73 protein-coding genes (2 of these 73 cut by a window edge) are annotated in these 115,343 nt (G+C 70.5%); 43 read left to right on the top strand and 30 right to left on the bottom strand.

What is annotated here, in order from left to right:
- The 14 genes from M4V62_RS11900 to M4V62_RS11835 form a co-directional block, all read left to right on the top strand.
- Window positions 1-18,408: the 3' portion of a non-ribosomal peptide synthase/polyketide synthase gene (locus M4V62_RS11900; protein WP_249587233.1), read on the top strand. It extends 5,049 nt beyond the left edge of the window; only the last 18,408 of its 23,457 coding nucleotides appear in the window; its start codon lies off the left edge, out of view; its stop codon occupies window positions 18,406-18,408.
- A 3-nt stretch (window positions 18,409-18,411) separates the two neighbouring features.
- Window positions 18,412-19,368, top strand: coding sequence for an ornithine carbamoyltransferase (locus M4V62_RS11895; RefSeq protein ID WP_249587232.1), 957 nt, complete (start codon window positions 18,412-18,414; stop codon window positions 19,366-19,368).
- The gene (locus M4V62_RS11890) at window positions 19,365-20,675 is read left to right on the top strand and encodes an MFS transporter (RefSeq protein WP_249587231.1); all 1,311 of its coding nucleotides are present in this window, start codon (window positions 19,365-19,367) and stop codon (window positions 20,673-20,675) included. The genes M4V62_RS11895 and M4V62_RS11890 overlap by 4 nt, the downstream gene beginning before the upstream one ends.
- 17 nt (window positions 20,676-20,692) lie before the next feature.
- A complete protein-coding gene (locus tag M4V62_RS11885; RefSeq protein ID WP_249587230.1) occupies window positions 20,693-31,507 on the top strand; it encodes a non-ribosomal peptide synthetase in 10,815 nt (3,604 codons plus the stop codon).
- On the top strand, window positions 31,497-32,531 hold the full coding sequence (locus M4V62_RS11880) for a serine hydrolase domain-containing protein (protein WP_249587229.1): 1,035 nt from the start codon (window positions 31,497-31,499) through the stop codon (window positions 32,529-32,531). Before M4V62_RS11885 ends, M4V62_RS11880 begins: the two co-directional genes overlap by 11 nt.
- Window positions 32,532-32,599: 68 nt before the next feature.
- Window positions 32,600-33,526 (top strand): TauD/TfdA family dioxygenase, encoded by a 927-nt coding sequence (locus tag M4V62_RS11875; RefSeq protein WP_425575044.1) that lies wholly within the window; start codon window positions 32,600-32,602, stop codon window positions 33,524-33,526.
- 90 nt (window positions 33,527-33,616) lie between these two features.
- The gene (locus M4V62_RS11870; RefSeq protein ID WP_249587227.1) at window positions 33,617-34,600 is read left to right on the top strand and encodes a TauD/TfdA family dioxygenase; all 984 of its coding nucleotides are present in this window, start codon (window positions 33,617-33,619) and stop codon (window positions 34,598-34,600) included.
- A 3-nt stretch (window positions 34,601-34,603) separates the two neighbouring features.
- Window positions 34,604-35,362 (top strand): thioesterase II family protein, encoded by a 759-nt coding sequence (locus tag M4V62_RS11865; RefSeq protein WP_249587226.1) that lies wholly within the window; start codon window positions 34,604-34,606, stop codon window positions 35,360-35,362.
- Window positions 35,355-39,902, top strand: coding sequence for a non-ribosomal peptide synthetase (locus tag M4V62_RS11860; protein ID WP_249587225.1), 4,548 nt, complete (start codon window positions 35,355-35,357; stop codon window positions 39,900-39,902). The genes M4V62_RS11865 and M4V62_RS11860 overlap by 8 nt, the downstream gene beginning before the upstream one ends.
- The gene (locus M4V62_RS11855; protein WP_249587224.1) at window positions 39,899-41,119 is read left to right on the top strand and encodes a cytochrome P450; all 1,221 of its coding nucleotides are present in this window, start codon (window positions 39,899-39,901) and stop codon (window positions 41,117-41,119) included. Before M4V62_RS11860 ends, M4V62_RS11855 begins: the two co-directional genes overlap by 4 nt.
- Window positions 41,120-41,130: 11 nt before the next feature.
- Window positions 41,131-42,855 (top strand): fatty acyl-AMP ligase, encoded by a 1,725-nt coding sequence (locus M4V62_RS11850; RefSeq protein WP_249587223.1) that lies wholly within the window; start codon window positions 41,131-41,133, stop codon window positions 42,853-42,855.
- Between the two features lie 55 nt (window positions 42,856-42,910).
- Entirely contained in the window at window positions 42,911-43,204 is a 294-nt protein-coding gene (locus M4V62_RS11845; protein ID WP_249587222.1) for an acyl carrier protein, read from the top strand.
- A gap of 1 nt (window position 43,205) precedes the next feature.
- Window positions 43,206-44,138: a class I SAM-dependent methyltransferase gene (locus tag M4V62_RS11840; protein ID WP_249587221.1), complete on the top strand. Its 933-nt coding sequence runs from the start codon at window positions 43,206-43,208 to the stop codon at window positions 44,136-44,138.
- A 346-nt stretch (window positions 44,139-44,484) separates the two neighbouring features.
- Entirely contained in the window at window positions 44,485-45,246 is a 762-nt protein-coding gene (locus tag M4V62_RS11835) for an AfsR/SARP family transcriptional regulator (protein ID WP_249587220.1), read from the top strand.
- Here M4V62_RS11835 and M4V62_RS11830 read toward each other — a convergent pair.
- From M4V62_RS11830 to M4V62_RS11810, 5 genes are all read right to left on the bottom strand, one after another.
- Complete coding sequence (locus M4V62_RS11830) at window positions 45,200-45,907, bottom strand: DedA family protein (RefSeq protein ID WP_249587219.1); 708 nt, start codon at window positions 45,905-45,907, stop codon at window positions 45,200-45,202. The genes M4V62_RS11835 and M4V62_RS11830 overlap by 47 nt on opposite strands.
- A 155-nt stretch (window positions 45,908-46,062) precedes the next feature.
- Window positions 46,063-48,348 carry an MMPL family transporter gene (locus M4V62_RS11825; protein ID WP_249587218.1) on the bottom strand — a complete coding sequence of 762 codons (2,286 nt, stop codon included), beginning with the start codon at window positions 48,346-48,348 and terminating at the stop codon, window positions 46,063-46,065.
- Between the two features lie 135 nt (window positions 48,349-48,483).
- Window positions 48,484-48,756, bottom strand: a complete 273-nt coding sequence (locus M4V62_RS11820) for a hypothetical protein (RefSeq protein WP_249587217.1) — start codon at window positions 48,754-48,756, stop codon at window positions 48,484-48,486.
- A complete protein-coding gene (locus tag M4V62_RS11815; RefSeq protein ID WP_249587216.1) occupies window positions 48,749-49,099 on the bottom strand; it encodes an ArsR/SmtB family transcription factor in 351 nt (116 codons plus the stop codon). Before M4V62_RS11815 ends, M4V62_RS11820 begins: the two co-directional genes overlap by 8 nt.
- Before the next feature lie 175 nt (window positions 49,100-49,274).
- Window positions 49,275-49,877: a TetR/AcrR family transcriptional regulator gene (locus M4V62_RS11810; RefSeq protein WP_249587215.1), complete on the bottom strand. Its 603-nt coding sequence runs from the start codon at window positions 49,875-49,877 to the stop codon at window positions 49,275-49,277.
- 71 nt (window positions 49,878-49,948) lie between these two features.
- Here M4V62_RS11810 and M4V62_RS11805 point away from each other — a divergent pair, with 71 nt between their 5' ends.
- Window positions 49,949-50,776 (top strand): class I SAM-dependent methyltransferase, encoded by an 828-nt coding sequence (locus M4V62_RS11805; protein ID WP_249587214.1) that lies wholly within the window; start codon window positions 49,949-49,951, stop codon window positions 50,774-50,776.
- Between the two features lie 10 nt (window positions 50,777-50,786).
- Here the strand turns inward: M4V62_RS11805 and M4V62_RS11800 are convergent, their stop codons facing one another.
- Complete coding sequence (locus tag M4V62_RS11800; RefSeq protein ID WP_249587213.1) at window positions 50,787-51,710, bottom strand: RNA polymerase sigma-70 factor; 924 nt, start codon at window positions 51,708-51,710, stop codon at window positions 50,787-50,789.
- 250 nt (window positions 51,711-51,960) lie between these two features.
- Between M4V62_RS11800 and M4V62_RS11795 the strand changes: the two genes are divergently transcribed.
- Entirely contained in the window at window positions 51,961-52,446 is a 486-nt protein-coding gene (locus M4V62_RS11795; RefSeq protein WP_249587212.1) for a carboxymuconolactone decarboxylase family protein, read from the top strand.
- 17 nt (window positions 52,447-52,463) lie between these two features.
- Here the strand turns inward: M4V62_RS11795 and M4V62_RS11790 are convergent, their stop codons facing one another.
- The 4 genes from M4V62_RS11790 to M4V62_RS11775 all read right to left on the bottom strand — a co-directional run bounded on the left by M4V62_RS11790 (window position 52,464) and on the right by M4V62_RS11775 (window position 59,539).
- Entirely contained in the window at window positions 52,464-53,750 is a 1,287-nt protein-coding gene (locus M4V62_RS11790) for an MFS transporter (RefSeq protein WP_249587211.1), read from the bottom strand.
- Between the two features lie 45 nt (window positions 53,751-53,795).
- Window positions 53,796-55,073 (bottom strand): threonine--tRNA ligase, encoded by a 1,278-nt coding sequence (gene thrS, locus M4V62_RS11785; protein ID WP_283779155.1) that lies wholly within the window; start codon window positions 55,071-55,073, stop codon window positions 53,796-53,798.
- Between the two features lie 682 nt (window positions 55,074-55,755).
- The gene (locus M4V62_RS11780; RefSeq protein ID WP_249587209.1) at window positions 55,756-57,675 is read right to left on the bottom strand and encodes a discoidin domain-containing protein; all 1,920 of its coding nucleotides are present in this window, start codon (window positions 57,673-57,675) and stop codon (window positions 55,756-55,758) included.
- Between the two features lie 49 nt (window positions 57,676-57,724).
- Window positions 57,725-59,539, bottom strand: a complete 1,815-nt coding sequence (locus tag M4V62_RS11775; RefSeq protein WP_249587208.1) for a coagulation factor 5/8 type domain-containing protein — start codon at window positions 59,537-59,539, stop codon at window positions 57,725-57,727.
- A 405-nt stretch (window positions 59,540-59,944) separates the two neighbouring features.
- On the opposite strand from M4V62_RS11775, the gene M4V62_RS11770 reads away from it, so the two are divergent.
- A complete protein-coding gene (locus M4V62_RS11770; protein ID WP_249587207.1) occupies window positions 59,945-60,997 on the top strand; it encodes a LacI family DNA-binding transcriptional regulator in 1,053 nt (350 codons plus the stop codon).
- A gap of 42 nt (window positions 60,998-61,039) precedes the next feature.
- Here the strand turns inward: M4V62_RS11770 and M4V62_RS11765 are convergent, their stop codons facing one another.
- Window positions 61,040-61,528 carry an ATP-binding protein gene (locus M4V62_RS11765; protein WP_249587206.1) on the bottom strand — a complete coding sequence of 163 codons (489 nt, stop codon included), beginning with the start codon at window positions 61,526-61,528 and terminating at the stop codon, window positions 61,040-61,042.
- An 8-nt stretch (window positions 61,529-61,536) separates the two neighbouring features.
- Window positions 61,537-62,400 carry an MEDS domain-containing protein gene (locus M4V62_RS11760; protein ID WP_249587205.1) on the bottom strand — a complete coding sequence of 288 codons (864 nt, stop codon included), beginning with the start codon at window positions 62,398-62,400 and terminating at the stop codon, window positions 61,537-61,539.
- Window positions 62,401-62,528: 128 nt separating this feature from the next.
- On the opposite strand from M4V62_RS11760, the gene M4V62_RS11755 reads away from it, so the two are divergent.
- Window positions 62,529-63,437, top strand: a complete 909-nt coding sequence (locus M4V62_RS11755; RefSeq protein WP_249587204.1) for an aminoglycoside phosphotransferase family protein — start codon at window positions 62,529-62,531, stop codon at window positions 63,435-63,437.
- Window positions 63,438-63,472: 35 nt separating this feature from the next.
- Here the strand turns inward: M4V62_RS11755 and M4V62_RS11750 are convergent, their stop codons facing one another.
- The 4 genes from M4V62_RS11750 to M4V62_RS11735 all read right to left on the bottom strand — a co-directional run bounded on the left by M4V62_RS11750 (window position 63,473) and on the right by M4V62_RS11735 (window position 67,768).
- Window positions 63,473-65,428, bottom strand: coding sequence for an ABC transporter permease (locus tag M4V62_RS11750; protein ID WP_249587203.1), 1,956 nt, complete (start codon window positions 65,426-65,428; stop codon window positions 63,473-63,475).
- A 153-nt stretch (window positions 65,429-65,581) separates the two neighbouring features.
- Entirely contained in the window at window positions 65,582-66,388 is an 807-nt protein-coding gene (modA, locus tag M4V62_RS11745; protein WP_249587202.1) for a molybdate ABC transporter substrate-binding protein, read from the bottom strand.
- 78 nt (window positions 66,389-66,466) lie between these two features.
- Window positions 66,467-66,874 carry a TOBE domain-containing protein gene (locus M4V62_RS11740; RefSeq protein WP_249587201.1) on the bottom strand — a complete coding sequence of 136 codons (408 nt, stop codon included), beginning with the start codon at window positions 66,872-66,874 and terminating at the stop codon, window positions 66,467-66,469.
- Between the two features lie 87 nt (window positions 66,875-66,961).
- The gene (locus tag M4V62_RS11735) at window positions 66,962-67,768 is read right to left on the bottom strand and encodes an arylamine N-acetyltransferase family protein (RefSeq protein ID WP_249587200.1); all 807 of its coding nucleotides are present in this window, start codon (window positions 67,766-67,768) and stop codon (window positions 66,962-66,964) included.
- An 89-nt stretch (window positions 67,769-67,857) separates the two neighbouring features.
- Here M4V62_RS11735 and M4V62_RS11730 point away from each other — a divergent pair, with 89 nt between their 5' ends.
- From M4V62_RS11730 to M4V62_RS11705, 6 genes are all read left to right on the top strand, one after another.
- Window positions 67,858-69,012, top strand: a complete 1,155-nt coding sequence (locus M4V62_RS11730; protein WP_249587199.1) for an epoxide hydrolase family protein — start codon at window positions 67,858-67,860, stop codon at window positions 69,010-69,012.
- A 127-nt stretch (window positions 69,013-69,139) separates the two neighbouring features.
- Window positions 69,140-70,372 (top strand): enterochelin esterase domain-containing protein, encoded by a 1,233-nt coding sequence (locus M4V62_RS11725; RefSeq protein ID WP_249587198.1) that lies wholly within the window; start codon window positions 69,140-69,142, stop codon window positions 70,370-70,372.
- A 118-nt stretch (window positions 70,373-70,490) separates the two neighbouring features.
- Window positions 70,491-70,871 carry a cell division protein SepF gene (locus M4V62_RS11720; protein ID WP_249587197.1) on the top strand — a complete coding sequence of 127 codons (381 nt, stop codon included), beginning with the start codon at window positions 70,491-70,493 and terminating at the stop codon, window positions 70,869-70,871.
- Window positions 70,872-70,958: 87 nt separating this feature from the next.
- Complete coding sequence (locus M4V62_RS11715) at window positions 70,959-72,125, top strand: AAA family ATPase (protein WP_249587196.1); 1,167 nt, start codon at window positions 70,959-70,961, stop codon at window positions 72,123-72,125.
- Window positions 72,122-72,445: a nucleotide pyrophosphohydrolase gene (locus M4V62_RS11710; RefSeq protein ID WP_249587195.1), complete on the top strand. Its 324-nt coding sequence runs from the start codon at window positions 72,122-72,124 to the stop codon at window positions 72,443-72,445. The genes M4V62_RS11715 and M4V62_RS11710 overlap by 4 nt, the downstream gene beginning before the upstream one ends.
- Window positions 72,446-72,665: 220 nt before the next feature.
- The gene (locus M4V62_RS11705) at window positions 72,666-73,151 is read left to right on the top strand and encodes a DUF6099 family protein (protein WP_249592793.1); all 486 of its coding nucleotides are present in this window, start codon (window positions 72,666-72,668) and stop codon (window positions 73,149-73,151) included.
- A 65-nt stretch (window positions 73,152-73,216) separates the two neighbouring features.
- On the opposite strand, the gene M4V62_RS11700 is transcribed toward M4V62_RS11705, so the two are convergent.
- Together M4V62_RS11700 and M4V62_RS11695 are read right to left on the bottom strand one after the other, a co-directional pair.
- A complete protein-coding gene (locus tag M4V62_RS11700; protein WP_249587194.1) occupies window positions 73,217-73,435 on the bottom strand; it encodes a hypothetical protein in 219 nt (72 codons plus the stop codon).
- A 267-nt stretch (window positions 73,436-73,702) separates the two neighbouring features.
- A complete protein-coding gene (locus M4V62_RS11695) occupies window positions 73,703-74,626 on the bottom strand; it encodes an LLM class F420-dependent oxidoreductase (RefSeq protein WP_249587193.1) in 924 nt (307 codons plus the stop codon).
- A gap of 178 nt (window positions 74,627-74,804) precedes the next feature.
- Between M4V62_RS11695 and M4V62_RS11690 the strand changes: the two genes are divergently transcribed.
- From M4V62_RS11690 to M4V62_RS11655, 8 genes are all read left to right on the top strand, one after another.
- Window positions 74,805-75,254 (top strand): cold-shock protein, encoded by a 450-nt coding sequence (locus tag M4V62_RS11690; protein ID WP_249587192.1) that lies wholly within the window; start codon window positions 74,805-74,807, stop codon window positions 75,252-75,254.
- 134 nt (window positions 75,255-75,388) lie between these two features.
- Entirely contained in the window at window positions 75,389-76,888 is a 1,500-nt protein-coding gene (locus M4V62_RS11685; RefSeq protein ID WP_249587191.1) for a 3' terminal RNA ribose 2'-O-methyltransferase Hen1, read from the top strand.
- The gene (locus M4V62_RS11680; RefSeq protein ID WP_249587190.1) at window positions 76,885-79,503 is read left to right on the top strand and encodes a polynucleotide kinase-phosphatase; all 2,619 of its coding nucleotides are present in this window, start codon (window positions 76,885-76,887) and stop codon (window positions 79,501-79,503) included. The genes M4V62_RS11685 and M4V62_RS11680 overlap by 4 nt, the downstream gene beginning before the upstream one ends.
- 63 nt (window positions 79,504-79,566) lie before the next feature.
- Window positions 79,567-80,793, top strand: a complete 1,227-nt coding sequence (locus tag M4V62_RS11675) for an arginine deiminase (RefSeq protein WP_249587189.1) — start codon at window positions 79,567-79,569, stop codon at window positions 80,791-80,793.
- 69 nt (window positions 80,794-80,862) lie between these two features.
- On the top strand, window positions 80,863-81,861 hold the full coding sequence (argF, locus tag M4V62_RS11670; RefSeq protein WP_249587188.1) for an ornithine carbamoyltransferase: 999 nt from the start codon (window positions 80,863-80,865) through the stop codon (window positions 81,859-81,861).
- Window positions 81,862-81,994: 133 nt separating this feature from the next.
- Window positions 81,995-83,410, top strand: a complete 1,416-nt coding sequence (locus M4V62_RS11665) for an amino acid permease (RefSeq protein ID WP_249587187.1) — start codon at window positions 81,995-81,997, stop codon at window positions 83,408-83,410.
- Between the two features lie 76 nt (window positions 83,411-83,486).
- A complete protein-coding gene (locus M4V62_RS11660) occupies window positions 83,487-83,786 on the top strand; it encodes a trypco2 family protein (RefSeq protein ID WP_249587186.1) in 300 nt (99 codons plus the stop codon).
- A gap of 16 nt (window positions 83,787-83,802) precedes the next feature.
- Window positions 83,803-87,873 carry a trypsin-like peptidase domain-containing protein gene (locus M4V62_RS11655; RefSeq protein ID WP_249587185.1) on the top strand — a complete coding sequence of 1,357 codons (4,071 nt, stop codon included), beginning with the start codon at window positions 83,803-83,805 and terminating at the stop codon, window positions 87,871-87,873.
- Here the strand turns inward: M4V62_RS11655 and M4V62_RS11650 are convergent.
- On the bottom strand, window positions 87,830-88,285 hold the full coding sequence (locus M4V62_RS11650) for an ATP-binding protein (RefSeq protein ID WP_249592792.1): 456 nt from the start codon (window positions 88,283-88,285) through the stop codon (window positions 87,830-87,832). The genes M4V62_RS11655 and M4V62_RS11650 overlap by 44 nt on opposite strands.
- Before the next feature lie 327 nt (window positions 88,286-88,612).
- Between M4V62_RS11650 and M4V62_RS11645 the strand changes: the two genes are divergently transcribed.
- Together M4V62_RS11645 and M4V62_RS11640 are read left to right on the top strand one after the other, a co-directional pair.
- Complete coding sequence (locus M4V62_RS11645) at window positions 88,613-89,440, top strand: enoyl-CoA hydratase family protein (RefSeq protein ID WP_249587184.1); 828 nt, start codon at window positions 88,613-88,615, stop codon at window positions 89,438-89,440.
- A gap of 170 nt (window positions 89,441-89,610) precedes the next feature.
- Window positions 89,611-91,935: a bifunctional salicylyl-CoA 5-hydroxylase/oxidoreductase gene (locus M4V62_RS11640; protein ID WP_249587183.1), complete on the top strand. Its 2,325-nt coding sequence runs from the start codon at window positions 89,611-89,613 to the stop codon at window positions 91,933-91,935.
- 4 nt (window positions 91,936-91,939) lie between these two features.
- Here M4V62_RS11640 and M4V62_RS11635 read toward each other — a convergent pair whose 3' ends face one another.
- Both M4V62_RS11635 and M4V62_RS11630 read right to left on the bottom strand, forming a co-directional pair.
- Window positions 91,940-92,758: a PaaX family transcriptional regulator gene (locus M4V62_RS11635; protein WP_249587182.1), complete on the bottom strand. Its 819-nt coding sequence runs from the start codon at window positions 92,756-92,758 to the stop codon at window positions 91,940-91,942.
- Window positions 92,759-92,762: 4 nt separating this feature from the next.
- Complete coding sequence (locus tag M4V62_RS11630; protein WP_283779079.1) at window positions 92,763-94,403, bottom strand: AMP-binding protein; 1,641 nt, start codon at window positions 94,401-94,403, stop codon at window positions 92,763-92,765.
- A 103-nt stretch (window positions 94,404-94,506) separates the two neighbouring features.
- On the opposite strand from M4V62_RS11630, the gene M4V62_RS11625 reads away from it, so the two are divergent.
- From M4V62_RS11625 to M4V62_RS11615, 3 genes are read left to right on the top strand one after another with little or no spacing between them, the layout of a single operon-like run.
- Complete coding sequence (locus M4V62_RS11625) at window positions 94,507-95,769, top strand: acyl-CoA dehydrogenase family protein (RefSeq protein WP_249587181.1); 1,263 nt, start codon at window positions 94,507-94,509, stop codon at window positions 95,767-95,769.
- The gene (locus M4V62_RS11620) at window positions 95,766-96,164 is read left to right on the top strand and encodes a RidA family protein (RefSeq protein WP_249587180.1); all 399 of its coding nucleotides are present in this window, start codon (window positions 95,766-95,768) and stop codon (window positions 96,162-96,164) included. Before M4V62_RS11625 ends, M4V62_RS11620 begins: the two co-directional genes overlap by 4 nt.
- Window positions 96,165-96,209: 45 nt before the next feature.
- Window positions 96,210-97,046, top strand: a complete 837-nt coding sequence (locus M4V62_RS11615; RefSeq protein ID WP_249587179.1) for an alpha/beta fold hydrolase — start codon at window positions 96,210-96,212, stop codon at window positions 97,044-97,046.
- A gap of 21 nt (window positions 97,047-97,067) precedes the next feature.
- Here M4V62_RS11615 and M4V62_RS11610 read toward each other — a convergent pair whose 3' ends face one another.
- The 3 genes from M4V62_RS11610 to M4V62_RS11600 form a co-directional block, all read right to left on the bottom strand.
- The gene (locus M4V62_RS11610) at window positions 97,068-98,411 is read right to left on the bottom strand and encodes an FG-GAP repeat domain-containing protein (protein WP_249587178.1); all 1,344 of its coding nucleotides are present in this window, start codon (window positions 98,409-98,411) and stop codon (window positions 97,068-97,070) included.
- Between the two features lie 94 nt (window positions 98,412-98,505).
- On the bottom strand, window positions 98,506-100,035 hold the full coding sequence (locus M4V62_RS11605; protein ID WP_249587177.1) for a helix-turn-helix domain-containing protein: 1,530 nt from the start codon (window positions 100,033-100,035) through the stop codon (window positions 98,506-98,508).
- Window positions 100,036-100,156: 121 nt separating this feature from the next.
- Window positions 100,157-102,049, bottom strand: a complete 1,893-nt coding sequence (locus tag M4V62_RS11600) for an amidohydrolase (protein ID WP_249587176.1) — start codon at window positions 102,047-102,049, stop codon at window positions 100,157-100,159.
- A 156-nt stretch (window positions 102,050-102,205) separates the two neighbouring features.
- On the opposite strand from M4V62_RS11600, the gene M4V62_RS11595 reads away from it, so the two are divergent.
- Together M4V62_RS11595 and acnA are read left to right on the top strand one after the other, a co-directional pair.
- Window positions 102,206-103,228: a LacI family DNA-binding transcriptional regulator gene (locus M4V62_RS11595; protein ID WP_249587175.1), complete on the top strand. Its 1,023-nt coding sequence runs from the start codon at window positions 102,206-102,208 to the stop codon at window positions 103,226-103,228.
- 149 nt (window positions 103,229-103,377) lie between these two features.
- Window positions 103,378-106,092 carry an aconitate hydratase AcnA gene (gene acnA, locus M4V62_RS11590; protein ID WP_283779078.1) on the top strand — a complete coding sequence of 905 codons (2,715 nt, stop codon included), beginning with the start codon at window positions 103,378-103,380 and terminating at the stop codon, window positions 106,090-106,092.
- Between the two features lie 121 nt (window positions 106,093-106,213).
- Here the strand turns inward: acnA and M4V62_RS11585 are convergent, their stop codons facing one another.
- On the bottom strand, window positions 106,214-106,594 hold the full coding sequence (locus M4V62_RS11585) for a VOC family protein (protein ID WP_249587173.1): 381 nt from the start codon (window positions 106,592-106,594) through the stop codon (window positions 106,214-106,216).
- A gap of 102 nt (window positions 106,595-106,696) precedes the next feature.
- A complete protein-coding gene (locus M4V62_RS11580) occupies window positions 106,697-107,050 on the bottom strand; it encodes a hypothetical protein (RefSeq protein ID WP_249587172.1) in 354 nt (117 codons plus the stop codon).
- A 155-nt stretch (window positions 107,051-107,205) separates the two neighbouring features.
- On the opposite strand from M4V62_RS11580, the gene M4V62_RS11575 reads away from it, so the two are divergent.
- On the top strand, window positions 107,206-110,067 hold the full coding sequence (locus tag M4V62_RS11575; protein ID WP_249587171.1) for an AfsR/SARP family transcriptional regulator: 2,862 nt from the start codon (window positions 107,206-107,208) through the stop codon (window positions 110,065-110,067).
- A gap of 4 nt (window positions 110,068-110,071) precedes the next feature.
- Here the strand turns inward: M4V62_RS11575 and M4V62_RS11570 are convergent, their stop codons facing one another.
- The 3 genes from M4V62_RS11570 to M4V62_RS11560 are packed head-to-tail and all read right to left on the bottom strand — an operon-like array spanning window position 110,072 to window position 111,316.
- Window positions 110,072-110,263 carry a hypothetical protein gene (locus tag M4V62_RS11570; RefSeq protein WP_249587170.1) on the bottom strand — a complete coding sequence of 64 codons (192 nt, stop codon included), beginning with the start codon at window positions 110,261-110,263 and terminating at the stop codon, window positions 110,072-110,074.
- A 28-nt stretch (window positions 110,264-110,291) separates the two neighbouring features.
- The gene (locus tag M4V62_RS11565) at window positions 110,292-110,534 is read right to left on the bottom strand and encodes a DUF397 domain-containing protein (protein WP_249587169.1); all 243 of its coding nucleotides are present in this window, start codon (window positions 110,532-110,534) and stop codon (window positions 110,292-110,294) included.
- Window positions 110,531-111,316: a helix-turn-helix domain-containing protein gene (locus M4V62_RS11560; RefSeq protein WP_249587168.1), complete on the bottom strand. Its 786-nt coding sequence runs from the start codon at window positions 111,314-111,316 to the stop codon at window positions 110,531-110,533. Before M4V62_RS11560 ends, M4V62_RS11565 begins: the two co-directional genes overlap by 4 nt.
- A gap of 153 nt (window positions 111,317-111,469) precedes the next feature.
- On the opposite strand from M4V62_RS11560, the gene M4V62_RS11555 reads away from it, so the two are divergent.
- On the top strand, window positions 111,470-111,901 hold the full coding sequence (locus M4V62_RS11555) for an ATP-binding protein (protein ID WP_249587167.1): 432 nt from the start codon (window positions 111,470-111,472) through the stop codon (window positions 111,899-111,901).
- On the opposite strand, the gene M4V62_RS11550 is transcribed toward M4V62_RS11555, so the two are convergent.
- Window positions 111,894-112,568, bottom strand: a complete 675-nt coding sequence (locus M4V62_RS11550; protein WP_249587166.1) for a hypothetical protein — start codon at window positions 112,566-112,568, stop codon at window positions 111,894-111,896. The two genes, M4V62_RS11555 and M4V62_RS11550, sit on opposite strands and share 8 nt — an antisense overlap.
- 239 nt (window positions 112,569-112,807) lie before the next feature.
- On the opposite strand from M4V62_RS11550, the gene M4V62_RS11545 reads away from it, so the two are divergent.
- Entirely contained in the window at window positions 112,808-114,790 is a 1,983-nt protein-coding gene (locus tag M4V62_RS11545; protein WP_249587165.1) for a trypsin-like serine peptidase, read from the top strand.
- A gap of 132 nt (window positions 114,791-114,922) precedes the next feature.
- Window positions 114,923-115,343: the start of a M1 family metallopeptidase gene (locus tag M4V62_RS11540; protein WP_249587164.1), read on the top strand. It continues 1,235 nt past the right edge of the window; 421 of the gene's 1,656 nt are visible here — the first part of the coding sequence; the start codon lies at window positions 114,923-114,925; its stop codon lies beyond the right edge, outside the window.

The raw sequence follows: 115,343 nt of genomic DNA, 5'->3' as shown, positions 1-115,343 counted from the left end.
CGGCCGACCGTGCTGGTGGACCGCGACCGGCACCTCGTCGACGCGTGCCCGGCGGAGCGGCCGGGGACACCGGCCGGTCCCGACATCCTGGACACCCTCGCCTACATGATCTACACGTCCGGTTCCACCGGTCTGTCCAAGGGCGTCCTGGTGACCCACGGCGGCCTGGCCAACCACGTCGAGTGGGCCGTGGGCGAACTCGCCGCCCGTGGCACCGGCGGCGCGCCGCTGTTCTCGTCGATCGCCTTCGACCTGGTCGTTCCCAACCTCTGGGTACCGCTCGTCGTCGGACAGACCGTGCACCTGCTCCCGCACGACCTGGACCTGGGCGAGCTCGGCCGGCACGTCGCCGCGGCCGGCCCCTACAGCTTCATCAAGCTCACCCCGGCCCACCTCGACATCCTGAACCAGCAGCTCACCGCCGAGCAGGCCGCCGGCCTCACGTCCGTCCTCGTCGTCGCCGGAGAGGCGCTCACCCGACGTGTGGTCCAGGGGTGGCGCGACCTGGCCCCCGACACCCCCCTGATCAACGAGTACGGCCCGACGGAAGCCTCCGTGGGCACCTGCGTCCACCCGGTCGAAGGCCCCCTGCACACCGACGTGGTGCCGATCGGCAGCCCGCTGCCGAACGTACGGATGCACGTGCTCGACCCGTACTGCGAGCCCGTCCCGGTCGGTGTCCCGGGCGAGCTGTACGTCGGAGGCACCGGCGTCGCCCGCGGCTACGCGGGCCGGCCCGAGCTGACCGCCGACAAGTTCGTGCCCGATCCCTTCGGGGAGCCCGGCGCCAGGCTCTACCGGACCGGCGACCTGGTACGGGTGCTGCCGGGCGGCGTCGTGGACTTCATCGGACGCACCGACGGCCAGGTGAAGATCCGCGGCTACCGAGTCGAACTCGGCGAGATCGAGGCCGCCCTCACCCAGCTCCCGGAGGTCGACGAGGCCCGCGTCCTGCTGCGCGAGGACACCCCCGGGGAGCGGCAGCTCGTCGCCTACCTCGTGCCCGCCGGCGACGGCACCCCCGAGCCCGGCACACTCCGTGCCGCCCTGTCCCGCACGCTTCCCGACTACATGGTGCCGTACGCCTTCGTGGACGTGGACACCATGCCGCTCAACGCCAACGGGAAGCTCGACGTCCCCGCCCTGCCCGCACCCGGCACGGACGCCTTCGCGCAGGTGCGCCACATCGCCCCGCGCACCCCCTTGGAGGAACGGGTGGCCGCGGTGTGGCGCGATGCCCTGCCGTCCGCCGCCGCCGGCGTCGAGGACGACTTCTTCGAGGTCGGCGGCGACTCGATCCGTGCCGTCGCCCTGGTCGGCAAGCTCCGTGCCGACGGCTTCGACATCGCCGTACGGGACGTCTTCGACCGGCGCACCATCGCAGGCGTCTGCGAACTCATCAGCGGACGCGGGGAGTTGGAAGCCGGCCGCACGGCCGGAGTGGCGCCCTTCGCGATGATCTCCGCCGAGGACAGGGCGCGCCTGCCGGAGAGCGTCGTCGACGCCTACCCGCTGTCCCAGAACCAGACCGGCATGCTCGTGGAGACCCTGGTCGACGGCGGCCAGAACAACTACCACAACGTCAACGTCTACCGGGTGCACGACGACCGGACCTTCGTCTTCTCCCTGTTCCGACAGGCGGTGCAGGCCGTCACCGCCCGCCACGACGTGCTGCGCACATCCGTCCACCTGAACGGCTTCTCCGAGCCGATGCAGCTCGTGCACGCCGACGCCGAAGTCAGCTGCGTCAGCAAGGACCTCAGGGACCTGGACGAGCAGGCGCGGGACGAGGCCCTGAAGGCGTACGTCACTGCGGAACGCATGGACCCCTTCGACCTCCGGGTCGCCTTCCCCCTGCTGCGGGTCGCCGCGCACGTCGTGGACGACGCCACCTGGTACTGCGCGTTCACCCAGAGCCACGCGATCCTGGACGGCTGGAGCAACCAGCTGCTCCTCAAGGACATCGTGCAGACCTATCGAGCCCTGCGGGACGGCACGGACCCCGTGCCGCAAGCTGCGCCGCTCGTCAGGCTCGCCGACTCCGTGGCCGCCGAGCGCGCGGCTCTCGCCTCCGACGAGGACCGCGCGTACTGGCGCGACGTCGTCGCGGACCACGCCAGGACTGCCGTACCGGCCACGTGGCACGGCGACCTGTCCGCGCCCGCCGAGGTCGTCCACGCGGTGGTCGACTACCGGGACCTGGACGGGGCGCTGCGCGAGGCCGCAGCCGCGGCGCGGGTCTCACTCAAGAGCGTGATCGTCGCCGCGCACGTGAAGGTGATGAGCCAGCTCACCGACGAACAGGCCTTCCACACCGGCCTGGTGACCCACAGCCGCCCCGAGGCCGCCGGAGCCGACCAGATCCTCGGCACGTTCCTCAACACACTGCCGTTCCCCGCCGAGCGGCCGACCGGAACCTGGCGCGAGCTGGTGCGCAAGGTCTCCGACCGGGAGATCGAGACCTGGTCCCACCGGCACTTTCCCATGCCTGCCATTCCCAGGGAGCTGGGCTCCGGGCGGCTGGTGGACATCTTCTTCAGCTACCTCGACTTCCACCGGCTCGACAGCGTCGACGCCGAGGAAGGCGCGGGCCTCAACGACAGCCCCACCGAGTTCGGCCTCAGCGTCAGCGCCCTGGGCGGACTGATCACCCTGCGCAGCAACACCCATGTCCTCAGTCGTGCCAATGGTGAGCGTCTGGTGGCGATGTACCGGGGTGTGCTCGCGGCGATGGCTGCTGACTTCGATGGGGATGCGGGGGCGGTGTTCCTGCCTGCGGGGGAGGGGGCGTGGCTGCTGGATGCGGGGCAGGGGGAATCGGCGCAGGTTCCGCTGCGTTCGGTTCTGGACCGTTTCGAGGAGCAGGTTGGTCGTACGCCTGATGCGGCGGCGGTTGTTCATGGTGGGGATGTCGTGTCGTATGCGGCTCTTGATGTCCGGGCGAACCGGATCGCGCATCGGCTGCGGGAGTTGGGGGTGGGTGCTGAGTCGGCTGTGGGTGTGCTGTTGGACCGTTGCACTGATTTGCCGGCCGTGTTGCTGGGTGTGTGGAAGGCGGGTGGCGCCTATGTGCCGGTGGATCCGAAGGCTCCCGATGAGCGGACCCGGTATGCGTTGAGTGATGCCGCGGTGAGTGTTCTGGTCACCGACAGTGCGCTCGTGGAGTCGGTTGCTGGTGCGGTTGCTGCGCCGTGTCTGCTGCTGGACCGTGAGTCGGAGGGGATCGACGCGTTGCCGGCCACGGCTCCGTCACGCGTCACCGACCTGGACCAGTTGGCGTATGTGATCTATACGTCCGGTTCCACAGGCCGCCCCAAGGGTGTGCAGACGACGCAGCGGGGTCTGGCCAACTATCTGGACTGGTCTGTGGCGGGTTATCTGTCGGAGGGGGGTGGTGGGGCGCCGCTGTTCTCGTCGGTTGCTTTTGATGTGGTGGTGACGACGCTGTATGCGCCGTTGATCACGGGGCGGCCGTTGCACATTCTGCCTGCGGATGCGGACCTCTCCGAGCTGGGTGAGCTCCTGAGGGCTCAGGGTCCGTATGACTTCATCAAGCTCACGCCGAGTCATCTGGACCTGCTGCTGCCCCAGTTGGCGGACGCGGGTGAGGGTGTTGTTCCGCTGGCCAGGACGTTGATTCCTGGTGGTGATGCGCTGTCGCGGGAGAGTGCGTCGCGGTGGAGTGGGTTGTTCGGTGGGGCACGGGTGATCAATGAGTACGGGCCGACGGAGATTACGGTCGGTAATAGTTTCTTCCCTGCGTCGGAGCCGTTCGAGGGGGAGATTTTGCCCATCGGTCGGCCGATTCCCGGGACGAGCATGTATGTGCTGGACGGGGAGATGCGGTTGGTGCCGGTGGGTGTCACCGGTGAGGTGTGTGTCGGTGGTGAGTGTCTGGCGCGGGGGTATGCGGGCCGGGCGGACCTGACAGCGGACAAGTTTGTGCCCGATCCCTTCGGGGAGCCCGGCGCCAGGCTGTACCGGACGGGGGATCTGGCGCGTGTGTTGCCGGATGGCAACCTTGAGTTCCGGGGCCGGGTCGACGATCAGGTGAAGATCCGCGGGTTCCGGGTCGAACTCGGCGACATCGAGGTCGCGCTGGCCGGACAGGACGGCGTACGCGAGGCAGTCATGGTCGCCCGCGAGAACCAGACCCTGGTGGGTTACGTCGTGCCGCAGGCCGGTGTCACGGTGGATGTGGCGGAAGTACGGGCCAGGCTGGGGCGGGTCCTGCCGGAGTACATGGTGCCGTCGGCCATCGTGGTCCTGGACGCGATGCCGCTGACCGTGAACGGGAAGCCGGACAAGCGGGCACTGCCCGCACCGGACGAAGACGCCTTCGCCCAAGCGGAGTTCGTGGCACCGCGTACATCCACGGAGGAGCGGATCGCGGAGGTCTGGCGTGACGTCCTGGGCGTGGAACGGGTCGGCGTGCAGGACTCCTTCTTCGACCTCGGCGGCGACTCCATCCGCGCGGTCTCCCTCGTCGGCGCCCTGCGCGCCCAAGGCATCGACGTCGCGGTGCGGGACGTATTCGCGCAGCGCACCGTGGAAGCGCTGGCAGAACTCGTGGCTCCACGCGGTGAGTTGAGCGAGGAAGCCCAGCGATCCGTCGCGCCGTTCGAGCTGATCGACGCCGAGACACGCGGTCAGTTGCCGGACGGCGTCGTCGACGCCTATCCGCTGTCCCAGATCCAGACCGGCATGGTCGTCGAGATGCTCACCGACAAGGGCCGCAACCGCTACCACAGTTGCGCCTTGCACCGGGTCCCCGACGACCGGCCCTTCGACGAGGCCGCCCTGCGCGAAGCCCTCCGCGTCGTCGCGAGCCGCCAGGACGTGCTGCGCACCTCCTTCGACCTGACCTCGTACTCCGTGCCGATACAGCTGGTCCACGCCGACGTGCGGATCCCGCTCGCGGTACGCGACCTGCGCGGGCTGAGCGACGAGGAGCACCGCCAAAGCCTGAACGACTTCTTCGAGACCGAACGCACCGACGTCTTCGACCTGGCCGTCGCCCCGCTCCTGCGGGTGACCGTCCTGCTGGAGGAGGACGGCTGGCGCCTCGCCTTCACCCAGTTCCACGCCATCACCGAAGGCTGGGGGCACCACGTCTTCCTGATGGAACTCCTCAACATCTACGGACAGTTGGCCGAGGGTACGTCCCCCGCCGCCCATGAGGCCCCGGCCGTGCGCTTCGCCGACACCGTCGCCGGGGAGCTCGCCTCCCTCGCCCTGCCGGAGGACCGGGCCTACTGGACCGCGCTCGTCGAGGACCGGACTCCCCTCACCCTGCCGGCCGGTTGGGGAGCGGACGACGAACTCGAACAGGACCTCACTCTCCGCGTCCCGCTCGACGACCTGGAGAAGCCGCTGCGCGCACTGGCCTCGCAGGCGAAGGCCTCCGTCAAGGCCGTGCTTCTCGCCGCTCATCTCAAGGTGATGAGCGGGCTCACCGAGGCACGGCACTTCCACGCGGGCCTGGTGTGCGACGTGCGGCCGGAGGCCCTGGGCGCGGACCGCGTCTACGGCATGTTCCTCAACACCGTGCCCTTCCCCGCCGATCGGCCGATCGGCGGTACGTGGCGTGAGCTGGTTGAACGCGTCCACGAGCAGGAAGTCGACCTGTGGGCGCACCGTCGGTTCCCGCTGCCGGAGATCACGCGTGCGGTGAGTTCGGGTCAACGGCTGGTCAACGTGGTGTTCAACTACCAGAACTACCACGTCGTCGACCGATCGTTGATCGACGTCGGCATGAGCGCCGGCGGCGGAGCCACCGAGTTCGACCTGAACGTCATCGCCATGGCCCACGGCATCAGCCTGAAGACCACGACGCGTGTCCTCAGTCGTGCCAATGGTGAGCGTCTGGTGGCGATGTACCGGGGTGTGCTTGCGGCGATGGCTGCTGACTTCGATGGGGATGCGGGGGCGGTGTTCCTGCCTGCGGGGGAGGGGGCGTGGCTGCTGGATGCGGGGCAGGGGGAATCGGCGCAGGTTCCGCTGCGTTCGGTTCTGGACCGTTTCGAGGAGCAGGTTGGTCGTACGCCTGATGCGGCGGCGGTTGTTCATGGTGGGGATGTCGTGTCGTATGCGGCTCTTGATGTCCGGGCGAACCGGATCGCGCATCGGTTGCGGGAGTTGGGGGTGGGTGCTGAGTCGGCTGTGGGTGTGCTGTTGGACCGTTGCACGGATTTGCCGGCCGTGTTGCTGGGTGTGTGGAAGGCGGGTGGGGCTTATGTGCCGGTGGATCCGAAGGCGCCCGATGAGCGGACTCGGTATGCGTTGAGTGATGCCGCGGTGAGTGTTCTGGTCACCGACAGTGCGCTCGTGGAGTCGGTTGCTGGTGCGGTTGCTGCGCCGTGTCTGCTGCTGGACCGTGAGTCGGAGGGGATCGATGCGTTGCCGGGGACGGTTCCGGCGCGGGTCACTGATCTGGATCAGTTGGCGTATGTGATCTATACGTCGGGTTCCACGGGGCGTCCCAAGGGTGTGCAGACGACGCAGCGGGGTCTGGCCAACTATCTGGACTGGTCTGTGGCGGGTTATCTGTCGGAGGGGGGTGGTGGGGCGCCGCTGTTCTCGTCGGTTGCTTTTGATGTGGTGGTGACGACGCTGTATGCGCCGTTGATCACGGGTCGGCCGTTGCACATTCTGCCTGCGGATGCGGACCTCTCCGAGCTGGGTGAGCTCCTGAGGGCTCAGGGGCCTTATGACTTCATCAAGCTCACGCCGAGTCATCTGGATCTGTTGCTGCCCCAGTTGGCGGACGCGGGGCAGGACGCGGGTGAGGGTGTGGTTCCGCTGGCCAGGACGTTGATTCCTGGTGGTGATGCGCTGTCGCGGGAGAGTGCGTCGCGGTGGAGTGGGTTGTTCGGTGGGGCGCGGGTGATCAATGAGTACGGGCCGACGGAGATTACGGTCGGTAATAGTTTCTTCCCTGCGTCGGAGCCGTTCGAGGGGGAGATTCTGCCCATCGGTCGGCCGATTCCCGGGACGAGCATGTATGTGCTGGACGGGGAGATGCGGTTGGTGCCGGTGGGTGTCACCGGTGAGGTGTGTGTCGGTGGTGAGTGTCTGGCGCGGGGTTATGCGGGCCGGGCGGACCTGACGGCGGACAAGTTCGTGCCGGACCCGTACGGGGCCCCGGGTGCGCGGCTCTACCGGACCGGCGACCTGGCTCGGGTTCTCCCGGACGGCAATCTCGAATTCCGGGGCCGGGTCGACGATCAGGTGAAGATCCGCGGGTTCCGGGTCGAACTCGGCGACATCGAGGTCGCGCTGGCCGGACAGGACGGCGTACGCGAGGCAGTCGTCGTCACTCGAGAGGCCGCTTCGGGTGACCGGTCCCTGGTGGGATATGTGGTGCCGGAGCCGGGTGGCACCGTGGACGTGGCGGCGGTGCGGGCCGGCCTTGGCCGACTGCTGCCGGAGTACATGGTGCCGTCCGCCGTGGTGGCGCTTGACGCGATGCCGCTGACCGTGAACGGGAAGCCGGACAAGCGGGCACTGCCCGCACCGGACGAAGACGCCTTCGCCCAAGCCGAGTTCGTGGCACCGCGGACACCCGCGGAGGAGCGGATCGCGGAGGTCTGGCGTGACGTCCTGGGCGTGGAACGGGTCGGCGTGCAGGACTCTTTCTTCGACCTCGGCGGCGACTCCATCCGCGCGGTCTCCCTCGTCGGCGCCCTGCGCGCCCAAGGCATCAACATCGGTGTCCAGGAGATCTTCCTGTGCCGCACAGTGGCAGCCCTGGCCGAACTGGTGGGAGACCGTGGTGAGTTGACCTCCTCCGAGCAGCGCTTCACCGCGCCGTTCGAGCTGGTCGACGCCGAGACACGCGCCCAGCTGCCCGACGACGTCGTCGACGCCTACCCCCTCACCCAGAACCAGACCGGCATGCTGGTCGAATCGTTGGCCGGTGACGGGCGCGGGAGTTACCACAATGTCGAGGCCTTCCACGTACGTGATGAGCGGCCCTTCGACTTCGGTGTCTTCGAAGAGGCTGTGCGTGTGGTCGTGGCGCGGCATGAGGTGCTGCGTTCGTCGGTGAGTCTGACGGACTTTGCGGTGCCGTTGCAGTTGGTGCGTGAGGGTGTCGAGGTTCCGTGCGGGTGGCGTGATGTCAGTGGTCTGGGTGAGGAGGCGGTGCGGGCGGAGGTGCTGTCGTTCGTCGAGGCCGAGCGGGCGAACGCATTCGATCTGGCGGGTGCCGGTTCGTTGTTGAGGGTGTTTGCCCATGCGGGGGCCGCGGACGGCTGGATCTGCACGTTGACGCAGCACCACGCGATTCTCGAAGGCTGGAGCTTCTACGCCCTGTCGATGGAGATCGTGGAGTGCTACCGGCGCTTGCGCGATGACACGGGTCCGGATGCGTATGAGGCTCCGCCGGTGCGCTTCGCGGATGCGGTGGCGGCGGAGTTGCAGGCACTTGAGTCGGCGGAGGACCGGGAGTTCTGGTCCGGTGTGGTCGCTGGGCGCGGGCGGTTCGTGGTGCCGTCCGGCTTCGGTGAGTCGGGCATGGCTGAACCGGCACGGCCGGTGGAGCCGGTGCGTGTGCGGGTGGAGCTGGAAGGCGTCCGGGAGGAACTGCTGGCGTTGGCGGCGGCCGAGGATGTGCCGGTCAAGAGCGTGTTGTTGGCGGCGCATGTGAAGGTGCTGGCGCAGTTGTCGCAGGAGGAGGAGTTCTTCACCGGGCTTGTGGGGCACTGCCGGCCGGAGGTGGTGGGGGCGGAGCGGGTGTACGGGATGTTCCTGAACACCATGCCGTTCCTGGTGGATCGCTCGGCGCGTACGTGGCGTGAGCTGGTGCGTCAGGTGTTCGCGCGGGAGGTGGAGGCGTGGCCGCACCGGCACTATCCGATGCCGCAGATCCAGCGTGATGCCGGTCGTGACGGTGCGCGTCTGATCGATGTCCTCTTCAATTACATCGACTTCCAGCAGGGCGCCGAACCCGGACCCGTGAGCACCGTCGTCAGCGAGGGGCCCAACGAGTTCGGCCTGGGTGTGCACGCCCGAGGTTCCGACCACCTGTCCCTCAGCACGAACACCCGGGTCATGACCCGGGCCAACGCCGAACGTCTGGCGGCGATGTACGGCGTGGTCCTTGAGGCCATGGCCACCGACCCCGACGGAGACGCACGCACCACCCGTCTACCTGCTGAGGAGCGCGAAACCATCATGGGAGGAAGTGTCGTGGGTTCCGGTGTGGCGGCTTCGGGTTCTGTGCACGGGCTGTTCGAAGAGCGCGTGCGGTCCTCGCCGGAGGCGGTGGCGGTGGTCGCAGGTGGGGTGGAGTTGTCGTACGGGCAGCTGAACGAGCGGGCGAACCGTCTTGCGCAGGTGCTGCGGAACGCGGGCGTGGGCGCGGAGTCGCTCGTGGGCGTCTGCCTGGAACGGGGGGCGGATCTGCTGCCGTCCCTGCTGGGCGTGATGAAGGCGGGCGGTGGCTATGTGCCGCTGGACCCGGCGAACCCCGTGGAGCGGCTGCGGTTCATGCTGGCGGACTCGGGTGCGTCGGTCCTGGTGACCACCGCCGAGCTCGCCGGGACGGTGGACTTCGCGGGCCGGGTCGTCGTCCTTGACGGCGCGGACGCGGACACGATCGCGCAGGCGCCGGCCGGGGACCTGGTCCCGGTGTCGGAGGCGTCGAATGCGGCGTACGTGATCTACACGTCGGGATCGACCGGGCGCCCCAAGGGCGTCGTCGTGCCGCACTCGAATGTGATGCGGTTGCTGGAGACGACGTACGAGCACTTCGCGTTCGACGAGTCGGACGTCTTCGCGCTGTTCCACTCCTTCGCGTTCGACGTCTCGGTCTTCGAGATGTGGGGAGCTCTGCTCTTCGGCGGCAGCGTGGTCGTGATCGAGCGCGAGGTGGCGCGTTCGCCGGAGGACTTCCTCGATCTGCTGGTGGAGCGTGAGGTGACGGTGCTGTGCCAGACGCCGTCCGCGTTCCGGTCCCTGACAGCGGCAGCGGCCGCGGGGGACAGACGGATACGGCAACTGTCCCTGCGGGCTGTGGTGTTCGCCGGGGAGAAGCTGGAGATACCTGAACTCGCCCCGTGGGTCGAGCGTTTGGGCCTCGGGCGCACGGCTCTGGTGAACATGTTCGGGCCGACGGAGACCACGGTCTATGTCACCTACCACCGCATCGTCAGGCGTGACCTCGAGCCCGGTTCGGGCAATCCGATCGGACGCCCGCTCAACGACCTCAGCATTCACCTCCTTGACCCGTCCGGAAATCTCGTTCCGATGGGTGTCCCGGGTGAGATGCATGTCGCGGGTCCGGCTGTGGCCCGGGGCTATCTGAACCGGCCGGAGCTGACAGCGGAACGGTTCGTGCCGGACCCGTTCGGCGGTCCGGGCGGACGGTTGTACCGCACCGGGGATCTGGCGGTACGACGTCCGGACGGGAGATTGGAGTTCCTGGGCCGGATCGACGACCAGGTGAAGATCCGGGGGTTCAGGGTCGAGCCGGGCGAGATCGAGGTCGCGCTGGCCCGGCAGGAAAGCGTGCGCGAGGCAGTCGTGGTCGCCCGGGAGAACCAGACCCTGGTGGGGTATGTCGTGCCGCAGGCCGGTGCCACGGTGGATGTGGCGGCGATCCGGGCCGGGGTGGGGAGTGTGCTGCCGGACTACATGGTCCCGTCGGCGCTGGTGGTCCTCGACGCTCTGCCGTTGACCCCGAACGGCAAGCTCGACAAGCGGGCGTTGCCGGCGCCGGACGAGGAGGCGTTCGCGCGGGCCGTGTTCATCGCCCCACGCACTCCCCTGGAAGAGCGGATCGCCGGGGTGTGGCGTGACGTCCTGGGCGTGGAGCGGGTCGGCGTGCAGGACTCGTTCTTCGACCTCGGCGGCGACTCGATCCGTGCCGTCACGCTGGTCGGTGCCCTGAGGTCGCACGGCGTCGACATCCGCGTACGCGATGTCCTGGCTCAACGCACAGTGGCGGGCCTTGCCGAACTTGCCGGCGACCGTGCCCCGCTCGCCGACCGCACCTACCGTTCCGTCGCGCCGTTCGAGTTGATCGACGAGAAGACCCGCGCCCAGCTGCCGAGCGATGTCGTGGACGCCTATCCCCTGACTCAGACTCAGACCGGCATGCTGGTCGAGTCGCTGGCCGGGGACGGGCGTGGCAGCTACCACAACGTGATGGCCTTTCATGTGCGTGATGAGCGGCCTTTCGACTTCGGTGTCTTCGATGAGGCTGTGCGTGTGGTCGTGGCGCGGCATGAGGTGCTGCGTTCGTCGGTGAGTCTGACGGATTTCGCGGTGCCGTTGCAGTTGGTGCGTGAGGGTGTCGAGGTTCCGTGTGGGTGGCGTGATGTCAGTGGTCTGGGTGAGGAGGCGGTGCGGGCGGAGGTGCTGTCGTTCGTCGAGGCCGAGCGGGCGAACGCCTTCGATCTGGCGGGCGCCGGTTCGTTGTTGAGGGTGTTTGCCCATGCGGGGGCCGCGGACGGCTGGATCTGCACGTTGACGCAGCACCACGCGATTCTCGAAGGCTGGAGTTACCACGCGCTCCTGATGGAGGTCGTGGGGTGCTATCGGCTTCTGCGTGATGGTGACGGGCTCGGGGAGTACGAGGCTCCGCCGGTGCGCTTCGCGGATGCGGTGGCGGCGGAGTTGCAGGCCCTTGAGTCGGCGGAGGACCGGGAGTTCTGGTCCGGTGTGGTCGCTGGGCGCGGGCGGTTCGTGGTGCCGTCCGGCTTCGGCGGATCGGGGCCGGTGGAGTCGCTGCGTGTGCCGGTGGACCTGGAGGACATCCGGGAGGAACTGCTGGCGTTGGCGGCGGCCGAGGATGTTCCGGTCAAGAGTGTGTTGTTGGCGGCGCATGTGAAGGTGCTGGCGCAGTTGTCGCAGGAGGAGGAGTTCTTCACCGGGCTTGTGGGGCACTGCCGGCCGGAGGTGGTGGGGGCGGAGCGTGTGTACGGGATGTTCCTGAACACCATGCCGTTCCCGGTGGATCGCTCGGCGCGTACGTGGCGTGAGCTGGTGCGTCAGGTGTTCGCGCGGGAGGTGGAGGCGTGGGAGCACCGGCACTATCCGATGCCGCAGGTCCAGCGAGATGCCGGCGGTGACGGCGAGCGGCTGATCGACGTCCTGTTCAGCTACACCGACTTCCACCAGGTCGACTCCGGAGTCATCACCCAGGCGGCGACCAGCGACCCGACAGAGTTCCGGCTGTCCGTACACGCCCTGGGATCAAGGCAGTTGGCGCTCACCACGAACACCCGGGTCATGACCCGAGCCGATGCCGAGCGGTTGGGTGCGATGTATCGCGGGGTGCTTGAGGCCATGGCCGCCGACCTCGACGGGGACACGGGAGCGGTCTTCCTGCCTCCGGGGGAGCGGTCGTGGCTGGTGGACACCGGTCAGGGGGAACCCGTCGAGGCCCCGCTCCGCCTGGTGCTGGATCGCTTCGAGGAGCAGGTTCGCCGTACTCCGCAGGCCACGGCCGTGGTCCACGGTGCGCAGCTCGTCTCTTATGCCGAGCTCGATGCGCGGGCGAACCGGATCGCGCATCGGCTGCGTGAGCTGGGTGTGGGCTGTGAGTCGGTCGTCGGTGTGCTGCTCGATCGGTGTGCTGATGTGCCGGCGGTGCTGCTGGGTGTCTGGAAGGCCGGTGGCGCCTATGTCCCGGTGGACCCGCAGGCTCCGGGTGAGCGCACCCGGTACGCGCTGGGCGATGCTCGGGTGAGTGTCTTGGTCACTGACAGTGCGCATGTGGGGTCGGTCTCCGATGCCGTGGACGGGCCGTGCCTGCTTCTTGACCAGGAGTCGGAGAGCATGGATGCGCTCCCGGCTGCTGCCCCGCCCCGCGTCACGGACCTCGATCTGCTTGCCTACGTGATGTACACCTCTGGTTCCACCGGTCGTCCCAAGGGGGTGCAGATCACTCACCGGGGGCTGGCCAACTACCTGGACTGGGCTGCGGCCGGCTACGTCGGTGACGCCAGTGGTGGGGCGCCGCTGTTCTCGTCGGTCGCCTTCGACCTGGTCGTCACGACGCTGTTCGTCCCCTTGCTCTCCGGCGGGCCCTTGCATGTGTTGCCCGCTGATGCCGATCTGGCGCAGCTGGGGGATCTCCTGAGGGCTCAGGGCCCGTACGACTTCATCAAGCTCACGCCCGCCCATCTGGACCTGCTCCAGCTCCAACTGGCGGACGCGGCGCAGGACACAGTTCCGCTGGCGTCGACCCTGATCCTCGGGGGTGACGCACTGTCCCGGGCCGGCGCGGAGCGGGGAAGCACGCTCTTCGGCGGAGCGCGGGTGATCAATGAGTACGGGCCCACCGAGATCACGGTCGGCAACAGCGTCTTCCATGCCTCCGAGCCGTTCGAGGGCGAGATTTTGCCCATCGGCCGGCCGATCCCGGGGACCAGCATGTATGTGCTCGACGCGGAGATGCGGCTGGTGCCGGTGGGTGTCACCGGTGAGGTGTGTGTCGGTGGTGAGTGTCTGGCGCGGGGTTATGCGGGCCGGGCGGACCTGACGGCGGATCGGTTCGTGCCGGACCCGTACGGGGCCCCGGGTGCGCGGCTCTACCGGACCGGTGACCTGGCGCGTGTGCTGCCGGACGGCAACCTCGAATTCCGCGGCCGGGTCGACGATCAGGTCAAGATCCGGTCGTTCCGGGTCGAACTCGGTGAGGTCGAGGTCGCGCTGGCCGGTCAGGACGGGGTGGGCGAGGCCGTCGTGGTCACATGCGAGGGCGCGTCCGGGGACCCGATTCTGGTGGGGTACGTGGTGCCCCGGGCCGGTGCCACCGTGGATGTGGCCGCGATCCGGGCCGAGTTGGGCCGAGAACTGCCTGAGTACATGATTCCGTCGGCCGTGGTGGCGCTGGAAGCAATGCCGTTGACTGCGAACGGAAAGCCGGACAAGCGGGCGCTTCCCGCGCCGGACGAGGAGGCCTTCGCGCGGGCGGTGTTCGTGGCGCCGCGCACGGCAGCGGAGGAGCGCATCGCCGGGGTGTGGCGTGAGGTGCTCGGCCGGGAGCGGGTCGGGGTGCTGGACTCGTTCTTCGACCTGGGCGGCGACTCCATCCGGGTGGTCGCCCTGGTCGGCGCCCTGCGCGCCCAGGGCATCGACGTGGGTGTGCAGGAGATCTTCCTGCATCGCACCGTGGCCGCACTGACCGAACTGGCCTACGACCGTGGCCCCCTCGGCGACCGGGCCTACCGTCCCGTCCAGCCGTTCGAGCTGGTGGACGACGAGATCCGGGCCGAGCTGCCCGACGACGTCGTCGACGCCTACCCCCTCACCCAGAACCAGACCGGCATGCTGGTCGAGTCGCTCGCCAGCGGCGGCCGGAACTACCACCTGGTCAACTCCGTGCGCATCCGGGACGGTCACCCGTTCTCGGCCGACGCCCTGGTACAAGCCGTCGGCGCCCTGGTCGCGCGGCACGAGGCTCTGCGCACCTCCGTCGACCTGGAAGGCCACCCGGTCCCGATCCAGCGGGTGCACGCGACAGCCGCTCTGCCCATCGGCGTGGTGGACCTGGGACCGCTGGACGCTCGGGAGGAGGAGCGGGCCCTGCAAGATTTCGTGCGGGCGGAGAGTGCCACGCCGTGCTCGCACGACAGCGCGCCGATGATGCGGATCGCGGTCCACCTCTGCCGCGACGGCAGCTGGCAGTTCACGATCAGCCAGTCGCACGTCATCCTGGAGGGCTGGAGCTCCCACGTGCTGATGGCCGAACTGATGACGCTCTACCGGGCGCACCGGGACAGCACGACACCAGAGCCGTACGAGCAGGCACCCACACGATTCGCGGACGTCGTGGCCGCCGAGCTGCGAGCCCTGGACTCCGAGGAGGACCGTGAGTTCTGGCGCGAGGTGGTCACCGGCCGCGCGAAGTACGAGCTCCCGCCCGGCTGGGGCAGCGCGAGCGACGTGCCGCACGAGTCGTACAGCGTTCGGGTTCCCCTGCGCGACCTCGACGCCCGGCTGCGCGCCTTCGCCTCCGGCGCCGAAGTGCCCCTGAAGAGCGTGATGCTGGCCGCGTTCCTCAAGGCCATGGGCGCCTTCAGCGGCGATTCGTCGTTCTTCGTCGGCCTCACCACCCATGTCCGTCCGGAGGTTGCCGGGGCGGAACGCGTACACGGCATGCACCTCAACACCCTGCCGTTCCCCGCTGACCTGAACGCGCCGACCTGGCGTGAACTGGTCCTGCGGGTCTTCGCCCGCGAGACGGCAGCCTGGCCGCACCGGCACTATCCGATGCCGGCCATCCAACGTGAACTGGGGGACGGGCGGCGGCTGATCGACGTCTACTTCAGCTATCAGGACTTCGACCGGTTCGACGGCAGCATGGCCGATCAGTCCGCGAGCTATGGATTCAGTACGAACGAGTTCCCGTTCTCGGTCGCCACCGGCGACGGCTTCCTCAGTCTGCGGACCAACACCCAGGCGGTCAGTCGCGAGAACATGGAACGGATGGCAGAGGTCTTCCGAGCCGTCCTCGTCTCGATGGCCGATGATCCGGACGGGGACGCCCTCGCGACCTTGCTGCCGGCCGCCGACCGTGTCCTGGTCGACAGAGCTCGCCGGCCGAGGGACGAACCGCTGCCCCCGCAAGACCTGTGCTCCCTGATCGAGGAGCAGGCCGCGCGCACTCCGCAGGCGACCGCCGTGATCGACGGTGCCCGCGTTCTGTCGTACGCCGAACTCGATGCCGGAGCGGAGCGGCTGGCCCGTCGGCTGCGTTCCCTCGGCATCGCGGAGCGCCCTGCCGAGGAATCGGTCGTCGGCGTCCTCCTCGAGCGGGGCACGCAACTCGTGGTCTCCCTGCTCGCGGTGTGGAAGGCCGGCGCCGCATACCTGCCCATCGACCCCTCGTCCCCCCGGCCGCGCGTCATCGACACACTGCGCGATGCGGGCGTCTCGGTCGTGGTCACGGACGACGCCCTGCGCGAGCGGCTGCCCGACGACTTCGGCGACGGCGTCGTCATCGCCGACGACGACGTCCGGGATCCGGCCCCCGCGCCGGCCGTCGTCAAGGACCGGGTCCGCGACCTGGACCGTACGGCGTACGTGATCTACACATCAGGTTCGACGGGCCGGCCCAAGGGCGTGCAGGTCACCCACCGCGGCCTGCTCAACCACGTCCGCTGGGCCGTGGACGAGCTGGCGGCCCGGGGCACCGGAGGCGCGCCGCTGTTCTCGTCGGTCGCCTTCGACCTGGTCGTTCCCAACCTGTGGGCCCCGCTGGTGGCCGGGCAGCCGGTGACGGTGTTCCCCGGCACGCTGCCCCTTGACGAGCTGGGGAGCCACCTCGCCGACGCGGCGCCCTTCAGCTTCGTGAAGCTCACCCCCGCCCATCTGGAGCTGCTCACCGCCCAGTTGACGGCGGAACAGGCGAACTCGCTCGCATCGGTCGTGGTCGTGGCAGGTGAGGCCCTGACCCGCCGGGTGGTCGACTCCTGGCGGAAGCTCGCCCCCCATGTGGAGCTGGTCAACGAGTACGGGCCGACGGAGACGACCGTCGGGGCCTGCACCTTCACCCTGGGCGACTGCGCGCCGGCGGAGGTGGTGCCCATCGGCCACGCCCTCCCGGACGTGCGCATGTACGTCCTGGACGCATGGGGCGAGCGCGTCCCGGTCGGCGTGCCGGGAGAGCTCTGCGTCGGCGGTGCCGGCGTCGCCCGTGGCTATGTGGACCGCCCCGGACTGACGGCCGAGCGATTCCTGCCCGATCCGTTCGGCGTGCCCGGGAGCCGCATGTATCGCACAGGCGACCGGGTGCGCATGCTGGCCGACGGCGCCATCGATTTCCTGGGGCGCATGGACGACCAGGTCAAGATCCGCGGCTACCGCGTCGAACCGGCGGAGGTCCGTGCCGCGCTCACCGCGCACGAGGCGGTCGGTGAGGCGTTCGTCCTCGTCGACGAACCCGCCCCCGGCGAACGCCGGTTGGTGGCCTACGTCGTACCGGAGCAGGCGGACGAGGCGGCGGCGCCGACCGAGACCGAACTGCGCGCGCACTGCACGGCGCACCTGCCCGAGTACATGGTGCCCTCGGCATTCGTCCCGCTGGAGCGGCTGCCGCTCAACCCCAACGGCAAGATCGACCGGACCGCCCTGCCGGACCCGGACCAGCAGCTCCAGGACATGGGGCGCGAGTACCTCGCCCCCGTGGAGCCCACCGCACGGGCCCTGGCCGACATCTGGTCCACGGTCCTTGGCCGGGAGCGCATCTCCCTCGACGACAACTTCTTCGAGCTGGGCGGCCACTCGATCCTGGTCATCCACGCCGTCGCCATGGCCCACCAGGCCGGGCTGCCGCTCTCGCTGTTCCTCCTCTACCAGCACCCGACGCTGGGGGAGCTGGCGGCGGCCTTGGACGCCTCGACCCCGCAGCCTGCGCACCCGCCCGTCGTGGCGCCGCCGAGCGAGCTGGTGCCCGGGGCGGCAGAGGCGCTGGCACGCGGCCATGTGCCCGGTGCCGCGGTCGCCGTGCTGCGCGGCGGGGAGCTGGTGGCCGTGGAGACCTTCGGCGCACTCACCGCAGAGGGCTCGGACGCCGTCAGGCCCGACACGCTCTTCCCGGTGGGTTCCATGAGTAAGCACGTCACCTCGTTCGCCGTGCTGCGTATGGCCGACGAAGGCGCGCTTGACCTCGACGCGGACGTCAACGAGTACCTGACGGGCTGGCGGGTCCCCGGCAGCTCCGGCGAACCCCCCGTGACCCTGCGGCACTTGCTGGGCCACCTGTCCGGGCTTTCCTTGCTCCAGAGCAAGGGCTTCCCACGCAGTCAGGAGCCCGCCGCCACCTTGCTCGACCTGCTGCAGGGACGGCCGCCGGCGACCAACCCGCCGGTCACCCGAGAACTGCCGCCGGGCAGCGTATTCCGCAAGGCCAACGCCAACTTCTCCGTCGTACAGCAAGTGCTCACCGACGTCACCGGGGAACCGTTCCCCGAACTCATGCGGACGCTCGTCCTGGACCCGCTGGGCATGCGCGACAGCAGCTTCGACCAGCGCCACCCGCAGACCTCCGGGCGGCCCGTGGCCCTCGGGCACACCGAGGAGGGGGCGCCGCTCGCGGACGGCTGGCTGCTGCGTCCCGACATGGCGGCCGCCGGCCTGTGGAGCACCGCCGTCGACATGGCACGACTGGCCCTCGCCGTACGCGGCTCCCGGCTGGGCAGGCCGCTCGCACCGCTCTCCGCCCACCGCGCCGAGGAGATGCTGACACCCCACCGGGCCAGCGCCTACGGACTCGGCACGGTGATCGACAGCACGGGCGGCGAGGTGTACTTCGGCCACGGCGGTGAAGCCGTCGGGTACCGCGGCCTGACGCTGTGCGGCCTGCACTCCGGAACCGGCTGGGTCGCCCTGACCAACGGTCCGGGCGGCCTCCACCTGATCAGAGCCCTGGAAATGACCGACCGGAGGAAATGACCCATGCACACCCCCGTGCGCAGCCTCATATCGATCGACGACCTGACGGACGACGAACTGCATGCGCTCGTCGGCCGCGGAGTCGAGTACAGCACCGGCCGGGCCGGACGCCCGTCGCCCCTGGACGGCCAGGTCGCCGGGATCTACTTCCGCATGACCTCCACCCGTACCCGTACCGCCTTCTCCTCGGGCGCCCTGCGCCTGGGCGGACGGCTGATCACCTACGGTCCCGACGATCTCCAGACCAACACGGGCGAGAGCAGCGAGGACACGGGCCGCGTCTTCTCACGGATGCTCGACGTCCTGGTGGCGAGGACCGGCGGCCCGTCGGCGGAGCTGCGGGCGTGGGCCGCCCAGGACCGGATGTCCGTGGTCAACGCGATGAGCGCCGAGGAGCACCCGACGCAGGCGCTCACCGATCTGACCACCCTGCACGCGCACTTCGGGCGGATCAAGGGCCTGCGGATCCTGTACCTCGGCGAGGGCAACAACACATCCGCCGCGCTCGCCCTGGCCCTGTCCCGCTACCCGGAGGTCGAGTTCGATCTGCGCACCCCGCCGGGATACGGCCTGACCGACGACATCCTGCGCTCCGCCAAGGCCCACTCCGCGCGCAGCGGCGCCCGCCTGACCGAGCGTCATGACATGGAAGGACCCCTGGGAACGTACGACGTCATCTACACCACGCGCTGGCGCACCACAGGAACCAGCAAGGCCGACGACGACTGGCAGCGGATCTTCGCGCCCTTCCAGGTGACGCAGGCGCTGTGGGAACACAGCCCGTCCGCGGTCTTCATGCACGACCTGCCCGCCCACCGGGGCGAGGAGGTCACGGCACAGGTGCTCGACGGCCCGGCGAGCATCGCCTTCGACCAGGCGGAGAACAAGATGCACAGCGCCATGGCCGTCCTGGAGTGGTGCAGGCAGGGCGGACGTCTCGATTCCGGGTCCCTTGAATGACCCTCTCCGAGGACACCGCGGCGCAGCAGGACCAGCCCAGCGGCCCGCTGCGCCGCAACCGGGACTTCCTGCTGCTGTGGACCGGGGCAGGACTGTCCATGCTCGGCTACCGGATGAGCACCGTCGCCTATCCCCTGCTGGCGATCTGGTACCTGGACTCGACGGTGGGCGCGGGCCTCATCGGCTTCGCTTCCCTGCTGCCCATGCTGCTCGTGCAGCTGCCGGCCGGGGTGCTGGTCGACCGGTACGACCGGCGCCGCGTGATGATCGGATGCGACATCGTCGGGTGCGTGGCCATGTCCACGCTCGTGGTGTCGCTTCTCGCGGGCCGTCTCTGGCTGGGACACCTCATGGCGGTGGCCTTCGTCGAGGGCAGCGCGGCCATCGTCTACCGGCTCGCGGAGCGGGCCGCCGTACGCAACGTGGTCCATCCGCAGCACCTGCCCGCGGCGCTGTCGCAGAACGAGGCCCGTGCGCAGGCCGCCGGGCTGATCGGGCAGCCCGCCGGGAGCTCCCTGTTCGCGTTCGCGCGCTGGACCCCCTTCCTCAGCACGGCGGTCGGCCACGTGCTGTCCCTGATCGGCCTCCTGTTCGTCAAGGCGGAGTTCCAGGCCGAGCGCCGTGCGGCGCCGGGCAAGCTGCGCAGCGAACTCCTGGAAGGCATCACCTGGTTGCGCGGTCAGCGCTTCCTGCGCGCGGCCGTCTGCCTGGTCGCCGGGAGCAATCTGCTGTTCCAGATCTCGGGCCTCGCCATCATCCTGGTGGTCAAGGAGAACGGCGGCTCACCGACCGCGATCGGGGTGATCGGAGCGGTGTCGGGCGTCGGGGGCGTCCTGGGGTCCCTGTTCGCCTCCCGGCTCCTCAAGCATCTGGCGCCCCGGACCATCCTGGTGGGCGCGTTCTCCGCGTGGGCGGCCGTCACCTCGTGCCTGGCCCTCACCACCGGTCTGTACGCGATCGGCGGGCTGATGGCGCTCGTCAGCTTCGTCGGGGCTTCGATGAACGTCTCGGCCGGCGTCTACCAGGTGCAGACGACCCCGGACGGCCTCCAGGGCCGGGTCACCAGCGTCGCCATGCTGGTGTCCTCCGGGTCCAACTCCCTCGGCGCGATCGCCGGGGGAGTGCTGCTGAGCACCTTCAGCACCACCCACACGATCGCCGGGGTCGCCGCGGTGATGTTTCTCCTCGCTGTCTCCACCGTGCTCAGCCCGGCCGTCCGAAGCGCCGGTGACAGCCCCTTGCTGTCCAAGGAGCAGGGCGGTGTGCCACCCGCACAGCGGACGGGCGAGGTCACGAGAGAGGGATGACGATGGGTGAGAGGGACATGACCACCTCGCAGGACGCAGCCCGGGCCGAATACCTCAGACTCAGACTGGCGGGCAGGAGGCACGGCCGCCGGGCCGCCCTGCCCCGTGCGGACCGCTCGGCCCCGCTGCCGCTTTCCTCGGGGCAGCAGCAGATGTGGTTCCTCAACCAGCTCGACCCAGAAAGCCCCGAGTACCTCGTGCCGATGGCGCTGCGGTTCACGGGGCCGCTCGACGGCGAGGCGCTGCTGCACGCCTGGGCGCGGGTGCTCGATCGGCACGAGATCCTGCGCACCCGTTACGCCATGGGCGACGAAGGACCCGTCCAGACCGTCCACCCGGACGGGCCGCGCGATCTCCCCCGCGTCGATCTGTCCACGCTCCGGGACGAGGCCCGGGAGGCGGAGGTCCTGCGGATCCTCACCGAGCAGTCGTCGGCGCCACTGGACCTCGCACACGACTGGCCGGTGCGCGGCAGGCTGATCCGCTGCGCGCCCGACGACCATGTGCTCGTGCTGGTGGCACACCACATCGCCTGCGACGCCTGGTCGACCCGGCTGTTCGCCCAGGAGATGGGAGCGCTCTACCGGGCCGCGGTGACCGGCACCTCGCCCGAACTCCCGCCCCTGGAGATCCAGTACGCGGACTACGCGGCCTGGGAGCAGCAGCACATCTCCGGCCCCGCCGGGCAGCGCCACCTGGCCTACTGGCGGACGCGCCTCGCCGACCTGCCCGTCCTCGACCTGCCCACCGACCGGCAGCGTCCCGCCCGTCGCGACCACACCGCCGACGCGGTCAGGTCCCACCTGCCGACGGCACTCACGGACGGCGTGCGGGCGCTGGCAGGACGGTACGACACCACGCCCTTCGTCGTCCTGCTCACCGCCTTCCAGGCGCTCCTCGCCCGCCACACCGGCAGCACGGACCTGGCCGTGGGCACCGTCGTGTCGGGACGCACCCGGCCCGAAGTCCAGCATCTGATCGGCTACGGCATCAACAGCCTTGTCCTGCGCGCCCGTTGGCAAGGCAACCCGTCCTTCGACGCGCTGCTGCGGCAGGCCAGGCAGACGGTGCTCGACGCCTTCGACCATCAGGAGGCGCCGTTCCCCATCCTGGCGCGCGAGCTGGCACCGGAGCGGGACATGTCCCGTACGCCCCTGTTCCAGAGCATGTTCATGATGCGCGAGACGGCGACGGAGGATTACGGGTTCCCGGGCGTCGGCACCGAGGTGCTGAACGCGTTCGCGCCCCGCGCCCGCTTCGATCTCGGCCTGACGGTCGAGGAGGGCCCCGACGGCACCCTGACCTCCCGGCTCGAGTACGCCACCGCGCTGTTCGACCGGGCCAGCGCCGAGCGGCTCCTGCGCCAGTACCACCGGCTGTTGCGGCACGCGGTCGACGAGCCCGGCACCCCGCTCTCCCACCTCGACGTGCTCGACATGCTCGACGTGCTCGACGAAGGCACCGTCGCACATGCACCCGGCCCGCAGGCCCGGGAAGCTCCCCGCTGTCTGCACTCCCTCTTCGAGGAGCAGGCGCGACGGACCCCTGACGCCGTCGCCGTCGTGGCCGCGGGCACCACCCTGACCTATGGGGAACTCGACGCCCGGGCCAACCGCGTGGCGCACCGCCTGCGGGGTCTGGGTGCCGGGCCCGAAAGCCTGGTGGGCGTCTGCCTCGACCGGGGCGCCGAACTCGTACCCGCCCTGCTCGGTGTGCTCAAGGCAGGCGCGGCCTACTTACCCCTCGATCCCTCGCACCCGGGCGAGCGGCTGCGGTTCGCGCTGGGGGACGCCGGAGCCTCGGTGGTGCTCGCCCAGTCCTCCACCACCGGCCTGCTGAACGGCACCCGCGCCGAGATCGTCGTCCTTGACGACGCCGAGGATCCGGTGCGCACGTCCCCGGCGAGCGCCCCCGTGACCGACTGCGTCCCCGACAACCTCGTCTACGCGATCTACACCTCCGGGTCCACGGGCCGCCCCAAGGGCGTAGCCCTCACCCACACCAACGTCCACCGCCTGCTGACCAACGCACGCCGGCACCTCGCCTTCGGGGAGGGTGACGTCTGGTCGATGACCCACTCCTACGCCTTCGACGTCGCCGTCTTCGAGATGTGGGGCGCCCTCCTGCACGGCGGCCGGCTCGTCGTCGTACCGCACGAGGTCAGTCGTACGCCGCAGGAGCTCATCGACCTGCTCGCCGCGGAAGGCGTCACCGTGCTCAGCCAGACCCCCTCGGCGTTCCGCGGCCTGGTGGCCGCGGCCGAGGCGGAAGATCCCCGGCTCGGCCGACTCGCCCTGCGGACGGTGATCTTCGCGGGCGAACGCCTCGACATCCCCGGTCTGCGGCCCTGGGCCGACCGGTTCGGCCTGGACGGTCCTGCTCTGGTCAACATGTACGGGATCACCGAGACGACCGTGCACACCACCTTCCACCGGATCACCCGCGACGACCTCGACCCCCTCGCCGCCAATGCAGTCGGGCTGCCGCTGGACGACCTCACCGTTCATCTCCTCGACGGCCAGGGCTGCCCCGTGCCGGACGGTGGGCGCGGCGAGATCCATGTCGGTGGTCCCGGTGTGGCCCGCGGTTACCTGGGCCGGCCGGAGCTCACCGCCGAGCGGTTCGTCCCTGATCCCTTCGGGCCGCCCGGTGCCCGCCTGTACCGCAGCGGCGACCTCGCCCGCCGGGGCCCCGAAGGAGAGCTCCAGTTCCTCGGCCGGACGGACGACCAGGTCAAGGTGCGCGGCTACCGGGTCGAGCCCGGCGAGATCGCGGCCGTCCTGCGGGAGCACCAGGCCGTCAGCCAGGCAGTCGTGGTCGTCGACGGCACGGCCACCGGCGACCACCGGCTGATCGGCTACGTGGTGCCCCAGGACGACGGCGCGGTCAAGGCCGAGGCACTTGCCGCACACTGCGCGGCACGGCTCCCTTCGTACATGGTCCCCGTGGCCTTCGTGCCGCTGGACGCGCTGCCGCTGACCGCCAACGGCAAGCTCGACCGCGACCGCCTGCCCCGGCCGGACCGCTCCACGCTCCTGCCCGAAGCCGTGTACGTGGGGCCGCGTTCGGGGTTGGAGGAGCGGGTGGCGGGTGTGTGGGGGGAGGTGTTGGGCGTGGAGCGGGTGGGGGTTTTCGACGGGTTCTTCGATCTGGGTGGGGATTCGATTCGGGCGGTGGCGTTGGTGGGGGCGTTGCGGGCCGGGGGTCTTTCGGTGTCGGTGCGGGATGTGTTCGACCGGCGGACGGTGGCGGGTCTGTGTGAGGTTTTGGCGGATCGTCCGGCGGCGCAGTCGCAGGAGTCGGTGGCGGCGTTCGCGTTGGTGGACGCACCGGATCGCGAGCTGGTGCCGGACGGAGTCGTCGACGCCTACCCGATGGCGTCGGCACAGATCGGCATGGTGGTGGACATGCTGACCCGCGACCGGTTCAGCAACTACCACAACGTCGCCACGACCCGGATGCGTGACGACCGGGATTTCTCCGTGTCGGCACTGCGCGATGCGGCACGGGTCGTCGTCGACCGGCACGAGGTACTGCGCACCTCCTTCGACCTGCACACCTTCTCCGTACCGATGCAGCTGGTGCATCCGACGGCGACGGTGCCCGTGGCGGTGCGCGACCGCCGGGGCTTTGACGCGACGGCGCTGCGCGCCGACTTCGACAGGTTCCACGACACGGAACGAGCCCACTTCTTCGACCTGGCCGAGCCGCCCATGATGCGGCTGACCGCCCATGTGAGCGACGACGGGTGGTGGCTGTCGATCACGGAGTTCCACGCCATCGTCGAAGGGTGGAGCTACCACTCCCTGATGCGTGAACTGATCGACTGCTACCTGCGGATCAGGGACGGCCGGGCCGTGGCACCGCGACCGCCCGTCGCGGTGCGCTACGCCGACTCGATCGCCGGTGAACTGCGGTCCCTCGCCTCGCCCGAGGACCGCGCCTACTGGACGAGGATCGTGGAGACGCACCCCAGGTTCAGCCTGCCGGCAGAGTGGGGTGACCCGCGGGAGCCGGTGCGGACGTACTGGGAGTCCGTGCCCTTCGACGACCTGGAGGACGGCCTGCGGGCCCTGGCCGCCTCGGCGAACGCCTCCCTGAAGAGCGTGCTGGTGGCCGCGTACGGCAAGGTCCTCGGCTCGCTCACCGATCAGCGGCGGTTCAGCGCGGGAGTCGTCGTCCACACCCGGCCGGAGGCGCTCGGCGCCGACCGTATCTACGGCATGCACCTCAATACCGTCCCGTTCGCATTCGACCGTGCGGGGGGTACGTGGCGGGAGTGGGTGCGGCAGGTCTTCGACCGGGAGGTGGAGCTGTGGCCGCACCGGCGTTTCCCGATGCCGGAGATCCAGCGCATGGCGGGCGAAGGGCGGCTCGTCAACGTCCTGATCAACCACGTGGACTTCGACCGCCTCGATGACGGAGTCGCCGATCTCGGCACCGCCATGGCGCCCGGCACGACCGAGTTCGACCTCGCCGTCACCACCCTCTCCCGACGCATCAGCCTCAAGAGCCACACGGGGGTGTTGAGCCGTGCGCATGCGGCGCGGGTGGCGGCGATGTTCCGTGCGGTGCTCGAGGCGATGGTGGCCGATGGTGACGGGGATGCCGGGGAGGAGCTTCTTCCGCCGGGGGAAAGGCAGTTGGTGGCGGGGCTGCGGGCTGCTGAGATGGGTGGGCCCGAGGTGCTGGTGCCTCAGTTGCTTGCCGAGCGGGTGCGTCGGACGCCGGGTGCGGTGGCGGTGTCCGCCGGTGGTGTGGAGTTGTCGTACGGGGAGGTGGACGAGCGGGCGAACCGCGTCGCGCATGTGTTGCGGGGTGCGGGAGTGGGCGCGGAGTCGCTGGTGGGGGTGTGCCTGGAGCGCGGGGTGGACCTGGTGGTGGCGCTGTGGGCCGTGTGGAAAGCCGGCGGCGCCTACGTCCCCATGGACCCGGCCTTCCCGCTGCCCCGGTTGCGCTCGGTGGTGCGGGACGCCGGCATCCGGACCGTGCTGACCGGCGGCTCCGTCGCCTCGGCTGTGGAGGAGGCGCTCGGGTCGGCGACCTGCGTCCGCGTGGACGGCGCGGAGGCGGCACGGACGAGTGCCTCGCAACCGCTGGGCGGCGTCCCGCTCGACCCGGAACCGCTGGACGCACCGCTCGATGCGGACCAGTTGGCCTACGTGATCCACACCTCGGGGTCGACGGGGCGGCCCAAGGGCGTCCAGGTCACCCATCGCGGCCTCGCCCACCATGTGCGCTGGGCCGCGCAGACCCTGACCTCCCACGGCGACGGCGGATCCGCGCTGTTCTCGTCGGTGGCCTTCGATCTCGTCGTGCCCAACCTCTGGGCACCGCTGGTCAGCGGACAGCGTCTGTGGATGTGGCCCGAGGACGGTGATCTGGCGGATCTGGCGGACGGCTTGTGCGCGGCCGGTCCTTTCAGCTTCCTGAAACTCACTCCCAGTCACTTGGAGCTACTGGCAGGGCAGTTGGACAGAAAGCGCGCCAGGGCGCTGGCAGGGACCGTGCTGTCGGCGGGGGAGACCCTGACCGGAACCGCGGCTGATCGCTGGCTGGAGTGGCTGGGCCCGGGGCGGCTGATCAACGAGTACGGCCCGACCGAGACGACCGTGGGCGCGTCCGTGATGCCGGTGAACATCTCGCCCGCCCCCGACCGGGTCCCGATCGGACGTCCCTTGCCGGGCGTCTCCCTGCACGTGGCCGATGAGAGTCTGCGGCCGGTGCCGGTGGGTGTGGTGGGGGAGTTGTATGTGGGTGGTGTCGGTGTGGCCCGTGGCTATCTGGGCCGGCCGGAGCTCACTGCCGAGCGGTTCGTGCCTGATCCCTTCGGGCGGCCCGGTGCGCGCCTGTACCGCACCGGTGACCTGGCGCGGGTTCTGTTCGACGGCACGGTGGAGTTCGTCGGCCGCGCCGACGACCAGGTGAAGATTCGCGGCCACCGCGTCGAGCCCGGCGAGGTCGAGGCCGCCCTCGTCATGCTCCCAGGGGTGGCGGAAGCCTGCGTCGTGGTCTCCGTGCTGGGCCGCGCGCCCGCCCTCGTCGCCTACGTGGTCCCCGCCGAAGGCGCTACCCCCGACGGCGCGGAGCTGCGCGCCGCCCTCGAACGGACCCTGCCCGCCCACCTCGTGCCCGCCGCCTTCGTGCCGCTGGACGCGCTGCCGCTGAACGCCAACGGCAAGCTCGACCGCGCCGCTCTGCCCGCTCCCGACGGCGAATCCCTGAACACCGCCCATGTGGGGCCGCGTTCGGGGTTGGAGGAGCGGGTGGCGGGTGTGTGGGGGGAGGTGTTGGGCGTGGAGCGGGTGGGGGTCTTCGACGGGTTCTTCGATCTGGGTGGGGATTCGATTCGGGCGGTGGCGTTGGTGGGGGCGTTGCGGGCCGGGGGTCTTTCGGTGTCGGTGCGGGATGTGTTCGACCGGCGGACGGTGGCGGGTCTGTGTGAGGTGATGGCGGATCGTCCCGCGGCACAGTCGCAGGAGTCGGTGGTGGCGTTCGCGTTGGTGGACGCACCGGATCGCGAGCTGGTGCCGGACGGCGTCGTCGACGCGTACCCCATGGCCCAGACGCAGATCGGCATGGTCGTGGAGATGCTCTCCGACGACTCCCTGCATCCGTACCACAGCGTCTCCTCCTTCCGGATACGCGACGAACACCCCGTCTCCCTCACGGCGTTGCGCCGTGCGGCGCAGACAGTGGTGGAACGGCACGAGGCCCTGCGCACCTCGTTCGACCTGCACACCTTCTCCGTACCGATGCAGCTGGTGCATCCCGCCGCCGAAGTCCCGGTACACCTGCGAGACCTGGGCGGATCGACCGCCGAGCAGATCAAGAACTCCCTCGACGCCTACCAGGCCCAGGAGCGGGACCGCCCCTTCGACCTGGCATCGCCGCCGCTGCTGCGGCTGTGCGCGCACCAGGAGGGCGACGGAGCCTGGTGGCTGACCGTCGTCCGCTGCCACGCGATCTCCGAGGGATGGAGCCACTACAACCTGTTGGTGGAACTCCTCGGCTGCTACGAGGAGATCAGGAACGGGACGACGCCCACGAGCCCGCCACCCGCGGCGGTGCGCTACGCGGACTTCGTCGCCGGTGAACTGCAGGCGCTCGCCTCGCCCGAGGACCGCGCCTACTGGAGCGGCGTGATCGAGAGGTATCCCCGGTTCACGCTGCCCGCGGACTGGGGCACTCCCGGAGCCGCCCGCGAACGCGTCCGGCTCCGCGTTCCCGTCGACGACCTTGCGGACGGACTGCGGGCCTTCGCGAGCCGGTCGGGCGTCTCGCTCAAGAGCGTGCTGCTCGCGGCCCATCTGAAGGTGCTCGGCTCGATCACCGAGGAGGAGACCTTCTGCACCGGTCTCGTCTGCGACGCCCGGCCGGAGGCGCTCGGCGCCGACCGCGTCTACGGCATGTACCTCAACACGGTCCCGTTCGCATGTGACCGTGCGGGGGGTACGTGGCGGGAGTGGGTGCGGCAGGTCTTCGACCGGGAGGTGGAGCTGTGGCCGCACCGGCGTTTCCCGATGCCGGAGATCCAGCGCATGGCGGGCGAAGGGCGGCTCGTCGAGGTCTCCTTCAACTACCTCGACTTCAGCAGTATCGACACCGGCCGGATCGATGTGGATCCCACGCTCACCGCCGGGGCGACGGAGTTCGACCTGGCCGTGACCGCACAGGCCGGCCACATCGGGATCAGCACGCACACGGGAGTGTTGAGCCGTGCGCATGCGGGGCGGGTGGCGGCGATGTTCCGTGCGGTGCTCGAGGCGATGGTGGCCGATGGTGAGGGGGATGCCGGGGAGGTGTTTCTTCCGCCGGGGGAAAGGGAGTTGGTGGCGGGGCTGCGGGCTGCTGAGTTGGGTGGGCCCGGGGTGCTGGTGCCTCAGTTGCTTGCCGAGCGGGTGCGTTTGACGCCGGGGGCGGTGGCGGTGTCCGCCGGTGGTGTGGAGTTGTCGTACGGGGAGGTGGACGAGCGGGCGAACCGCGTCGCGCATGTGTTGCGGGGTGCGGGAGTGGGCGCGGAGTCGCTGGTGGGGGTGTGCCTGGAGCGTGGGGTGGACCTGGTGGTGGCGCTGTGGGCCGTGTGGAAGGCCGGTGGCGCCTACGTCCCCATCGACCCCGGCAGTCCTCCGGCGCGCCTGCGCCACACGATGGCCGACTCGGGAGCCTCGGTGCTCGTGACGTCGGGCGCATGCGCGGGAGGCCTCGGCGCCGACTTCACCGGTCGTGTGATCCTGCTCGACGGCGCGGAAGCGGCCCGGGTCGCGACGGCGCCGGCGACGGAACCGGACCCCGTACCGGCGTCCTCCGGGGCACACCTCGCCTATGTGATGTACACCTCGGGATCGACAGGGCGGCCCAAGGGCGTCCAGGTCACCCATCGCGGCCTCGCCAACCGTGTCCGGTGGGCCGTCGAAACGATCGGGCTGCGCGCCGACGACCGTACGCTGCACAAGACTTCACCGAGCTTCGACGCCGCCGTGTGGGAGGTCTTCGCCCCCCTGGTGAGCGGCGGAACGCTGGTCCTCGCCCCGCCCGGCGCCGAACGCGACCCCGAGACGATGAACCGCGTACTGGCCGACGAGCGGGTGACCGTGCTCCAGGCGGTGCCCACCGTGCTGCGGGCGCTCGCGGAGTCCCCGCGATGGGCGGACGCTTCGGCCCTGCGACTCGTCTTCTCCGCCGGAGAGCCGCTCGACGCCGACCTGGCCCGGAGTGTCGTGGGCGGACGATCGCTCGCCCTGTGGAACACGTACGGCCCCACCGAGTGCACCATCGACGCCACGGCGCACCGTTACGACCCCGGGCAGGATACGGGCCCGGTACCCATCGGGCGTCCGCTGCCGGGCGTCTCCCTGCATGTGGTGGACGGGGGGCTGCGGCCGGTGCCGGTGGGTGTGGTGGGGGAGTTGTATGTGGGTGGTGTCGGTGTGGCCCGTGGTTATCTGGGCCGGCCGGAGCTCACTGCCGAGCGGTTCGTGCCTGATCCCTTCGGGCGGCCCGGTGCGCGCCTGTACCGCACCGGTGACCTGGTGCGGGTCTTGTTCGACGGCACGGTGGAGTTCATCGGCCGCGCCGACGACCAGGTGAAGGTCAACGGCGTCCGCGTGGAACCCGGCGAGGTGGCCGCCGCGCTGCGCGGGCTGCCCGGAGTCGCCGATGCCGCGGTCGTGCCGCGGGACGACGGACAGGGCAACCGGAGCCTGGTCGCGTACACCGTGCCGGCCGGACCCGACGCCCCGGACGGCACCGCTCTGCGCCGCGCCCTCGCCGAGTCGCTGCCGGCGGCTCTGGTGCCCGCGGTCTTCCTGGGCGTCGAGCGCATTCCGCTCACCGCGTCGGGCAAACCGGACCGCCGCGCCCTGTCCTCGCTGCCGGCCGGCCCGCAGAAAGACCACGTCAAGCCCCGGACAGCGACCGAGCGGGCGCTCGCCGACATCTGGTCCAGGGTGCTGCGCCTCGAACGGGTGGGCGCGCACGACCGGTTCTTCGAGAACGGCGGCGACTCCCTGCGCATCACCAGGGTGATCGCCGCGGCCCACCGGCAGGGCATGCCCCTGACCCTTCGGATGCTCTACGAACACGATGTCCTCAGCGATCTGGCCGCAGTGATCGACTCCCTTGTGGAAGGGCGAGACACGACCATGGTTTCCGACCTCACCCCCGCTACCGACACGCCCTCCGACCCCTCCCCGGGACCCCCCCGCCGCGACACCGCACCCTCGGTCCCCGAGGACGCCATGCTCGCCGCGATGGACCGCCACGCCGTACCGGGCGTGGGCCTCGCCCTGCTGCGCGGTGGCGAGGTGACCACCCTCACGGGGTACGGCGTCACCGCGGCGGACCGCCCCACACCCGTCACCGCGAGCACGCCGTTCCAGGTCGCCTCGATCAGCAAGCACGTCACCGTGCTCGGCGTCCTGCGGCTCGTCGCCGACAAGGTCCTCAACCTGGACGAGGACATCGACCGCTATCTGTCGTCCTGGCAGGTGCCGCAGAGCTCGGGCATCACCCTGCGGGAACTCCTCAGCCACCAGGCCGGACTGAGTCACGTGCCGCCCACCAACCATCTGCCCGACGCCACCATGCCGACGATCCTCGAGGTCCTGCGCGGAGCCCCGCCCGCGACCAATGAGCCCGTCCGCGCCGAGCACCGTGCCGGGCAGGTGTTCAAGAAGACCAACATCAACTTCTCCGTGCTCGAACAGCTCCTCGAAGACGTCACCGGTGAACGGTTCGGCCCGCTGATGCAGCGCCTCGTCCTGGACCCGTTGAAGATGACGGACAGCAGCTTCGACCAGGCCCACCCGGACACGTCGCCGGTGCCGGTGGCCATCGGTCACGACGCGAACGGTGCCCCGATCGCGGGCCGTTGGCGGGTGCGCAACGAAGTGGCCGCGGGCGGCCTGTGGGCCAGCGCCCGGGATCTCGCCAAGGTGGCCCTCGAAATCCGCCGGGCCCACAACGACGACGACGGCGTGCTGCTGACCCGCCCCCTGGCCCGTCAGATGGTGATGATCTGGCACCCCGGCAGCTACTACGGTCTCGGCTCCGTGGTCGACGACTCCGGCGGCGACCACGAATTCGGCCACGGCGGCCGCACGGTCGGCTACCGCAACGGCACCTTCACCCAACTCGGCACCGGCGACGGCCTCGTCATCCTCACGAACGGCGAGTCCGGCAAGCACATCCAGACCTTCGTGGCCGACCGCATCAGGGAGCCGAAGGCCGGTCTGGGCACCGGTCGGGGCAGTGACGGCTGGTCGAACGCCGTGGACGAACCGGTAGAGGGCCCCAGCCGTGCCGGAGCGGCGGTGCACGATGACGCATGATGCCGTGCACGACGTGATCGGGCAGCGCCCGGACGCGGAGGCGAGCGCCTTCCTGGTCAGGCTGACCGGACCCGACGGCACCAGCACCTTCGGCTCGGGAACCGCGGACCTCGACACCGGCGCCCCGCTCCACGCCGATCAGCACTTCCGCATCGGCGGGGTCACCAAGACGTTCCTCGCCGTGGCCGTGCTGAGCCTCGTCGCCGAGGGGCGGATCGAGCTCGACGAGCCGGTGGAACGACGGCTGCCCGGCCTGCTGCCCGGGACCGTCACCGTACGCAGCCTGCTGGATCACACCAGCGGCCTCGTGGACGAGAGCGACGTCCGCTACAACGACACCGCCTGGTTCCTGCGCCATCGCTTCGACACCTTCACCCCGGACCAGCTCATCGCCCGCGCCCGGAGCCGCCCACTCGCCTTCCCGACCGGCACCCGGCAGCAGATCACCCGGGCCAACTACGTCGCGCTCGGCATGCTCGTCGAACAGGTCACCGGGCACCCCTACGCCGAGGTGACCCGGGACCGGGTGCTGCGCCCACTGGGCCTCGACCACACCCACCTCCCCGGCGACGACCCCGAACTGGCCGCACCCTTCGTCCGCGGTTACGACGAGGGCGTGGACGTGACCCGGCACAGCCCTTCGCTGCACGGCGCGGCCGGCGAGATGGTGTCCACGGTGGCCGACCTCGACCGCTTCCTGCACGCCCTCACCGCGGGTGACCTGCTGCCGCCCGACATCGTGCGGGAGATGTACCGCGTCCCCGACGTGCCGTACGCGAAGGGCGGTCGCGCGTTCTGCGGAGCGGGCCTCGACAGCGTGACCCTGCCCGGAGACGTGACCGTGTGGGGGATGGTCGGCATCGTGCACGGCTATCTCGCCGGCATCGTGACCGGCGCGACCCCCGAGCGTCGGCTCGTCTACCTCATCTGCCCCACTCGCCGCGGTGAGTTGAGGGCCCCGCCGATCGTCGCCCGCCTGCTGCACTCCGCCTTCTGCGGTATCTCGAGTAGCCCCATTAGCTAAGAAATATAGGTCCGCGCCGAGAATTGTCTGCGGGCGATGAAAGGAGCAAGAGGGTGCACAACAACCCGATGTGGGCACCGTTCGAGGTCACTCCGGAGGAGACCGGTGCCACGGCCGATGCCCCCGGACTCGTGGCGTACCTCGAGGACAAGGAGCGGCTCGACGCGACGCTGGTCGAGCAGAAGGCCCTGACGTTCCGGGGGTTCGGGATCGAGACATCCGAACTCGACCCCGTCATGGACGCGTTGGTGCCGAACCGACTCGCCTATGTGCACGGCAACTCGCCGCGGACCAAGGTCGGCCAGAACGTCTACACGTCGACGGAGTACCCGCCTCAGTACACCATCTCCATGCACAACGAGATGTCGTACGCCCATCAGTGGCCGGCCCGGCTGCTCTTCTACTGCGAGAGGGCACCGCTGAGCGGCGGGGCGACGCCCGTGGTCGACGGTGTCCGCTGGCTCGCCGCGCTCGACCCGGAGGTCCGCGAGGCCTTCGCGGGAGGCGTGCGCTACACGCAGAACCTGCACGGCGGCATGGGACTCGGCCGGAGCTGGCAGCAGACCTTCGAGACGGAGGACCGCTCCGAGGTCGAGCGCTTCCTGGAGAAGGGGCAGTCCGAATGGGAGTGGCGCCCCGACGGCGGTCTGCGGGTGAGCCAGATCCGGCATTCCACCGCCCGCCATCCGGTCACCGGGGCCGAGGTCTGGTTCAACCAGGCCGACCAGTGGCATGCCTCGGGCCTGGGCGACCAGACCGCGGCGGCCCTCGCCCAGATCATGCCCGAGGAGGAGATGCCGCAGTCGGTCACCTTCGCGGACGGCACTCCCATCCCCGCCGAGTACATCGCGCAGATCCAGGAGCGCGGCCTGGCGTCCGCCGTGGACGTCGACTGGCGGGCCGGCGACCTCCTGCTCATCGACAACGTTCTCGTGGGACACGGCCGACGCCCCTTCGAAGGGCCCCGCCGCGTGCTCGTCGCCATGTCCGACTGAGCAGCCGCCCGACCGCCGCTTCACGATCCGTCCGTTCACACCGCTCGGAGGCACGTATTCATGACTGCGCACGGGGGCCGGGAACAAGCGTTGCCCCTCACCGTAGAAGGCGATCGGGACGCCCCGGACGTCAGCAGCTTCATACGTGACAACCGGGCCGTCCTGCGCTCGCAGTTGTCGGAACACGGCGCCGTGCTGTTACGGGGGTTCGGCATCGGAGGCGTACCGGGCTTCGAGCAGGCCGTGCGCACCATGTCGGGAGAGCCGCTCGCCTACGCCGAACGCTCCTCACCGCGAAGCTCCATCAAGGGCAACGTCTACACGTCCACGGACTACCCGCCGGACGAGGAGATCTTCCTCCACAACGAGAACTCCTACCAGGCGTCCTGGCCCCGCCTGCTGTTCTTCTACTGCGACCGGCCGCCCGCGACCCGCGGCGCCACTCCGCTCGCCGACACCCGGCGCCTCCACACGATGATCGACCCCGCGGTCCGCGAGGAGTTCGCCCGCCGCGGCTGGATGGTCGTCCGCAATTTCCACGAGGAGTTCGGGGCGTCATGGCGTTACATCTTCAACACCGACGACCCTGACGAGGCCGAGCGGTACTGCCGCACCAGAGACATCGCCTTCGAGTGGACGGGCGAGGACGTCCTGCGCACCCGGGCCGTGCGCCGCGCGATCCACGTCCACCCGGAGACCGCCGAGCCGGTGTGGTTCAACCACATCACCTTCTTCCACCACACGACCCTCCCCGAGGAGGTGAGCGAGGGCCTCCTGAGCCTCTTCGGCGAGGAGGGCCTGCCGAGCAACACGTACTACGGCGACGGCGCGCCCATCCCCGACGACGTGGTCGCCCACCTCAGGGACTGCTACCGCTCGTGCTCCACGCGGTTCGACTGGCAGCAGGACGATCTGCTCGTGGTGGACAACATGCTCGCCTCGCACGGGCGCGAGCCGTTCACCGGTGACCGGCGTATCGCGGTGGCCATGGCCGAGGCGTTCACCCCGCCCGCTGCCCCGGACGCCACCGCTTCCGCGGACCTCACGGGCCACTCCGCCCAGCGGGTGGGATGAGACATGGCCTCTTCCTGGAACACCTGGCTGCGTGTCTTCACACCACGCCCCCGCGCTCGCATCCGGCTCGTCTGCTTCCCGCACGCCGGAGGCGCCGCGAGCGCCTTCCGCGACTGGGGTGCTCTGCTGCCCGCCGCGATCGAGGTCGCCGTCGTGCAGTACCCCGGCCGGCAGGACCGCTTGGGCGACACCTTGCCGCGGGACGTCGCCGAACTCGCCGCGTGGACCGCGGCCGCCGTCGGGGAACGGCTCGACCGGCCGACGGCGTTCTTCGGCCACAGCATGGGCGCCACCGTGGCCTTCGAGGCGGCCCGGTTGCTCCAGCCCCGCTTCCCCACCCCGCTGGTGCGTCTCTTCGCCTCGGCCCGCAAAGCCCCCGCCCACTGCCGCCCCAACGGGCTGAGCCTGGACGACGCCACGGTCAAGGAGTTCGTACGCAGCCTGGGAGGCGAGGGCGCGGCCCTGCTGGAGAACGAGGAACTGTCCCGCCTCGTCCTGCCCGTCCTGCGCCACGACCTGGGCATGGTGGAGAGCTACCGGCCTGTCTCCGGCGCCCCCTTGACCTGCCCGATCACCGCGATCATCGGCAAGGACGACCCGTCCGTCACCCAGGCCGACGCCGAACGCTGGGGCGCCTGCACCATGGCCGCCTGCCGGGTGCGCCAACTGGACGGCGGCCACTTCTACTTCGAGAAGTCGCCGCTCGATGTCATGGGCCTGCTCGTGGAGGGCCTGCTGACGACGGAGGCGGCGCATGTCTGAGGCACAGACGCGGCGCTTCCCCCTGACCGCCGTTCAGGCGGGCGTCTGGTACGGCCACCAGGCCGACTCCTCGGGCCACCAGTACAACGTCAGCCAGTACGTGGACTTCCGCGGGCGCCTCGACGTGACCCTCCTGGCCGAGGCCTGGCGCCGACTGCGGCAGGAGACCGAGGTCATGCGGATCAGCGCCGTCATCGAGGACGACGGGCTGTACCAGGTCGTCGGCGAAGGCGACGCCGAACTGCCGCTGCTCGACCTCACCCGGGAGGCCGACCCCGAGGCGGCCGCCCTGGACTGGATGCGGACCCAGGCGCTGCGGCCCATCGACCTGACCGCGGAGCCCTCGGCCTACGCGCTGCTTCAGCTCGCCCCGGACCGGTTCTTCTACTACCACTGCTTCCACCACATCCTCATCGACGCCTACGGTGAGTCGCTGCTGCTGCGCAGGCTCGCGCAGCTCTACACCGCACTGGTCGCGAACACGCCCGCCCCCGCAGCGGAGTTCACGACACTGGACGAGCTGGCGCGGGAGGAAGCCGCCTATCACGCGTCCCAAGCCTTCGCCCGCGACCGCGCGTACTGGGTCGAGCGCTTCGCGGACCGGCCGACCCCCACCCGGTTGGTGGAGGACCGCGCGCAGGGCGCACGGAGCGGCGGCGCCGACGTGCCGACCCTCAACCGGGCCGGCGCCCTGAGCGAGGAGACCGAGCGGCGGCTCAGGGAGAGCGCCCGGTCCGGCGCAGCCGAATGGCCGGCGACGCTCATCGCCGCCATGGCCGCGTACACCGCCCGGACCACGAGGCAGCGCGAAGTCGTGCTGACGGTGCCGCTCACGGCCCGGATGACCCCCGCCATGATGCGGGCCCCGTTCCTGACCGCCAACGCGATGCCGCTGCGGCTGCCCGTGAGCGACGACGACTCGCTCTCCAGCCTGCTGCCGACCGTGGTGCGGGAGATCCGCGTCATGCTCAAGCACCAGCGCTACCTGCACGAGGACCTCCGCAGGGAGCTGGGCCTTGCGGCGGACGGCAAGGGCCTGCTCGGCGTGATGATCAACGTGATGTCCTTCGACCTGCGGCTCGACTTCGACGGCATCCCGGCCGCGCTCCGCAGCCTGCTGCCCGCGACGACCGGCGACCTGGCGCTCCACGTCTTCGACCGCCGCGACGGGCATGCGCCGCAGCTCGTGTTCGACGCCGACGCCACGCTGTGCGACGCCGTGACGCTCGACGGGCACCAGGCGCGTTTCCTGCGTTTCCTGGAAGCGGCGGTCGCCCGACCGGACACACCGGTCGGCGAGCTGCCCCTGCTGAGCGAGGCGGAGGAGCGGGAGCTCATCGAGGGCGCCGACGACCCGCGCACGCGTGTCCCGGACACGATCCTTCCGGAACTGTTCGAGGACCAGGTGCGCCGGACCCCGGACGCGGCGGCGCTCACCACGCTGGACGAGACCCTGACGTACGCCCGACTCAACGCCCGCGCCAATAGGTTCGCGCGCACACTCATCGCGCACGGCGCCGGGCCCGAGCGCTTCGTCGCACTCGCGCTGCCCCGCTCGACGGACTTCTTCGTCGCCCTGCTCGCAGTGGTCAAGGCGGGTGCGGCCTATGTGCCGATCGACGTCGCCTACCCGGCCGAGCGGGTGTCCCGCATGCTCGACGACTGCGCCCCGGTCTGTGTGGTGACCGCCCAGGACTCCGACCTCGTCGTGCCGGCCGGAGTGCCGCGCCTGACCGTCGACGCGCCGGGCCGGCGTGTGGAGGCCGATCACGATGTGACGCAGGAAGAGCGCGCCGGACGGCTCGGCGCGGCGAACGCCGCCTACATGATCTACACGTCCGGCTCGACGGGCCTGCCCAAGGGCGTGGTGATCAGCCAGGGCAGCGTCGTGAGTTTCGCGGGCGTCTACGCCCGTGTACTCCGCGTCGAACCCCACCACCGGGTGCTGCAGTTCCTCTCCCTGAGCTTCGACGCGTCCGGCGCGGACTTCTGGCCGGTCTGGAAGGTGGGGGCGCGGGTGGTCCTGACGCCGCCGCACGCGTCGCTGCCGGGCCCGGAGCTGACCGAGTTCATGCGCGAGCAGCGGATCACCCACGCCGGCTGGACGCCGACCATGGCGGAGACCATTCCCGACGAGGAACTCCCGGACCTCGTCAACCTCATGGTCGGCGGCTCGGCTCCCAGCCCTGGCGTCATCGGGCGCTGGTCGGCACGGTGCCGGGTGGTCAATGTGTACGGCCCGACCGAGAACACGGTCGCCGCCACCGCCAGCGTCCCGCTCGTCGGCGAGCAGCACGCGCCGATCGGCATCCCGCTGTCCAACACCCGCGCGTTCATCCTCGACGACGAGCTGCGCCCGGTCCCGCCGGGCACCATGGGCGAGCTGTTCGTGTCCGGAGCCGGACTGGCCCGCGGCTACTGGCGGCGGCCCGCCGTGACCGCCGAAGCGTTCCTGCCCTGCCCCTTCGGGCCGCCCGGCGCCCGGATGTACCGCACCGGCGATCTGGTGCGCCGCCGAGCGGACGGCCCGCTCGACTACATCGGACGCACCGACGGACAGGTGAAGATCCGCGGCTACCGGATCGAGACAGGTGAGGTGCAGTCCGTGCTCACCGACCATGCCGAGGTGGCTTCCGCGGAGGTCCTGGTCCGGGAGGACGAGCGGGGCGAGCGCAGGCTCGTAGGGTACGTCGCGCCCCTCGCCGGAACGCGTCCGCACGCCGCCGACATACGCGCCTGGGCCCGCACCAGGCTGCCGGACTTCATGGTGCCGGCCGCGGTGGTCGTGCTCGTGGAACAAGAGTGGCCGCTGACCGTCAACGGAAAGGTGGACACCGACCGACTGCCCGCACCCGACTTCTCCGCGCTCGCCTCAGGACGCGAGCCCCGTACCCAGCGCGAGAAGGTGCTGTGCGGGCTGATGGCGGAGGCCCTCGGCCTGGAACGGGTGGGCACGGACGACTCGTTCTTCGACCTGGGCGGCGACAGCATCATCGCCACCCGTCTGGCGTCGGCGGCATACCGCGAGGGCGTGGCGATCACCGTCCGCGACATCTTCCAGCACCGCACGGTCGAGACCCTCGCCGCCGCTTCCGGTCCCGGCGACCCGGGCGGCGAACGCGCGGAATCGGGCCCCGTGCTGCTGCCCGACGAGGACGAGGTGCTCGCCCGGCTGCGGCGGACGCGTCCCGGCGTCACGGAGGTGCTGCCGCTGTCCCCGCTGCAGGAGGGCTTCCTCTTCCACGAGTTGCTCCATGAAGGGGACGCCGACGTCTACGCGGCCCAGCTCCAGATGGACCTCCGCGGTGAGCTCGATGCGACGGCACTGCGCGCCGCGGCCCAACAGGTGATCGACCGGCACGGCAATCTGCGTGCCGCCTTCGTGCACGACGTGGGCGACCGGGCGGTCCAGGCGATCCATGCCTCGCTCTCCGTGCCCTGGGTCACGGCCGACCTGTCCGAGCTGACTCCCGGGCAGCGGGAGGAGCGGGCGACGCGGCTGGCCGCCGACGACCGTACCCGGCCCTTCGACCTCGCCCGTCCGCCGCTCCTGCGATTCAGGCTGCTCGCCCTCGCGCCGGGGCTGCACCGGCTGGTGATCACGGGACATCACATCCTGGTGGACGCCTGGTCGACGCCGGTTCTGCTGCGCGAGTTGTTCGCCCTCTACGAAGGTCCCGCACAGGCCGGCCCGCTGCCGGCGGTGACCCCCTACCGCGCCTACCTGTCCTGGGTCGCGGCCCAGGACGGCGCCGCGGCCGACCGTGCCTGGACCGTCGCACTGGCCGGTCTGGCAGGGCCCACCCTGGTGGCGCCCGGTGCGGCAGAGTCCTCGCGTCTCGAACAGCACACCCTGGCCACGCGGTTGACTCCCTCGGACACCACCCGTCTGGTCGCCTGGTGCCGTCATCACGGGGTCACGCTCAATACCGCGGTGCAAGGCGTCTGGGCCCTGCAACTGTCCCGGTGGACCGGTTCGGACGATGTCGTGTTCGGCACGTCCGTCTCCGGCAGGCCGCCGGAGGTGCCCGGGATGGAGCGGATGGTGGGCCTGTTCACCAACACCCTGCCGGTACGGGTCAGGCTGCGACCGGACGTGAAGCTGTGCGACCTGCTGGTGCAACTCCAGGACGAGCAAGCCCAGTTGATGGATCATCAGCACCTCGGTCTCTCCCGCATCCAGCAACTCACGGGCTTCAGCGCACTGTTCGACACCACCACGGTCTTCCTCGATGCCTCGATGAACGCCAAGGACCTGGACATCACGGCGGGCGAGCTGCGGGTGGCCACCCATGCGCTCGTCGAAGGAACTCCGTACCCGCTGCGACTGGCGGCCATCCGCGGCGAATTTCTGGAACTGGCCCTGAACCACCGGCCCGACGTCATATCCGCGAAGACGGCACGCGACTTGATCGACCGGTGCTCGGACCTCCTGGTCTCCCTGGCCGATGACCCCGAGCAGCTGGTCTCCGAAGCGGGAGCGCCGAGCGAGGCGGAACAGGCCCGCATGCTCGCCGAATGGGGTGGATACGGAGCATGAGCACCGACACCGTCGATCTCACTCGCCTCACCGACCCGCTGAACCGAGCCGATCCCTACCCCGTCCTGCGGGAGCTCGCGCTCGCGTCGCCGTCCCGGACCGCCGAAGGGCTCATGCTCATCGGCCGGCACGCGGACTGCTCCGCCGTACTGCGCCACCCGGCCATGAGCAGCGAACGCGAACGCGCGCGTCTCTCCCCGAACGCCAAGGGGCCAAGGACCCGGAACTTCCTGCACCTGGACCCGCCGGATCACACCAGGCTCCGCAGGCTGGTGGTCAAGGCGTTCACCCCGCGTGTGGTCGCCGCGCTGGAGCCGCGTATCCGGGGGGCCGCAGATGAGCTCTTCTCCGAAGCGGCCGCGAAAGGGCGGTTCGAGGTCGTCTCCGACCTCGCCTATCCACTGCCGCTGCGGATCATGTGCGAACTGCTCGGGGTGCCCTTCGCGGACCGGTACCTGATCCAGGACTGGTCGGCCAAGCTGTCCGAGGCCCTCGAACCGCCGCTGCCCGGCCTCGTCGCCCCGCGCGCCACGGCCCAGGCGGCGCAGGCACGCGCCGAGTTCATCCAGTACTTCCGCGATCTCATCGCCGAACGGCGCACCGACCCGCGTGACGACCTCGTCTCCCAGCTCGTGCGGGTGGAGGAGTCCGGCGACCGCCTCGACGAGCACGAACTGCTCGCCACCTGCATCCTTCTCATCAACGCGGGCCACGAGACGACGGTCAACCTGATCAGCAACGGCGTCCTGGCCCTGCTGCGCCACCCCGACCAGCTCGAACTCCTGCGCCGCCAACCCGAGTTGTCCGGGCAGACGGTGGAGGAGGTGCTGCGCTACGACGCCCCCGTACAGGTGACTTCACGCGTGGCACGCGAGCCGGTGGCCCTCTCCGGCTCACACGCCCAGGAGGGCGATTTCCTGGTGCTGCTCCTGGGCGCGGCGAACCGGGACCCCGACGTGTTCCCGGACCCGGACCGCTTCGACATCCTGCGCCCGACCGGCGCACCGCACCTGTCGTTCTCGGCAGGACCGCACTTCTGCCTCGGTGCGGGCCTCGCACGCCTCGAGGTGCGCATCGCCTTCGAACTCTTCGCCTCGCGCATGGTCAACCCGCGCCTCGCGGCAGCGGGCCTGTCGTACAAGCCCAACCTCAGCCTGCGCGGCCCGGACCGGCTCGAAGTGGCCTACGAGGGCATTCGACCGGCGGAAACGGAATGAGGAGTGGATTCGTGGATGAGCTGAACCCTGCGACGAGTGTTGCGGCGCTTCTGCGGCGGCGCGTCCGAGAGAACCGTGAGGAGCAGGCAGTCGCCCATGTGGCACACCTCGACGGTCCCGACGGCGTCAGTTCGTGGACGTACGGCAGGCTGGACGAGGAGGCTCGTGCGGTGGCTGCCCGGCTGCGACGCCGGACCAGCCCGGGTGACCGGGTCCTGTTGCTGTACCCGGTGGGGCTGCCGTTCGTGGCCGCCTTCATCGGTTGTCTGTACGCCGGTGTCATCGCCGTACCCGCACCGGAGCCCGGACAGTACAGCCAGCAGCGGCGCCGTCTCAGAGCCATCGCGACAGATGCCGACGTACGGACTGTGCTGACTGATTCGTCAGGCTACGAGACGGTACGGGCCTGGCGCGCCGAGGATGGCCTCGACCACCTCCACGTGATGGCGACGGACGTCGCGGACCAGGACTCCGGAGTCCTGGAAGCCGGTGACGCGGTGGAGACGGACCACGGCACGGTCGTGCTCCTTCAGTACACCTCGGGGTCCACCGGCGACGCCAAGGGCGTCATGATCACCAACGGCAACATGCTGCACAACGGCGCGGCCTACCTGCGAGGCATGGGACAGCAGTCCGGCTACCGTTCCGGCGGCTGGCTCCCCCTGTACCACGACATGGGACTGAGCGCGCAGTTGCTGCCTGCGCTCATGGCCGGTGGTACCTGCTATCTGATGCAACCGATGACGTTCGTACGGCGGCCCCACCTCTGGCTGCGCATGATCGACACCTTCGGCATCCAGGTGTCCCATGCCCCCAACTTCGCCTACGACCTGTGTCAGCGCAAGATCACCGACGAGCAGGTGGCGGGCCTGGACCTGTCGCGCTGGGAGTACGCGGGCAACGGCTCGGAGCCGGTGCAGGCGTCGGTCCTCACGGCCTTCGCGAAACGCTTCGCCGACCAAGGCTTCCAGGAGACGTCGTTCGGCCCGAGCTACGGCATGGCCGAGACCGTGGTCTATGTGAGCGGCGTCTCCAACCGGCGGCCCGTCGTCCGCAGTGTCGACGCGGAACTGCTCGAACAGGGCGAGTTCGCGCCGGCCCGGCTGGGACGTCCGGCCCGCAACCTGGTCGGGTGCGGTCCCGCGGAGGACTATGAGGTGCGCGTCGTCGACCCGGTCACCAGGCGGACGATGCCCCCGGACGGCCTCGGCGAGATCTGGTTGCGGGGCCCCAGCGTCTCGCCGGGGTACTGGCGGCGGAAGGAAGCGTCCCGGACGACGTTCGACGCCGCCCTCGCGGACGGCGACGGAGGGTGGCTGCGCACCGGTGACCTCGGGATCGTCGTGGACGGGGACATCTTTGTGAGCGGGCGCATCAAGGACCTGCTCATCGTGCGCGGCCGCAATCTCTACCCCCATGACATCGAGCACGAACTGCGCACCCAGCATCCTGAACTCGGCCAGGTCGGCGCGGCCTTCGGGGTGTCCCCCTCGGAAGCCGAACCGGGGGACGAGCACGTCGTCGTGGTGCACGAGGTGCGCGGGCGCGACGCCGACCTGCTCCAGGCGCTGGGGAAGGCGATGAAGCTGACCGTCGCCCGCGAGTTCGGCACGGACAGCACTGTCGTCCTGCTCAGACCCGGTTCCGTCCTCCGCACCACCAGCGGAAAGGTACGGCGCGGTGAGATGCGCCGCCGCTATCTGGCCGGTGAACTTGCACCGCTCTGGCAAGGCTGACTCCGCCGCCGAGCGGCAGCTGCGCCGCCCGTCCGACTAATCGAGGAGATGCGAAATGACCGCCCCCGCCGACCCCTTGGCACGAGAGACCCTGGCCGCCTGGTTGACCGAGTGTGTCGCCGCCCATGTGCGCATGGCACCCGAGGACATCAAGCCCGCCGAGCCGATGTCGTCGTACGGCCTTGATTCCATCGGGGCCACCTCTTTGCTCGTTCAAATCGAAGAACGAGTCGGACATGAGCTGGACGCCAATGTCCCCTGGGAATATCCGACCATCGATGCGCTCACTGATTTTGTGCTGCAACTGGAGTCGCCAGATTCCGCTTCGGGCCGCGTAGGGGCCGCCTGAGATGCCTACCGCTGTCGAATCCGTCGCCGCACAGGACGCCCCGTCTCTTGCCAAGATCATCTCGCATGTCGTCGATTTGTGGCCGGAGCACGAGAAATTCCTGACCGGCAGTCTGGCAGGCCTCGACTCGCGTGCGCTGCGCGGAACGGAGGAGATCGCCGGCCTCGTATGGAAGCTCGTGGAACCGGAGATGGCCGACGTAGTGGCCAGTTATCGCTGGGTGTGCCGAAGACTTCTCGACGAGGAGCTCTACTTTCGCAGACACGGTTGCTATCGCTACGCATCGGTCCGGGAAGTGGAGGAGTCGGGATTCTATGATTCCGAGGACATCCATCACTATCACCGGGGCCTATTGCTCTCCCAGGTCCTGTGGCGCAATCACGCCGACGTCTCCCAGGTGTACGTACGCGATTTCCTGTCCCGCTGTGCTGCGGGAAGCCGGCTCCTGGAGGTCGGACCGGGACATGGCCTGTTTCTGGCCCTTGCCGCCCGACATGCCACTCAGGCGCTCACCGGCTGGGACATCAGCCCCGGAAGTCTCCACTACACGCGGCGAAATCTGGCTGAAATGGGCGTGCACGGCGTCGATCTCGCGCTGCACAACATTCAGGACGGGGTGCTCGGCAACGACGGGTTCGACCGCGTCGTGGCCAGCGAATTGCTGGAGCACGTGGACGACCCGGGGGAGGTGCTGCGCTCGCTCACCGGCGTCATGCGGCCGGGGGCCGAGATCTTCATCAACGTTCCAGTGAATAGTCCGGCACCGGACCACATTCGCTTGTGGAACACCCCGGATGACTTCTTTGGATTTGTCTCCTCGAACGGGATTATTCCGACGAAGACGTATGCGTTCCCTATGTCCGGATATTCCGAGCAGCGTGCGCTCGACGCCCGCGTCACCATCTCATGCGTGGTCATCGGGGAGGTGAAATGAAAGTGCCGCATGGGTGGTTCGGTTTGCAATTGTTTTGTGTTGACGGTGTGGACTGTGCGCCGTTACACTTTGGATGTTCGGTGTTCGATTTGAAGCGAGAGTTTGAGCGGGTATCGTCGAACGTCTCGTAGGTTTTTGGCTAAGCCGGAAGCGCGGGGGAATCGTGCATACCGCTGGCGGAGCTTTTTGATGGTTCCTTGGCGGTCTGTTTTCAAGGCGCGCCGATCGTGTCGGCCGGCGTGCTGTCGGACGGTGGGACGGGCGAGTCGTGATGATGCCGACGCCCCTTTCATGCCTGCGACCCACGCCAAGCCCCGAGGCGCTCCATTGATCTCAGGGAGAGAAAGTGGAATTCAAGCTCCTCGGTCCAGTGCAGGCGAATGGCCGTGACTGCGAAGTGATCATTTCCGGATCGAAGATCTCCACCGTCCTCGCGTCGCTTCTCCTTGCCAGGGAGAGGCTTGTCGGGAGCGACCGCATGAGCTACTTACTTTGGGGCGCGCAGCCTCCGGCCACGCGAAGCGCCCAGATCTACACATATATTTCAAGGCTGCGTAAAGCGCTCGGCCATGATGTTCAAGTGGAACGGAAGGGTTCGGGGTACCTGCTCAGAATGAATGGGTCCCGGCTCGACGTCGTGGAGTTCGAGGAGCTCTGCCGGATCGGCCAGGGCGAACTGTCCCGTGGAAACTATGCTGCGGCTGCTGAGTCCCTGCGGCGCGCCCTCAACTTGTGGCGGGGGTCCGCACTCACCAATGTGACGAGCTACCTCGAGGATGCCGAGAGACCCAGGCTCGACGAGCTCAGAAACGCGGCTCACGAGAGCCGGATCGAGGCCGATCTCGGCCTGGGCCGCCATCGGAGCATCATCCCTGAACTGACGGCTCTCGTCTCGGAGTACCCGACGCGGGAGAAGCTCCGTTCCCAGCTCATGATCGCCCTCTACCGATGTGACCGGCAGAGCGAGGCGATCGACATGTTCCATGCGGCCCGCCGCTATCTCGCCGACGAACTGGGCGTAGCCCCCGGGGACACACTCAACAACACCTACCTTGCTGTGCTCAGAGGAAATGTCGACCTCCTGATGCCCGCACCATCTGTGCCTTGACGGCCCCGGTGGTCCGGGGCAGGGCGGCGAACTCGCACACATCGTGCCGCTTGACGCGTCGCCGTACGATCCGGTGGATGGCCGCGCCGCCGATCGCCACCACCGGAACCAGCAGCGTGACGAGCGGCATCCAGGGTGCCGCACGCTCGGAGGAGGCCCGGGCCGCGGCACCCAGCCCGGTGTAGAGAGTGGACCAGAGCAGCGAGCTCACCACCGACCAACTGAGGAACCACCGGAACGACTTGCCGGATGCGCCGGCCGCCAGCGGTGCCAGCGTGTGTACCACCGGGACGAACCTGATCCACACCAGCGCCTGCCACCGCTGCCCTTCGCCGAGGAACGCCTTGGCCCGCTGCCAGTGCCGAGGCTTCGAGACCCGGCTGCAGAGGGAGTCCGAGACGCGACGCCCCAGCCGGCGACCGATTCCGTAGCCGACCATCTCGCCGATGACCGACCCGAGGGTGGCCGCCGCCACGACGTACAGGAAACTGCCTGGATTCGTCGAAAGGGTGCCGGACAGCACGGTGAGCGAGTCGCCCGGCACCATGAGCCCTACGAAGATCAACGTCTCCCCGACCATGGCGGCGCACAGCAGCAGAGCCAGAAGCGCTACCGGCTGCGCGGCCAGGTGGTCGTGGAGGGTCGCGACGGAAAAGCCCATCATTGCCTCCCCGCTGCTCGGCCGTGTCGGCCGAGAGGCGTCGTAGAGGGCGGGAACTGACTCGTACGAGGCTCCTGACCCGGCGGTCCGGACGAGCGGTGGGCTCGTCCGGATGCCGGTTCGTCCTCGGCAGGTGGCGCACTCGTGGATGCGTTCTAGCTGCGCTGCACCGCGATCGCGGGCTCCGTGGGTTCGGCAGCGGGCGTCCGCTCCGAGGCCGCCGCTTCTGCCTTGCCCCCCGGAAGCCATTGCAGCCACTGCGGGAGGGCCCAGGTGTTCTTGCCCAGCAGAGCCATGACCGCGGGAAGCAGCACACCCCGGACCAGGGTGGCGTCGATGATGATCGCCAGCGACATCCCGACGCCGAGCATCTTGTACTCGATGGCCGACAGCGTGACGAAGATGCTGAAGACGGCGACCATGATGACGGCCGCGCTGCTCACCACTCCGGCGCTGGTGGAGATGCCGCTGATGACGGCGGAGTTCGGATCCTCGCCCGCCAGCCGCCGTTCACGGATCCGGCTCAGAATGAAGATGTGGTAGTCCATGCTCAGGCCGAAGAGCAGCACGAACATGAACAGCGGCAGCCAGCTGGTCACGCCGCCGTATGCGGTGAAGTCGAGCAGCGAGCTGAGGTTGCCGTCCTGGAAGACCCAGGTGACGGCGCCGTAAGCGGCAGTGATCGACAGCAGGTTGAGGACGATCGAGATGATCGGCACGGCCAGCGAGCGGAAGGAGACGAGCAGGAGGATGAAGGCCACGGCGAGCACGAATGTGAAGACGATGGGCGTGGTGTCCCGGAGCGTCTTGGTGAAGTCGTACGGCTGGGCCGTCTGACCGTTCACCGCGAACTCGATGCCGTCGACCTTGCCCAGGGTGTCGGGCAGGAGATCCTCGCGGAGGGTTTCCAGAGCGGCGTTCGACGTGTCGTCGGTCCCCGAGCCGGCCAGCGGTACCTTCACCACGACCACGTCGCCGACCTTGTCGCTCGTGATCTTGGTGCCGATCTGGCCGTCGGTCTCGGCGGCCCGCTCGCGCAGTGACTCGACGGCCTGGCCCACGGCCGGGTCGTCCGCTTTGTCACCCCAGACGACGAGTCGCGCCGGCGACGGGTCACCGGGGAAGGCCTTGTCCATACGGGCCACTGTCTCGACGGTGGCATTGGCGTTCGGCAGGCTGTCCGTGACGGACGGGTCCTGGAGGCGCATGTCCAGCGCCGGGAACGCGACCACGAGCAGCGCGAGCAGTGCGGCGCCGCCCCACACCAGCGGACGGTGCACCACGGCCCGGGCGATCCTGGCCCACACCTTGGACTCCGCCGCAGCGGTCCGACGGCGGCCCAGCCAGGGGATCCGGCCCTTGTCCACGCGGTGGCCCAGTACGGAGAGGAGGGCCGGGAGCACGGTCACGGAGCCGATCACGGTCAGGCCGACGACGATGGTGGTGCCGATGGCGAGCCCGCGGAAGACGTCCATCCCGGTCAGGTACAGGCCGGACAGGCAGAGCATCACGGTGATGCCCGAGATGACGACGGCGTGCCCGGAGGTCCTTGCGGTCACCTGCAGGGCTTCCTTGAAGTCGCGGCCCCGTTGCCGTTCCTCACGTTCGCGGCGCAGATAGAACAGCGAGTAGTCGATGCCGACGGCCATGCCGATCAGGAGCACCACGGAGGAGACGGTGCTGTTGATGGGGATCACATGGCCGAGCGCCTGGAGGAAGCCGAGTGCGGCGAGCACGGCCGTGACCGAGAGCAGCAGCGGCACGCTCGCCGCGATCAACGCGCCGAACACGATGATGAGGATGACCAGCGTCAGCGGGAGCGAGATGATCTCGGAACGCTGGAAGTCGTCGTCGTAGGCGTTGTCGACCGCGGCCTGCGTGCTCATGTCGCCGGCCTCGCCCACCCAGACGTCCTCATGGCGATCCTGGACGTCGAGGATGGCGTTGTACGCCGTCTCCGAGTGCAGGCCCAACTCCTCGTCAGGGCCGTTGAGCTTGAAGGTGACAAGACCGGAGCGGCCGTCCTCGGAGAGGAGGTTCTCGTTGCCCTTGTCCAGCGGCGAGCTGATGTCGCTGACCGACTCGGACTCGCCCTTCAGCGTCTTCAACAGGTCGTTGACCGCGGCCTGGACCTCCGGCGAGGAGAACCGGCTCTTGCTGTCGGCCTCGTGCGGCTGGATCAGCACGTTCTCCTGGACGGGCTCGTCGGTCTGCTGCGATCGCAGCACATCCTGGGCCCGTCCGGACTCCCCGGGGTCGGTCGTCAGGGCCTCGTCGCCCTTTACCAGGCCGCTGACCACGATGGCGACAACGATCAGGGCGAACCATCCTGCGATGGCCACCTTGCGATGTCGTACCGACCAGGCGGTAATGCGTTGGACGAGGGTGCCGCGATGGCCGTCCACCGTCTCGTCGGGACTCGACTTGCCAATGCCCGGCATGACGTGTAGTCCTTCCTCAAGGAGTGTGTACCTGCGAAAACTCGCCATCGGCGAGATGGAGCGCTCTTCTGTGCCTGGGTCGACGAGTTGCCGCTCGTCGGCCCAGGGTTGTTCTGTGGTGGTGCTTCGAGATGCCTATTCGGTCTCTTTGAGGATCCGTTCAACCCCGTCCAAGCGGTTCTGCACGTCCTCAAGCCGTGAGTTGACGGTCTCCAGCTGGCGTAGCAGCGTCTGCTGCGTCTTCGCGCCTGCTTCGGACAGATCGCGGTAGTCCGCCTCGCGGGACAGGACCGCCTTGGCGCGAGTGGTCGTGGTACGCGTCCAGATGAGGACCACGATCACGGACGTGACCAGAATGAAGACGCCGATGATCGCGGCTACGGCCTGCCACTGGTACTCGTCATCCATCGGATGACTCCTTTCGTCCGGACTGTGATCCATCACTAGGCAGCGTGAGGGTCTTGGCGGCGTCCGCGATGGTCTCCGGGGTGAGGAGGACCGCGAACTGGGTCACCTCGTAGTACTTCATTGCTTTCCCGTCCTCCGAGAGCTGTAGCTCAGCCGTCACCAGCTCCGCCGCCTCCAACTTGCGTAGATGCACCTGCAGCAGGGCGCGGCTGATACCGAGCTCGCGGGCCAACTCGCTCACGTAGCTGCGCTTGCCTGAGAGTGCCGCGACGACACGCATCCGGTGCGGATTGGCAATCGCCAGCGCAGCCCGCAGCATGTGGTCGCCATTCATCCTCCGCATACCAGCTCCTTGCTCGTGCCAAGAAATACTTGCAGGTGCCTAGAGATAGTGCAACCCCTGCGTTCGCACGGCCCGAGCGGGGCGCGGCCGCCGCGCGCGTCGGGGCTGCACTGCCCCAGCCACAGGACGGACCAGCGTCCTGGGGGGCCTCGGCCGGCGGGCACCTCAGAGGTCGCTAGGCCGGTCGTCGTTGCACGGCGTCGGCGATGACCGCTGTCACGAGCTTGTTGACGACCGTCGTCGTCGGCGGGCCGGAGTCGCGGTCCGTGAACAGGAGATGTCCTCCGCCGACCAGGGAGAGGGTGAGGGAGTCGATGTCGGCGTCGGCCGCGATGCGGCCCCGTTCGCGCTCGTCCGTCAGATAGGTGGAGATCGCGGTCGTGGCCTGGGCGAGGATCGCGATGCCGCCGCCGGGCCTGGCTTGCCGGAGCCGTGCGCGCAGCTCGTCCCGGAAGGTGATGAGCGGGATGATCGCCACCGGTATCGGCTCGAACAGGGTGGTCAGCGCGCCGGTGAGGTTGGCGGCCACGGTGCCGGTGCCCGCGGACTCGCGCAGTGCGTCCGCCTGCGTATCGAGCTGCGCGGCCCGGTCGAGCACGAGGTCGGTGAGGAAGGCGTCGAAGTCGGCGAAGTGCCGGTGCAGGACGCCTTTGGCGCATCCCGCCTCGTCGGTGACGGCCCGGCTGGTCAGCCCGTTCGGACCGTCCCGCAGGAGCAGGCGCTCGGCGGCGTCGAACAATTGCTGCCGCGCGTCGCGAAGGTGCACCCCGGTCGGCACTGGCAGATCCTCTCGTTGGTCAACCGCTGTCACCCGTTGTTGAGTGGGCGCGTGCCCACTAAGGTGGGCGCATGCCCACATTACCGCGAGAGCAGCCGGAACCGCCCCCGGCGCAGCCGCACGGAGCCCGGCGGATGGCCGAGTCGTTCGGCGTGGACGCGCGACGCTACGACCGGGCCAGGCCCGGCTACCCAGATGAGTTGGTGACGCGGATCGTCACCGGGAGCCCAGGGACCGACGTGCTCGACGTCGGCTGCGGCACCGGCATCGCGGCCCGCCAGTTCCAGGCGGTCGGCTGCGCCGTGCTCGGCGTGGAGCCCGACGCGCGGATGGCCGACTTCGCGCGCGCCCGCGGCTCGCAGGTCGAGGTGGCGACCTTCGAGGCCTGGCAGCCGGCGGGCCGGACGTTCGACGCGGTCATCGCCGCCCAGTCGTGGCACTGGGTGGATCCGCTCGCCGGTGCCGTGAAGGCGGCGCGTGTGCTGCGCCCAAGGGGGCGCCTTGCGATCTTCGGGCACGCGTACGAGCCGCCCGCCGAGGTGGCCGAGCCGTTCGCCGCCGCCTTCCGGCGGGTGGCGCCCGACTCGCCGCTCAACAGCGGGCCGGCCCGCCGTCCCGTCGACCTCTACCGGGCGGCGTACGCGAAGATCGCCGACACGATCCGGGAGACCGGACGGTTCGAGGATCCCGAGCAGTGGCGATGCGACTGGGAGCGGTCCTACACGCGCGACCAGTGGCTGGAGCTGCTGCCCACCACCGGCGGTCTCACCCAACTCCGCCCCGATCAGCTGGCGGAGGTTCTTGATGCCGTCGGGGGCGCCATCGACTCCCTGGGGGGACGCTTCACGATGCACTACACCACCCTGGCCGCGACCGCCGTACGCGTCGGCGCCTCCTGAGCGCCTCCCGTCAGCGGCCCATCGCGGTCTCGCGTTCGACGCGTGACAACTTCTCGGGGTTGCGGACGGCGTAGAGCCCGGTGATGAGGCCGCCCTCGATGCGTACCGCAAGGACGGAGTCGATCTCGCCGCCGGTACGCAGGATCAAGGCGGGGTGGCCGTTGACCTGCGCCGGCTGCATGGTCGCGGAGGTGAGCCTGCTGAGCACGGCCGTCACCGTCCCGGCACCGACGACGGGCTCAAGGGCGGCGCGTACGACTCCACCGCCGTCGGTCAGGAGCACGACGTCCGGGGCGATCATGTCGAGCAGGCGCTGCAAGTCCCCCGTTTCGACCGCCTGTTGGAAAGCCGCGAGCGCACCGCGTGACTCGGCGGGCGATACGACCTCGCGCGGTCGGCGCGCCGCGACGTGGGCCCGTGCGCGGTGGGCGATCTGCCGGACAGCCGCGGGGGTCTTCTCGACGGCCTGCGCGATCTCGTCGTACCCGAGATCGAAGACGTCCCGCAGCACGAACACGGCCCGCTCGGTCGGCGCGAGCGTCTCCAGGACGAGCAGCATCGCCATGGAGACGCTGTCGGCCAACTCGACGTCCTCGGCGACATCGGGCGCGGTGAGCAGGGGTTCGGGCAGCCAGGGGCCGACGTAGGACTCCTTGCGCCGGCGCAGCGTACGCAGCCGGGTCAGTGCCTGGCGCGTGGTGATGCGCACCAGGAAGGCACGCGGGTCCCTGACCGTGTCCTGGTCGACGTCCGCCCAGCGCAGCCAGGTCTCCTGAAGGACGTCCTCGGCGTCGGACGCGGAGCCGAGCATTTCGTAGGCAACGGTGAACAGCAGGTTGCGATGGGCGACGAACGCCTCGGTGGCGGAGTCCGTGCCGCCGGTGCGTGGGCCGTGCCCGGTCGCGCCGGTCGCTCGCTGGGTGGGCTCGTCCATCGTCGGCTCCTGACTGTGGCCTCACTGCGGCGTCACTGAGGTGTCGCTCGTCTGTTCCGTGTCACGCACAAGACGCCGCCACCCGCTGCCTTGTGACACGGAAGCCCGGTGGCCTGCATCACATCGTCGGGCTGTCACGGGGCCGGGCCGGCCGGCGACTTATGAGCATCAAGACGCTTGAGCATCAAGACGCTGCGACACCGCACGGACCAGCCGCGCGGCACACGATTCCACGAGTGAGGACGTTGTGATGGAACCCCGTATGAACCTGTTCGCGAACGAGACCGGCGCCAAGATCGGCAAGCGGATCTTCGCTGTCAGCCAGGTGATCCACGAGTCATCGCTGCCCAAGCCCACCCAGGAGCTGGTGCAGTTGCGCGCCAGCCAGATCAACGGCTGCGGCTTCTGCGTCGACATCCACGGCAAGGACGCCGCGGCCGCCGGCGAGACCGCGGCCCGGCTGAACCTCGTCGCCGCCTGGCGTCACTCCACCGTGTTCTCCGAGGCCGAGCGGGCCGCCCTGGCCCTCACCGAGGAGGGCACCCGCATCATCGACGGCTACGAGGGCGTCTCCGACGAGACCTGGGCCCAGGTCCGCAAGCACTACGACGACGACCAGACCATCGCCCTTGTCTCGCTGATCGCCATGATCAACGCGACCAATCGGCTCGGCGTGATCCTCAACAACCAGGGCGGCTCCTACGAGCCGGGCGATCTCGCCACCATCGCCAGTTGATCACCGTCGACGGCTGATCACCACCGACGCCGCCCGGTCCCCACTGCGGCCGGAGCGGCCTCGGGTGCGCCTCGGCCATCCGCCTTGCGCAGGTTGCGGATCGCCGGCACGGACAGCAGCGCCACCGCCACCACCATCGCCATCACCGCGTTGAACCCGAGGACTTCGCGCACCCCGAAGATCTCCGACGCGGGACCGGCGAGGGCCTGCCCCACGGGCATCATCGCCACCGATCCGGCCACGTCGTAGGCATGCACCCGGCTCCGCACCCCGGTCGGCACCTGGGTCAGGATGCTGGTCGTCCACATCACGCCCCAGAAGGCGTTGGCCGCACCTGCGGCCGCGAGCCCCGCGGCGATCAGCGGCACCGGAAGCCCGAGCGCCACCGACGCCGGCTGCAACCAGTACAGCAGCAGCGCGACGGAACCGGCCCGCAGCGGCCGCACCGGCCGCACCCGCATGGCGACGAGGGCACCGACCACCATGCCCGCGCCCATGGCCGAGTTGACCAGACCGAGCGTGCCGGGGCCGTGCTCGGAGACGACCTCGGTCGCGATCAGCGGGACCATCGGCCCCCACGACGAGATCATGAGGACCATCCAGATCACGATGACGCCCCAGAGCCAGGTACGGGACCTGAACTCCTGCCACCCCTGCACCAGATCGGACCGGAAGGAACTCTCCTTCGCCACCACGGACCGGTCTGCCGCCGGCAGCCGCAGCAGCGCCAGGCAGATGGCACTCGCCAGATACGTGAAGGCGTACGCGACGAAGACTCCGCCCGGCTCGGTGAGCCCCACCAGCGCACCGGCCACCGCGGGCCCCGCCATGGTCATCAGGGACTCGATGGTGCGGATGGCCCCGTTCGCGCCCTGCACGTCCGCGGCGATCCGCGGGATGAGGGTGGGCAGGCCGGGCTGGAAGAGCGCGGCGCAGATGCCGTTGACGGCCGAAAGCAGACAGATCTGCCAGACGACGATGTGACCGGTGTAGAAGAGCCCGGCCATGACGGCTTGCACGACGACGCGTACGAGGTCCGCCCCGATCATCAGCACCCGGTTGTTCACCCGGTCGGCGATCACCCCGCCGAAGATCACGAACCCGGCGAAGCAGGCCGTCATGCTGGCCAGCACGGCCCCCACCACCCCGGCCCCGTATCCGCTCAGGACCAGCCCGGTGGCCAGTGCCACCGGGGCCATCATGTCGCCGAGCCTGGCGACACCACGGGCGGCGAAGAAGAGCGAGAAGTCACGGGACCACAGGCCCCCTGACGCGACGGATATGTCCCCGGGGTCCCTGGTCATGATGGGGCGCAGTGTCGCGGACGCCACATGCTCCGGGCAACCGAATTACCTCTGCGCCCAGAGCAGTTGGCCCTGAGCGGGCGGGGCGTCCCACAGGGCGGTGCTGTGGGCCTCGACGAGTGCGCCGATGCGGGCGAGCAGGGCATCGGCCTGCTGCGGGTCGAGGCGGCGGCCGTCGCGCAGGCGCAGGGCGACATGGTCGTCGGCGGCCTCCTTGGCGCCGATGACGGCCTGGTAGGGCACCAGGCGGGCCTCTCTGACGCGGGCGCCCAGGGTGCCGCGCTCGGGCCCGGCGATCTCGGCCCGCAGGCCGAGCTCCCCGCAGCGCCGTGCGAGCGCCTCGGCGTTCGCCAGCTCGGCCTCGGAGATGGGCAGGACGGCCAGCTGGGTGGGGGCAAGCCAGGCGGGGAAGGCGCCGCCGTGCTGCTCGACGAGGTGGGCGACGGCTCGCTCCACGCTGCCGATGACGCTGCGGTGGATCATCACCGGGCGGTGTTTCGCGCCGTCCGCGCCGATGTAGTGCAGGTTGAAGCGGTCCGGTTGATGGAAGTCGATCTGCACGGTGGACAGGGTGGATTCCCGGCCCGCGGCGTCGGTGAACTGGACGTCGATCTTGGGGCCGTAGAACGCGGCCTCTCCTTCGGCCGCTTCGTAGGGAAGGCCGGAGCTGTCCAGAACCTCGGTCAGCAGGGCGGTGGAGCGCCGCCACATCTCCGGAGCGGCGACGTACTTCCCGCCGGGGCCCGGCAGGGAGAGCCGGTAGCGGGCCGGGGTGATGCCGAGCGCCGCGTACGCCCGGCGGATCATCTCCAGGGCGGACCGCGCCTCGTCGGCGACCTGGTCCGGGGCGCAGAAGATGTGCGCGTCGTTCAGCTGGATGGCCCGGACGCGGGTGAGGCCGCCGAGCACACCCGAGAGCTCGGAGCGGTACATGCCGCCCAACTCGGCCATGCGGAGAGGCAGTTCGCGGTAGCTGTGGGAGCGGGAGCGGTAGATCACCGCGTGGTGGGGGCACAGGCTCGGCCGCAGGACGACCTGCTCGCCGCCGAGGTCCATCGGCGGGTACATGTCCTCGCTGTAGTGCGACCAGTGCCCCGAGATCTCGTACAGCTCCCGCTTGCCGAGCACCGGTGAGTACACGTGCCGGTATCCCGCCCTCCGCTCGGCGGTGCGGATGTACTCCTCCAGGGCGTGCCGCACGGCCGCGCCGTCGGGCAGCCAGTACGGAAGGCCCGCGCCGATCAGCGGGTCGGTGTCGAACAGGTCGAGCTCGCGGCCGAGTTTGCGGTGGTCGTGCATGGCGGTCTCCTCGCGTACGTCGATACATCGATACGTCGGGCGAGTGACCGCACGGCGAAGCCCCGGGGCACTCGCCCCGGGGCTTCGACTAGGACATCGGTCAGCGCGCCGGGACACTCTCCGGCGTCGTCGTCATCGCAGCGCGCTTCATGCCGGGCACGCTAGCAGGGGAGCGGTGACGTCCGCCCGGCAATTTCCGCCCGGCCAGAACCGCCGGGCTCTGGTTTCGTCCGACGCCGGGTGCCACCCGCGGGACGGACCTCCCGATGACCGCCGGACATGAAGGAAGAACGCCGCTGGGCCCCGTACCCCGCGCCCGCCATGGCCTGCGGACGCAGCACCGGTAGCCGTCCTACCCCTTTCCACGCGGCGCCGAGTGGACCCTCCCTGCGGGCCAGCAGGAGCCGCATCACCGACGAAGCGGCTCCTGCCAGAGCCCTTCGTGGTGGGAAATCCCGCATCTCACCCATGGAGGGCACCGCGCGAGGAAGCGACGAGGGGGAGCCTCGTTCCTCGCGCCCCGGGCGGCCGTCGCCACCCAGTGCGCGGCGGCCGCCTTCAATCAGCCGCTCCAATCGCACAGGCGTGACGTTACTCCGACTTCTCTTCACCGTCCGCACACAAGTGCGGAGTTGGTACGAACCGTTTCACCCTGTGGGTCCTCGCTGACCGGGCAGCGGAGCGCGAGACGCCCGCGGGGGAGGGGTCAGCCCTTCTGTTCCGCCCGCACCCAGTCGATCTCCGCCTTGACCCCGCCTGCCGCGATCCTGTCGACGCTGGACTGCGGCAGGCCCCAGTACGGCTGGGTGACCTTGTTCCAGCCCGCCGGGTACGCGCCGCCCAGGGCGAGGTTGAGGATGACGTACTGGTCGTGGTCGAAGACCCACTCGCCGCGGGTGGACTCCAGCTTGTTGCGCGTCGTCTCCTGGACGACGCGGTCGTCGACGGAGAAGCGCATCGTCGTCGGCGTCCACTCCACCGCGTACGTGTGCCACTGGTCGGCTCTGCCGCCGTTCGGATAGGTCTGGCGGGCGCCGATGTTGCCGTCCGCCGAGTAGCCGGGGCCGTGCAGCGCGGAGCTCGTCCAGTCCGCGTAGCCGATGTTCTCCATGATGTCGGTCTCGCCGGAGGCGGGCCACGAGACGTTCGGGTCGTCCACGTCGCTGCCCAGCATCCAGAAGGCGGGCCAGAACCCGTCGCCGACCGGCAGCTTCATGCGGGCGCTGACCTTGCCGTACGTGAAGTCGAACTTGGTGTTGGTGTCGACGCGGCCCGAGGTGAAGTCATAGGTGCCGCCGCCCGCGCTGGTGCAGTTGTCGCAGTAGTCGGCCTCAAGGACCAGACTGCCGTTCTCCGTGCGGATGTTGTTCGTGGAGTCGACGTACGCCTGCGACTCGCCGTTGACCGATCCCATCTCCTGCCCGGTCCTGACGACGCGCCACTTGGAGCGGTCCAGGCTCGCGCCGGTGAAGTCGTCGAAGAACATCGTCCTGTACGCCCCCGACTGCTCACCCGGCAGCGCGGGATACGCGGCGGACGCGCTGCCGCCCGTGCCCCACACCTGGAACTCGTAGAGCGAATAGCCGAATTGGGCGGTGGCCGGAGCCGGGTTGTAGAACGACCGGCGTTCCTTGCCGAGCATCCGCACGTAGCGGCCGGTCGCGGGCTGCGAGAGCCGCACGCTGTCGTGCCAGCCCACCGCTTCGGCGGGGGACTTGACGTCGGCCCGGCGCTCGGCGACCTCCGCGGCGGAGGGCTTGTGGACCGTGCGCCAGGTCTGGTCGTCGTCGGAGACCTGGAGTTCGTAGTCGACCGCGTAGGCCGCCTCCCAGTACAGGTCCACGGTGTCGATGGTGGAGCGCGCGCCCAGGTCGACCGAGACCCAGCGGTTGACGTTCCAGTCGCTCGACCAGCGGGTCTGATCGGCCTTGAGGCCGGCGGGCCAGCCGCCGTCGGTCACGAAGGCCGGTGAATTGCCCGCGTGCTGATAGCGGTTGGAGCGGGCAGGGTGGTTCAGGGCGAGGTTCGAGCGGGTCGTCGACGCCGGTGCGGGTTCACCGCCGTAGACCTTGAAGGCGTGCAGTGAGTAGCCGTACGGCGTGGCGCGTTCGACGCCGCGCATCCTGACGTAGCGGCCCGTCACTTCCTGGGGGTACGTGTGGGCGGTGACGGAGCCGCCCGTGCCCGTGGTCTCCGTGTAGAAGGGGGTCCAGTCGGTGCCGTTCCTCGACGCCTCCAGGACGTACTTCTTGCCGTAGGCGGCTTCCCAGTCCAGTACGACGCGGTCGACGCGCAGGGTGGCGCCGAGGTCCACGCGTATCCACGCGTCGTCGGCGAACTGGCTCGACCAGCGGGTCGATGCGTTGCCGTCGAAGGCGGCGCCGGGGCCGGGGGTGCCTGCCTCGTTGCCGGAGGCGGTCGCCGATGCCGGGTCCGTGGTGTACGCCTCTGCGGCGCGGTCGGTGTCCCAGGCCGCGGCGGCGACCGCGCCGGGCGGGTCGGCCGGGGCGGCGACCGCGACACCGGCCAGCAGGGTCAGGGTGCAGGCCGCCGCGAGCGCGACGAGCGGGGTGAGTCTCTTTCTCCGGGAGGTGCCGGAGCTTCTTCGTGAGGTGCCGGAGCGCATGGTGCTCTCCTTGCGGGTGGCGGGGAACTGGTGGGGGGCGTCCGGTGGTTCAGGGGAAGGAGACCACCGTGGACGGCACCGTGCCGGAGCCCGAAGTGGGAGCGCCGATCCCGTTGATGACGTGCGCGTACTGGCCCTTGCCGCCGAGCGAGACGACGAGCAGGTGGTGGAACTTCACGCCCGGCTTGTTCGGGGCGGCAAAGCCGTGCTCCTGCACGATGCTCGGGTCGACGTTGTAGTAGCAGTAGCTGCCGAGGCCCCAGCCCTCGTGGGTGGTGACGGAGTCGGCGACCTTGTACGCGGCGAAGCCCTTGATGCTGCCGTTCTGGATCGCGGCCTGGTTGGGGGCGTCGTACGCCTTCTCGTTCTGGTAGAAGATCGTGCGCCCGCGCTCGCCGTTCCACTGCACGTCGTACTTGTTGAAGTGCTCCACGAACAGACCGGTGGCCAGCACGTCGGCGCCGTTGACGACCACTCCGTAGTCGGCCCGGTTGGTCTCCCAGCCGACGCCCTCGCCGTGGTCGGCGCGCCAGACCCAGGTGTGGTCGACGATGGTGTGGCGGCTGTTGACCACCAGGCTGGTGGTGGCCTTGCCCGCGCCCGCCCCGCCGATGCGGACGAACACGTCCTGGACGGTGGTCGGGTTGCCGACGTGCGAGGCGCTCGCGCCCTTCGGGCCAACCTCGACGAGCGTCGCGGAGTTCTGCGGTCCGGCGTCGACCAGGAAGCCCGCCAGGCGCACCCCGTCCACGTCGGCGGTCTTCACGGCAGTGACCCCGCCGTCCGGGATGAGGGTGGCGTAACCGATGCCGAGGACCACGGTGTTGGCCTTCTTGACCTCGATCGGCCGGTCGAGGTGGTAGATGCCGGGCGTGAGCAGGAGGTGGAGCCCCTGGTCGAGGGCGGCGTTGAGGGTGGCCGCGCTGTCCCCCGCCTTGGCGACGTAGAAGGCGGAGAGGGAGAGGGACTGCCCCTGCGGGGTTCCGCTGCCCCAGCTGGTGCCGCGGGCGTTGGTGCGCAGGGCGGGCAGGAAGACCTTGTACTCCCCGCCGTCGAGGTAGAGGAAGGGCTTCTCGCGGGAGTACGGGGTGTTGTTCAGGGTGGTGTAGGGCGGGTTCGGGAACGAGTCGCCGGGGGCGCCCTCCACGCCGGAGAAGACCATGTTCCACACCGCGTTGAGCCAGCCGCCGATCGAGCTGTCACGGGTGTACCACTGCTGCTGGGAGTACGGCTGGACGGTGCCGTCGATCCGGCTGTCGGCGATGTAGCCGCCGCTGGCCCAGCCGTAGCCGTTGGGCGCGAGGTTCAGGTCGCCGCGCACGTGCATGCGGCGGAACGGGGCGGCCTGGGAGACCGCCCAGCGGTTGGCGCCGCTGACGGGTGAGAGGGAGAGGTTCTCCGCCGAACGCCAGAAGTTCTGCGTGGCGTTGCCGTTGAACCAGCCCGCGTCGACGGTGACGTCGCCGTTGATGTGCGTGTTGTCGGGGGTCAGACCCAGGCCCATGATCGAGGTGTAGAAGCCGATCTGGGCGTTGAGGCCGCTGTACGTGCCGGGCTTGAACAGCAGGGCGTAGCGGGCCGAGCCGAACTGCGCCGACTCCTGCTTCTTGAAGATCTCGTCCAGTTTCGCCTGGATGCCCCCGGTGGACGGGTCGAAGACGATGACGTTCGGGCCGAAGTCGGGAGCGGCGGCGTTCGCGGGCTGCGGGCGGCGGGCTGCGGGCGCCTGCGACGAGGGCGCGTCGGGGGCGGCGACCGCCTGGGACGCGAGCAGACCGGTGGCCGGGACCGCCAGGGCGGCGGCCAGGGCGGTGCGGCGGGAGAGGGTGGATCTCGCGGCGGGCGTAGGCAGGTGCTCAGACATGGCAAGTCTCTCTGGTAGCAGGGAGGTTGGTTCGCCGAGGTGCTGGTGGTGGGGGCGGGACCGCTCCGGAGTGAGTTGGGGCAGAGCGGTGCCGCTGGCGTTCGGTCTGAGTTCAGAACATGAACGGTGATCGCTGAGAGAGCGCTCTCTCGCGTTGGATAGTTGTGTCTGCGGCAAGGCGCGTCAAGGGGGTGCGCACGATGTCGCGCTGACTCGGTGGAGAGAAGTCAACTAGGTGACTCTGTGGGAGAGTTGGCGACAATCGCTCGTACGTGGGCGATATGTCCCCAGGGTGCGTGCGGGGGTGTGTCCAGGGTGACAACGGCCTGGTCTGCGAAGACAGTTGACGCGCCATCAGGGACGGAGGCCCGAACGCCCGGGCCACGCGGTTGCTATAAAGACCCGGTGACTGCCGACGCCCTGCGCCCCGCCCGCCCGGTGACCCTGGAGGACGTGGCCCGCACCGCGGGGGTGTCGCGCGCCACCGTCTCCCGGGTCGTGAACAGCGCGCCCACCGTCGACCCGGTGCTGCGCCGCAAGGTGCAGGAGGCCGTCGAGGCCACCGGCTACGTCCCCAACCAGGCCGCCCGCTCCCTGGTGACCCAGCGGACCGACTCCATCGCCCTGGTGGTGTCCGAGCGCGAGCGGCGGCCGGTCGAGGCCCCCTTCGTCGGCCGGATGTTCACCGACCCCCACTTCGGGCGGGTCGTCGGCGGGCTCCTGGACGTGCTGCGCCCGGCCGGGGTCCAGATGGTCCTGATGCTGGTGGACGACGACACCTCGCGCCGGCAGTTCCTGTCGTATCTGCGGCAGGGGCACGTGGACGGCACGGTGCTCGTCTCCTCGCACGCCTCCGATCCGCTGCCCCGGCTGCTCGCGGAGACCGGTCTGCCCGCCGTGCTTGCCGGGCGTCCGGCCGGGACGGTCCCGCTGCCGTACGTGGAGGTGGACCAGCGGGCCGGGGCGCGCATGGCCGTCGACCGGCTGGTCTCCGAGGGGCGCCGCAGGATCGGCACCATCGCGGGACCGCAGGACATGCCGGCCGCCCAGGAGCGCCTGGAGGGCTTCCGCGACGCGCTGGCCGCGCACGGCATCACCGGCGCGCCCTGGGCGGAGGCGGACTTCACGCGGGTGGGCGGCGCCGAAGCGACCCGGCGGCTCCTGTCCCAACACCCGGACCTGGACGGCGTGTTCGTCGCGTCGGACCTGATGGCGCAGGGCGCGCTGCAGACCCTCCTGCGGGCGGGCCGACGGCTGCCGCAGGACGTGGCGGTGGTCGGCTTCGACGACAGCGAGGCCGCCCGCGCCTGCGAGCCCGCGCTCACCACGGTCCGGCAGCCGGTGGAGGAGATGGCCGCCGAGATGGCCCGGCTGCTGCTGGGCAGGATCAAGCAGCCGGGGGACTCGCCGCTCTCGACGGTGTTCCGCCCGACGCTGGTCGAGCGGGCTTCGGCGTGAGCCGTGGCGGTGGCGGTCGCGGTGGCCTTCGGGCCCTGCCGCTCAGGAGAGCAGCGCCACCAGGGTGACCCTGGTCCCGGCCGCGCAGGCCGTGACGTCGAAGTGGTCCGTGAGGGCCTGGGCCAGCCACAGGCCCCGGCCGTTCTCGGCCTCGTCCGCCTCGGGCAGCGTGGCGGACTCGCACGGCTTGGGTCGGGTCGGTCCGAGGCCGCTGTCCGTGATGACGCACCGCAACCCCTCGTCCGTGTGCGCGAGATGGATGCGGCCCTTGCCGCCGCCGTGCACGACGGCGTTGCTCGCGACCTCGTGCACGGCGAGCACGAAATCGCTGAGCCGGGGTTCGCAGAGGCCCGCGTCCTCCGCGCGCCGGGTGACCTGGAGCCGCAGGCGTGCCAAGTCAGCCATGGTGAAGGGGAGTTCGAGGAGTGTGTTCCTGCCCGGTGCGGGGGCGAGGGTGCTGTGGAGGTGTTCCCGGTGTGGGGCCGGGTCACCGCCGTTGTCGTCGTTGCCGATGCCGCGGTTGAGGATCACTGCGCGGATCACCCTTCGCCCAGGACGAGTTGTGGCACTACGGCGGCTCCGCAGAGCCGTATCAATTTGTCCTGCTCGGGTCGGCAGCGCACCGCGAGGAGGTGGCCGAGGGGGAGCCTGCCCGCGAGCCGCACCAGCGTCGACGCGCCGTGTACGTCCATGAAGCACAGCTCCGTCAGGTCGAGCACGCCGGGGCGGTCGGGGCCCGCCAAGGCGTGTGCGAGCGCCGTGTCGAAGTCCTCGCGCGTGGCGAGGTCGACGTCACCGGCGACCCGCAGCTCGGTGCCGGTCCGTGCGACGTCCAGGGCGCCGAGGCGCCGCAGGACCCGCTTGGGGTGCGCGTCGCGGATCCGGCCCAGGAGGCTCTTGCCGAACCTGCGCCGGTCGTACTCGCAGATGGCCGTGAACCCGATCTCCGCGAAGAGCGGCGAGAGCCCGGCTTCGTAGTCGACCAGGAGGTCCTGGTCGACGCCCGGTTCGGCGGCCCAGCCCATGTCGCCGACCACGCGGATCCCGGAGAAACCGTCGTGGCGGGCCTTGTCGGTCAGCTCCACCCAGGTCTGGGCCCGTTCGGCCGGGTCGAAACCGTTGGCCGGGTCGTAGCCGGGGACTTCGTTGACCACGGCGAGACGTCCGTCCATGAGTGCGGGGCCCAGCGGGAAGCCGCTGGAACTCAGCTGCTCCGCCGCGAGGGCGGGAGTGGTCGCCCGATCGGTGAAGAAGATCACCTGCTCGCCGCGCGAGAGGCCGATGTCGGCGTACGCGGCGCGGAGTTCCCAGCGGGTTTCGTCGTCGTCGAATCCGAGGCAGGCGTGGTCCCCGGAGTTCATACGGGTGACGGAGACCGTCCTGGTCACAGAACTGGAATCCATGGGGCAGACCTTAGGGTCCGCGCGAGGCGCCACGGCGGCGGTGATCACTGTTGACTGAAGTCGTTCCAATCGCTCGACAACTCGATAATTCGTTGCGCGGCGCGATCGTCGGAGGCGATGATCCCCGCATGGTTCCGACACCTCCCGACGGGCGCGCCGGTATCGACGCCGCCCTGGTGAAATGTCTGGTCGCCGCGCAGTTCCCGCAGTGGAGCGACCTGCCCGTCAGACCGGTGGAGGTCGACGGCTGGGACAACCGGACGTATCGAATCGGCGACACCCTGACGGCCCGGCTGCCCACCGCCGCCGGCTATGTCCCCGCGGTCGCCAAGGAGAACGAATGGCTGCCCCGGCTCGCGCCGTCCCTGCCGTACGCCGTCCCGCCGATCCTGGGCGAGGGCGTTCCGGGCGAGGGGTATCCCCACCCGTGGTCCGTCCGCGGCTGGCTCGACGGCGAGACGGCGGCTCCTGAACGCATCGGCGACATGGCGCAGTTCGCGGACTCCGTGGCCGGGTTCATCCTCGCCCTCCAGCGCTGCGACACCACCGGGGGCCCGCTCGCCGGCGAGCACAGCTGGTACCGCGGCGCGTCCCCGGCGTACTACGACGAGGAGACCCGGCGGTGCCTCGCCGCCCTCGATGGCCGCGTCGACACGGACAGGGCGGCGGTCGTGTGGGACGCCGCGCTCGCCGCCGAGTGGCGCGGGACGCCGGTGTGGTTCCACGGCGACATCGCCCCCGGCAACCTCCTGGTCGATGACGGCAAGCTGACCGCCGTCATCGACTTCGGCACGTCGGGCGTCGGCGACCCGGCGTGCGACCTGGTGGCCGCGTGGGGGATGTTCTCGGGTGAGAGCCGGGAGGTGTTCCGGCGTGCGGTGGGCCAGGACGAGGGCACCTGGGCGCGCGCCCGCGGCTGGCTCCTGTGGAAGTGCCTGCTGACCCTGAGCGGGTACATCGACACCGATCCGGAGCGTGCGGCCGTCGACCGGCGCCTGATCGCCGAGGTCCTGGCCGACCACGATCTCTTCAGCTGACACCGAGCACCAGGCCCGCGCACCACGCCCGCGTCCTACGTAGGCACGACCGTCGCCTCCGTCGCCTTCACGCTGGTCCACACCGGCGTCCCGTCGGCGAGGCCGAGTTCGGCGGCGGCCTGCGGGGTGATCTCGGCGACGAGGTCGGGGGCCTGCGGGGAGGTGATCAGGAGGCGCAGGCGGCTGCCGCTCGTGGTGATCTCGCGGATGGTGCCGGGCCATACGTTGCGGGGGCTGCCGCTGGGCCTGTCGCGGTGCACGGAGACCGCCTCCGGGGCGATGATCGCCAGGGCCTCGGTGCCCGGCGGCAGCGGATCCGCGATCACGAGCGTTCCCCCGCCGGGCAGGGCAAGTCCCTCGGGGCCCGCGGTGCCGGGCCAGGCGTTGCGGCCCAGCATCCTGGCCACCCACGGGGAGCGCGGGTGCCGGGTCACCTCGGCGGGCGCCTCGTCCTGGAGGGCGAGCCCCTGGTCGAGTACGAGAACCCGGTCGGCAAGGGACACCGCCTCGACGGGGTCGTGCGTGACGATCAGGCAGACACCGCCGAAGGTGTCGAGGTGCGTACGCAGGGTGTGGCGCACGTGGGCCCGGGTCGTCTGGTCGAGCGCGGCGAGCGGTTCGTCGAGCAGGAGCAGCCGGGGGCGGGCCGCCAATGCCCTTGCCAGCGCCACCCGTTGGGCTTGACCGCCGGAGACCTGGGCCGGCTTGCGGTGCGCGAGGTGGCCGACGCCGAGCCGGTCGAGCCACTCCTGCGCGCGGCGCCGGGCCTCGGCGCGCGGGACACCAAGGGCGCGCGGCCCGTACGCCGTGTTGGCCAGCGCGCTCATGTGCGGGAACAGGGCGCCGTCCTGCGGGACCCAGGCGACGTGTCTGCGGTGCGGCGGAAGGCCCGTGACGTCGGTGTCCCCGAGGCGGAGCTCGGCGTGGGCGCGCGGGGTCAGGCCGAGCAGGGCGCGCAGCAGCGTGGTCTTGCCCGCGCCGTTGGGCCCGACGACGGCGATGGTGGTGCCCGGCTCGGCGTCCAGGGTCAGGCGGTTGAAGCCGCTGACCTCGGCGTGCAGGGACCAGCGCTCCTGGGGCTCCGCCGAGGGCCCGGCCGCGGCGGACTCGGCCGCGGCGGACTCCGGCGGCGCGGGCGCGGGCGCGTCGTCCGGCAGCCGCCCGGACCGGCCGCCCCTGCGGTCGCCCGGAGTGCTCATCCACCGCCCGCGCAGCGCGACGAGCACCGCCATGGCGATGGCGAGCAGCAGCAGCGACACGGACGTCGCGGCCTCGGGGGAGTCCTGGAGCAGCAGGTACACCTGAAGGGGCAGGGTCTGCGTGGTGCCGGGCAGGTTGCCCGCGAAGGTGATGGTCGCGCCGAACTCGCCGAGGGCCCGCGCCCAGGTCAGGGCGGCTCCGGCGATGAGCCCGGGGGCGACCATGGGCAGCGTGACGGTGCAGAACACCCGTACCGGCGATGCGCCCAGGGACGCCGCCGTCTCCTCGTAGCGGGGGCGGAGTCCGCCGAGCGCGCCTTCGAGGCTGATGACGAGGAACGGCATCGCGACGAAGGTCGCGGCGATCACCGCGCCGGACGTGTGGAACGGCAGGGTGATCCCGAACGTGCCTTCGAGCCACGGGCCGAGCAGTCCGCGCCGCCCGAAGGCGAGGAGCAGGGCGACGCCGCCCACGGTGGGCGGAAGCACCATCGGGAGCAGGACGAGGGAACGTACGACCGCCTTGCCGGGAAAGTCGACACGGGCGAGCAGCCAGGCGAGCGGTACCCCGAGCAGCAGCGAAAGCCCCAGCGCCCAGAAGGAGACGACCAGGGAAAGGCGCAGCGCCTGCGTGGTTCCTTCCGTGGTCAGGTGGGCGCCCAGCTCACCCCACTCCGTACGGACGAGGATCCCGAGCAGCGGCAGCATCAGGAACGCGATGGCCAGCAGCGCGGGGATCGCCAGAGCGATCGGGGTGCGGGGGCCAGGGGTGCGGCCGCGCAGGCGTTTCATCGTGGTCCCTGGGGTGCGCTCGGGGTGGTGTCGCGAGGTGAGGGAGCGTACGGGGTGTTCCGGGGGACGGCCCGGAACACCCCGACCGGGGAGGCGGTCGGCTCCCTCACCTCGGCTTGGGTGAAGCGACGGACGGTGGACGAGGGACCGTGGCTACGGCTTCTCGAAGCCCGCGTCCTGAAGGATCTTCTGCGCGGCGGGCGTGGACAGCCACTTCACGAACGCCGTCGCGGCCTCCTCGTGCTCCGACGTCTTCAGCGTGGCTGCGGGGTACTCGGCGATCGCGTTCTCGCCGTCGGGGATCTTGACCGCGTCGACCTTCTTGGGGGCGGTCGCGGCGTCGGTCTTGTAGACGAGCCCGGCATCCGCCTCGCCCAGCTCGACCTTGCTCAGGACCGCGCGGACGTTGGGCTCCTGCGAGACCGGCTTCACGTCGAGCTTCTGGTCGTCCAGGATCTGCTCGCTGTAGCGGCCGACCGGCACCTCGGACGCGGCGAGGACGACCTTCAGCTTGCTGTCGGAGAGGTCCTTCAGGGCGGCGACCTTCTTCGGGTTGCCCTCGCCGACCGCGATGACCAGGCGGTTCTTGGCGATGACGGACGGGGTGCCGGTGTCGGCCTTCAGGCCGTCCATGGTCTTGGTGTCCGCGGTGACCAGGGCGTCGGCCGGGGCGCCCTGCTTGACCTGGGCGGCCAGTTCCTGGGAACCGGCGAAGGAGAAGTTGACCTTCGTCCCCGGGTTCTCCTTCTCGTACGCGGCGCCCGCGGTCTCGAAGACGTCGGTGAGCGAGGAGGCGGCGAGCACCGTCAGGTCGGCCTTGGGCGCGGCGGCGCCGGCGGGCTTCTTGCCGCTGTCGCTCTTGTCGTCGTCGTTGCCGCAGGCGGCGAGCGGGACGAGCAGGGCGGCCGTCAGGACGGCGGCGGCGGTGCGGCGCCGGGCGGGGGTGAGAGCGAGGGACATGGGCGTGGAACTCCTTGGAGGCGAGGCCGGCGGCGCGGTCCGGCCCGTGGTTGCGGACCCTGGGGTGCGGACCAGGGGTCAGGTGCGGTCGATGTGCACGCTGGTGGACTTCACGCGGGCGGTCGCCTGCATGCCGACCTCAAGTCCCAGCTCCTCCACGGCCTCCCGGGTCAGGAGCGAGACGAGCCGGTGCGGACCTGCCTGGATCTCGACCTGGGCCGCGACGTCGCCGAGCTTCACGGCGGTGACGATGCCCGGGAAGGCGTTGCGGGCGGAGGTGTAGGGGACGTCGTCCTCGCCGGTGCCCCCTTGTGCCTGCCCCTGCGCGACCTCGACGGAGAACACGGCGAGATCGCGGCCGTCGATGAGCCGACGGCCGCCCTCGTCGCGATGGGTCGTGACCCGTCCGGCGTCCGCCCACCGACGAGCGGTGTCGGGGCTGACGCCGAGCAGACGCGCCGCCTGTCCGATCGTGTAGGACTGCATGCGCGACACGATAAGCCGCCTGACCTGGCATCTACAACACGTATGGGCGAATGTCCATGGCAGATGCCACCCTCCTTGGAGGAAAGGTCAAGAGGCTGCATGACCTCCGGGGGAGACGATCTCCTTCACGTGCGGCACCTGCTTCAGCGCGATGCCGAAGTGCGTGGCGTACGCGTCGAGCACGTCGGCGTCCGTGGCCAGCTCGACGGTGTGCCGCTCGCCGCCCGTCGTCGTGGTGAGGGTGCGGCCGCTGAGGGTGATCCGGCCGGTCCCGGTGAGCAGCGAGCAGACCAGTGACCGCGTGAAGTGGGACCGGGGCGAGGTGCGGTGCCACCAGGCGCCGGACGTGAAGTCGCCCAGGGCGCGCGGGCGTTGGTCGACCACGTACTGCGCCTTGCCGTCCCTGCTGACGTCCAGATCGCCTTCGGGGGTCTCGGTGACGCGGAAGGTGCCGCCGGGGTCCGGCTGGTCGCCGCGCTCGCCGTAGGCCAGCGGGAAGTGGCTGTGGGTGCCGAAGCCGACGTCCGTGAGCCAGTCGCCCCCGTCGGAGGTGCGCACGCGCAACGCCAGGTGGTCGTAGGGGATCCCGGGCTTCCCGGAGTCGTCGTACACACGGGCCTGCAAGAGGGTGACCTCGAAGCCGAGTGCGGTGAGCAGCGCGGCGAACGCGCCGTTGAGTTCGTAGCAGAAGCCGCCGCGGCGGGCGCCGACGACCTTCGCGACCAAGGAGTCATCGGTGAGTTCGATGTCCTCGTCGAGGTGGATGGAGAGATTCTCGAAGGGCACGGCACGCAGGTGCGCGAGCTGCAGGTCGTGCAGCGCGCGCGTGGTGGGCGCTGAGGGGCGCTCGGCGCCGATGCGCCGGAGGTAGGCATCCGTCTGATCGAAATCCATGGGCAGATTCTTGCGCGTCGCCCATCATGGGCCCTGCCCGCCGCATCGACGCCGACCCGGCGCCCCCTGTCTCCCGCACCGAAGGAACCATGACCGCAGAGCCCGCTCCTTTCCGGACCTCCGTGTCCGACGACGTGCTGAACGACCTGCGTACGCGCCTCAAGCGCACCCTCTTCACCCAGCCGTCCGACTCCGTGTACTGGGCGGCGGGCGTGGACCCCGGCTATCTGCGCGAGCTGGTCGCCTACTGGGCCGAAGACTTCGACTGGCGCGCCGCCGAGACCGCGCTCAACGCCTTCCCTCAGTACGTCGCCGAAGTCGCCGGACGGCGCGTGCACTTCGTCCATCTGCGGGGCCGGCGCCCCGAGGGCGTGCCCGCGCCGCTGCCGCTGGTCCTGAGCCATGGCTGGCCGAGCAGTTTCGTGGAGATGCTGCGGGTCGCGGGGCGCCTCGCCGACCCTGCCGCGCACGGCGGCGACCCGGCGGACGCCTTCGACGTGGTGATCCCCTCGCTGCCCGGCTTCGTCCACTCCGAGCTGCCACGCGAGCCGTTCACGCGCAGGGGCGTCGCCGAGATCTGGCACGAGCTGATGACCCGGACCCTGGGATACGAGCGCTTCGGCGCCTTCGGCGGGGACATCGGCGGCGGTGTGACGCAGTGGCTCGGAGCCCTCTATCCGCAGGACGTGGCCGGCGTGCACGTCACCTCCGCGGTGATCACGGAACAGTTCGACGACGTGCCGCCGACCGCCGATGAGCAGACGTTCCTCGACGCGCTGGCCGCGTACGACGTGGGCGACCAGGGCTACAGCGAGATCATGTGCAGCCGCCCGGACACGATCGCGGCCGCCCTGATGGACTCCCCGGCCGGGCTCGTCGCCTGGGTCGCCGACAAGTACCGCGACTGGAGCGACTGCGGCGGCGATCTGGAGACCCGTTGGGACAAGGACACCCTGCTCACCGTCGCGACCCTGTACTGGGCCACCGGCAGCATCGGCTCGTCCTTCCGGCAGTACTACGACTACCCCCGGAACAAGCCGGTGCCGCCGATCACCGTCCCCGGCGCCGTCACCCTGAGCCATGAACCGGCGTTCGCGGACTTCCCCAGGAGCATGGCCGAGCGGACCTTCACCGACCTGCGCCACTGGAGTACCCCGAAGAGGGGCGGCCACTTCATGGCGCACGAGGAGCCGGAGCAGGTGGCTCAGGAGCTGCGGGCGTTCTTCCGGCCGCTGAGGGGCTGATCCGGCGGCGCGCCGCGCAGGGGCCTCCCCGCGATCCGTATTGACTTAGGTTAGGCTAAGCTAAGTTGATATTGTCGTGTGCTGGACCAGAAAGGCGGGGAACGATGCGGGTCCTCTTCGTGTGCGGGTGAGTGTGACCACGGGGGTGCTCGCGGCCGACGCGGCGCCCCGCAGGCTCCCGGGCGCCGCGCCCTGCGTCGGACGCGTCGCGGCCCGCGTCGCCGGCGCCGCCGAACCTGAACGGGCCGCCGTCCTGGAGGATTTCTGGGCGGACGCCGCGCGCCGCGGCACCCCCCTGATCGAGGCCGTCGACGGCGACCCGGACCACTGCACCGCGACGTTCCTGTGGCGCGGCCACCGCGCCACGCGGCAGGTCCTGCTGCTCGCCGAGGGCATCGCGGACCGCGCCGACCTCGCCGCGTCCAGGCTGAGCCCGCTGCCCGGCACGGACATCTGGCACCTCACCTACCGGCTGCGCGCCGACCACCGCGGCTCGTACCGCATGGCCGCCGACATCTCACCCGGCGAACCGCCCGCCTCCGCCGCGCTCCTCCAGCAGCGCCTCCTCTCCCTGTCCGCCCACGCCGCGCCCGACCCGCTCAACCACCGCCGGATGCCCGGCCGTTGGCTGGACCGCGCCACCTCCGTCTTCGAGCTCCCGCAGGCGCCCGCGCGGGCGTGGACCGAGCGGCGGGCCGGGGTGCCCCGGGGGAGGGTCGAGCGGCACCGGCTGCCCGCGGGGGTGCTCGGCGCCGAGCGGGACGTGTGGGCGTATCTCCCGCCGGGCGGCCGGGTGGGCGAACTGCCGGTGCTCGTCCTGTGCGACGGCGACATGTGGTTCGGGCGGCTCGCCTTCCAGGACACGCTGGACGCCCTCGTCGCCGACGGCGCCCTGCCGCCGCTCGCCGTCCTCGCCCCGGACGCCGTCGACCGGGACACGCGCCGCCGGGAGATGGACGCCCACGAGCGCCATGTGGGCTTCCTCGCCGACGAACTGCTGCCCTGGGCCGCGGGCCGCTGGCCGCTTGCCACCGACCCCGCGCGCACGCTCGTCGCGGGCCAGGGCCTTGCCGGACTGACCTCCCTGTACGCGGGTTTCCTGCGGCCGGAGCGGTTCGGCAGCGTCTTGGCCCAGTCCGCGCCCGTCCCGCGCCTCCAGGTAGGCCCGTCCCTGCCCGTCACCGTGCGCCTGGACGTCGGACTGCGCGAGGACACAATTCTTGATCACCACCGCGATCTGTACGAGACCCTGCGCTCGCGCGGCTGTCCGGTGACCCTGGGCGAGTACAACGGCGGTCATGACTGGGCCTGTTGGCGCGGCAGCCTGACCGAAGGGCTTGTGGGACTCCTGGGACACTGACCCGCCGGCCCTGGCACACTGGTCCGCCCGCCCCGTGTCGCTGTTGGGCCGAACGGGTGAGGTCGCGTAAGAATGAGCCAGTGCAGATATCGAGTGCGAGCCAGGACGGGGTGGAGCGTTGAACAGCCACGACGTCACCGATGAACAGTGGGAAGGGCTCGCCCAGGTCGTACCACTGCGCAGCCGCAACGAATGGCCGTCGTGGCCGGGACACCGCGCGATGCCCGACGCGGAGACCGAGGCGCGGCGGCGTTTTGTGGTGATGCGGGTGAACATCTTCGCGGACGCCCGCGAGGTCGCCGAGACCGTGATGGCGCAGATTCCGGTCCTGCTCGACCTGACCGGGGCCGAGACGGAAGTCGCCAAGCGCGTCCTGGACTTCAGCAGCGGCGTGGTCCTCGGCCTCGGCTGCGGGATGCACCGGGTCGACAAGAACGTCTTCCTGCTCGCACCGCCCGGCACCGAGGTGCAGGGGCTCGTGGAGGCGGCGCAGTCGTAGGCGAGTCTGCGCGCGGAATCCCTCATTCGTAGGAAGGTCACTCGGGCAAAACGGTTCACCAGATCCGTGACGCCTACCGTCCCGGGCATGACTGTGCACCTCCCGGAGGCGGTCGCCGAGCCGCCGTCGGGCCCGGACCGGAGCCGCGTCACCGAACTGCGGCTCTCGGCCTATGCCTCACACCGGGGCTCCGTGTTCCCGCTCGGTCCGCTGACCCTCCTCACGGGGCCGAGCGGAAGCGGCAAGTCCACCGCGCTCGCCGCGTACGAGGCGCTGGCGCGGCTCGGGTCCGGCGAGGAACTCGTCGACGTCTTCGCCGACCCCGTGGCCTGCGTGCCCGAGCTCGCACGGGGCGACGGCCAGCAGCGGCGCGGCTTCCGGATCGGCTGCACGGTGGACGGTCCCGTCGGGACGGTGCGGCTCGACGTCGCCGTACAGGCCGAGCCCGAACTGCGCGTCGTGGGTGAGCGGCTGACCCGGGGCGGGCTCACCCTGCTGGAGACGGCGCTGCGCGATCCGGGGCGGCGCGCGGTGCAGGCGGCCTGGCACACGGCGGGCCTGACGCCGGTGACGCGCGGCCCCCTGCCGGACGACCGGCTCGGCACGGCGCTGCTCCCGCTGCGCGTCGCGGGCAAGACCGAGGGGCAGCGTCTGGTGCTCGCGGCGGCCGAGCAGGTGGTGGTCGCGCTGCGCTCGGTGTTCCCGTGCGCGCCACGCCCCGGACTCATGCGGCTGCCCGTACCCCCTGGACTGATCGGCTCGGGCCGCCTGTTGAGCGGCTGCGACAACCTCGCCGAGGTCCTTCTCCGTACGAGGGCGGAATGCGGCAAGCGCCATGAGCGGCTGGTGGCCGCGGTGCGCGCCGGGTGCGCGGGGCCGGTCGCCGACGTGCTCGCGGAGGTGGCCGACGACGGGTCGGTCCAGGCGGTCATCGAGCGGGGCGGTGGGATCAGGTCACCCGTCGGGCGGCTCGGGGACGGCGAGCTGAGGTATCTGGCGCTCGCCCTGGTGCTGCTCACCGGTCCCGGCGTCCTTGAGGTGGACCCGGTGGCCGAGGTGCCGTCGGCCTACCAGAACCTCACCGTGCTCGCCGACGGCCTCGACGACTTCCTGGACCCGCGGCAGAAGCGCGCGATCGCCGAACTGGCGGCGCGCACCTGCGAGCGCGGGCACATCCGCATCGTCGGGACGGTGAGTGACGCGTCGTGGGCCGCTGAAGTGGGCGGGGCCGCGGTGGTAGACCTGGGGCCGTGACTGAACTTGATGTGGCGGGACTTCAGCGGCGACTGGCCGACTTCGCGGCGAAGCGGGACTGGGAGCAGTACCACACGCCCAAGAACCTGGCCGCCGCGCTCAGTGTGGAGGCCTCCGAACTGGTCGAGATCTTCCAGTGGTTGACGCCCGACCAGTCGGCACGGGTGATGGACGACCCGGAATCGGCGCACCGCGTGACGGACGAGGTCGCCGACGTGCTCGCCTATCTGCTCCAGTTCTGCGAGGTGCTCGGCATCGACGCGCTCGCGGCGCTCGCCGCGAAGATCGACCGGAACGAGCGGCGCTTTCCGCCGAAGTAGTCATCGCTGATCCGTAGTTGGCGGTCCTCCCCGCAGCTGACGGCCCTCCGCTCATAGATCCGTCACTCTCCGGAGTGGACGCGTTGTCCACAGTCGATAACTTGTCCACAGATTTCCGGGTTGCTCTGGCTTTTCGTCCGACTGGCACTCACTCTGGGTAGTGGGACAGGGAGTTCGGGCGAACGTGCGGCGGATGCGCGCGGGATGGGTGGGGGTGCGTATGGAGGCCTTGCGGCTCATCGAAGCGAGCAGACACGCTCTGGCGCGGAGCCAGGAACCGTCACACATCGTGGCCGAGGTGTGGCAGTCCCAGGCCCTCGCGCAGGCGATCGGCAGTCGGCTCGCGATCGCGGGGCCGCCGGAGTTGCGGGGCGAGGCGCTCGGCCTGAGCGAGGTCGGCGGCAGGGGGTGCGGGGTCGTGGGCGCCACCCCTGGCCTGGGGACGGAGGGCATCCGGGCGGCGCGGCTGACGGGCATCGGCCAGGCGCGCGAGGTGCTGCGGGGGCTCGATGAGCTGCTCGGCGAGGTGGGCATCGCGCTCGTCGGCGTGGCCATGGGCGCGGACGACGAGGGGGTGTACTGGCAGTGCATGGAAGGGATCGACGCCGCCGACGAGTCGAGAGACCGGGTGCTCGAGATGCTGCGCAGACTCGCGGTGCGCGAACAGAGCCTGCCCGAGCCCGACTCGGCGGCGGGGTCGCCATGATCCGGCGTCGTGCCCGGGGCCGCGGACGACCAGGTGGCACAGGTGCCTGGGGAGTGCTGGTGCCGTCAGAAGCGGGTGGGCTCGTCGCCTGCGGGGGGACGAGGGGCGGGCGGCGTGGTGTCGCCGGCCGACGTGGACTGGGTCAGATCCGCGTCGAGCTGGGTCAGATCCGCGTTCAGCGCGGCCATCAGCTCCTCCATCTGCTGGAGCAGGCCTGGTGGGCCCTGCTCGGGCACGGACGTTTCGCGCGCGGCCTCCTGCTCGGGTACGGCTTCCTGGGACATGACGGCCTCCTCGGCCCTCGCCCTCCCGGTGGTGGAGGGCAGCTGATGCAAGCGACGCACCAGCAGGGGCCGCCGGTGCGGGTGCCGGGCGGTCCGGCTCCGCCCGAGCCAACGATCACTCGCGGTGGCGGGTCACTGGGGCGGAGCCGTGCCGGGTGCCGGGTTGACGGAAGTTCACCCGGCCGGGGCCGCGCGGGAGAGGCGGGACCGGTGGAGTTGACGGGAGTGCGCTCGGGGTCGACTCCACCGGCGGCGGTCGCGTTGCCGTCAGGTCAGCTGCGGCATGACCTGCGAGGAGATCAGCTCCAGGTGGTCCAGGTCGTCCAGGTCGAGGATCTGGAGGTACATGCGCTGCGAGCCGACGGCCTGGTAGGCGGCGATCCGCTCGACGACCTCCGCGGGGGAGCCGGCGAGCCCGTTCGCCTTCAGGTCCTCCACCTCGCGCCCGATCGCGTCGGCGCGGCGCTTCACCTCCGCGTCCGTCTTGCCGACGCAGGCCACCAGGGCGTTGGAGTAAGTGAGGTCGTCCGCCTTGCGGCCGTGCTCGTCGGCGGCGGCGCGCACCCGCTTGAACTGCTGCTCGGTATCGGAAAGAGAGGCAAAGGGAATGTTGAACTCGCTGGCGTAGCGGGCCGCGAGGGCGGGCGTCCGCTTGGCGCCGTGGCCGCCGATGAGGACGGGCACCTTGGACTGCGCGGGCTTGGGAAGGGCGGGGGACTCGGAGAGTTGGTAGTAGGTGCCGTCGAAAGTGAAGTGTTCCCCGACCGGGGTCTCCCACAGGCCCGTGACAATGGCGAGCTGCTCCTCCAGGCGTCCGAACTTCTCCTTCGGGAAGGGAATTCCGTACGCGGAGTGCTCCGCCTCGTACCACCCGGAGCCGAGTCCGAGCTCGATGCGGCCGCCCGACATCTGGTCGACCTGCGCGACCTGGATCGCGAGGACGCCGGGCAGCCGGAACGTGCCCGCGGTCATCAGGGTGCCGAGCCGGATCCGCCGGGTCTCACGGGCCAGTCCCGCGAGGGTGATCCAGGCGTCCGTGGGTCCGGGGAGACCGTCGGAGGAGCCCATCACGAGATAGTGGTCGGAGCGGAAGAAGGCGCTGTAGCCGAGATCCTCGGTGGCCTTGGCGACGCGCAGGAGCGTCTCGTAGGTCGCGCCCTGCTGCGGTTCGGTGAAGATTCGAAGGTCCATGCAGCCATCTTGCCCGGATGCCGCATCCACGTTCAGTCCCGCACCGGCCGTGTTGCCGGTGCCCGCCCGCGGGATGCGATCAGCGGCTCACCCCCACGACGCCCGGGTCCGGAGGTTAGGCTTCGGCACTGGCTGTCCGGGCGAGGGGCCCGGAGACGGTGTTGGGGTTGGGGTCGAGATGGTCGCTGGCAGGGTTGTGCGGTTCGACGGCGCGCGGGGTTATGGATTCATCGCCCCGGAGACCGGTGGGGAAGACGTGTTCCTGCACGCCAACGATCTGCTGATCCCGGAGCCCTTGGTGCACACGGGCGCGCGGGTCGAGTTCGAGATCGAGGAGGGCGAGCGCGGACCCAAGGCGTCGTCCGTCCGTCTTCCCCAGGGGGCGCAGGCGCCGACGGCATCGCCGTTCGCGGGACGGGCCCAGATGCCGCCGTCGATCCAGGCGTCCGCCGCCGGGTTCGACGACGGCGAGGAGCCCACCTGCGATGTGCTCAGCGTCGCGGAGTACTCGTTCGAGGTGACCGAGCTGCTGCTCGCCGCGGCCGGGTGGATGACCGGTGAGCAGATCACGCAGCTCCGCGAACACCTGGTGCAGCACGGCAGGAGCCACGGCTGGGTGGAGGGCTGAGGGAGGGCACGAGGGGCCTCGGGGGAGCGGAAAAATCCCTGAGTGCGTCCGTGATGTTCGCTGTACGGTCTAGAGGCGCGCTGGAGCCGCAACCGTAAGTTTCCGCAGTTCAGATTGCGTTTCGAGGCATACCCGTGTTCCTGACGATCAGTACCTCCGGTACCCCTGAGAACCCCGCGACCGACCTCGGGTTCCTGCTGCACAAGCATCCCGAGAAGGCGCAGGCGTTCTCCACCTCCTACGGCACCGCGCACGTCCTCTACCCCGAGGCGTCCGTGGAGCGCTGCACCGCCGCGCTGCTGCTCGAGGTGGATCCCGTGGCGCTGGTGAAGCGGGGCAAGGGCAAGGGGCGGGGCGGTGCGCCCGACGCGGCCCTCGCGCAGTACGTGAACGACCGGCCCTACGCGGCGTCGTCACTGCTCGCCGTGGCGCTGAGCGCGGTGTTCTCCAGCGCGATGCGCGGGGTGTGCAACGCGCGGCCCGAGCGGGCCGGGCAGCCGCTGCCGCTGCGGATCGAGGTGCCCGCGCTGCCCGCGCGCGGCGGCGCCGATCTGGTGCGCCAGCTGTTCGAGCCGCTGGGCTGGACGGCCACGGTGACACGGATCCCGCTGGACGAGCGGTTCCCGGAATGGGGTGACTCGCGGTACGTCCATCTCGTACTCGACGTGCCGGACGGGAAGTTGACCCTGGGCGAGGCGCTCCGGCACCTCTATGTCCTGCTCCCCGTGCTCGACGACGCCAAGCACTACTGGGTCTCGCCGGACGAGGTCGACAAGCTGCTGCGCGCCGGTGAGGGCTGGCTCGCGGACCACCCGGAGCAGAAGCTCATCACCAGCCGCTATCTCGCGCGGCGCTGGTCGCTGACCCAGGAGGCCATGCAGCGGCTCGAACTGGTGCGGCTCGCCGACGCGGACGACACGGATGTCGACGCCATCGACAACGCGGTCGGCGAGGAGAGCGATGACGCCGAATCCGAGGAGGGCCCGGACAGGCCCGTGCCGCTCGCCGTGCTGCGGCGTGAGGCGATCCTCGCGGCGCTGACCGGGGCCGGGGCCGGGCGCGTGCTCGATCTCGGGTGCGGCCAGGGCCAGTTGGTGCAGGCGCTGCTCAAGGACACGCGGTTCACCGAGATAGCCGGTGTCGACGTGTCGATGCGGGCGCTGACCATCGCCTCGCGGCGGCTGAAGCTCGACCGCATGGGCGAGCGGCAGGCCGACCGCGTCAAGCTCTTCCAGGGCTCGCTCGCGTACACCGACAAGCGGCTCAAGGGGTACGACGCCGCCGTGCTCAGCGAGGTCATCGAGCACCTCGACGAGGAGCGGCTGCCCGCCCTGGAGTACGCGGTGTTCGGCTCGGCGCGGCCGCGCACCGTGCTCGTGACGACGCCGAACGTCGAGTACAACGTCCGCTGGGAGACGCTCCCCGCCGGGCACGTCCGGCACGGCGACCACCGGTTCGAGTGGACGCGCGAGGAGTTTCGCGGCTGGGCCCGCCAGGTGGCCGAACGGCACGGCTATGACGTGGAGTTCGTGCCCGTCGGGGAGGACGACCCCGAGGTGGGGCCGCCGACCCAGATGGCCGTGTTCACGCAGAACGGCAACGACGAGAAGACGAAGGGAGTGAAGGCGGCATGACGAAGAACGACCCGAACACCGAGCACACCGAGCGCACCGAGCCCACCGAGTACGACCGCGCGAGCGGGCCGGAGGGTGACGTGCGCCCCCGCGGACGCGTGCTGCCCGTCACCGACCTCTCCCTCGTCGTCCTCGTCGGCGCCACCGGCTCCGGCAAGTCCACCTTCGGCCGCAGGCACTTCAAGCCCACCGAGGTGCTCTCCAGCGACTTCTGCCGCGGCCTCGTCGCCGACGACGAGAACGACCAGGGCGCGAGCGGTGACGCCTTCGACGTGCTGCACTACATCGCGGGCAAGCGCCTCGCCGCGGGCCGCCGCACCGTCGTCGACGCGACCAACGTGCAGAGCGAGAGCCGCAAGCAGCTGATCGAGTTGGCCAGGCAGCATGACGTGCTGCCCATCGCCATCGTCCTCGACGTGCCCGAGGAGGTCTGCGCCGCACGCAACGCCGAGCGCGCCGACCGGGCCGGCCTGCCCCGCCGCGTCATCCAGCGCCACCAGCGGGAACTGCGCCGCTCGCTCAAGCACCTGGAGCGCGAGGGGTTCAGGAAGGTCCACGTCCTCAAGGGCGTGGAGGAGATCGACGGCGCCACCATCGTCACCGAGAAGCGCTACAACGACCTCTCGCACCTCACGGGCCCCTTCGACATCATCGGCGACATCCACGGCTGCGCCGCCGAGCTGGACACCCTGCTCGGCAAGCTCGGTTACGTCGACGGCGTGCACCCCGAAGGGCGTACGGCCGTCTTCGTGGGCGACCTCGTCGACCGCGGCCCGGACTCCCCGGGCGTGCTGCGCCGCGTGATGTCGATGGTCGGCGACGGCAACGCCCTGTGCGTACCGGGCAATCACGAGAACAAGCTCGGCCGCTACCTCAAGGGCCGCAACGTCCAGCACACCCACGGGCTCGCCGAGACGATCGAGCAGCTGGAGGCGGAGAGCGAGGAATTCCGCGCCACCGTGCGGGAGTTCGTGGACGGTCTCGTCTCGCACTATGTGCTCGACGGCGGCAGGCTCGTCGTCTGCCACGCGGGTCTGCCCGAGAAGTACCACGGGCGTACGTCGGGCCGCGTCCGCTCGCACGCGCTGTACGGCGACACGACCGGTGAGACCGACGAGTTCGGCCTGCCCGTTCGCTACCCCTGGGCGGAGGACTACCGCGGCAGCGCCGCCGTGGTCTACGGCCACACGCCCGTGCCCACCGCGAGCTGGCTGAACAACACCATCTGCCTGGACACCGGCGCCGTCTTCGGCGGCAGGCTCACCGCGCTGCGCTGGCCGGAGCGCGAGCTCGTCGACGTACCGGCGGAGCAGGTCTGGTACGAACCGGCCAGGCCGCTGCGCACGGAGGCGCCCGGCGGTCACGACGGGCGGCCGCTCGACCTGAACGACGTGCACGGCCGCCGCGCCGTGGAGACCGGGCACGCGGGACGCGTCGCCGTGCGCGAGGAGAACGCGGCCGCGGCCCTTGAGGTCATGAGCCGCTTCGCCGTCGACCCGCGGCTCCTTCCGTACCTCCCGCCGACGATGGCGCCGACCGCGACCTCGCAGCGCGAGGGGTACTTGGAGCACCCGGCCGAGGCCTTCGCGTCGTACGCCCAGGACGGTGTCGCCCGGGTCGTGTGCGAGGAGAAGCACATGGGCTCGCGCGCGGTGGCCCTGGTGTGCCGCGACGCGGACGTGGCCCGCGAGCGCTTCGGCGTGGACGGGCCGACCGGCTCGCTCTGCACCCGTACGGGGCGCCCTTTCTTCGACGACCCCGAGGTCACCGAGGAGATACTCGACCGCGTGCGCACCGCCGTCACCGAGGCGGGCCTGTGGCAGGAGCTCGACACGGACTGGCTGTTGCTGGACGCGGAGTTGATGCCCTGGTCGCTGAAGGCGTCCGGCCTGCTCCGTACGCAGTACGCGGCCGTGGGCGCCGCCTCCCGAGCCGTCTTCCCCGGCGCGATCGCCGCCCTGGAAGCGGCGACGGCACGCGGCGTGGACACCGGAGGGCTCCTGGCCAAGCAGCGCGAACGCGCCGTGGACGCGGCGGCGTTCACGGATGCCTACCGCCGCTACTGCTGGCCGACCGAAGGCCTTGAGGGCGTGCGCCTCGCGCCGTTCCAGATCCTGGCCGTCCAGGGCCGCAGCCTCGCCGCGCTCCCGCACGACGAACAGCTCGCCCTGATCGACCGCATGGTGGAGCACGACGGCACCGGCCTGTTGCAGACCACCCGCAGGCTGTATGTCGAGACCGGTGACGAGGCCTCGGTCCAGGCAGGCGTCGACTGGTGGCTCGAGATGACCAACCGGGGCGGCGAGGGCATGGTCGTCAAGCCGGTCGAGGCGCTGGTCCGCGACACGAAGGGCCGGATCGTGCAGCCCGGCATCAAGTGCCGCGGACGGGAGTACCTCCGGATCATCTACGGCCCGGAGTACACCCGCCCCGACCACCTCGACAAGCTGCGCGGCCGCTTCCTGGGCCACAAGCGCTCGCTCGCGATCCGTGAGTACGCGCTCGGCCTCGAGGCCCTGGACCGTCTCGCGGCGGGCGAGCCGCTGTGGCGGGTCCACGAGGCGGTGTTCGCGGTCCTGGCCCTGGAGTCGGAGCCGGTGGACCCGCGGCTCTAGGCAGGGCCCACTGCTTTGGGCAACAGCGGGCGTCGGCCGCCCGGCAGGGGAAAGATGGACTCCATGGGATTCCATGTCGACTCCGAGGCCGGGCGGCTGCGCCGCGTGATCCTGCACCGCCCTGATCTGGAGCTCAAGCGGCTCACGCCGACCAACAAGGACGCGCTGCTCTTCGACGACGTCCTGTGGGTCCGCCGGGCCCGCCAGGAACACGACGGATTCGCCGATGTGCTGCGCGACCGCGGGGTGGCCGTCCACCTCTTCGGCGACCTGCTCACCGAGGCCATGGACGTGCCGGGCGCGCGCCTCCTCGTCCTGGACCGCGTCTTCGACGAGAAGGAGTACGGGCCGCTGGCGACGGACCATCTGCGGGCCGCGTTCGAGACGATGCCGTCCGCCGAGCTCGCCGACGCGCTGATCGGCGGGATGACGAAGCGCGAGTTCCTGGAGCACCACCCCGAGCCGACGTCCGTGCGCTTCCACTGCATGGACCTGGACGACTTCCTGCTCGGCCCGCTGCCCAACCACCTCTTCACGCGCGACACCTCGGCGTGGATATACGACGGTGTCTCCATCAACGCGATGCGCTGGCCCGCGCGGCAGCGCGAGACCGTGCACTTCGAGGCGATCTACCGGCACCACCCGCTCTTCCGGGCCGAGGAATTCCACGTCTGGTCCCAGGGTCAGTCGGACTACCCCTCGACCATCGAGGGCGGCGACGTCCTGGTGATCGGCCGGGGCGCGGTCCTCATCGGCATGAGCGAGCGCACCACGCCGCAGGCCGTCGAGATGCTCGCGCACAAGCTCTTCGCGGCGGGTTCCGCGCAGACGATCGTGGCCCTGGACATGCCGAAGAGACGCGCGTTCATGCATCTCGACACGGTCATGACGATGGTCGACGCCGACACCTTCACGCAGTACGCGGGCCTCGGCATGCTCCGTTCGTACACGATCGAGCCGGGCGTGGACGGGCGGGAGCTGAAGGTCACCGACCATCCGCCCGAGCACATGCACCGGGCGATCGCGGCGGCCCTCGGCCTGAACGGGATCAGGGTCCTCACCGCCACGCAGGACGTGCACGCCGCCGAGCGCGAGCAGTGGGACGACGGCTGCAACGTGCTGGCGGTCGAGCCGGGCGTCGTCGTGGCGTACGAAAGGAACTCGACCACGAACACGCATCTGCGCAAGGAGGGCATCGAGGTGATCGAGATCCGCGGGAGCGAGCTGGGGCGCGGCCGGGGCGGTCCGCGGTGCATGAGCTGTCCGGTGCAGCGGGATGCCGTCGACTGAATAGAAATGTGGAGCGTCGTATAGACTTCCAGTATTCCTAGTCCCCGTACACGCCTCTGGAGCGCCATCATGGCCATCGATCTCACCGGCCGCCACTTCCTCAAGGAGCTGGACTTCACCGCCGAGGAGTTCCGCGGCCTGATCGAGCTCGCCGCCGAGCTGAAGGCGGCCAAGAAGGCGGGCACCGAGACGCAGTCGCTGCGGGGCAAGAACATCGTGCTGATCTTCGAGAAGTCCTCCACGCGCACGCGCTGCTCCTTCGAGGTCGCGGCGGCGGACCAGGGTGCGTCGACGACGTACATCGACCCGGCCGGATCCCACATCGGCTCCAAGGAGTCCCCGAAGGACACCGCCCGGGTGCTCGGCCGGATGTTCGACGCCATCGAGTTCCGGGGCGACGCCCAGGCGACGGTCGAGGAGCTCGCCGCCCACGCGGGCGTGCCCGTCTACAACGGCCTGACCGACGACTGGCACCCCACCCAGATGCTCGCCGACGTGCTCACGATGACCGAGCACAGCACCAAGCCCCTCACCGAGATGGCCTTCGCCTACCTCGGCGACGCCCGGTTCAACATGGGCAACTCGTACCTGATCACCGCCGCGCTGCTCGGCATGGACGTACGCATCGTCGCGCCGAAGGCCTACTGGCCCGCCGACGCGATCGTCGCCCGGGCCCGCGAGCTCGCCGAGACCAGCGGTGCGCGGATCACGCTCAGCGAGGACGTGGCCGAGGGCGTGGCGGGCGCCGACTTCGTCGTGACCGACGTCTGGGTCTCCATGGGCGAGCCCAAGGAGGTCTGGGACGAGCGCATAGCGGCGCTCGCGCCGTATGCCGTGACCATGGACGTCCTGCGCGCGACGGGCAACGCCGACGTGAAGTTCCTGCACTGCCTCCCGGCCTTCCACGACCTGGGCACGAAGGTCGGGCGTGAGATCCACGCGCGGCACGGTCTAAGCTCTCTCGAGGTCACCGACGAGGTCTTCGAGTCGGCGCACTCCGTCGTCTTCGACGAGGCGGAGAACCGGCTCCACACGATCAAGGCGATCCTCGTCGCCACGCTCGCCTGACCCCTGACCCCTGACCCCTGAACGCTTTACAGCACGCTCACACCGGTAGGGCCGGGGAACACCATCCCCCGGCCCCGCTTTTTTGCGGCACACCCCCGCCGCGCCCCAGCACCACCGAAATGAGAACCACCGCATGCGCTCGACCGGTCCGGCAGGACTCCGCATCAAGTCCCCCGAACTCCTCGTCGCCGAATCGGGCGCCGACCTCGAAGGCCACGGCCTGAAGCGCACCATGGGCCTGTTCCAGCTGGTCTGCTTCGGCGTCGGCGCGATCGTCGGCACCGGCATCTTCGTCGGCCTCTCCGACAGCGTCGCCGAGGCGGGCCCCGCGGTCGCCGTCTCGTACTTCCTGGCCGCCGTCACCTGCATCTTCACCGCCTTCTCGTTCGCCGAGCTGGGCGGGGCGATCCCGGTCTCCGGCAGCTCGTACTCCTTCGCGTACGCCTCGCTCGGCGAGCGCACCGCGTTCCTCGTCGGGTGGTGCCTGCTCCTGGAGTACGGCGTCTCCGTCTCCGCCGTGGCGGTCGGCTGGAGCCAGTACCTGAACGAGCTGCTCGAAAGCCTCACCGGCTGGCACCTGCCCGACGCGCTCTCCGCGGGGCCCGGCGAGGGCGGCGTGGTGAACCTGCCCGCCGTCGTCGTGATCCTCCTTGCCGCGGTGCTGCTCGTGCGCGGCATCCGCGAGAGCGCGCGGGCGACGGCCGCCATGGCCGTCCTCAAGATCGGCATCCTGCTGCTCTTCCTGGCCATCGCGTTCACCGCGTTCAAGGCCGGCAACCTCACCCCCTTCGCGGGCGCCGGAGCCTCCGGGATCACCGCGGGCGCCTCGCTCGCCTTCTTCTCCTTCATCGGCTTCGACGCGATCACCACGGCGGGCGAAGAGGTCAAGAACCCCCGCCGGAACATCCCGATCGCCATCCTGATCTGCATCGGCGTCGCCACGCTCCTGTACGTCGCCGTCGCCCTCGGAGCGATCGGCGCACTGGGCGCGGACGCGGTCGCCGACAAGCCCGCCGCGCTCTCGCTGGTCGTCAACCAGGTCACCGACTCGACCGTCGGCGGCGGCATCATCGCCTTCGGCGCGGTCGTGGCCATCGCCTCCGTCGTGCTCGCCGTGATGTACGGGCAGACCCGCATCCTGATGTCGATGTCCCGCGACGGGCTCATCCCGCGCGTCTTCGAGCGCGTCTCGCCGAAGACCTCGACGCCGGTCGCCAACACCTGGATCGTCGCCGCGGTCTTCGCCGTCCCCGCCGCCTTCTCGTCGCTCGACGTGGTGGTCAACCTGACGACGATCGGCACGCTGGCGATCATGGTCGCTGTGAACGTCGCGGTGCTCGCACTGCGCCGCTCGGCCCCGGAGCTGAAGCGCAGTTTCCGGGTGCCGCTCTACCCCGTGACCCCGGTCCTGGGCGTGGGTTTCTGCCTCTACCTGATCTGGGGAACGGGCTGGACGACGTGGGTGCAGTTCGCGGTGTTCCTGGTCGTGGGCACGCTCGTCTACACGTTCTACGGCCGCAGCCGGTCCCGGATGAACTCCGCATCCTGACCTGTCGATTGCCCGCTCATCGCCCGGACTTGCCCAGTACGCTTGACCGACAGGGCTCGGGGGCGAGGGGGCGGCCGTGATTGAACTCTCCGAAGTAGTGGGCGAGTTGAGGCGTGAGCTGGACGAGGCGATGAGGGCGGGCGCCGGAGAGCGCCTGCGCTTCGAGCTGGGCCCGGTCGAGGTGGAGGCGTCCTTCACCGTGGAGCGGTCGGGCGGCGCGGGCGCCAAGGTCCGCTTCTGGGTGGTCGACGCGAACGCCGAGGGGAAAGTGGCCCGGAGCGACACGCACCGCATCACTCTGACCCTGCACCCGAAGATCGACGGACAGCCCGGGCGGCCCGAGATATCGGGCCGGGAAGCGGACGGCGAGCGCTGACCGGGGCGGGGGAGCCGTGCGCACGCGGGGCCTGGACATCGGGCGGGCCGCCGAGATCATCGTGACGCCGGGCCGCGGCGAGAAGCGCCGCGGCTCCGGCTACCTCGTACGCGACGGCCTCGTGCTCACGGCCGAGCACGTCGTGCACGACGCCGCGCGCGTGGAGGTGCGCTTCGACGCCGACCGTCCCGGCGAGCGGACCCACCGGGCAGACGTCGTCTGGTCGCACGCGGAGGTCGACGGGGCGCTCCTGTCCGTGCCGCAGGAGAAGGTGGACGGGCCGGTCCTCCTCGGGCGCGTGGGCGAGCGTGACGCCGTCCTGCGGTGCACGACTCTGGGCTTCCCCCGGTTCAAGCTGCGCGCCGACACGGGCGGCGGCGCCCTGGCCTACCGCGACACCCGGCACGCGGAGGGCTCCGTGCCCGTGCTCTCCAATCGGCGCGAGGGCACGCTCGAACTGCACGTGCCGCCGCCCGAGTACGACCCCGACCCGCTGCGCTCGCCCTGGGAGGGCATGTCCGGAGCGCCCGTCCTCAGCGGCGGCCGGCTGATCGGCATCGTCGGCAGGCACCACCGCTCGGACGGCCTCGGCACCCTCGCCGTGCTGCGGATCGACCGCTGGCACGCGCGCTTGTCCAAGGCCGAACTCGATGCGGTCCAGAGCGTGTTGGACCTCTGGATAGGTCCCGGCGACCTGCCCGACGTCATCCCTCCCGGCCGGGGCGAGGTGGCCCAGGTGGCCCAACTGCGGCAGGTGCGGGACATCGCGCCGCCCGAACTGGTCGGCCGTGAGGGTGAGATCGAGGAACTCGTCACCTTCTGCGCGGGCGACGAGCGCTACCAGTGGTGGCAGGCGCTGCCCTGGAGCGGCAAGACGGCACTCGCCTCGACGTTCGTCCTGAACCCGCCGGCCGGGGTCCGCCCCGTGTCCTTCTTCGTCACGGCGCGCTGGGCCGAGCAGGCCGACAGCGACGCTTTCACCGACGGCCTGATCGCCCAACTGGCCCCCCTCGCGGGCATCGAGGCCGCCGCGGTCGGCCGCGACGCCCTGCGCAGGCTCCTGTTCGACCGGGCCGCCGAGCGCCTCGCGGAGCAGGGGGAGACGCTGCTCCTCGTCGTCGACGGCCTGGACGAGGACCGCGCCGCCGGGCCCGACAGCGCACGGCCGAGCATCGCCGCCCTGCTGCCGCCCCGCCCGCCCGCCAACGTCCGCGTCCTGGTCACCAGCCGCCCGCACCCCGGTGTGCCGCTGGACGTGCCGGCCGACCACCCCCTGCGTCACTGCCCCCGGCGGCAGCTGGAAAGGAACGACTTCGCGCGGCACATCCAGGACGAGGCCAGGCGCGAACTGTACGAGGCGCTCCGCGGCGACCAGGCACAGGTGGATCTGCTCGGACTGCTCACGGCGGCCCAGGGCGGACTCACAGCCCGGGATCTCGTGGAGCTGACGGGCATGATGCCTTTCCAGCTGAACACGCGGCTCACCAGCGTGCTCGGCCGCAGTCTGGAGACCCGCACCCGCTGGGACCTGACCGAGGAGCAGGGCTATCTGTTCGCGCACGAGACGCTGCGCGAACAGGCCGGGCAGGCGCTGGGGCAGAGCGTCGCGGAGTACCGCGCCCGCATCCACGCCTGGGCCGACGGCTACCGCGATCAGGGCTGGCCCGAGAACACCCCCGGCTACCTGCTGCACACGTACGGGCGGTTGCTCGCGGGCGCGGGCGACCCGGACAGATATCTGGCCACCATCACCGACGGGCGCCGCCAGGCAAGGCTGCTCGCCGTCACCGGGAGCGACGCCGTCGCCCAGGCGGAGATCGCGGCGGCCCGCAGACAGCTGGCCAGGTCGCCCCAGGGTGACCTGGGGATCGTCGGTGAACTGTCGCTCGTCGCCGATGAGTTGGTGCACAGGAACGCCGGTCTTCCCGTCGGGCTGCCCGCCGTCTGGGCGGCGCTCGGGCTGAGCGCGCAGGCGGAGGGGATCGCCAGGACGCTGCTCGATCCGTGGGACCGGGCGCGAGCGATGGCACGGATGGCGGCGGGCGTCGCCGCGGCGGACCCACGGCTCGCCCGGCGCGTGGCCGCCGAGACCGACGCCTGGGTGCCCTCCGGCTTCGCCGACGGGGAGGACTCCGTGGCGGCGTATCACCACGCCGAGTTCTGTGCGGACCGGGTGATCGCGCTGGTGCGGGTGGGGGAGGTGCGGGGCGCGCTCGCGGAGGCGCTGCGTGCTCCGTACGCCTGGGAGCGGGCCACGATCCTGCGGAAGCTGGCGGAGCGGTCGGTCGCCGGTGGGGCGGGCGCCCCGGGTGAACTGGCCGACGCGGCAGAGGAGTTGGCGGCCACCACGCCCCGACAACCGGCCCGGACCATGCTGCTCGCCTGCGCGAGCCTGCTCGTCCGCGACGATGACCCGGAGCGTGCCGAGCGGCTGGCACGCCTCGCCGAGCGGATTCCGCCACGGCGCTCCGCACTGACCCTGGCCTGCCTGGCGGTGCTGACGGGGCGCGTGGAACCGGAGCGTGCAGCACGCCTAGCGGACCGCGGGAAGCTGCGCGCCGAGCGCCGCCGCATCTGGGGAGAGCGCGCCAAGGGCTGGCTGCGTGCGACGGTCCGCGGCTTCGAGATCTCGGACGACACGGATTCCCTCCCCGTGGACACGCGGGAAGCCCTGCTTCACGCACGGCTGGCCACAGGGGAGGCGGACGAGGGAGTGTTCGCGTTCTGTGCGGCGGCCGAGCGCGGTGAGGAGATCACCCTGCCGGCGTTCGGGATGCCCGGGAGCGCTGAGGTCCGGGTCTGCGTGGCGGAGCGGCTCGTGGCGGTCGGCAGGCACGACGAGGCACGCGAAATCACCGCCGAGTCTCCCGCGCGCGACAGGGCGGAGGTGGCCGCGGCCTTCGCCCTGAGCCGCGCCGCCGAGGCGCCCTCGGACGCCGCGACCGTGGCGCGGCTCCTCGCGGACGAGTCCCGCAAGAGCCCCGAGGGCGGCCGCTCGGCGCTGACGCCCGTGCTCGGTGTGCTGTCCGAGGCCCTGGTGGCAGCGGGGTCGGCGGACCGGGCCGGGCAGTTGGCCCGGCACGCGCCGGAGCTTTCGGACGGCTGGGCCCGGACCGCGCTGTACCGGGCGGAGGGCCGTGCGGAGGCGACGCGCGTCTTCCATGAGGTGAAGCCACAGTTCGAACGGGCGGGGAGTCCGGGGCTGTTGGCCGACGACCTGGAGGTCGTCGCCCTGGTCGATGGAATCGACCGTGCGATCGAGGTCGCCAGGGACGATCCGATCCGGGAGGCCGCGGCTGGATTCGCCGCGCTGACGAGGCTCCTGCCGGGCGGGGATCCACGCCGGGCGGAGTGCGCTGCGCTGGCACGGGCGAAGGCACACGACGAGGACGGCTACCAGGACCCCGCGACCCCCGACATGTCCGACGCGTGGTGGGCGGCGCTCGCGGCCACGCTCTGGGGCCAGCCGGATGCGGTGCGTGCCTGGATCACCGGCCGGGTGCGGGGTCTGGCCGGGCGCCGGGCCGGCGCCAATTTCCTCCAGCCGCGCCTGAGCTGGCTGCGTGACCCGTTCGAGAGAGCGTCGGCCGTACTCGCGCTCTCCAGGGTCGACGCCGACGAGGCCGCCGCGCGCCTCCGGGAATGGCGGTGGCAGGACACCATGATCGGAGACTCGCCCGACCGGCGGGCGGATGCCCTCTGGTCGACGACCGCCCTGCTGATGGGCATCCCGGCCGGTGGCGGCACGCTGCCCGAGCCCTACCGGGGAATGCACATCGGCGTCGCCGCTCTGGCGGCCCTGGACGGCGGTCGCGAGTGGTGCTCCCTGCCCCGTCCACGGCGCCGGAGCACCGAGTCCGACCTGCGGCGGCTGCTGCTCCTCGACGCCCATGCGGGCCCTTGCCGGGTCAGGGATCGCGCGGAGGGCGAACGCCTGATCCGTGCGCTGCTCGTCCGGGACGACTGGTGGCGGGCCCTGCCCGCGCTGGCCCTCCTCGACCCGGCGGCCGTGCGGCGCGTCGGCGATGTGGTGGCCGTCCGGCTCAGGCGCAGCCCGAGTCCGGACCGAGGTGCGCAGGGAGCGTGAACCACACGGCCTTCCCTGACTCGGTGGGGCGGTGACCGCAGGACGAGCTGAGGGTGCGGATCAGGAGCAGGCCGCGCCCGTGCTCCTGCCAGGGGTCCGGCTCACCGAGCGGTGACGGGTCGGTGAGGTCGCCGGGCGGCAGCGGGTTCGAGTCGTGGACCTCGACCTGGCAGCCGGTCGGCAGGAGCTCGATGACGAGCTCTATCGGGTCGAGCCCCGAGGTGTGCTCCACCGCGTTCGCCACCAGCTCGGCCGTAAGCAGCTCAGCGGTGTCGCTGTCGGCGGGCGACTCGATCTCCGTGAGCGCGGTACGCACCAGCGCACGGGCGATCGGTACGGCCGCAGCGGTGTGCGGCAGCGCGATGCGCCACGAGGCGGGGGCAGGAGGTTCGTGCAAGGCGGGTCCGTTCAGGGCAGCAGGAGGTCCTGCTTTCAACCGTACGAATCTTAAGCGCTATGTCGACAGGGTCGACGGTCGGGCATGTCCGGGACGTCCGGCCCTTGGGTGCTCCAGGTGAAAAGACGTGCATTTCGGGATTTCAGTTCCCCCAAGGGGTCTGTGGGGTCTACGGGGCCTGTGGTGCTTGTGGTGCCCCTGGGGTCTGTGGGGCCCGTGGGGCCCGTGGGGATCTGCGGGAGAGACCACCTCGTATCGCGCACTCGTGACGACAGTCACGGACAGGTGATAACTTCGAGAGGTAGACCGCCGCCGCCCCGACCGAGGAGGCCGCACGTCGTCATGAGTCCCTTCACCGGCTCCGCCCCCCGCACCCCCGACTGGCAGCACCTGCGCTTCGAGGTGGACGACGGGGTCGCCACGGTCACCCTGGACCGCCCCGACAAACTGAACGCGCTCACCTTCGGCGCCTACGCCGACCTGCGCGATCTCCTGGCCGAGCTGTCCCGCGACAAGTCCGTGCGCGCCCTGGTGCTCGGCGGCGAGGGGCGCGGCTTCTGCTCGGGCGGTGACGTCGACGAGATCATCGGCGCGACCCTCGGCATGGACACCGCGCAGCTGCTCGACTTCAACCGCATGACGGGACAGGTCGTACGGGCCGTCCGCGAGTGCCCCTTCCCGGTGGTCGCCGCCGTGCACGGGGTGGCCGCGGGCGCCGGAGCCGTGCTCGCCCTCGCCGCCGACTTCCGGGTGGCCGACCCGTCGGCGCGGTTCTCCTTCCTCTTCACTCGGGTCGGCCTGTCGGGCGGTGACATGGGGGCTGCGTACCTCCTGCCCCGCGTCGTCGGCCTCGGCCACGCCACCCGGATCCTCATGCTGGGCGACCCGGTGCGCGCCCCCGAGGCCGAACGGATCGGCCTGATCAGCGAGTTGACCGACGAGGGCAAGGCGGCAGAGGCCGCACAGACCCTGGCGCGCCGCCTCGCCGACGGACCCGCCCTCGCGTACGCGCAGACCAAGGCCCTGCTGACCTCCGAACTCGACATGCCCCTGGCCGCAGCCGTGGAGATGGACGCCGCGACGCAGGCGCTCCTCATGACCGGCGAGGACTACAAGGAATTCCACGCGGCGTTCACGGAGAAGCGCCCGCCCAAGTGGCAGGGGCGATGAGCATGGGTGCGGCGGAGCGGAGCGGTCGGCCGATGCGGAGCGGGACACCGGAACGCGGCGAGCGACTCGCGCCCGCCGCTCGGTCCGCGACTGTCGGGCGGTCCGCGACTGTCGGGCGGTCCGCGACTGTCGGGCGGTCCGCGCCCGGCGGTCCGGGCAGCTCCGCCGAGGTGGCCGGGGCCGCCCGGACGACCACACCGTCCACGCCGCCCGAGGCGCACCGCATCGCCGTCATCGGAGGCGGCCCCGGCGGGCTCTACGCCGCGGCCCTCCTCAAGCGGCTCGACCCGCGGCGCGAGATCACCGTCTGGGAGCGCAACGCACCGGACGACACGTTCGGCTTCGGCGTCGTCCTCTCGGACGAGACGCTCGGCGGCATCGAGCACGCCGACCCCGTCGTCTACGCCGCGCTCCAGGCGGAGTTCGTGCGCTGGGACGACATCGACATCGTGCACCGGGGCAGCCGCCACACCTCGGGCGGCCACGGCTTCGCCGCGCTCGGGCGGCGCAGGCTGCTCGGCATCCTGCACGAGCGGTGCCAGGAACTCGGCGTCGACCTGCGCTTCCGTGCCGAGGCGCCCCCCGCCGCCGAGCTCTCCGCCGCGTACGACCTGGTGATCGCGGCGGACGGCGTGCACAGCCTCACGCGCGAGGCGCACGCCGAAGCCTTCGGGCCGAGCGTCGAGACGCACCGCTGCCGGTACATCTGGCTCGCGGCCGACTTCGCCTTCGACGCCTTCCGCTTCGAGATCGCCGAGACCGAGCACGGCGTGATGCAGCTGCACGGCTATCCGTTCTCGACCAAGGGGACCGGCGAGTCCACGGTCATCGTCGAGATGCGCGAAGAGGTGTGGGAGGCGGCCGGGTTCGCGGAGCTCGACGAGCGCGACGCGACCGAGCGCTGCGCCAAGATCTTCGCCGACGCCCTCGGCGGCCGGCCCCTGCGCGGCAACAAGTCCGCCTGGATCAACTTCCGCACGGTCGTCAACAAGCGCTGGTCGCACGGCAACACGGTGCTTCTCGGCGACGCGGCCCACACCGCGCACTTCTCCATCGGCTCCGGGACGAAGCTCGCGGTCGAGGACGCGCTCGCGCTCGCCGCCTGCCTTCAGGAGCGGCCCGCCATCCCCGATGCCCTTGCCGCGTACGAGACGGAGCGCCGCCCCGTCGTCGAGTCCACGCAGCGCGCGGCCCGCGCGAGCCTGGAGTGGTTCGAGCGGCTCCCGGACTATCTCGGCCAGCCGCCGCGCCAGTTCGCCTTCAACCTGCTCACCCGCAGCCGCCGCGTCACCCACGACAACCTCCGCCTGCGCGACGCCCACTTCACCGAGTCCGTCGAGCGCGACTTCGGCTGCCCGGAGGGCACACCGCCGATGTTCACGCCCTTCACCCTGCGCGACCTCACCCTGCGCAACCGCGTGGTCGTGTCCCCCATGGACATGTACTCCGCGGTGGACGGCGTCCCCGGCGACTTCCACCTCGTCCACCTGGGCGCGCGGGCGCTCGGCGGCGCGAGCCTGGTCATGACCGAGATGGTGTGCGTCAGTGAGCGGGGCCGCATCACGCCGGGCTGCGCCGGGCTCTACACCGAAGGACAGGCCGAGGCCTGGCGCCGGATCACCGACTTCGCGCACGCGCAGGCGCCGGGCACCGCGATCGGCGTCCAGCTCGGGCACTCGGGCCGCAAGGGCTCGACGAAGCTGATGTGGGAGGGCATCGACGAACCCCTGGACGAGGGGAACTGGCCGCTCGTGGCCCCCTCGCCCCTCCCGTACAAGGCGAACAGTCAGCGCCCGCACGAGCTGGACCGGGCCGGACTCGACGCGATCCGCGAGCAGTTCGCCGCGGCGGCCGGGCGGGCCGAGAGCAGCGGATTCGACCTCCTCGAACTGCACTGCGCGCACGGCTATCTGCTGTCCGGGTTCCTCTCGCCGCTGACCAACCACCGGACGGACGAGTACGGCGGCTCGCCGGAGAACCGGCTGCGCTTCCCCCTCGAAGTCTTCGACGCCATCCGGGAGTTGTGGCCGGACGGTAAACCCATGACCGTCCGCATCTCGGCCACCGACTGGGCCGAAGGCGGCACCACCGCGGACGAAGCCGTCGGGATCGCCCGCGCCTTCGCCGCGCACGGAGCCGACGCGATCGACGTCTCGACGGGCCAGGTCGTCTCCGACGAACGCCCCGCCTACGGCCGCTCCTACCAGACCCCGTTCGCCGACCGCATCCGCAACGAAACCGGCATCCCCGTCCTCACGGTCGGCGCCATCTCCTCCTGGGACGACGTCAACTCGCTGATCCTGGCGGGCCGTACGGACCTGTGCGCGCTCGCGCGCCCGCATCTGTACGACCCGCACTGGACGCTGCACGCGGCGGCCGAGCAGGGCTACGCGGGACCTGGGGTCAGCTGGCCGCAGCAGTACGGAGCGGGCAGCCGCCGACCGCAGACGGGACGGACGGATGCGCCCAAGCCCCGCCTGAAGCTGGGGAGTTGACGCTCTAGGAGTCGCCCGGCGTCACGAAGCGCGCCCCCGCGTCGCGCAGCCGCCCGTCGAGCGCCGCGAACACCTCGGCCGACCTGTCCCCGGGCCACCCGTCCGGGAGGAGTTCCCCGGGCAGCCCCGGATCCGCGTACGGCAGCCGGCGCCAGGAGTCCAGGGCCAGGAGATAGTCGCGGTACGCCTCTTCCGGCGGGGTGTCCGTCCGGGCCTGCCAGGCCCTGAGTACCGGCTCGTGCCGGTCCAGGAACGCCTCGTGCTCCTTGGCGATCGAGGAGAGGTCCCACCAGCGGGCCACCGCGTCGGCCGTCGCCGCGAAGCCCAGGTGCTCGCCCCGGAACAGGTCGACGTACGAGGCGAGTTGGAGGCGCTCCAGGGTGTGCCGGGTCTCTTCGTAGAGGTGCGCCGGGGCGATCCACACCCCGGGAGCGGCCGTTCCGAAGCCGAGTCCGGCCAGGCGGGAGCGGAGCACGTGCCGCTTCTGGCGTTCGGACTCCGGCACGGAGAAGACGGCGAGCACCCAGCCGCCGTCCTGGCGCGCGGACGGGGGCGACGCGTAGATGCGCCGGTCGCCGTCCTCCAGGAGCTGCCGCGCGTCCGGCGACAGCGCGTACCCCGCCGCGCCCGCCGCCGTCCGCCCCGGGACGAGCAGCTCGCGCCGCTTGAGCCGGGAGACGGACGAGCGCACGGAGGGGGCGTCCACGCCGACCGGGGCGAGGAGCCTGACAAGATCGGCCACCGGCACCGGGCCGGGGGCCGCGCGCCCATAGGCGCCGTAGAAAGTGACGATCAGGGACCGTGGAGTGTGCTGCTCGGACACGTGATCACTCTACGGGGCCCGGCTCCCGCAGCCGGAACCGTTGCAGCTTGCCTGTCGCGGTGCGCGGCAGCGCGTCCAGGAAGACGATCTCGCGCGGGCACTTGTACGGCACCAGCTCGCCCTTCATGAACTCGCGCAGCCGGTCCGGGTCCCGCTCCGTGCCGGGGCGCGGGACGACATACGCGACGACCGTCTGCCCGCGCAGCTCGTCGGGGCGCCCCACCACGGCCGTCTCCAGGACGTCGGGGTGGCGCAGGAGCGCCTCCTCGACCTCCGGGCCCGCGATGTTGTACCCGGCCGAGATGATCATGTCGTCCGCGCGGGCCACGTAGGTGAAGTAGCCGTCGGCATCCCGGACATAGGTGTCGCCGGTGACGTTCCAGCCGTGGCGTACGTACTGAAGCTGGCGGTCGTCGCCCAGATAGCGGCAGCCGACCGGACCGCGCACGGCGAGCAGGCCCGGCTCCCCGTCCGGCACCGGGGCCCCCGAGTCGTCGACCACGCGCGCGTGCCAGCCGGGGACGGGGCGGCCCGTCGTGCCGGGCCGGATCGCCTCGTCCGCCGCGGAGATGAAGATGTGCAGGAGCTCGGTCGCGCCGATGCCGTTGATGATGCGAAGAGCGGTGCGCTCGTGCCAGGCCTGCCAGGTGGCGGCGGGCAGGTTCTCGCCCGCGGAGACGCACCGCCGCAGCGTGGAGACGTCGGGCGCGCCCGGCTCGCGCAGTTCGTCGAGCATGACGCGATAGGCGGTCGGCGCCGTGAAGAGCACCGTCACTCCGTGCTCGGCGATCGCGGGCAACAGCTGCTTGGGGCCCGCCTGTTCGAGCAGGAGCGACGAGGCGCCGAACCGCAGCGGGAAGATGACGAGCCCGCCGAGCCCGAAGGTGAAGCCGAGCGGAGGGCTGCCCGCGAAGACGTCGTCGGGCCCCGGCTTCAGGACGTGGCGCGCGAAGGTGTCGGCGATGGCGAGCACATCGCTGTGGAAGTGCATGCAGCCCTTGGGGCGCCCGGTGGTGCCGGACGTGAAGGCGATGAGGGCCACGTCGTCCGCGGCGGTGTCGACGGCCTCGTACACATCCGGCTGACGGGCGGCGCGGGCCAGCAGGTCGTCGTCCCCGTCCCCGCCGAAGGTGGTGACGGCGAGCCCCGGAATCCCGGCCTTGACCAGGTCGTCCACCACGCGGGCGTCGCACAGCGCGTGACGGACCTCCGCGATCTCGCACATGGTGGCCAGCTCGTGCGAGCGCTGTTGGGCCAGGACGGTGACCGCGACCGCGCCCGCCTTCATCACCGCGAGCCAGCAGGCCGCGAGCCAGGGCGTGGTCGGGCCGCGCAGCAGGACGCGCTGGCCGGGCAGGACGTCGAGTTCGCCGGTCAGGACGTGCGCGATCCGGTCGACGTGCCGCTGGAGCTCGCCGTACGTCCACACGTCGCCGGAGCCCGCACGGAAGGCGGGCCTGTCGGCGCCGAGCCGCTCCACCGTCCGGTCGAGGAGCTCGGCGCCGCAGTTGAGGCGGTCGGCGTAGTGCAGTTCGGGCCGGTCGCGGACCAGCGCCGGCCACTGCTCCGGCGGCGGGAGATGCTCCCGGGCGAAGGTGTCGACGTGAGCTGACGGGTGGAGTCGCAGTGCACTCTTGGCGTCCACAGCGGGTCGCCCCCTTGCCGTTCGGGCTTGTGGTGAGCTCGCACAACGAGCGTATCGTGATGGTGACGACAGTCAACGGTGCGCGATAGAGGAGGGGCCCGGCATGACGGCATTCTCGCTCAATCCGGAACAAACCGCCTGGTGTGCGGAGCTACGCACCCTCGCCGGCGAGCGGCTGCGCCCGCTGGCGGAGAAGGGCGAGCCGGGCCGGGTGAACCGCCCACTGGTGGAGGCGCTGGGTGAACTGGGCCTCCTTGACCGCCTGTTCGCGGGGGAGGGGGAGGGCGCATCCGGCCCGCCCTCCGCCTCGCGGGCCCCGCACGCCACATCGGGCGCCCTCGGCCTCTGCCTCCTGCGCGAGTCCCTCGCCTACGCCTGCACGGAGGCCGAGACCGCGCTGGCCCTCCAGGGGCTCGGGGCGCACCCCGTCGCCGCGTTCGGCTCCACGCGCCAGCGCGAGCAGTGGCTGGCCCCCGCCCGCGCGGGGCACGCCGTCGCCGCCTTCGCCCTCTCCGAGCCCGGCGCGGGCTCGGACGCCGCCGCCCTGGCCCTGAACGCCGCACCGGACGGCCCCTCCTCCTGGCGGCTCACCGGCGAGAAGTGCTGGATCTCGAACGCCCCCGAGGCCGACTTCTACACCGTCTTCGCCCGGACGACCCCCGGCGCGGGCGCCCGCGGCGTCACCGCCTTCCTCGTCCCCGCCGACCGCGCGGGCCTCACCGGCACCCCCCTGGACATGCTCTCCCCGCACCCGATCGGCGCCCTCGCCTTCGACGGCGTGACCGTCACGGGCGACGACGTGCTCGGCGAGGTCGACCGCGGCTTCCGCGTCGCCATGACCACCCTCAACCGCTTCCGGCCCAGCGTCGGCGCCTTCGCGGTCGGCATGGCGGCCGCGGCGCTCGACGCGACGCTCGCGCACACCGCCGAACGGGACGCGTTCGGCGGCAAGTTGAAGGATCTGCAGGCCGTGGCCCACCAGGTCGCGGAGATGGCCACGCGCACCGAGGCGGCCCGCCTCATGGTGCACGCGGCAGCGGCGGCGTACGACCGCGGCGAACCGGACATCGCCCGGCGCGCCGCCATGGCCAAGCTGCTGGCCACGGAGACGGCGCAGTACGTCGTGGACGCCGCGGTCCAGCTGCACGGCGCGCGCGCCCTTCAGCGCGGACACCTGCTGGAACATCTCTACCGCGAGGTGCGGGCGCCCCGCATCTACGAAGGCGCGAGCGAGGTCCAACGCACCATCATCGCCAAGGAGTTGTACGCCGAACAGTCGGCGCCGCCGTCCGCCCCGCGGTCCACCTCCGCCCCGCGGTCCACCTCCGCCCCGCAGTCCGCCACCCGTGAGGAGCCCTCCGTATGAGCCTCGAACGCGTCAACCCCGTCGAACTCTCCCCGCCCACCGGCTTCTCGCACGCCGTCACCGCGACCGGCGGCCGTCTCGTCTTCCTCGCGGGCCAGACCGCGCTCGACGCCGAAGGAAAGGTCAACGGCACCACTCTGCCCGAGCAGTTCGAACTGGCACTGACCAATCTCCTCACCGCCCTGCGCCACGCGGGCGGCACCCCCGCCGACCTCGCGCGCGTCACCGTCTACGCCACGGACGTCGCCGACTACCGCACCCAGGCGCACCAACTCGGCAGGATCTGGAAGAAGTTGGCGGGGCGCGACTACCCCGCCATGGCGGTGATCGGCGCGGTCCGCCTCTGGGACGAGGAGTGCCTCGTGGAGCTGGACGGGGTGGCGGTACTCGACTGAGCCGCATAGCGTCGGGGCGAGGATCACCGATGGAACGGGGCGGGCATGGCGCAGGTCGAACTCACCGTGGGACCCATCGAGTACGAGGACTCCGGAGGCACCGGCACCCCGCTCGTCCTCCTGCACGGCCTCGTCCAGGACGGCAGCGTATGGCGTCATGTCGTCGAGGAGCTGGGCGAGGAGTTCCGCTGCCTGGTGCCGACTCTCCCGTACGGCAGCCATCGCGTGCCGCTGAAACCGGGCGCGGAGCTGACGCCGCCGGTCATGGCCCGGCTGATCGGCGAGTTCGCCGACGCGCTGGAGCTCGGCGACGACGCGGTCTTCGTCGAGAACGACGCCGGACGGCTCCAGCAACTGGCGGCCGAGCGCCCCGACCGCGTCGGCCGGATGGTCATCGCGGGCTGCGAGGCCTTCGACAACTACCCGCCGCGCGCGGGCGGCAAGATGATGGACGCCGCCGCACGCGTCCCCGGCGGCATCGCGCTCCTGGTCCGCATCCTCTCCGTACGCGCCCTGCGCCGCGTCCCGGGCACGGGGTTCGCGGTCATGGCGCACCGCCCGGTCCCGCACGACCTGATCGACCGCTGGCTCGAACCCCTGCTCACCGAACCCGGCGCCCGCGCGGTCCTGGTCCGCTATCTGCGCTCCGCGCGCAAGGCGGAGATGGCCGAAGCGGCGGAGGGCCTGCGCACGTACGACAGGCCCGCCCTCGTCGTCTGGGGCAGGCAGGACAAGATGATGCCCCCGGAACACGGCCGCAGACTCGCCGAGTTGCTCCCCAAGAGCCGCCTGGTGGAACTGGACGACTGCCGCACTTTGATCCCGCTGGACCGCCCGGACGGCCTGGCGGCGGCGATCCGGGAGTTCGTGGCGAGCACCTGAGCGGCAGAGCGCCCCGGCGCCTCAGCCCCGCCCCGCGAACGACGTCGTGGCGAACGCCGTCTTGTCCCGTGACGACGTGCCGTCCGCGAGCCACCAGTGCGTGGGGTTCTCGCCGTACAGGCCGAAGATCGTGCCCGCGCCCCAGTTCAGGATCAGCTCCTCCTTGCCGTCGGCGTCGAAGTCGGTGGCGGCGTACGGGCGCGCGTGGCGCCATGGGGCCGGGGTCTTCTTGCCCTTCGCGCGGGCGGGCCCCTCCCGAAGGACCTTCGTCCGCTTCTCGCCCTCGATCAGGAGCGCGCCCTCGTTCGTCGAGACGACGAGGGCGTCCTTGCCGTCGCCGTCCGGGTCCGCGGACGTGTAACCGCCGGGCCCGTAGTCGGAGTTGCGGCTCTCCGGGATCTTGTACGTGACCGGGGCACCGCCCTTGCCGGGGTAGACCGCGAGCGAGGAGACCGTCTCCGGATCCTCCTCCGTGTCCGGTTCGTCGTTGCGGCTGCCGTTGTCGCCGATGGCCAGATCCCGGGCGCCGTCACCGTCGTAGTCGCCGAACGCCACAGCGTTGCCCTCGCGCAGCTCGACGGAGGTGCGGGAGAGGCCGCTTCCGTCGCGCGCCGGATGATAGAGGATCCCGTCCGTCTGCTCGCCGTCGTCGCCCTCGTGGACGAGGAGACCGGTCGCGCGCGGCTTTCCCGACGGGACGATGTCGTCGGCGGCCAGCCAGCTGCCACCGCCCGGCCGGGTGTCGGTGCGGGCCGGAGCCCCCGAGCGGGCGAAGGGACCGTACAGCAGGACCACGGACCCGTCCTGCCGGAGCGCCGCGATGTCGTGGTGCCCGTCCCCGTCGAAGTCGCCCCGCACCGGCCCGGACAGACCCTCGCCCGGCACCTGGATCCGGGTTGCCTCCGCACCGGCCTTCGGTCCACCCGGGCTTCCCCAGTCCACGGTCGGCGACTCCTGCTCCATGGAGCCTTCGGTGGTGACGAAGTCGGGATAGCCGTCGCCGTCCAGGTCGGCGGTGGTGACGGTGCCGGGCGCGTAGTCGTACACGGCGTGCGTCGAGGGATCGAGCCCCTTGGCGGAGCCGAAGACGACGCCGGTCGCGCCGTCTCCGTTCTCGCTGCGCGGGGCCAAGGGCAGGAGCAGATCGCGGTGTCCGTCGCCGTTGATGTCGTCCGGGTCCTTGGAGCCCTTTCCGCCGGAGGGCACCGGACGGGACGCGGTCGGGGTCGACACGGGGTTGCCGCCCCCCTTGGACGCCGACTTCCCGGTGTCGCCCTTCTCGCCGCACCCCGCCGCGAGCAGGGCCAGCGAGGCACAGAACACGACGAGGGCGCGTGTGCCGGGGACGGGGGTGCGATCTGTCATGCACCCACCCCAACACCGCGCCCTCGTACACCTCCAGGGACGACCGGTGATCGTTGCCCAGTCGTAGCGGGAGAGCCGCGCAGCGGGACCTGCCCTAGATGTCCCGGAACGTCTCGATCTGCGCACCCACGGAGTTGAGGCGCTCGGCCAGCTCCTCGTACCCGCGATTGATCACGTACACATTGCGCAGGACGGACGTGCCCTCGGCGGCCATCATCGCGAGCAGCACGACCACGGCAGGCCGCAGCGCGGGCGGGCACATCATCTCGGCGGCGCGCCAGCGGGTCGGGCCCTCCACCAACACCCGGTGCGGGTCGAGGAGTTGGAGCCGCCCGCCGAGGCGGTTCAGATCCGTCAGGTAGATCGCGCGGTTGTCGTAGACCCAGTCGTGGATCAGCGTTTTGCCCTGCGCCGCCGCCGCGATGGCCGCGAAGAAGGGGACGTTGTCGATGTTCAGGCCGGGGAACGGCATCGGGTGGATCTTGTCGATCGGCGCCTCCAGCTTGGAGGGCCGGACGGTGAGGTCGATCAGGCGCGTACGGCCGTTGTCCGCGAAGTACTCCGGCGTGCGGTCGTGGTCGAGTCCCATCTCCTCCAGGACCGCGAGCTCGATCTCCAGGAACTCGATCGGGACGCGCTTGACCGTCAGCTCGGACTCCGTGACGACCGCCGCGGCGAGCAGGCTCATCGCCTCGACCGGGTCCTCGGAGGGGGAGTAGTCCACGTCGACGTCGATGGTCGGGACGCCGTGCACGGTGAGGGTGGTCGTGCCGATGCCCTCGACCTTCACGCCGAGCGCCTCCAGGAAGAAGCACAGGTCCTGGACCATGTAGTTCGACGAGGCGTTGCGGATGACGGTCGTGCAGTCGCTGCGCGCCGCGGCGAGCAGGGCGTTCTCGGTCACGGTGTCGCCGCGCTCGGTCAGCACGATCGGGCGGTCCGGTACGACGTCGCGCGCGACCTCGGCGTGATAGAGCCCCTCGGTCGCGGCGATGTCGAGCCCGAAGCGGCGCAGCGCGATCATGTGCGGCTCGATCGTGCGGGTGCCGAGGTCGCAACCGCCCGCGTACGGCAGCTTGAAGCGGTCCATGCGGTGAAGGAGCGGACCCAGGAACATGATGATCGAGCGGGTCCGGATGGCGGCCTCCGCGTCGATCGCCTCCATGTCGAGCTTGGCGGGCGGCACGATCTCCAGGTCGACCCCGTCGTTGATCCAACGGGTGCGGACGCCGATGGAGCCGAGCACTTCGAGGAGGCGGTAGACCTCCTCGATGCGCGCCACGCGGCGCAGCACCGTGCGTCCCTTGTTGAGCAGGGAGGCGCAGAGCAGCGCCACGCAGGCGTTCTTGCTCGTCTTGACGTCGATGGAGCCGGAGAGCCGGCGATTGCCGACCACTCGCAGATGCATGGGACCCGCGTACCCGAGCGAGACGATTTCACTGTCGAGAGCCTCGCCAATACGGGCGATCATCTCAAGGCTGATGTTCTGGTTGCCGCGCTCGATGCGGTTCACGGCGCTCTGACTTGTGCTGAGCGCCTCGGCAAGCTGCGACTGCGTCCAGCCCCTGTGCTGACGGGCGTCGCGGATGAGCTTGCCGATACGTACGAGGTAATCGTCTGCCATGTTCCGCAGGTTATCTCAGATATGAGATGACGCACGAGTCGGGGTAGGCCATACGTGAAACGTCCGATTCAGTACGGAAGTTCCCGTACGTCGTTTCCGTACGCCACTTGCCCGTACCGGGTCAGCCGCATCCGCACGAGGCGTGCCGCCCACCGTGCACCGCGGCCTGCGCCGTGGGCCGGGGCCCGGCCGCCGCGCGCGTCACCCGGGCGGCTGCCGCGCGCCCGGCCGACGACTCGGCGTCATGCACCACTGTGCCTCCGGTCAACGTCAGACGCACTTCGGCAGAGCTGATATCGGCCACCGGACACCGCGTCACATCGCGGTCGAGCAGCACCAGATCGGCCGACTTGCCCCGTTCGACGGTTCCGGTGAGATGGTCCATACGGAGTTGACGCGCCGTGCCGAGGGTGTGCATGAGCAGGGCGGACGAACGGCTGAGCCCTTCCTGCTCGCGGTACAGGTCACCTTCCGCCTCTTCTCCCTCGGCTCCGAACCGGTCGACGGCGGTACGCACCTGGTTCCACACCTGGAGCGGATCGACGGGCCAGTCCGAGCCACCGGAGAGCCGCGCCCCGTGCCGCTGAAGGCTGCGCGCCGGGTACTGCCAACGGTGGCGCCCGGCACCGATGTAGGGCAGCAGGGCGTCCATGGTCCAGGTGTTGCGGGTGGCCCACTGGAGCTGCATGCAGGGGATGACGCCGAGCTGCGCGAAGCGGGGGAGGTCGGCGGGGTCGACGAGTTGGAGGTGGGCGGTGGTGTTGCGCAGGCCGCGCGCTCCGGTGGTGCGCAGGGCGTACGCGTACCCGTCGAGGGAGGTGCGGACCGCGCGGTCGCCGATGGCGTGCGCGTGCATCTGCCAGCCGTCCTTGTTGAAGGCGGCCGTGAGCCTGCCGTAGTCCGCGGCGGACACGTACAGCTCGCCGCGGTGGTCGGTCGGCTTCCCGTCCTCGTCCAGATAGGGCTTGAGCAGCGCGGCGGTCTGGGCGGGGTACTCGATGACCCCGTCGAGGAAGACCTTCACCGTGCCGAACCGGAGCCCGCGCACGCCGCCGAACGTGTCACGCAGTCCGCGCGCGAAGGCGAGGGCCGCGGAGGGGTCCTTGGTCTTGTCGGTGTCGATGCGCAGGGCGGGCACGATGCGCTGCGGCAGCTTCCCGCTCTCGGAGAGCGCCTTGTAGAGGGCCAACTCGCCCTTGCCGACGACGGCTTCCATGAAGGTCGTGATCCCCGACGCGGCGGCCTCGGCGAGGGTCTTCGCGGCGGCGGCGACGAGCTGCTCCTGGTCGGGCTCGGGGATGTGCCGGGTGACGAGCGGCTGGGCGTCGTCCTTGAGCACGCCGGTCGGCTTGCCGTCCGAGCCCTTGACGATCTTGCCGCCGACCGGGTCGGGCGTCGAGGCGGTGATGCCCGCGATGTCGAGGGCGCGCTGATTGACCCAGATGTTGTGCCCGTCGCCGCCGCGCAGGGCGATGGGGCGTCGGGTCGGCAGGGTGTCGAGCATGGAGTGGTGCGGGGCGGTCCCGTGCGGCAGCAGCCCCACGGGGTTCCAGTCCTCCACGACCAGCCACCCGTCGGGCTCCTGATCGGCGGAGTCCTTCAGAAATCCCGTCAGGGTCTTCTGTAGCTCGGCGACGGTCTGTTCGGCACCGGCGAGGGACGGCTTCAGCGAGCGGCTCGCGGCGTCCATCGGGTGGGCGTGCCCGTCGTGGATCCCGCTCATGAGGGTCCCGCCACGCGCGTCGACGACTTCGGTGTCGCGCCCGATGAACCGCTTGAGCGCGCCGTCGCTCCCGACGGCGAGAATCCGCCCGTCCCGCCCCACGGCGACGGCTTCCGCACGGGCGTGCCCCCGAGTACCGGTGAAGACACGGGCGTTGTGCACGACGAGGGAGGCGGAGCGGCGGGGCGAGGCGGTGGCGCTGGGCGCACCCACGGCGGTGAGCAGCCCGGCCGCCCCGGCGGAGGCGAGCAGTCCGCGCCGGGAGAGGGGAGTGAGGTGCGGGGAAGGCATGAGGGACTCCTGAGGACAGCCCGGCCCCGGACGTACGCGATGTGTCGCGGGGTAAACGGGTGGGTGGGCGGGAAAGATCCGCCGCGAAGCGGCGGCACAAAGACTCGCCGCGTAACCCGTTAACCAGAACCCACCCGCCACGACGGAATCCGTACGATGTCCCCCGTGCCAAGGCCAACCCTCGCCGACATAGCCCGCGCAGCGGAGGTATCGACCGCGACGGTCTCCCACGCCCTGAACGGCACGGGCCGCGTGGGCAAGTCCACCCGCCGCCGGGTACGCGAGGCAGCCACCGCCCTGGGCTACGGCGCACCCCAAGCCCCGCGCACGCGGATACTCGGGGTAGCCGTCACCACGTACCCCCGAGCCTGGGACTACACGGAAGTCGCCTACTTCTCCCGGGCCATCACCGCCGCCACCGCCACGGCCCACGCCCGCGGCTACGCCCTCACCATCCTCCCCGCGGACCGCGTGACGGAGGACACCTGGCACAGCATCGCCGTGGACGGAATGCTCGTCATGGACAGCCCGCGGGGCGACCCCATGGTCCGCGCCCTGCGCGCCCGCGGCATCCCGCTCGTCTTCGACGGCGTCCCCGGCGACGTACGCCCCGGGGACCACTGGGTGGACAACGACCACGTGGCGACCACCCGCGAGGTCCTCGACCACCTCACGGCATCCGGCGCGACCCGCATCGCGCTCCAGTCAGGCGACGGCGACGAGCACTACGCGCGCGTAGTGACCGAGACGTACATCGCCTGGTGCGCCGAGCACGCGGTGTCCCCGCTGGTGGTCCCCTTCATTGCGTACGACGATGAAGGTCACGCCTTCGACGAGGTGCTCGGAGGGGAGGTGCCCGGAGGGAAGGTGCACGGACGGATCGACGCCGTCCACGCCGTCTACGACCCCGGCGGCCGTCAGCTCCTCGCCGCGGCGGCCCGGCACGGCCTGCGTGTCCCGGACGATCTGCTGCTCGTCTGTGCGAGCGAGGATCCGGGGTACGCGGAGACCGAGCCGCCCGTCACCACGGTGACGCTCGACCCGGAGCGCACGGCCCGCACGGCGGTGGCGCTCCTGGTCGACCTGATCGAAAAAGGGCAGCCCGATACGCCCCGTCCGGTCATGGTCCCGGCGGGCGTGAGGCAGCGCACCTCGTCGCGACGCCGGGTGATGTACTAGAGTTATCTCGACATCGAGATATCTGCCGAGGCGCACCAGTAGCCGCCACCCGGTAAGGGTTACCTAACTAAGCCTTACCTTAGCGGATCGACGAGGAGTCGTGGCGGCAGGATGTGACGGAAACGCGCACATATATGAAGGAGACTGTCGTGTCGGCGAACAGCTTCGACGCCCGCAGCACGCTGCGCGTGGGCGACGAGTCGTACGAGATCTTCAAGCTGGACAAGGTCGAGGGCTCCGCGCGCCTCCCTTACAGCTTGAAGGTGCTGCTGGAGAACCTGCTCCGCACCGAGGACGGCGCGAACATCACCGCCGACCACATCCGTGCGATCGGTGGCTGGGACTCCCAGGCCCAGCCCTCGCAGGAGATCCAGTTCACGCCGGCCCGCGTGATCATGCAGGACTTCACCGGCGTGCCCTGCGTCGTCGACCTCGCCACCATGCGTGAGGCCGTCAAGGAGCTCGGCGGCGACGCGGACAAGGTCAACCCGCTCTCCCCGGCCGAGCTGGTCATCGACCACTCCGTCATCGCCGACAAGTTCGGCACGGCGGACGCCTTCGGCCAGAACGTGGAGCTGGAGTACGGCCGCAACAAGGAGCGCTACCAGTTCCTGCGCTGGGGCCAGACCGCCTTCGACGACTTCAAGGTCGTCCCCCCGGGCACCGGCATCGTCCACCAGGTGAACATCGAGAAGCTGGCCCGTACGGTCATGACCCGTAACGGTCAGGCCTACCCCGACACCCTGGTCGGCACCGACTCGCACACCACGATGGTCAACGGCCTCGGTGTGCTCGGCTGGGGCGTCGGCGGCATCGAGGCCGAGGCCGCGATGCTCGGCCAGCCGGTCTCCATGCTCATCCCGCGCGTCGTCGGCTTCAAGCTGACCGGTGAGCTGCCCGCCGGCACCACCGCGACGGACCTCGTCCTCACGATCACCGAGATGCTGCGCAAGCACGGCGTCGTCGGCAAGTTCGTCGAGTTCTACGGCGAGGGTGTGGCGGCCACGAGCCTCGCCAACCGCGCCACCATCGGCAACATGTCGCCGGAGTTCGGCTCGACCGCCGCGATCTTCCCGATCGACGACGAGACGCTGAAGTACCTCCGTCTGACCGGCCGTGACGCGCAGCAGGTCGCGCTCGTCGAGGCGTACGCCAAGGAGCAGGGCCTCTGGCTCGACCCGGCCGCCGAGCCCGACTTCTCCGAGAAGCTGGAGCTCGACCTCTCCACGGTCGTCCCCTCCATCGCCGGTCCCAAGCGCCCGCAGGACCGCATCGTCCTCGCCAACGCCTCGCAGCAGTTCGCGCTCGACGTGCGCAACTACGTCGAGGACGACGACGAGGCGGGCAAGGAGTCCTTCCCGGCCTCCGACGCCCCGGCCTCCTCGAACGGCGTTCCCTCGCGTCCGACCACCGTCACGGCCCCCGACGGCTCGACGTACGAGATCGACCACGGCGCCGTCACCGTCGCCGCGATCACCTCCTGCACCAACACCTCGAACCCGTACGTGATGGTCGCCGCCGCGCTCGTCGCGAAGAAGGCCGTGGAGAAGGGCCTGACCCGCAAGCCGTGGGTCAAGACCACCCTCGCCCCGGGTTCCAAGGTCGTCACCGACTACTTCGACAAGGCGGGGCTCACCCCCTACCTCGACAAGGTCGGCTTCAACCTCGTCGGCTACGGCTGCACCACCTGCATCGGCAACTCGGGCCCGCTGCCCGAGGAGGTCTCCAAGGCGGTCAACGAGCACGACCTGGCCGTGACGTCCGTCCTCTCCGGCAACCGGAACTTCGAGGGCCGCATCAACCCCGACGTCAAGATGAACTACCTGGCGTCCCCGCCGCTGGTCGTCGCGTACGCCCTCGCGGGTTCGATGAAGGTGGACATCACCAAGGACGCGCTCGGTGTCGACCAGGAAGGCAAGCCCGTCTTCCTCGCGGACATCTGGCCGACCGAGGCCGAGGTGAACGACGTCGTCGCCAACTCCATCGGCGAGGACATGTTCAACAAGTCCTACCAGGACGTCTTCGCGGGCGACGCCCAGTGGCAGGCGCTCTCGATCCCGACCGGCAACACCTTCGAGTGGGACCCGCAGTCGACCTACGTCCGTAAGCCCCCTTACTTCGAGGGCATGACGATGGAGACCACCCCGGTCTCCGACATCACGGGCGCCCGCGTCCTGGCCAAGCTGGGCGACTCGGTCACCACCGACCACATCTCACCGGCCGGTGCGATCAAGGCCGACACCCCGGCCGGCAAGTACCTCACGGAGCACGGCGTCGAGCGTCGCGACTTCAACTCCTACGGCTCGCGCCGAGGCAACCACGAGGTCATGATCCGCGGCACGTTCGCCAACATCCGCCTGCGCAACCAGCTCGCGCCGGGCACCGAGGGCGGCTTCACGCGCGACTTCACCCAGGCTGACGGCCCGGTGTCGTTCATCTACGACGCCTCGCGCAACTACATCGAGCAGGGCACCCCGCTCGTCATCCTGGGCGGCAAGGAGTACGGCTCCGGCTCGTCCCGCGACTGGGCCGCCAAGGGCACCGCGCTGCTCGGCGTCAAGGCCGTCATCACCGAGTCGTACGAGCGCATCCACCGCTCGAACCTCATCGGCATGGGCGTCCTGCCGCTCCAGTTCCCCGAGGGCCAGTCCGCCGACTCCCTCGGCCTGACCGGCGAGGAGACCTTCTCCTTCACCGGTGTCACGGAGCTGAACGAGGGCCGTACGCCGCGGACCGTGAAGGTCACCACCGACACCGGTGTGGAGTTCGACGCGGTCGTCCGCATCGACACCCCGGGTGAGGCGGACTACTACCGCAACGGCGGCATCATGCAGTACGTGCTGCGTTCGCTGATCCGCAAGTAGGCCTCAGCAGCCAGCAGTTGAGGGCCGCACCCCCGTTTTGGCGGGGGTGCGGCCCTCGTGCTTTGTCCGCGGCCTCGTGGGGGCTTGTCGCGCAGTTCCCCGCGCCCCTTAAGGGGCGCTTCTAGCCGCCGTACGGCACCGTGATCAGTTCCATGGCGTGGTCCGCCGGGTCCAGGAAGTAGACCCCTCGGCCGCCGTCATTGGTGTTGAACTCGCCCGGCAGCTTCTGATGCGGGTCCGCCCAGTGCTCGATGCCGCGTTCTGAGATCTTCGCGTACGCCGCTTCGAACTCCTCCTCGGAGACGAGGAAGGCGTAGTGCTGCGGGGTGATCTTGTCCGCGGGGACGGTGGCGAAGTCCAGGGTGACGGAGTTGCTCAGTTGCACCGCGATGAACGGGCCCCACTCCGAGGCGATTTCGAGCCCCAGAAGATCCGAGAAGAACTCGGCGGACTCCCGGTTGTCCCGGGCGTGGATGATCGTGTGGTTCAGCTCGACTGACAAGGAATGCCTCCAGAAGGCATCTCCTGACACCTCCATGCCTCACCCAGCCGGTGACCGACACGCGATGTCGCCGTCGATCTTAGGCACGGCGACATCGCGCTGTCACCCTTCTTCCCAGCCGACACTGCCGACACCCGTGCCGGCGATGCAGCGGGCACTCGACACGTCGGACGCGCCCGGCTTCAGCGTCTTCCAGTCCCCGGCGGTGTCCGGCCATTCCCCGCAGACCACCGTGACACGGAAGGCCGTCACGACACCGGTGTTGTTGGTGCAGTGCGCGTGACCCCAGTAGCCGTCGGTGTCCGTGGTGCAGTTGAGGACATTGGCCGCCGCGGCCGGCGCCTGCTGTGCCGCCGCCGCGCCCGGCGCGACGGCGAACACCGGCAGCACGGCGGCCGCCACCGCCGCGAGCTTGAGGGCGAGCCCGGTGAGGCGGCGAGGCTTGTTGTTGTTCATGGGTGGGTCTCCTTCGGGATTTCCGTGGCGGTGCACCGGACGCGCACCGCTTCTTCCACTGCTGCGATGTTTCCGAGGAGCTCTCTCGCGCCGGTCACTCGATGGTCACTCGACACTCACCCCTCGTGCTGGAATGATGACTCTGGGTTACGGGGGTGAGGATCACGGAGTTCGAGTACAGGCTTCTGGGGCCGCTTGAAGTGCTGTTCAGTGGCAGGCCCGTGGAGATGCGGGCAGCCAAGCAGCGGGCCCTTCTGGCGTCGCTCCTGGTGGACGCCAACAAGGTCGTTCCCACCGACACCCTGATCGCCAGACTGTGGGACGAACCGCCGGACGGCGCCCGCAACGCCCTGCAGAATTACGTGCTCCGGCTGCGTCGCACCCTCAGTGGTCCGTCCGGCGGGCCGATCCGCACCTGCGCGGACGGCTATCTCATCGAGGTGCCCGACGAGGCCCTGGACCTGCACCGGTTCGACGCCCTGGTCACCCGCGCCCGGTCCGCCGCTGCGGCGCAGGCGGCGGAGAGGGCTTCGGCGCTGCTAGGCGAGGCGCTTGCGCTGTGGCGGGGAGAGCCTTTCTCGGACGTTCCGTCGGAGCGGCTGCGCCTCGACGTCGCCCCCGCGCTGAACGAACGCCGCCTCGGCGCCCTGGAGTTGCGCACCGACGCCGATTTCCAGCTCGGGCGCCACACGGACGTACTGCCGCGCCTGCGCGAACTCACCGACGCCCACCCGCTCCAGGAGCGCTTCTGGGCGCAGCGCATGCTGGCCCTCTACCGCTCGGGCCGACAGGGCGAGGCCCTGGACTGCTACCGGACCGTCAGTGGGCTCCTGAGGGAGGAGCTGGGCGTCAACCCGGGCCCTGAGCTGTGGCATCTCCATCAGCGGGTGCTCACCGCTGACCCCTCCCTGACCACACCCACGTCGCCGGGGGGCGCGCGGTCCGAGGGGAACCTTCCCGCCGAGACGACGACGTTCATCGGCCGGGAGAGCATGCTCCGCAGGACGCGGAAGCTCCTGGAGAACGCCCGCCTCGTCACGCTCACCGGGCCCGGCGGAGTCGGCAAGACGCGACTCGCGCTGCGCGCGGCGGCCGAGGCCTCCTGGGCCTTCCCGCACGGGGCATGGCTCGCCGACCTCGCACCACTGACCGAACCGAAGCTCCTGGACCGCGCGGTCGCCGATGCGCTCGGCATCCCCGACCAATCACTGCGCCCCGGCACGGAGGTGCTCGTCGAGCACCTGCGGGAACGGCAGTTGCTGCTCGTCCTCGACAACTGCGAGCACGTCGCCGAGGCGGCCGGCCAGCTCCTGAGTACGCTCCTGGCGGCGGCCCCAGGCCTGCGCGTGCTGGCCACCAGCCGCCAGGGGCTGCGCGTCCCCGGCGAGTATCTGCTGCCCGTACCGCCGCTGGTCGTCCCCCACGACCGGGGCGCACCAGCGGCGCCCGCGCGCTGCGAAGCCGTGCGGCTGCTCGCCGACCGTGCCGAGGCCTGCGCCCCGCACTTCCGGATCACCGGACGCAACGAAGAAGCCGTGGGCCGCCTGTGCCGCCGCCTGGACGGCATTCCGCTGGCGATCGAGCTGGCCGCCGTGCGCCTCGGCGCGCTCTCGGCCGAGGAGATCCTGGAGCGCCTCGACGACCGGTTCCGGCTCCTCTCCGACACCGGGAAGTCCACGGGACCCCGGCACCAGCGCACCCTGCGCGGCGTCGTCGACTGGAGCCACGACCTCTGCGACGAACGCGAGAAGAGGCTGTGGGCAGGGGTGTCGGTGTTCTCCGGCGGCTTCGACCTCGCGGCGGCCGAGGCGGTGTGCCCCGGCGAGGACGCCACCCGCGAGGACATCGTGGACGTACTCGCCGCCCTGGCGCACAAGTCGGTGCTCACCGTCGACACGACCGGCCCCCGAGCCAGGTACCGCATGCTGGAGACCCTGCGCCAGTACGGGCAGTGCAGGCTCCAGGAGCTCGGCGGGGACATTCTGCTGCGACGGCGCCACTGCGCGTACTACGCGGACATGACCGCGCGGGCGGCGGAGCGGTGGTGCGGGCCCGACGAGGTCGCCTGGCTGTCCCGGCTGCGCCTGGAGTCGCCGAACCTGCGGGCGGCCCTGGACTTCTGCGTCACGGGGGAGGGCGACGCCACGGTCGGCCTCGGGATCGCCGCGAACCTCACCCGCACCCGGTACTGGTTCTTCAGCAGCTCGCTCGGGGAAGGCCGCCACTGGCTGACCCGCGCCCTCGACCTCGCCCCGACGGCGCCCGCCCCGCTGCGCGTCGGCTGTCTGGCACTGGCCGCCTGGATCGCGCTGTGCCAGGGGGACCAGTCCGCCGCCGAACGCTTCCTGGCCGATGCCGTGCGGCTCGGTCAGGACAGCGGGGACGGCGAAGCGCTGGCCGTGCTCACGTACATGGAGGGCGCCTTCGCCTTCCTCGTCCACGCGGACGCGGGGTCCATCGCGCTCCTGCGCCGGGCCAGGGAGTGCTTCCAGGCGGGCGGTCAGGTGGGCGACGCCCACATGGCGACCATGCTCTGGGCCATGGCGGCGGCCTTCCTCGGCGAGCGGGAGCTCGCGCTGGCGGTCGGGCGGGAGTACATGACCGAGGCCGAAACCCACGGCGCGGGCTGGGCGCACTCCTGGGGGCTGTGGGGCATGGGACTCGCGGAGCTCCGGCACGGCGACCCGCACCGGGCGGTGGCCCTGTTCCGTGACTCCCTGCGTCGGCAGCGGGCCTTCGGTGACCGCTGGGGGATCGTGTGGGGCATGGAAGCCATGGCCTGGGCCGTCGCCGCGACAGGGGACCACGGCCGCGCCGCCCGGCTGATAGGGGCGGCATGCCGACTCCTGCGGACGACCGGCGTCGCGCTGACGGGCCTGCGGCCGCTCCACGAGGCCCATACCGAAGTCGAGCACCTCGTGCGCCGAGCCCTCGGCGAGCGGGCCTTCGCGGCGGCCTTCGCGGAGGGAGCGGCGACGCGGGACGCCATACGGCTCGCGCTGGGCGGGACCGGATGAGCGGTCAGGCAGGGCCCCGGCGAGGGCGGCTGCGGGCGGTGATCGCCACGCCCGCCGCCGCGACGAGCACGCCGACCGCCGCCCACGCGAACGCGGCCCGATAGGCGGCCACTTGAGTACTTCCGCCGCCGACCACGGCTCCCACGAGCACCGCGAGACCGAGTGAGCCGCCGAGCTGGTCCACGGAGCGCTGCACAACTGCCGGGTCCGCCGGAGTGACCTGGTTATGCGGGAAGGGCCAGGAAGGCGGCCCAGGCTTCCGGGGCCACGGTGAGGTGGGGGCCGTCTTCCGAGTTCTTGGAGTCGCGGATGTGTACGGCGGTGGGGTGGGCGGCGACTTCGAGGCAGTTGCCGCCTTCGCTACCGCTGTAGCTCGACTTCCGCCAGGCGTAGGCGACTTCGAGGCATTCGCCGCCCTCGCTGCCGCTGTAGGTCGACTTGAACCACATAAGCGCGGTGCCGCTCATTGCTCTCCTAGCAGACGGTCCAACAGGTCCCTGGTGTCCTCCGGGCTTAGGGCCTGCGATCGCAGCATCGCACATTTCTGCGTCAGGATCGCCACCTCGTCAGGATCGGCGATCAGTTGGCTTCCGCGCTGGGTCTCGGTGTAGGCGAGCCGTTGGTGTTCGGGTGTTTCAAGCAGCACGAACGGGCCGTCGAGGGCGGCGTGCGTGGTGCGTCCAAACGGCAGGATCTGCAAAGCGAGGCCTGGGAGTTCGGCGTACGCGCGGAGGCGGTGAAGCTGCTCGATGTACACCTTCTGGCTGCCAAGGCGGTCGTGCAGTACTGCTTCCCAGATCACGAAGCTCGTGGTCGGCGGGACCTTGCGATGCAGAATTCCCTGACGCTCGATACGCGTCGCGACGAACTGCTCGATCTCGTCCTCGTCGAAGACTGGGACGCGGCTGCGGAACACCGCCCGTGCGTACGCCTCAGTCTGCAACTGCCCAGGAAGCACTTGATTCGCGTACAAGGAAATCGCAATAGCCTCCCGCTCGCAGTCCAGATACTCCTCGGCCCACCGAGGAACCAGATCCACCTCCGGCATATTGTCGACGGCGGTCTCCAGCGTCCGGTTGGTGCCCAGGAGTTCATCCAGCTGCACCGCCAGATCCATCTTCAGCGGACGCCGACCCTGCTCAATAGAGGCGATGGCCTCCTCGCCGACCACGAACCGCTCGGCCAGCGATTTCTGTGTGTACCCGGCCGCCTCGCGGTGGACGGCGAGCAGCGCGCCCACCATCCGCATCGCCGACGCATTCCTCCGTGACCGTCGTTTTGGGCTGTTCATACAGTCCAACTCCCCATCAAGCGCCGTACGTTCACGCAGCGAACCCGTACAGCCCGGCTGTACGGGTTCACGCACTGCTTCATGATGGCGACGGAGTGTGACTCTCGTCACGTGAATGACGAAACTCCACTCCCGTTCCGACGGGACCCCCGCGAGCGCTTCTACCGGCGCGAACGTCAGTCCGTACCCGCCGCCCGCGCCTTCGCGCGCGCCGCGCTCGTCGGCTGGGGAATCCGCGACCGCGCGGACGGCATCACGCTCTGCGTAAGCGAGTTGGCGACGAACGCCTTGCTGCACGGCGTTCCGCCCGGACGCGGCTTCCGGCTCCACCTCCACTGCGAGGGCGACGTACTCCGTGTAGAAGTGCACGACAGCGGCGACGGATGGCCCCGGCTCGGTATCAGTGGTGAAGGTGACGCCGAGTCGGGGCGCGGGCTGCTGCTCGTGGCGGCCCTCGCCGACAAGTGGGGGGTCGTGGAGCGCGATCCCGGGAAGGTCGTCTGGTGCGAGTTCGTTCCGGCCGACGCCGGGAGCCTCACCTAGCGGTCAAGTCCCTTTCGGCGTGGCTGCCTTGGTCCTCGCTGGTCACGGTGACGGAGTCCGCGCCCTCGTCACCGTCCCACCAGTCGGCGAAGGCCTCGCTGAGGGTGTCGACCTTCTTCTGGGTCTGCTTGTCCTTGTGCGTGACGTAGTCGGTCGAGACCGTGACGGCTCCGGAGCCCTTCGCCCCGTATCCGATGGTGAGTGCGGTGATGTGCGGGGTGAGGTTCTCGGCGTTCGGGGCGCTCGGGGCGTTCTTGGCGGTCCAGGAGCGGAAATCCTTGAGGAGGTTCGACGGGGCGTCACCCTCGTACAGCGTGGTCTTCTTCGCCGTCTTTCCGCCCTGCCCGAGGAAGTGCGCGCTCCCGGCCGACGGGTCCTCGTCCCACCATTCCGTGAATGCCTGTGCCAGCGGGGTGACTTGGTCCTCCGCCTCGCCCCAGGGACCGTAGTCGGTGAGGACCTCGACCACCCCGTGGCGGTCGCCGGACCGGTAGCCGAGGCTGACGTTCAGGGCGTGGCCCGCCAAGTCGTCGTCGCGCTCCGAGTCGTTCGTCTTCAGCCACGTATGGAACCCGAGCAGCAGGTTGGGGTTGTCCGGGTGCTCCTCCGCGTCGGCGTCGCTCCCGGAACACCCCACCGTCAGGAGCAGTGCCCCCGCCGCGAACACCCCCGCACGCGTCCTGGTTCGAGTGAATCGCCCCGCCTTCCCCACTGCCTTCTCCGATCAACCAGCTGGTGCAATACAACAATTACGGGGCAAGTCGCAAGTTCCGCCCCAATCGACACATCGTTCGATGTGTGCGTAACGTACCTTCTCGATTGATCTGTACCAATCGGGCCCCGGGTGACCGGGGTCCGTTTTTGTGGGGGAACACAACAGTGAGAATGAAACGCAGCCTGACTGCGATGGCCGCCGCGGCAGCGATCCTTGCCGCAGCGGGACCGGCCTGGTCCGCCCCGGACCCGACGCCTACGCCGAGCGCGGCCACACCGACGCCGACCTCGCAGCCGACCTCGAAGTCGCCCTCCCAGGCCCCGGCCCCGGACCAGGACCCTGACCAGGCCCTGGCCCGCGAGCTTGAGAAGTTCTGGACGCCCGATCGCATGGCCGAGGCCAAGCCGGTCGAGGAGCAGCAGGTCCGCGAGGCCGCGGCGGCCGAGGACGCCAAGAGGGACTCCCGGGGGGACTCCCAGAGGGAAGAGGAGGAGGCAGCGCCGCGCGAAGGGGGCGACGGCATGCTCCGCTCGCCCTCGCACACCTTCAAGGGCATCAAGGAAGTCGGCACCTTCTACTGGGCGCAGAAGGCGGGCAACGACTACCCGGACCGCTACGACTACCGCTTCTGCGGCGGCACCGTCGTGCCGTCCCCGGGCAAGAACCTGGTCGCGTCCGCAGCGCACTGCTTCGACAGCAACGACCAGAAGTCGAACCTGGTCTTCGTGCCGCAGCACAGCGCGAAGAGCCCGATGCCGCACGGCATGTACCCCATCAAGAAGGGCCACATCTTCAAGGACCCCGGCTACACCGGGTCCAAGAAGAGCGAGGAAGACTTCACGGACGTCGACGTCGCGTTCCTCGCCACCGAGCCGCGCAGCGACGGCAAGGAGGTCGAGAGCGTCGTCGGGGCCATCCCGATGGGCTTCAACACCGGATTCAGCCACACCGCGCACGCCATCGGCTACCCGTACCTGTACGGAGGCGGCAACTACAAGCCGAAGCAGGACCCGCTCAGCTGCACCACGCCGACGAAGAAGTACACCTCCGGCAACGCCAAGGACAGCGGCGGCAGGCTCTGGCGCGGCGGCACCTTCACCGAGATCCACTGCGACGGCTACGTCGGCGGCACCTCCGGCGGCCCCTTCATCACCGCGGGCGGCGAGTCGGCCAAGCTGATCGGCGTCACCGGCGGCTGGCTGACCGGCGGCCACAGCGCCAACACCTCGTACTCCTCGTACTTCGACGACGACGTCAAGCGGATCTACGACGCCGCGAAGGCGGGCAAGCAGCCGGCGAGCATCAACCCGCCGCCGATGGCCGATCCGGTCCTGCCCGGCGCCGGTACGTGGAAGCACGCCAATGCCATAGCCAACGGCTACTTCGCTCTCGACGGGCCGGTCTCCGACGACCGTATGGACATGTTCGTCATGTGGTCGGACGGCGAGCTGAGCATCTACCGCGGCGCGGGCAAGGCCAAGAACCACTTCGACAAGGAGTTCAAGGTCCAGGGCCCGAACGCCCTGTGGCGCGACCACGCCAAGCAGGTCGTCGCGGGCGACTTCACCGGTGACAACGGCTCCGACCTCATCGTCCGCTGGTCGGACGGTGAGGTGACGCTCTACCCGTCGGTCGACGAGGCGGGCTTCCACGGCGAGTACCAGCTGGCCGCCGCGAACGGCACCTGGAAGCACGCCGAGGCGATCACCTCGGGCCGCTTCGGCGGCAACAAGTGGCAGGACGACCTCGTCGTGCGCTGGTCGGACGGCGAAGTCACGCTCTACCAGAACACCGGCGACAACAAGAAGCTCGGCAAGGAGATCAAGGTCGTCTCGCCGGGCACGTCGGAGGCCGGTACGTGGAAGCACGCCACCCAGATCACCGCGGGCGACTACTCGGGCGACGACACCTGGGACCTGGTCGTGCGCTGGTCCGACGGTGAGCTGACCCAGTACCAGGACTTCACCGGCACAGGATCCTCCTGGGGCGAGCACAAGTGGCAGGCCCCGAACGGCCTGTGGAAGCACGCCCTGCTCGTCAGCGGCGGCGACTTCACCGACAACCCCTGGGCCGACGACACCATCGTGCGCTGGTCGGACGGCGAACTGACCCTCTACGCCGACGGCAACGCCTCCGGCATCGGCTCGGAGAACCAGCTCGTGGCGCCCGCGTAACCGCAGGTAGAGCCCTTCTGGGTGAGGGGCGGCGGCAACCTCCGGGTGCCTCCGCCCCTCTTCCCCTGAGGACTTCCCTTGCGGACTTCCCTTGCGGACTTCCCCTGCGGACGACCGGATGGAGACCCCACCATGAACCGCCCCGCCGCACTCGTGTGCGCGGCAGCCGTCTGCCTCGCCCTGTCGGCGTGCGACGCCAAGCCCCCGGGCGACGCGGACACCGCCGTACGGGAGTCCCACCACCGCCTCCTGGAGCAGTTCCGCTCCTGGGCCCGTGACACCGGCGAGTCCCGCACCGCACGCCACGCGCAGGCCGTGTACACGGTCGATCTCACCGATTCGGACTCCGATTCTGAGGGCGCGTACGACGTCGAGGTGCAGACCGACCTCTCCGCGAAGTCGGCCGAGGCCAAGGCGCTCGCCAAGCTCTTCCGCACCTGGTGGGACGGCGACGACGGCGACGGCACCGTGCGCGACCTCGTCATGCTCGACGCCCGCGGGAACCGCGTCGACGACCATCTGTTCCCGGCACTCGGCAACGGCGGCTACGACG

Source organism: Streptomyces durmitorensis, from assembly GCF_023498005.1.
GTDB classification, from domain to species: domain Bacteria; phylum Actinomycetota; class Actinomycetes; order Streptomycetales; family Streptomycetaceae; genus Streptomyces; species Streptomyces durmitorensis.
This window is presented reverse-complemented; position numbering and strand designations above follow the sequence as displayed.

Excerpts from the sequence above, each read along its gene's own strand:
- M4V62_RS11840 (WP_249587221.1), top strand. The coding sequence starts at position 43,206 with ATGCCTACCGCTGTCGAATCCGTCGCCGCACAGGACGCCCCGTCTCTT.
- M4V62_RS11820 (WP_249587217.1), bottom strand. The coding sequence starts at position 48,756 with ATGGATGACGAGTACCAGTGGCAGGCCGTAGCCGCGATCATCGGCGTC.
- M4V62_RS11565 (WP_249587169.1), bottom strand. The coding sequence starts at position 110,534 with ATGAGCGGCACCGCGCTTATGTGGTTCAAGTCGACCTACAGCGGCAGC.
- M4V62_RS11865 (WP_249587226.1), top strand. The coding sequence starts at position 34,604 with ATGGCCTCTTCCTGGAACACCTGGCTGCGTGTCTTCACACCACGCCCC.
- M4V62_RS11545 (WP_249587165.1), top strand. The coding sequence starts at position 112,808 with ATGGCCGCCGCGGCAGCGATCCTTGCCGCAGCGGGACCGGCCTGGTCC.
- M4V62_RS11805 (WP_249587214.1), top strand. The coding sequence starts at position 49,949 with ATGCCCACATTACCGCGAGAGCAGCCGGAACCGCCCCCGGCGCAGCCG.
- M4V62_RS11705 (WP_249592793.1), top strand. The coding sequence starts at position 72,666 with ATGGAGGCCTTGCGGCTCATCGAAGCGAGCAGACACGCTCTGGCGCGG.
- M4V62_RS11595 (WP_249587175.1), top strand. The coding sequence starts at position 102,206 with ATGTCCCCCGTGCCAAGGCCAACCCTCGCCGACATAGCCCGCGCAGCG.
- M4V62_RS11895 (WP_249587232.1), top strand. The coding sequence starts at position 18,412 with ATGCACACCCCCGTGCGCAGCCTCATATCGATCGACGACCTGACGGAC.
- M4V62_RS11890 (WP_249587231.1), top strand. The coding sequence starts at position 19,365 with ATGACCCTCTCCGAGGACACCGCGGCGCAGCAGGACCAGCCCAGCGGC.
- M4V62_RS11800 (WP_249587213.1), bottom strand. The coding sequence starts at position 51,710 with ATGGACGAGCCCACCCAGCGAGCGACCGGCGCGACCGGGCACGGCCCA.
- M4V62_RS11560 (WP_249587168.1), bottom strand. The coding sequence starts at position 111,316 with ATGCGGATGGTGGGCGCGCTGCTCGCCGTCCACCGCGAGGCGGCCGGG.
- M4V62_RS11855 (WP_249587224.1), top strand. The coding sequence starts at position 39,899 with ATGAGCACCGACACCGTCGATCTCACTCGCCTCACCGACCCGCTGAAC.
- M4V62_RS11885 (WP_249587230.1), top strand. The coding sequence starts at position 20,693 with ATGACCACCTCGCAGGACGCAGCCCGGGCCGAATACCTCAGACTCAGA.
- M4V62_RS11680 (WP_249587190.1), top strand. The coding sequence starts at position 76,885 with ATGACGAAGAACGACCCGAACACCGAGCACACCGAGCGCACCGAGCCC.
- M4V62_RS11690 (WP_249587192.1), top strand. The coding sequence starts at position 74,805 with ATGGTCGCTGGCAGGGTTGTGCGGTTCGACGGCGCGCGGGGTTATGGA.
- M4V62_RS11775 (WP_249587208.1), bottom strand. The coding sequence starts at position 59,539 with ATGTCTGAGCACCTGCCTACGCCCGCCGCGAGATCCACCCTCTCCCGC.
- M4V62_RS11880 (WP_249587229.1), top strand. The coding sequence starts at position 31,497 with ATGACGCATGATGCCGTGCACGACGTGATCGGGCAGCGCCCGGACGCG.
- argF (WP_249587188.1), top strand. The coding sequence starts at position 80,863 with ATGGCCATCGATCTCACCGGCCGCCACTTCCTCAAGGAGCTGGACTTC.
- M4V62_RS11735 (WP_249587200.1), bottom strand. The coding sequence starts at position 67,768 with ATGGATTTCGATCAGACGGATGCCTACCTCCGGCGCATCGGCGCCGAG.
- M4V62_RS11695 (WP_249587193.1), bottom strand. The coding sequence starts at position 74,626 with ATGGACCTTCGAATCTTCACCGAACCGCAGCAGGGCGCGACCTACGAG.
- M4V62_RS11860 (WP_249587225.1), top strand. The coding sequence starts at position 35,355 with ATGTCTGAGGCACAGACGCGGCGCTTCCCCCTGACCGCCGTTCAGGCG.
- M4V62_RS11740 (WP_249587201.1), bottom strand. The coding sequence starts at position 66,874 with ATGCAGTCCTACACGATCGGACAGGCGGCGCGTCTGCTCGGCGTCAGC.
- M4V62_RS11625 (WP_249587181.1), top strand. The coding sequence starts at position 94,507 with ATGACGGCATTCTCGCTCAATCCGGAACAAACCGCCTGGTGTGCGGAG.
- M4V62_RS11755 (WP_249587204.1), top strand. The coding sequence starts at position 62,529 with ATGGTTCCGACACCTCCCGACGGGCGCGCCGGTATCGACGCCGCCCTG.
- M4V62_RS11825 (WP_249587218.1), bottom strand. The coding sequence starts at position 48,348 with ATGCCGGGCATTGGCAAGTCGAGTCCCGACGAGACGGTGGACGGCCAT.
- M4V62_RS11645 (WP_249587184.1), top strand. The coding sequence starts at position 88,613 with ATGAGTCCCTTCACCGGCTCCGCCCCCCGCACCCCCGACTGGCAGCAC.
- M4V62_RS11830 (WP_249587219.1), bottom strand. The coding sequence starts at position 45,907 with ATGGGCTTTTCCGTCGCGACCCTCCACGACCACCTGGCCGCGCAGCCG.
- M4V62_RS11815 (WP_249587216.1), bottom strand. The coding sequence starts at position 49,099 with ATGCGGAGGATGAATGGCGACCACATGCTGCGGGCTGCGCTGGCGATT.
- M4V62_RS11790 (WP_249587211.1), bottom strand. The coding sequence starts at position 53,750 with ATGACCAGGGACCCCGGGGACATATCCGTCGCGTCAGGGGGCCTGTGG.
- M4V62_RS11795 (WP_249587212.1), top strand. The coding sequence starts at position 51,961 with ATGGAACCCCGTATGAACCTGTTCGCGAACGAGACCGGCGCCAAGATC.
- M4V62_RS11780 (WP_249587209.1), bottom strand. The coding sequence starts at position 57,675 with ATGCGCTCCGGCACCTCACGAAGAAGCTCCGGCACCTCCCGGAGAAAG.
- M4V62_RS11600 (WP_249587176.1), bottom strand. The coding sequence starts at position 102,049 with ATGCCTTCCCCGCACCTCACTCCCCTCTCCCGGCGCGGACTGCTCGCC.
- M4V62_RS11675 (WP_249587189.1), top strand. The coding sequence starts at position 79,567 with ATGGGATTCCATGTCGACTCCGAGGCCGGGCGGCTGCGCCGCGTGATC.
- M4V62_RS11750 (WP_249587203.1), bottom strand. The coding sequence starts at position 65,428 with ATGAAACGCCTGCGCGGCCGCACCCCTGGCCCCCGCACCCCGATCGCT.
- M4V62_RS11700 (WP_249587194.1), bottom strand. The coding sequence starts at position 73,435 with ATGTCCCAGGAAGCCGTACCCGAGCAGGAGGCCGCGCGCGAAACGTCC.
- M4V62_RS11845 (WP_249587222.1), top strand. The coding sequence starts at position 42,911 with ATGACCGCCCCCGCCGACCCCTTGGCACGAGAGACCCTGGCCGCCTGG.
- M4V62_RS11580 (WP_249587172.1), bottom strand. The coding sequence starts at position 107,050 with ATGAACAACAACAAGCCTCGCCGCCTCACCGGGCTCGCCCTCAAGCTC.
- M4V62_RS11610 (WP_249587178.1), bottom strand. The coding sequence starts at position 98,411 with ATGACAGATCGCACCCCCGTCCCCGGCACACGCGCCCTCGTCGTGTTC.
- M4V62_RS11875 (WP_425575044.1), top strand. The coding sequence starts at position 32,600 with ATGTGGGCACCGTTCGAGGTCACTCCGGAGGAGACCGGTGCCACGGCC.
- modA (WP_249587202.1), bottom strand. The coding sequence starts at position 66,388 with ATGTCCCTCGCTCTCACCCCCGCCCGGCGCCGCACCGCCGCCGCCGTC.
- M4V62_RS11615 (WP_249587179.1), top strand. The coding sequence starts at position 96,210 with ATGGCGCAGGTCGAACTCACCGTGGGACCCATCGAGTACGAGGACTCC.
- M4V62_RS11715 (WP_249587196.1), top strand. The coding sequence starts at position 70,959 with ATGACTGTGCACCTCCCGGAGGCGGTCGCCGAGCCGCCGTCGGGCCCG.
- M4V62_RS11620 (WP_249587180.1), top strand. The coding sequence starts at position 95,766 with ATGAGCCTCGAACGCGTCAACCCCGTCGAACTCTCCCCGCCCACCGGC.
- M4V62_RS11730 (WP_249587199.1), top strand. The coding sequence starts at position 67,858 with ATGACCGCAGAGCCCGCTCCTTTCCGGACCTCCGTGTCCGACGACGTG.
- M4V62_RS11665 (WP_249587187.1), top strand. The coding sequence starts at position 81,995 with ATGCGCTCGACCGGTCCGGCAGGACTCCGCATCAAGTCCCCCGAACTC.
- M4V62_RS11760 (WP_249587205.1), bottom strand. The coding sequence starts at position 62,400 with ATGGATTCCAGTTCTGTGACCAGGACGGTCTCCGTCACCCGTATGAAC.
- M4V62_RS11605 (WP_249587177.1), bottom strand. The coding sequence starts at position 100,035 with ATGGCAGACGATTACCTCGTACGTATCGGCAAGCTCATCCGCGACGCC.